We start from the raw sequence: 81,542 nt of genomic DNA, 5'->3' as shown, positions 1-81,542 counted from the left end.
CAGCGCCGGCGCGTCGGAGCCACTCACGACACCGGGATGGCGACGGCTTCCGCGGGAGCGCGCGTCGCCTCCCGCGCGAGGAACCAGCCCTCCGCCGCGAACCCGGCGATCATGAGTCCGTTCGACAGGATGCTGCCGACGAGGTCGCCCATCTCGCCGAAGAACCCTCCGGCGAGATCCACCAGCCCGCACAGCGCGATGGCCGCGCCCGCCCAACGCGGGCCGAGGCCCGCGCGCCAGAAGCCGACGCCGAGCGCCACGAAGGCGACCACCAGGACGTCGTGGCCGGACAGCGCCACCGGCGCGAGCGGACTGCCGCCGATGACCCGCATCAGTGCGGACATCTGTCCCCGGTCGAGCGACGGATCGGCCATCGCGATGAAGGCGACGTTCAGACCCAGCAGAAGGGTGTTCGACAGCAGGGACCAGAGGACGAGCCCGATCCCGGTGGGCACGAGGACGCGTCCGCGCGTGAAGCGCCGGCCGGCCAGGAGGCAGATCCCGGCGATGAAGAAGAATGCCGACAGCAGAGTCGCGACGATCGCGGTGGCGGCGCCCACGGAGTGCTCGCCGATCGCGGCGAGCATCGCCGCCGGATCCCCCGGCGATGCCCCGGGAGCCGAGTACTCGGCCACAGCGAAGGCGACAGGGCCGAGCACGAGGCAGACGGCGCCGAGCGTGCGCAGCGCCGGACCGGCGACAGCCGGTGCGGGGTGAATGACGGACATGATGACTCCGATTCCTGAGGGGATGCGCCGCGGTTCGGCGCCGTGATCCGACGGTACGGACGCGTCGGCACCCGCCGGCACGGTGCCCGCCTCCCGGTTCGCGAGGGATCCGGTGGCGGGCAGCCGCCATCCNCGGCGCACCCCCTGTCGCGGCGATGCGGGCGCGTCGATAATGACGACGTGGGCATGCGGCGCTGGGATGTCGTGACGTTCGCCGTCGGCGCGGCCGGAGTGGCGACGATGCCGATCGCGGGCCTCGCCGCCGGTCGGCTCGGCCAGTCGCTGCTTCCGCTGCCCAACGCGCTGGCCTATCTGCTGGTGGGCGGCTACGCGGTGCTGCGCAGGCCGGATCATGGGGCCGCCCGCCGCATGCTCTGGTGGGGCGCGCTCCTTGCGATGGCGTACGGGTGGGGCGCTGCCTACTCGGCCCTGGCGGATGCCGGCGCCCAGAGCTGGGCCGGAATCCTGCTGCTGCACGTCATCATCTGGCTCGCGAGTGCGGCGTCCCTCGGTTTCCTCGTCGTCTTCCCGGACGGGCGCTACCGCACCCGTGCCGACCGCATGATCGTGCGCGCCGCGGTGGCGCTGCTGCCCGTCGCCGCTCTCGCCGAGGTGTTCGGGGTGCCGGTGCTCACCTCGGCCGATTACGTGTGGAACGACCTGACGGCCGCGCCCGCCCCGTGGGCGGTGCCTGCGCTGGCCGCTGTCGGTGACGCGGCCGCGTGGGCGATGCGCCTTGCCACGCCCGTCACCCTCGCGCTCGGTGCGTGCCTGCTGCTGGTGCGGTGGATCCGGTCTGGTCCGACGGATCGACGACGGATCCTGTGGCCGCTCACGGCGGCGGCGGGAGCGGTGGTGCTGACCGTCCTGATGCGCGTGCTGAGCCTCATCGATCCGGGAATGCCGGCGGCACTGCAGTACCTGCTGTACCTGCCGCTCGCGTTCATCGTCCCCGCCGGCCTGCTGATCGGCATGCTCTGGTACGACCTGCTCGATCTCGGAGTCGTGGTGCGCCGGTCGCTGCTGTACGCGGCGCTGTGGGTGGCGATCGGCGCCGGCTACCTCTTGCTGGCAGAGCTCGTCGGAGTCGTGGCGGGGCAACGGCTGCCGCTCGCGCTCGCCGTGGCGACGACGGTCGTGGTGATCGCCGCTGCGGCGGTCGGACGCACACGGCTCACCGCGCTCGCCGACCGGCTCGTGTTCGGCAAGCGGCTGGAGGGCGCGGCGCTCATGGTCGACGTCGGGCGCCGGCTGGACGCCGGTTCCACGCCCGGTGAACTCGCCGCCGCCGTGGCCGAGGCCGTGCGTCAGGGCGTGCGCGCCGAGTGGGTGCGCGTCGAGCTCGGCGGCGAGATCGCAGTCGCCGGCCGGCTCCCCGCGGACGGCGCCGCCGAGGAACCGGTGCTCGTCGCTCCGCTCGCGGCCGAGACCATCCCGCTCGGGCAGGTCGCGTGCGGTCCGCGGGAGATTGGCCGGTACGCCGACCGGGACCGGGCGCTCCTGGAGGCGCTCGCCCGGCAGGCCGCGCTGACGGCGGCGAACAGCGCACTGTCGGCGCAGCTCGCCGCGAAGATCGTCGACTTGCAGGCGTCCCGCACCCGGATCCTGCAGGCCGAAGAGGCAGGACGGCGCCGTCTGGAGCGCGACCTGCACGACGGCGTGCAGCAGCAGCTCGTGGCCTTGCTCACGCGGCTGGGGCTCGCCGTCAATCAGCTCAAACGGGACTCATCGCTCGCCGCCACGACGCTGGCGCAGGCGCGGACGGATGCCCGCACCGCCCTGGAGGATCTGCAGGAGCTGGTGCGCGGCATCCATCCCACCCTGCTGACCGATCGCGGGCTCGTCGCGGCGGTCGAAGAGCGGGCCGCACGCATGCCCATCCCTGTGCGCGTGGTGAGCGAGGGGGCCTCCGGACGCCTGTCCGCAGACGCGGAGGGTGCGGCGTACTTCGCGATCTCCGAGTGCCTCACCAATGCCGTCAAGCACTCGGCGGCCGATCAGGCGACCGTGCGGATCACGCGATCCGACGGCGTCCTCCACGTCGAGGTCTCCGACGACGGCAACGGGTTCGACCCCGCCGCGGGAACGGGAACGGGGCTCGCGGGGCTGCGGGACCGGCTGGAGGCGATCGGCGGCACGTTCGACGTACGATCGGCCCGGGGGGCGGGCACGGACGTCACGATGCGACTGCCCGTGGCGGAGCAGAACGGAGCGGCGCATGTCCGACCGACCGGCTGAGAGACTGCGCGTCGTGATCGCCGACGACAGCTACCTCGTGCGCGAGGGCACCCGCCGCCTGCTCGAGGACTCCGGCGAAGTCGATGTCATCGCCGTCGTCGAGGATGCGGAGACGCTGCAGGCGGTCGTACGCGAGCATCGTCCGGACGTGGTGCTCACGGACATCCGGATGCCGCCCACGCACACCGTGGAAGGCATCGCCGCCGCGCACGCCATCCGTGCCGAGCATCCGCGGATCGGGGTCGTGGTGCTGTCGCAGTACTCCGATGCGGACTACGCCGTTCAGCTTCTCGCCGCCGGCACGGACTGCCTCGGCTACCTGCTGAAGTCGAGCGTGGGCGACCTCGACGACGTCCTGCACGCCCTGCGCGAAGTCGCGGCCGGGCGTTCGGTGGTCGATCCGGGGGTGGTGCAGCGCCTCGTGGAGCGCCGTGTGGCCGAGGCCGCATCACCGCTGACCGCGCTCGCCCCGAGAGAGCTCGACGTGCTGCGGGAGATGGCCGAGGGCAAGACCAACGGCGCGATCGCGCAGACGCTGCACTTGTCGGAGTCGACCATCGAGAAGCACGTGAACGCGATCTTCACGAAACTGGCGCTCTCGGAGGAGCCGACCGTGAGCCGGCGGGTCGCGGCCGTCCTGTCGTATCTGCGGGTCAGTGCTCGCTCAGGACCGGGCGGAGCGACGGCCTCCGGCGGTGCCTAGACGCGCAGCGATCCGACCGCGAGCGAGAGCACGCGGCGACGCTGCTCGTCGTCGTCGTAGGCGACCGCGCTCACGCCGGCGACGAGCTTGACGATGTCGCCGATCTCGAGATCGGCCTTCACCGCGCCGGCCGCCTGGGCGCGCTTCAGCAGCGGCTCCCCCGCGCCGAGCATGACGCCGCGGCATTCTGCGAACACGGACGACTCCCGGTTGAGCCCGTCGAGCAGGACGTGCTTGGTGCCGACGTACTCCACGAACCGGTCCAGCCAGGCTTCCAGAGCCGGCCACGGCTCGAGCCCTGACACGTCGTCGGCGGAGTCGGCGAGAGCGGCGACCTCGCGCAGGTAGAGCGTCTCGATCAGATCGTCGCGCGTCGGGAAATTGCGGTACAGCGTGCCGATGCCGACACCCGCGCGGCGGGCGATGTCCTCCAGCGAGGCGCTGGATCCGTCCTCCGCGAACGCGGCCCGTCCTGCGGCGACGAGGGCGTCGAAGTTCCGCGCCGCGTCGGCACGGCGCGGACGCCGCTCCTCCAGCGTCGCCGTCGCCCGGTTCTCGCCGCCCATCGTGCCGTCCTTCCAGAAAAGTTCGTCGGAGACCTTGCGAACCGGAGGACCCCTCCGGTAATGTCAATCCGGAGGAACCCTCCGTTCGGAGGCCTTCTTCCACTTTACCCCGTTTCTCCAGGCTCCGGAAGGGGAACTCATGTCCCGCTCATCCACTTCGATCCTGGTCGCCATCGCCGTGGCGGTCTCGTCCATCGCGCTTCTGCAGAATCTCGTCATCCCCCTCGTCCCGCTCGTGCAGGCGGAGTTCGGCGTCACCGCCGACGCCGCCAGCTGGACGATGACCGCCTGGCTCATCGCCGCAGCGGTCGCCACCCCCACGCTCGGCCGCGTCGGCGACCTGCGCGGGCGCCGCACCACGTTCCTCCTCACCCTCGCGACCGTCGCCCTCGGCGACGTGCTCGCCGCCGTCGCCCCGAGCCTGACCGTCCTCATCGTCGCCCGCGTGCTGCAGGGCATCGGCGGGGCGCTGTTCCCGCTCGCCTACGGCCTGCTCCGGGACGCGCTGCCCCGGGAGCGGGTGACCGGGGCGATCGGCGTCGTCAGCGCCGTCATCGGCATCGGCGGCGCGGCGGGCACCGTGCTCGCCGGCCCGATCGCCGATCTGGTCGGCTGGCGCGGCACCTTCGCGATCCCGTTCCTCGTCGCCGTGATCGGCGCGTTCCTCACCGTCGTGGCCGTCCGCGACAGCGGCACCAGGGCGCACGGCCGCGTGAACACCCGCTCCTCCCTCCTGCTGTCGGCGTGGCTGGTCGCGCTGCTCGTGCCGCTCAGCGCCGGTGCGCGCTGGGGCTGGAGCTCGCCCGCGACGCTCGCGTTCTTCGGGGTCGCCGTGCTCGCCTTCGCGGCCTGGATCCTCTCCGAACTGCGCTCCGCCGAGCCGCTGGTCGACCTGCGGCTGATGACCTCGGCCGCGATCTGGCCCGCCAACGCCGCCTCGCTGCTGATCGGAGCCGGGGTGTTCGCGTTCTGGGGCTACCTGCCGCAGTTCCTCGAGCTCTCCTCGTCCGCGGGCGGCGGCGGCCTCTCCGTCCGCGACGCGGGGCTGGTGCTCGTCCCGATGCTCGTCGGCATGAGCGGGATCGGCTTCGCGGCCGGCGCGCTCAGCCGGATCGTGTCGCTGCGGACGATGCTCGCGGCCGGTGCGCTGCTGATGGGCGCCTCGGCCGCCTCCGCCGCGTTCGCGCACACCGCCCCGTGGCAGCTCGCCATCGCCGGCGCCGGGTTCGGCATCGGCTGCGGCCTGGCCTACGCCGCCTCCGCGAGCATCGTCGTGCAGGGCGTCCCCGCCGATGTCACGGGCGTCGCGACCGGAGTGAACGCGAACCTCCGCACGATCGGCTCCGCGATCGGGTCTGCCGGGACGGGCGCCATCGTGTTCGGATCCGCTCCGCACGGATCCGCCCCCGGCTTCGCGATGGCCTGGGGACTGGTCGCGGCATGCACGCTCGCGGCCGGCGCGATCGTCTGGGCGGTGCGCACCCGCCCGTCGATCGGAACCGCGAGCGCGCCGGTCCCGGAGCTCGTCGACGCGGTCTGACCGCCGCGCCGAGAACGACACGGGGTGCGGGTTCCGGCAGGTGGAACCCGCACCCCGTCGTCGTCCCGTAGACTGGTGGCGATGTCGGATCATCCGGCATCTCGTCGCCATCCTGGATCCCTGGGCGCGGAGCATGCTCCCGAAGCTGTTCCCCCAAATGCGATCCGGTTCTGCGAGCGGCGACCTGATGCGTCGTTGCGAACCGTTCACCGCGACGCCCTGACCCCGAGGCCGGACACCCGGCCAGGAGATATCCATGACTTCCTTCCTCGAACTCGGCGTGCCCGCGAAGCTGGCCGCCGTGCTCACCGCGAGCGGCAAGACCGAGCCGTTCCCGATCCAGCGCGACACCCTGCCGGACTCGCTCGCCGGCCGCGACCTGCTCGGCCGCGGCCGCACCGGCAGCGGCAAGACGCTCGCCTTCGCGATCCCCCTGGTCGCCCGTCTCAGCGGCACCAAGGCACGCCCGCAGCACCCGCACGGGCTGGTGCTCGCCCCGACCCGCGAGCTCGCCTCGCAGATCGCCGCGGTGATCGCGCCGCTCGCCCAGGCCGCGAACCTGCGCGTGGCCACCGTCTTCGGCGGTGTCAGCCAGCGCCCCCAGGAGGAGGCGCTGCGCCGCGGCGTCGACATCCTCGTGGCGTGCCCCGGTCGCCTCGAGGACCTCATGAAGCAGGGCGTCGTGCGGCTCGACGGGGTGCGAGTCACCGTGCTCGACGAGGCCGACCACATGGCCGACCTGGGCTTCCTGCCCGGCGTCACCCGCATCCTCGCGGCGACCCCCTCGGATGGTCAGCGTCTGCTGTTCAGCGCGACGCTCGACAACGGCATCGACGTGCTCGCACGCCGGTTCCTGTCCCGTCCGGTCAGCCACGAGGTCGACGAGTCCAGCGTTCCCGTGGGCGAGATGACCCACCGCGTGCTCGAGATCGCCGACGCCGATGCGAAGAAGACGCTCGTGCAGACCCTCGCCTCCGGCGCCGGCCGCCGCATCCTGTTCACCCGCACCAAGCACCAGGCCAAGAAGCTCGCCAAGGCGCTCACCGCCGCGGGGATCCCCTCCGTCGACCTGCACGGGAACCTGGCGCAGGGCGCCCGCGAGCGCAACCTCGCCGCCTTCTCGGCCGACCCGGCCGACGGCGGCGTGCGCGTGCTCGTCGCCACCGACGTGGCCGCGCGCGGCGTGCACGTGGACGACGTCGACCTCGTCGTGCACGTGGACCCGCCCGCAGAGCACAAGGCCTACCTGCACCGCTCCGGACGCACCGCGCGCGCCGGCGCCGCGGGCACCGTCGTCACGGTGCTGCTCCCGGAGCAGCGCCGCGATGCGAAGGACCTGCTGCGCAAGGCCAAGATCGCCGTCGACATCGAGCAGGTCTCGGCGTCCTCCCCGGTCGTCGCGGCGCTGGTCGGCGAGACCGCCGCCTACGTGAAGCCCGCGCCGGTGCAGCAGCCGCAGCGTCAGGCGCCGAAGAAGCCCGCCGGACAGGGTCAGTCCCGCCACGGTCAGCCGCGGCAGGGCCAGCCCCGCCAGGGCCAGCCCCGCCAGGGTGAGCCCCGCCAGGCCGCCGCGCACCAGGGCCACCTCCGCGCCGCGCAGCACCCCGCCGCGCAGCACCCGGCCACGCAGGGCGAGGCGCCGGCACGCCGCCGGCGCCGCCGGTCCTCGCGACCGCAGGGCACGCCGACCGCGCGCTGACACGCGCTCGTCGCCGTACGACAAGAGGGGGATCCGATCGGATCCCCCTCTTTCGTCGTCCTGCGTCGCGCGGCGGTCAGGACCGGCGGAACTCGCGCTCGGCAGCACCCGTGTACAGCTGCTGCGGGCGGCCGATCTTGGTCTGCGGATCGAGGTTCAGCTCGCGCCACTGCGCGAGCCAGCCCGGCAGGCGCCCGATCGCGAAGAGCACCGTGAACATCCGGGTCGGGAAACCCATGGCCTTGTAGATCACGCCGGTGTAGAAGTCGACGTTCGGGTACAGGCGACGCTCCTGGAAGTAGTCGTCCGCGAGGGCCACCTCCTCGAGCTCACGCGCGAGGTCGAGGAGCGGATCCGTCACGCCGAGCTCGGCGAGCACCTCGTCCGCTGCCGCCTTGACCAGCTTCGCGCGCGGGTCGTAATTCTTGTAGACGCGGTGCCCGAAGCCCATGAGCTTCACGCCGTCTTCCTTGTTCTTGACCCGCTCCACGAAGCGCTGCACGCTCTGACCGGATTCGCGGATCTGGCCGAGCATCGTCAGCACGGCCTCGTTCGCCCCGCCGTGCAGCGGGCCCGAGAGCGCCTGGATGCCGGCCGAGATCGACGCGAACTGGTTCGCGCCGGTGGATCCCACCAGGCGCACGGTGGACGTCGACGCGTTCTGCTCGTGGTCCTCGTGCAGGATCAGCAGCAGCTCGAGCGCGCGCGACATCACCGGGTTGATCTCGTAGGGCTCGCTGTGCACGCCGAAGTTGAGCTTGAGGAAGTTGTCCACGAAGCTCAGCGAGTTGTCCGGGTAGAGGAACGCCTGACCCACGCTCTTCTTGTGCGCGTAGGCGGCGATGACCGGCAGCTTCGCGAGCATGCGGACCATGTTCAGCTCGACGTGCTCGGGGTTGTGCACGTCGGTCTCGCCCTCGTAGTAGGTCGAGAGCGCGGCGACCGCACTGGAGAGCACCGACATCGGATGCGCCGTGTGCGGCAGCGCGGAGAAGAAGTGCTTCAGATCCTCGTGCAGCAGCGTGTGCCGGCGGATCTTCTCGTCGAACTCGGCGAGCTCCGTGGCGCTGGGCAGTTCGCCGTAGATGAGCAGCCAGGCGACCTCGAGGTACGAGCAGGTGTTCGCGATCTGCTCGATCGGGTATCCGCGATAGCGCAGGATGCCCTTGTCGCCGTCGATGAACGTGATCTCGCTCTTGGTGGAGGCCGTGTTCACGAAGCCGTAGTCCAGGCCGGTGTGCCCGGTCTGCCTGGTCAGGGTGGAGAAGTCGATGCTGGCGTGTCCATCGGTCCCATGCAGGATCGGGAACTCCGCGGTCGTCTCGCCTACTGTCAGCGTCGCCTTCGTAGGCCGCTCGCCCGCTGCGCTCACGCAGACCTCCTCATGCTGTCTCGTGTGGGGGATGCGCGATCAGGCCGGTGGGCACGCGATCGCGTCGCTCATACAGCCTAGCCCGCGTGGGAACCTACTGTGACAACCGCCAAGAGTCGGGCGGTCTTCCTGCGGGAACCTACGAATCCCGGCCGCGCAGCCGCGCGGCGGCCGCCTCGACGCGCTCAAGAGGGGCGGTCAGCGAGAGCCGCACGTGCTCGGCGGAGAAGTCGCCGTAGAACGGGCCGGGGCCGGCCAGGATGCCGAGATCCGCGAGCGCACCCATCGACTCCCAGGCGTCGCGGCCCTGCGTGGCCCACAGGTACAGCCCCGCCTCGGAGCCGTCGATGCGGAAGCCCGCCTCGACGAGCGCGGGGCGCAGCAGGTCCCTGCGCCGCCGGTAGCGCTCCTTCTGCACGGCCACGTGCTCATCGTCGCGGAGCGCGACAGCCATGGCGTGCTGCACGGGCGCCGGCGGCATGAGCCCGAGGTGCTTGCGCGCGGTGAGGATGTCGCCGACGACGCGTGCGCATCCGGCCACGAACGCGGCGCGATACCCGGCGAGGTTGGACTGCTTGCTGAGCGAGTACACGGAGAGCAGCCCGGCCCTGGTGCCGCCGGTGACGCGCGGATCGAGCACCGAGGGCACGGGCTCCGTGGCCCAGCGGCCGTCCCAGCCCAGCTCGGCGTAGCACTCGTCGCTGGCCAGGACAGCGCCCAGCTCGCGCGCGCGGCGCACCGCGGCGGCGAGCTCGTCGACGGTCCAGGTGCGGCCGTCCGGATTGCCGGGCGTGTTGATCCAGATCAGCTTGGCGCCCTCGGGCCAGCGAGCGGGGTCGTCCTCGGACACCACGGCCGCGCCGGCGACGGTCGCACCCACCGCGTAGGTCGGGTACGCGACCCGCGGCTGCACCACGATGTCGCCCGCGCCGATCCCGAGCAGCGTCGGCAGCAGCGCGACGAGCTCCTTCGAGCCGATGGTCGGCAGCACGTTGTCGATGCGCAGATCTGGGACTCCGCGCCGGCGCGCGTACCACTCCACGATGGCCTCGCGCAGCGGCGGCGTGCCGACCGTCTGCGGGTAGGAGTGCGCGTCGGTCGCCTCGGCGAGGGCCTGCCGGATGATGTCCGGGGTCGGGTCGACCGGCGAGCCGATCGCGAGATCGACGATCCCGCCCGGATGGGCGGCGGCGCGCTCGCGATACGCGACGACGGCGTCCCAGGGATAGTCGGCGAGGTCGCGGACGCCCACTACTCCCCCTGCGGCGGGAGGGCGGCGATGAGGGGGTGGTCGAACGAGTAGACGCCGACCTTGGCGGCACCGCCGGGGGATCCGATCTCGTCGAAGAACTCCACGTTCGCCTTGTAGTAGTCCGCCCACTCCTCGGGCAGGTCGTCCTCGTAGTAGATCGCCTCGACCGGGCACACCGGCTCGCACGCCCCGCAGTCCACGCACTCGTCCGGGTGGATGTACAGCGAACGCTCACCCTCGTAGATGCAGTCCACCGGGCACTCGTCGATGCAGGCACGATCCTTCACATCGACACAGGGAAGAGCGATCACATACGTCACCGCTCCAGTCTACGACCCGTCCGGGATCCTCTCGCCCGGCCCCTGTGCCGGTCCCAGCGCGGCGGCGGCCTGCTGCTCCTGCAGGCGGCGGACCTCCTGCAGCCGGCGGATCCGGGAGAAGTCCGGCCAGGCGGCCACGAGCAGCACCATGCCGGCGACGGTCCAGGTCCAGATGACGCCGAAGACGTCGTTCGGCACGATCACCGATCCCCCGGGCCCGGTGCCGGAGATGACCACCATGCCGGCGAGCATGCCGAGGCCGGTGACGAGCGCCGCCCAGCGGTCCCGCAGCAACAGGCGCACCGCGAGCAGCATGCCGCCGCAGGCCAGCGCGCCGAGCACGATGCCGAGAGCGCCGGATCCCAGCGTCGCCGCGAGCACCGGCGTCTTCGCGACCCAGGGCAGCGAGGACAGTGAGGAGGCGTGCGTCACGGTCGCGGCGAGACCGAACACCGCGCCGACGACGAACAGGGCGATCCACGACAGCACCCGGGCGATCACGCTCATCTCTTCCCCGTTCCACGCACCCGACGAGCCTAGCGACGACGGCTGTGCACGCGCTGTCCCGCCCCGGACGGTCCCCGGCTCAGGCGGCCCAGCCGAGCAGCCGCAGCAGCGCGGCCACCGCGGCCGCGGCGATCACCACGACGAGGAACGACTGCCGCAGCCACAGCAGCCCCGCCGCGACGAGCACGGCGGGCACCCGGGCGTCCACGACGACGTGCTGCCCCGACGCCAGCGCCTGCACGGCAACGAGCGCGGCGAGCAGCGCCACGGTGAGCAGGTCCGTGATGCGCGCGGGTCGCGGCGCCTCCAGCGCGGAGGCGGGCACGAGGTAGCCGATGCCCTTGAGCGCCAGGCAGCCGATCGCCGCGAGCAGCACCGCGTTCCACATCGTCATGCCGTCTTCTCCGTCTCCTCGGACACGTTCCGCGGCCCGAGCCAGTCGAACCAGCCCACCGCGATCGCGACGAGCGCGGCGACGAGCACCGGCAGACCGGGGATGAGCACGGGCGTGAGCACGGTCGCCACGGCCGCGGCGGCGATCCCGACCGCGATCGCCTGGCGCCGCCGCAGCCGGGGCCAGAGCAGCGCGAGGAACGCGGCAGCCGCCGCCGCGTCGAGCCCGTACGTCTTCGGATCCCCCAGCACATCGCCCAGCAGCGCCCCGAGCAGGGTGCTCAGGTTCCACCCGAGATAGATGCCGAGGCCGGTGATCCAGAAGCCCGCCGTCCTGGCGCGCGGAGATCGCTGCGCGAGCGACACCGCAGTGGACTCGTCGATCGTGAACTGCGCCGCGGCCGCCCGGCGGAACACGCCGCGGCCGATCACGGGCGACATCCGGATCCCGTACGCGACGTTGCGCACGCCCAGCAGCAGTGCGGAGGCGATCGCGGCGGGCGCCGCCGCGATCCCTCCGGCGCCGATCACGCCGACGAACGCGAACTGCGATCCCCCGGTGAACATCACCAGGCTCAGCACACAGGTCTGCCACACGTCGAACCCGCTCGCGACCGCGAGCGCGCCGAAGGAGATGCCGTAGGCGCTGGTCGCGAGCGCGACCCCGATGCCCTCCCGGCGCGCGACGCGGACCTCGGCGGCGATCCCCGCGCCATCCCGCCCGGTCGTTCGTTCTGCTGAACGCATGACCATCATTCTGAACAACGCCCCGGTGTCTGTCAAGATGAACGATCGTTTGGGATACTGGCCGCATGGACGATCTCCGCGAGCGCATCTCCCGGTCCCTCCGTCGCGAGCGCGAGGCGGCCGGCATCTCGGTCTCGGAGCTCGCCCGCCGCGCCGGCGTGTCCAAGGCGACGGTGTCGCAGCTGGAGAGCGGATCCACCGGGCCGAGCGTCGAGACGCTGTGGGCGATCGCGGATGCTCTTGGCCTGCCGTTCGCTGCGTTCGTGGAGGAGCGGGTGAGCGCACCCACCCTCATCCGCGCCGGCGCGTACGCGGGTGTGCCCTCGGCGGCCGCGCCCTACGTCGCTACGCTCGTCGCCGCCTGTCCGCCCGGTGCACGCCGGGACCTCTACATCATCCAGGCGGAGCCCGGAGAGCCTCGTCGCTCGCTGCCGCACCACGCGGGCACGACCGAGCACGTCGTGCTGATCAGCGGGCGCGCCCTCGTCGGGCCGTCCGACGCGGCGGAGGAGCTGCGTCCGGGCGACTACCTGTCCTACCCGGGCGACGCCGGCCACGTCTTCGAGGCGCTCGTCCCCGGCACCTCGGCCGTGCTCATCTCCGAGCTGCGCTGACCGCCCCCGGCCGGGCCGGCCACGCGGGCGGAACGCAGACGGCCCCGCCTGCCGGAGCAGGACGGGGCCCGTCGCAGAGGCGCTCGATCAGGCGTTCGCGTCCTGGCGCTTCAGCCGCGCGGTCTCGCGGGCGCGGATCGTCTGGTCGAGGGTGACCTTGCGGATCCGGACCATCTCCGGCGTGACCTCGACGCATTCGTCGTCGCGCGCGAACTCGAGGCTCTCCTCGAGCGAGAGGGTGCGCGGCGGGGTCATCGACTCGAACGTGTCGGCCGTGGAGGAGCGCATGTTGGTGAGCTTCTTCTCCTTGGTGATGTTCACGTCCATGTCGTCGCTGCGCGAGTTCTCGCCGATGACCATGCCCTCGTAGACCTCCTGCGTGGGCTGCACGAAGAAGGACATCCGCTCCTGCAGGGCGATGATCGCGAACGGCGTGACGACGCCGGACCGGTCGGCCACGATCGAACCGTTCTGGCGGGTCACGATGTGCCCGGCCCACGGCTCGTAGCCGTGCGAGATCGCGTTCGCGATGCCGGTGCCGCGGGTCGTGGTGAGGAACTCGGTGCGGAAGCCGATGAGGCCGCGCGAGGGGACGATGAACTCCATGCGCACCCAGCCGGTGCCGTGGTTGATCATGTTGTCCATGCGGCCCTTGCGGGTCGCGAGCAGCTGGGTGATCGCGCCGAGGTACTCCTCGGGGGCGTCGATCGTGAGGTGCTCGAACGGCTCGTAGGTCTTGCCGTCGATCTTCTTCGTGACCACCTGCGGCTTGCCGACCGTGAGCTCGAAGCCCTCGCGGCGCATGTTCTCGACGAGGATCGCCAGGGCGAGCTCGCCGCGACCCTGCACCTCCCACGCGTCGGGACGGCCGATGTCGACGACCTTGAGCGAGACGTTGCCGATGAGCTCGCGGTCGAGGCGGTCCTTGACCATGCGGGCGGTCAGCTTGTGCCCCTTGACCTTGCCGACGAGCGGCGAGGTGTTGGTGCCGATCGTCATCGAGATCGCGGGGTCGTCGACCGTGATGGCCGGCAGCGGGCGGACGTCCTCGGGGTCGGCGATGGTCTCGCCGATCGTGATGTCCTCGAAGCCGGCGATCGCGACGATGTCGCCGGGGCCGGCCGACTCGGCCGGGTAGCGCTCCAGGGCGCGGGTCTTCAGCAACTCGGTGATGCGGGCGTTGCTGGTGGAGCCGTCGGAGCGGACCCAGGCCACGGTCTGGCCCTTCTTCAGCGTGCCGTTGAAGACGCGCAGCAGGGCGAGACGGCCGAGGAACGGGCTGGAGTCGAGGTTGGTGACCCAGGCCTGCAGCGGCGCCTCGTCGTCGTAGTGCGGGGCGGGGACGTGCTCGAGGATCGCCTCGAACAGCGGCTCGAGGTCGTCGTTGTCGGGCAGCTCGCCGTTGGCGGGACGGTTGCGCGACGCGGCGCCGGCACGGCCGGAGGCGTAGACCACCGGCACGTCGAGCAGCGCGTCGACGTCGAGGTCGGGCACGTCGTCGACGAGGTCGGACGCGAGGCCCAGCAGCAGGTCGTGGGCCTCCTCCTCGACCTCGGCGATGCGGGCGTCCGGGCGGTCGGTCTTGTTCACCAGCAGGATCACGGGCAGCTTGGCCTCGAGCGCCTTGCGCAGCACGAAGCGGGTCTGCGGCAGCGGACCCTCCGAGGCGTCCACGAGCAGCACGACGCCGTCGACCATGGACAGGCCGCGCTCGACCTCGCCGCCGAAGTCGGCGTGGCCCGGGGTGTCGATCACGTTGATCGTGACCGGGGTGTCGGTGTGCTTGCCGCTGTAGGTGATCGCCGTGTTCTTGGCGAGGATCGTGATGCCCTTCTCGCGCTCGAGGTCGTTCGAGTCCATGGCGCGCTCTTCGACGTGCGCGTGCTCGCCGAACGATCCCGTCTGGCGGAGCATGGCGTCGACCAGCGTGGTCTTGCCGTGGTCGACGTGCGCGACGATGGCCACGTTGCGGAGATCGGAACGGAGGGCGTGCGCCATGAATGAAGTCCTCAGCAGAAAAGGGGGTTGGTCCGGGATTCCGGACTCTTCAGGATACATCACCGCTCCTGGACGTCCTCTGCGGGGCGGATCCCTCACGCCGCGCCGTACGCTCGACGCATGAGGATCGCCTTGCCGCCCGCTCCCCCGGATGCGCCGTCCAGGACACGACTCGGCTGGGAGATCGCGATCGTGCTCGCCCTGGGCCTCGGGCAGTCCGCGGTCTACGCCGTGGTGCAGCTGCTCGACCGGCTCACGCTGAGCACGCCGCTGGCCGATCAGACCGCGACGCTGAACCCCGCGCAGTCCAGCCGTGAGCTGTTCGACCTCGTCTACCAGCTGCTGGGCATCGCCTTCTCGCTGGCGCCGGTGCTGCTGGTGTGCTTCCTGCTCTGGCGCGCGTCCCGCCCGCACCTGGGCGCGCTGGGGCTGGACGGCGCCCGGGTCGGGCGGGACACCGCGTGGGGGCTCGGCCTCGTGGTCGCGATCGGGGTCCCGGGACTCGCGCTGTACCTCGCCGGGCGCCTGCTCGGAATGTTCGTGGCGGTGGATCCCGGCGCGCAGAGCGCCTACTGGTGGACCGTTCCGGTCCTGCTGCTGTCGGCGGCGCGCGCCGCGGTGCAGGAGGAGGTCGTGGTGCTGGGCTACCTGTTCGCGCGGCTCCGCCAGCTCGGCTGGGGCCCGTGGACGATCGTGCTGAGCACCTCGGTGCTGCGGGCGAGCTACCACCTGTACCAGGGCCCAGGAGCCTTCATCGGCAACCTCGCGATGGGGCTGCTGTTCGGCTTCCTGTTCCTGCGCACCGGCCGGCTGCTGCCGTTCCTCGTCGCTCACTTCCTCATCGACGCCGCGGCCTTCGTCGGCTACCCGTGGGCGGCCTCGACCTGGCCCGCGCTGTTCGGGCTGCCCGGGCACTGACCGCAGCCCCCACCGCGGCCGCCGTGGTCGGCCCGTCGTCGGCCCCGTCGTCAGCCGCGTCGTCGGCTTCGTCCTCGGCTCCGTCGCCGGCCGCGAGACCGAAGCTGCGTCCCGAAACCGACGATCAGACGCTCGGTCTGGGGACGGAGGTTCGGTTTCGGGGTCAACAGCTACTGTCCTCCACATGCCGGGCGTCCGAGAGGTTGTGCACGGCTTCCTCTTCACGCGTGCAGGTGGCGGCGCGTGAGGGACAGGATCGGTCGATGAGCACCATCGACCTCGCACCCTCCGGACCGGTCGCGCAAGATGCCATCGTGCCGGTCCCTGTCGAACTGCTCCGACCGAGCGACTCCGTGAACGCGAGCCTGCTGAACCGTGCCTGGCATCGTGGCGAGGTCGTGAGGATCCTGCCCGGCGTCTACGCCGATTCCGCGGACTGGCGGCGCTTGCCGCGCTGGAGCCGATACCTCGCACAGGTGCACGCCGTCGCGTTGAAGGATCCGGACAGCGTGTTCTGCGGGGTCTCAGCCGCGGCTCTTCGCGGGGTCTACCTCGGCCGTGTCGACGAGCCGGTTCATGTGCTCGTGCCGCTCGGATCCAGTCGAACCGCGGGGCGGATCCGTGTCCACACCGGCAATCGGGAGCGCGAGATCGAGGAACTCGATGGTGTCCTGCTCACAGGGGTCCCGGACACGATCGTCGATGTCGCCCGCTCCGTGCCGCCGATCGAGGGCCTCGCCTACGCCGACGCACTGCTTCGTCGTGTCCGGAGGCCGAATCCTGAGCAGCTGCGAGCGATCAACGAGAGCCGGACGACCTCTCGAGGGCGCCGCAGAGCACGGTGGGCTCTCGAACGCGCCTCGGGTGTGCCGGCAAGCCCTCTCGAGTCACTGAGCATCGGGGTTATGGAAGCGGCGGGGTTCGAGCTGCCCGAGCTGCAGGTCGAGTTCCGCCTGGACGGGTATCTCGACCGCGCGGACTTCTACTGGCGGAGCCGCAGGCTCATCGGCGAGTCCGACGGGCAGCTCAAGTACGACGGAACGCTCGACGACCCGACCGTCGCGATCCGACGTGAGAAGGAGCGCGAGTCTCGCCTGCGCCGCCAAGCCTCGGGCCTCCTGCGCTGGGGCTGGAGCGAGATCCGCGCCACTGACCTGCTGATCGGGATCCTCGCGCACGGCGGCGTCCCGCGTCCTCGTCGCAGTGATGCCGCCTTGCTTGCGACCCTGCGCGACCTGGCGTGACCCCCGCGGACGTCGCAGCCTCACGTGAGCACGCGCTGGCCGCGAAACCGACCTGGCGTCCCGAGACCGACGATAACAACGTCGGTCTCGGGACGGAAGTTCGGTCTCGCGGCAAGCAGGTCAGCGGGTGACCACGATCGCGATCACGGCCCCGGCCGCGATCACGACGAGAGCGCCGATCGCAGGCCAGTCCCAGCTCCGCCGGATCGGCGCGTCCGCGCCCTTCTCCTGTTCGAGCGCGTGCTCCCAGCGCGCACGGACCTCGCCGAGGGTGCGCAGGGACGCCGGGATCCTGATCTCGTCCCCGGTGCGGCTCATCCGCGGCGACTGGATCCGGCCCGGCCCGCCCCAGCAGGACAGCTTCCGGCCGTCCTCGAGATGGAAGTCGAGCTGCCAGCGCAGATCCAGGTCGGTGACCCGGCGCCAGCCGAACGAGGTGCGGCGCAGGAAGTTCTGCACCACCACCCCCTCTTCGTCGACGCGGACTCTCGACACCACGCTGAGCTCGTAGATCAGCCAGAGCACGAGCAGCACCCACGGCGCGTACAGGAGCATCAGCGCCCAGCTGCCGCGGATCACCGCGTCGCCGAGCAGGAAGACCGACAGCGCGGCGCACACCACCAGCACGGCGATGCCCGTGGACGCGCGGTAGGTCCGCGCGCCCACGGGCAGGTGCTCGATCGAACTCACGCGGGGAGGCCGCTCGCGCCTCCGCTGCCCAGGGGGATCGACACCCCGGGGATCGCCTGGAGCAGCCGGTCGGTGTACTCCTGCTGCGGATTGGCGAAGATCTCGTCGACCGTGCCCTGCTCGACGAGCTTGCCCTTCTCCATCACGCAGACCAGGTCGGCCGCGACGCGCACGACCGCGAGGTCGTGCGTGATGAACAGATAGGTGAGCTCGAGCTCGCTCTGCAGCTCTGCGAGGAGCTTCAGGATCTGGTCCTGCACGAGCACGTCGAGGGCCGAGACCGCCTCGTCGAGGACGACGATGTCGGGCTTGAGCGCCAGCGCACGGGCGATCGCCACACGCTGCCGCTGACCGCCGGAGAGCTCGTTCGGGTACCGCGTCGCCAGCTCCCGCGGCAGCGAGACCTGATCCAGCAGCTCCAGGACGCGCGCCCGGCGCGAGGCCTGATCGCCGACGCCGTGGATGTCCAGCGGCTCCGAGATCGTGTTGCCGATGTTGCGCAGCGGATCCATGGACCCGTACGGGTCCTGGAACACGGGCTGCATGCGCCGGCGGAGCGCGAGCGTCTCCCGACCGGACAGGTCCGACACGTCGGATCCGTCGATCTCGATGGTCCCCGAGGTGGGTTGCTCGAGCTTGAGCACCATCTTGGCGACGGTCGACTTGCCCGAGCCGGACTCGCCCACCAGCGCGAGCGTCTTGCCCTTCGGGATGTCGAAGGACACGGCGTCGACGGCGCGGAACGGGACGCTGCGGAACTGGCCCTGACGGATCTTGTAATCCTTGGTCAGGTCGCGCACGCTGATCGCGGGCGGGATGCCCGCGATGTCGTCGCTGGTCTCGATGCCCCGCCGCTCCGCGACCGCCTGGATGCGCTGCGACGCGATGCTGGGCGCCGCCGCGACGAGCTTCTTCGTGTACGGGTGCAGCGGATTCTCCAGGATCTCCCGGCTCGGCCCCGACTCGACGATCTCGCCGTTCTGCATGACGATGATCTTCTCGGCGCGCTCCGCGGCCAGACCCAGGTCGTGCGTGATCAGCAGCACCGAGGTGCCCTTCTCGCGCGTGAGCGTGGCCAGGTGGTCGAGGATCACGCGCTGCACGGTCACGTCGAGCGCCGAGGTGGGCTCGTCCGCGATGAGCAGCTTGGGGTCGGCCGCGAGTCCGATGCCGATCAGCGCGCGCTGCCGCATGCCGCCGGAGAACTGGTGCGGATACTGGTGCAGCCGCTTCGCGGCGTCCGCGAGGCCCGCCTGCTGCAGCACCTCGATGGCGCGCGCCTCGATGTCCTTGCGTCCGGTGGCGAGCCCGTTCGCACGGACGGCCTCCTTCACCTGGAAGCCGATGGACCACACCGGGTTGAGGTTGGACATCGGATCCTGCGGCACGTAGCCGATCTCGCGACCGCGCAGCCGCTCCATCTGGCGCGACGTGAGCTCGGTCAGCTCCTGGCCGTCGAGCATGATGCTGCCGGCGGTCACGTGCCCGGTGCCGGGCAGGAGGTTGATGATCGCCGAGGCCGTGGTGGACTTGCCCGAACCGGACTCGCCCACGATCGCCAGGGTCTCCCCCGCGAACAGCTCGAGGTTCACCCCGTGCAGCACCTCGCGGGATCCGGACTGGGTGTCGAACGCGACCTTGAGATCGCGGATCCGCAGCAGCGGAGTGTCGGTCGCAGCGCTCATCGGCGCGCCCTCGCTCTCGGGTCGAGGGCGTCTCGCACGAGCTCGCCCAGCATGATGAACGCGAGGACGGTGACGGTCAGCGCGATCGACGGGTAGATGAGGGCCATCGGAGCCACGCGCAGCGACTGCTGCGCCTGGCTGATGTCGTTGCCCCAGGACATCGTGCCGCTGCCGAGCCCGACGCCGAGGAAGGACAGCGTCGCCTCCGCGACGATCGCCGCGGCGAGGCTCAGCGTGGTGACCACGAGCAGCGGGGCGATCGCGTTCGGGACGACATGCGTCATGAGCGTGCCGAACTTGGACTTGCCCAGCGCCTGCGAGGCCATCACGAAGTCGGCCTGCCGCACCCGCAGCACTTCGGCGCGGACCACGCGCGCGGTCGACGCCCAGGCGAACCCGCCGATCGCGAGCGCGAGCGTGAAGACGTTGCGGAACTGCGAGAAGACGCTCATCACGACGACGGCCGCGAGGATGTACGGGATCGAGAAGAAGACGTCTCCGACGCGCGAGAGCACGCCGTCCAGCCAGCCTCCGTAGAAGCCGGCCAGCGCACCCATGACGAGACCGATGACCGAGCCGATGATCGTGGCGATCAGGCCGACGGAGATCGACGTGCGCGCCCCCCACACCGTGCGGGCGTAGATGTCGCAGCCCTGGAACGTGAAGCCGAGCGGGTGCCCGGCGGTCGGCCCGCTGTTGGAGTCCGACAGCTGGCAGTTGCTGTTCGGCGGGGTCTGCGTGAACAGCGTCGGCCAGACGGCCATGAGCAGCACGACCAGGACGATGACGATCGAGACCCAGAACATCGGGCGGCGGCGGATGTCCGCCCACGCGTCGCGCCACAGGTTCGACGGCTTCTCGCCGACCTTGACCGTGTCGACCGCGATGGTGGTCTCTCTGATGGGGGCGACGTAATGCGTCGCGCTGGTGTCACTTGACATAGCGGATCCTCGGGTCGAGCAGGCCATAGAGCATGTCGACGACCAGATTGACGAGCACGTAGATGATCACGAACACGGTCACGAAGGAGACGATGGTCGGCCCTTCGTGCTGCAGCGTGGCGTGGAAGAGGGTGTTGCCGACGCCGGGGACGTTGAAGATCGCCTCGGTGACCGTCGCACCCACCAGCAGCACGCCGAAGTTGGTCGCGGAGTTCGTGATGACGGGGATGAGCGAGTTGCGCAGCACGTGCACGGGGACGACCCTGCGCTTCGGCAGTCCCTTGCTGTACGCGGTGCGCACCCAGTCCTGGTTGAGCGTGTCGATGACGGAGCCGCGCATCAGGCGCATGCTCGTCGCGTACAGGCTCACACCGAGCACGAGCGCGGGCAGCCACATGCCGCCCCAGTCGTTGTCGGCGCCCACCGTCGGGCTGAACCACTGCAGCTTCACCGCCAGGAAGTACTGCGCCAGGAAGGCCAGCACGAAGATCGGCAGCGAGATGAAGATCAGCGAGAGCACCAGCATGGCGTTGTCGAAGATCCCGCCCTTGCGCAGCGCCGAGAACGTCCCGATGATGATCGCGAGCAGGAACTCGATCCCGATCGCCATCACCGCGAGGCGTCCCGTGACCGGCAGCGTCGCCGCCAGGACGTCGTTCACGGACTGGCCGGAGAACGTGGTGCCCATGTCTCCGCGGAATATCCCCGCCAGGTAGTAGCCGTACTGCACGATGAACGGCTGATCGAGGTGGTATTGCGCGGTCAGCGCGGCGTGCAGCTGCGGGCTCGGCGTCTTGTCTCCGAAGAGCGCAGCGATGGGGTCGCCGGGCATGGCGAACACCAGAAAGTAGATGAGCAGAGTGGCCCCGAGGAACACGGGGATCACCTGCAAGAGGCGTTTGAGGATGTAACCGATCATTCGCCCTCCCTCCAGATGAGGAGGCGCCTCGGGTGCCGGCACGGTCTGCGCGGGCCTGACGCCTCACTGAGAATCGTGTCACGTGTTCGACGCGCACGACACTGTTTTCGACAGCGCGCGAGGCGGTGACGTGATCGTCACCGCCTCGCGGATGTGATCCCTCGGGCTGGTCAGCCCTTGGTGATCTCGTAGTACAGCGGAACCGAGTTCCAGCCGAAGTGGACGTTGCTGACGCCCTTGGCGAAGCCGCCGTTCACGTTCGAGTACCACAGCGGGATGGCCGGGAGGTCCTTGAGGAGGATCTCCTGCGCCTGCTGGTAGTCCTTCGTGGACGCGGACGGGTCGGTCTCGGACGCGCCCTTCGCGACGAGCTTGTCGAAGTCCGGGTTCGAGTAGTCCGTGTCGTTCGACGACGCCTTGGTCGAGTACAGCGGCTGCAGGAAGTTGTACTGCGCCGGGTAGTCGGCCTGCCAGCCGGTGCGGAACGCGGTCTTGATCGTGCGTGCGTTCACGTCCTTGCGGAGCGAGGCGAAGTCGACGTACGGGTTGCCCGAGGCGTCGATGCCGAGGTTGTTCTTCAGCTGGTTGGCGACCGCGTCGACCCAGGCCTGGTGACCGCCGTCGGAGTTGTAGGCGATCTGGAAGGTGCCGCTCCACGGCGAGATCTTGTCGGCCTGAGCCCACAGGTCCTTCGCCTTCTTGGCGTCGAACTTCAGCACGTCGGCGCCCTTGAGGTTGTCCGACCAGCCCGCGATGACCGGCGAGGTGAAGTCGCTGGCCGGGGTGCGGGTGTTGTTGAAGATCGTCTTGGTGATGGCGGCGCGGTCGATCGCCATGGAGATCGCCTCGCGGCGCAGCTTGCCCTCGTCACCGGTGAAGTGCGCGAGGTTGCCCGGGAGCGAGAACGACTGGAAGATCGCGGCCGGCTGGTTGACCGCACGGTCGCCCAGGTCGGACTCGAACGTCTGCTGCGCGGAGGACGGGATCTGGTCGATCACGTCGACCTTGTTCGCCTGCAGGTCGGCGTACGCGGCGTCGGGGGTCGAGTAGAAGACGAACGTCAGTCCGCCGTTCTTCGCCTGACGGCCGCCCTTGTAGGAGTCGTTCTTGACGAGGTCGAGCTGCACCTTGTGCTGCCACGCGCCCGTCTTGGCGAACTTGTACGGGCCGTTGCCGATCGGGTTCTCGCCGAAGGCGGCGGGGTCCTTGATCGCGTCGGACGGCAGCGGGTAGTAGGCCGAGTAGCCGAGGCGCTGCGAGAAGTCGGAGGCGACCGGGTTCGACAGCTTGATGCTGAACGTGTAGTCGTCGGTCTTCTTGAGGCCGGTCAGCGGGGAGTCCGCCGAGTCGCTGAAGCCCTCGATGTCGCTGAACCAGGACTGGTTGAGCTGCTTGTGCGAGAACAGGGCGCCGTACTGCCAGGCGTTGATGAAGCTGTCGGCCGTGACCTTCTCGCCGTTGGAGAAGGTGTTGCCCTGCTTCAGCTTGATCGTCAGGTCGCTGGCGTCGTCGACCTTGATCGAGTCGGCCATGTCGTTGACGAGCTTGCCCTTGGCGTCGTAGTAGGCAAGGCCCGCGAAGATCGAGTCGAGGATCTTGCCGCCGCCCACCTCGTTGGTGTTGGTCGGGATCAGCGGGTTCTCGGGCTCGCTGCCCATGACCTTGATGATGGCCTTCGAATCGCCACCCGTGGTGGGGGTGGCTTCTCCGCCGCTCTTGCTCGAGCAGCCGGCGAGGGCGAGTGCGCCCATCGCGAGCAGCCCGATGCCCGCGAGGGCGATCTTGTTGCGCTTCACGTGTGTCCTCCTGTGGACAATTAACAACAATCTGCACGCTCATCGTCGAACGTGTAGGGATACTCGAGGGTAACCGCCGTACGCCCGATCCTGCGAACCGGTTGCGTTAACCGTTACTCACTGGTGACCTGAGCCGGGGGCCGAACCGCGGTGTCATCCTCGGCGAGACCCCATCTCACGCGCGGTCTCGCGCACCGGCGCCCGGAGAGCAGGCTCCCCGGGCGCCGGCGGGACGCTGTCCTGGCGACTCTAGAGCGCGAACGCCTCGATCGGCGGGCACGCGCAGACCAGGTTCCGGTCGCCGTACGCGTTGTCGATGCGGCGCACCGGCGGCCAGTACTTGCCCGCGATCAGGGCGTGCACCGGATACGCGGCCTTCTCCCGCGTGTAGGCGTGCTGCCACTCCCCCGCGATCAGCGACGCCGCGGTGTGCGGCGCGTTCACGAGCGGGTTGTCGTCGGCAGGCCAGATGCCCGCCGCGACCTCGTCGGCCTCGGCGCGGATCTGGATCATGGCCTCCACGAAGCGCTCCAGCTCGCCGAGATCCTCCGACTCGGTGGGCTCGACCATGAGCGTGCCCGCGACGGGGAACGACATGGTCGGGGCGTGGAAGCCGTAGTCGATGAGGCGCTTGGCCACGTCGTCCACGGTGATCCCGGTCGCCTCCTTGAGCGGGCGCAGGTCGAGGATGCACTCGTGCGCCACGCGGCCCTGCTCTCCCGAGTACAGCACCGGGTAGTGCTCGCCCAGGCGCGCGGCGACGTAGTTCGCCGCGAGCACGGCGGCGGCGGTCGCGTCGCGGAGGCCGTCCGCGCCCATCATCCGCACGTACGCCCACGAGATCGGCAGCACGCCGGCGGATCCGTACGGCGCCGCCGAGACCGGTCCGCCCTCGAAGACGTGACCGCCCGCGTGTTCGGCGCGCTGCGCCTGCGGGTGCCCCGGCAGGTACGGCGCGAGGTGCGCCTTGGCCGCGACGGGTCCGACGCCGGGCCCGCCGCCGCCGTGCGGGATCGCGAACGTCTTGTGCAGGTTGAGGTGCGAGACGTCTCCGCCCAGGTCGCCGAAGCGGGAGTAGCCGAGCAGGGCGTTCAGGTTCGCCCCGTCGATGTACACCTGGCCGCCGGCCTCGTGCACCGCGGCCGTGATGTCGAGCACGTCGTGCTCGTACACGCCGTGCGTGGACGGGTAGGTGATCATGAGCGCGGCGATCTCGTCGGCGTGCGCGGAGATCTTCGCGCGCAGGTCGCCGAGGTCGACGTTGCCGAGCTCGTCGCAGGCCACGACCACGACCTTCATGCCGGCCAGCACCGCGCTGGCGGCGTTCGTGCCGTGCGCGGAGGACGGGATCAGGCACACGATGCGCTGGGCGTCGCCGTTCGCGAGGTGGTAGCCGCGGATCGCGAGCAGGCCCGCGAGCTCGCCCTGCGATCCGGCGTTCGGCTGCAGGGACACCGCGTCGTAGCCGGTGACGTCGGCCATCCACGCCTCGAGCTGATCGATCAGCTCGAGCGTGCCGCGCACGTCCGCCTCGGGGGCGAAGGGGTGCAGCTGCGCGAACTCCGGCCAGGTGATCGACGCCATCTCGGTCGCCGCGTTGAGCTTCATCGTGCAGGATCCGAGCGGGATCATGCCGCGGTCGAGCGCGTAGTCGCGGTCGGCGAGGCTCTTCAGGTACCGCATCATGGCGGTCTCGGAGCGGTGCGCGTGGAACACCGGATGCGTGAGGTACTCGTCCTGGCGCGCGAGCGTGGCCGGCACGCTCGTCACCGGGATGTATGCGAAGGATCCCTCGCCCGCACCGAAGACCGTCGCGACGGCGAGGATGTCCTCGTAGGTCGTGGTCTCGTCGGCGGAGATGCTCACGGTGTCGGCGTCCACGGGGTGCAGCAGGATCCCGGCGTCGTGGGCCTTCTCGACGATCGCGTCGCCCTGCCCGGGCACTCGCACCGTGATCGTGTCGAAGTAGTCGGCGTGCACGATCTCCGCGCCGGCCTTCTCCAGCTGGGTGGCGAGGAAGCGGGCCTTGGCGGCGACGCCGGTGGCGATCTCCTTCAGCCCGTCGGGGCCGTGGTAGACGGCGTACATCGAGGCCATCACGGCCAGCAGCACCTGGGCGGTGCAGATGTTCGACGTCGCCTTCTCACGGCGGATGTGCTGCTCGCGGGTCTGCAGGGCGAGGCGGTAGGCCGGGTGGCCGTCCGCGTCCTGCGAGACGCCGACGAGCCGGCCGGGCAGCTGGCGTTCCAGGCCCGCGCGCACCGCCATGTAGCCGGCGTGCGGGCCGCCGAAGCCCATCGGCACGCCGAAGCGCTGCGTGGTCCCCACCGCGACGTCCGCCCCGAGCGAGCCGGGCGAGGAGATCAGGGTGAGCGCGAGCAGATCGGCCGCGACGACGGCGAGGCCGCCGGCGACATGCGCGGCGTCGATGACCCCGGACGGATCCCAGATCCGCCCCGAAGCGCCCGGATACTGCACGAAGACGCCGAACAGCTCCTCGGGAAGGGTCTCGCCCGCGGCCAGGTCCCGCTCGACGAGCTCGATGCCGACCGCGTCGGCGCGCGTCGCCAGCAGCGCCTTGGTCTGCGGCAGCGCATCGGCGTCGACGACGAACACGTCGGTCTTCGCCTTCGAGGCACGCCGCGCGAGCAGCATGCCCTCGGCGACCGCGGACGACTCGTCCAGCATCGACGCGTTGGCGGTGTCCAGGCCCGTGAGGTCGGAGACCATGGTCTGGAAGTTGATCAGCGCCTCCAGCCGGCCCTGCGAGATCTCCGGCTGGTACGGCGTGTACGCGGTGTACCAGGACGGGTTCTCCAGCACATTGCGCTGGATCACGCTGGGCGTGATGGTGCCGTAATAGCCGAGGCCGATCATGGGGCGGTTCACCGTGTTGCGGTTCGCGAGGGAGCGCAGTTCGGCGAGGGCCTCAGCCTCGCTCGCGGCGGCGGGCAGCACGCTGACGCGATCGGCGGCTTCGGTCCCTGAGCCTGTCGAAGGGCGGATCGAGGCAGGGACGGCCTCGCGCATGAGCGCATCGACGGGACGCTCGCCGGCGCCGGAGGAGATGCCGATCGCTTCGAGCATCGCCCGCTGGGCGTCGGCGGTGGTGCCGATGTGGCGGTCGACGAACGCGGCCCCTCGGTGCTGGTCGGGACGGTTCACCGTCAGCCCTCCGTGTGCGCGACGTACGCGTCGCGGTCGAGGAGACCGTCGACGGCGCCCGCGGCGATGGAGACCTTGATCAGCCAGCCGCCGTCGAACGGGGCGGAGTTGACCAGCGACGGGTCGTCGACCACGGCATCGTTGATCTCGACGACGGTGCCGTCGACCGGCGCGTACAGCTCGGAGACGGACTTGGTCGACTCGGCCTCGCCGAAGACGTCGCCGCGGCTGAAGGACGTGCCGACGGCCGGCAGCTCGACGAAGACGATGTCGCCGAGGGCATCCGCGGCGAAGTCCGTGATGCCGATGGTCGCGGAAGCGCCGTCGACGGCGACCCACTCGTGCTCTTCGCTGTAGCGCAGGGTGTTCAGATCGGTCATTTCTTCCTCCGGTAGAAAGGCAGGGCGGTGACGGTCGCGGGGATCTTCGTGCCGCGCACGTCGAGGAACAGGGACGTCTCACCGTCGGCGACGGCCGGATCGACGAAGGCCATCGCGATCGGGTGGCCGAGGGTCGGGCTGAGCGCACCGCTCGTGATCTCGCCGACGGCGGTGCCGTCCTCGGTGACCACCGCATACCCGGCCCGGCCGGCACGACGGCCCTCGGCGGCGAGGCCGATGAGCACGCGGGCGCTCTCGTCCGGCGTGACCCCGTCCTTGCCGACGAAGCTCTCCTTGTCGGTCACGACGACGCGGCCGAGCCCGGCCTGGGCCGGCTTGGTCTCGCGGGTCAGCTCGTGCCCGTAGAGCGGCATGCCCGCCTCGAGACGGAGCGTGTCTCGCGCGGCGAGGCCGGCCGGCACCAGTCCGCGTCCGGCGCCGGCGGCGAGCGCGGCATCCCAGAGGGCGGTGGCGTCATCCGCGGCGACGAGGAGCTCGAAACCGTCCTCACCGGTGTAGCCGGTGCGGGCCAGCAGCAGCGGCTTGCCGCGGTAGGTCGCCGCGGCCCAGGCGTAGTACTTCTGCTCGGACCAGGGGATCGAGACGTCCTCGATGCCCTCGGTCGCTGCGAGGATCGCCTCGGCGTTCGGGCCCTGCACGGCGATGAGGGCGAAGGAGTCCGAGACGTCCTCGACGGTGACGTCGATCCCCGGCGTGCGATCCTGCAGCGCCTCGCGCACGGCGTCACGGTTGCCGGCGTTCGAGATGATCAGGAAGCGGTCGTCGGCGAGGCGGTAGACGATGACGTCGTCGATGATGCCGCCGTCCTCGGCGAGCAGCAGCGAGTACTTCGCCTTGCCCACGGCGAGCGCGGAGAGCCGGCCGGCGAGAGCGTAGTCGAGGAACTGCGCGGCGTCGGCGCCGATGATCGTGAACTCGGCCATGTGCGAGATGTCGAAGATGCCCGCGCTCTCGCGCACCGCGTGGTGCTCGGCGAGATCGGACGTGTAGCGGACCGGCATCTGCCAGCCGCCGAAATCGGTGAACGAGGCTCCGAGCGCCTCGTGGCGCTCCCGGAGCGGGGTGACTCTGCGGGCGTGCGGCGCGCTCTCGCGCGGCGCGGTGTCGTCTGTCATGGAGCTCTCCCGTGCGGATCGGTGAGGATCCGCACGGCGCACGGATCCGAGAACTCCCCCTCTGTCATGGGCCTGAGAGCTTCGCCCCTGCGCCACGAGGGCGGGACAGGGGCTTTCACCGTCGGCGGACGGCGAGCGTCGCTCGCCGTCGCTTTTCAGAGCGGCCGGATCTGCGCGGTGCGGTTACCTGAGAGATTGGCGGGGAGGCTTGCTCCTTCGGTGTCCGGCTGCGTTCACCAGACTCTCCCGCGCGGACCGTGCGGCCACGTGTTCAGTTTCTGCCGCTCATCCTATCGTGCGCGGCGCCCGCCGTGCGGCCGGAATCCGCGGCGGCCGGGGCGGGTGTCGAGGGTCACCGTCCTCGGCAGTCTGGGAGATCGCCGCAACAAAGTCGCCTTCTGGTCAGGATGACTATAAGATCGCTTCCGGAGGTTAAAGTCATCATGACCAGAAGCGAGGAGTCCGAGGACGGCATCCGCGTCGCCGTCTCGACGGTGATCCTGACGCTGCGCCGCGACGGCGCCCTCCAGGGATCCGAAGGATCCTCGCCGCGGATCGCGCTCCCGCTGGTCCGCCGCACCCGCGACCCGTACCAGGGCGCGTGGGCGCTTCCGGGCGGCTGGCTCGACGCGCGGGAGGGGCTGACCGCCGCCGCCGCCCGCACCCTCGCCGAGACCACGGGCCTGGCGCCGAGCTATCTGGAGCAGCTGTACGCGTTCGGCGCCGTCGACCGCTCGCCGACCCGCGTGGTCTCGGTCGTGTACTGGGCGCTGCTGCGTGAGGAGGAGGCCGCGGAGGCGGTCGGCTCGGATCCGGAGAACGTCGCCTGGTTCGATGCCACAGACCTCCCCGCGGTCGCCTTCGACCATGTGCAGATCATCGAGTACGCGCTGTGGCGGCTGCGCAACAAAGTCGGCTACAGCCGGGTCGCACAGGGATTCCTTCCGCCCGAGTTCACCCTCGCCGACCTCCGCGAGGCGTACGAGACGATCCTCGGCCGCAAGCTCGATCCGGCGAACTTCCGCCGCCAGGTCGACGCGACCAGGACTCTCGTGCCCACCAACGCCTTCCGCACCGGAAGCCACCGTCCCGCCCGGCTGTACCGGGATGCGGGCGATGTCGAGCTGGCCGATCGCGGCCCGCTCTCCCCCGCAGAGACCGCAACGTAGAGACCGCAACGCAGAGACGAGACTCTCATGAGCACCACCACGCACCTGAACCCGCGCGATCCGTCCGTCGACCACGCCCTCCGCCTGATCGTCACCGGCGCCTCCACCGAGGAGACCTGCGCGACCGACCTCGCCGCCGGCCCGTGGAACTTCGACGCCGTCCCCGGCTACGGCCCCGGATCCTCGATGGGCGACGTGATCCCGACCGGATCCCCGCGCCAGGGCGAGCTGCCGGCCGCGTACCGCGAGGCGTCCGAGACCGAGCTGCACGAGCGCATCGGCGCCGCCAAGCGGACCCTCGGCGAGCGCGTCGTGATCCTCGGGCACTTCTATCAGCGCGAGGAGGTCGTGCAGTACGCCGACTACGTGGGCGACTCGTTCCAGCTCGCGACCGCCGCAAAGGAGCACCCGGACGCCGAGGCGATCGTGTTCTGCGGCGTGCACTTCATGGCGGAGACCGCTGACCTGCTCTCCGGACCGGATCAGGCCGTGATCCTGCCGAACCTGGCCGCCGGCTGCTCGATGGCCGACATGGCCGACATCGACCAGGTCGAGGAGTGCTGGGAGCAGCTCGCCGACGTGTACGGCCCGCTGGACCAGCCCGACGCGGAGGGCCGCGTCCCGGTGATCCCGGTGACGTACATGAACTCCTCCGCCGCGATCAAGGGCTTCGTCGGCCGCCACGGCGGGATCGTGTGCACCTCGTCGAACGCGCGCACGGTGCTGGAGTGGGCGTTCGCGCGCGGGCGGCGCGTGCTGTTCTTCCCGGACCAGCATCTGGGCCGCAACACGGCGAAGGCGATGGGCGTGCCGCTCGAGCGGATGCCGATGTGGAACCCGCGCCGGGCCCTCGGCGGCAACGACGCCGAGCAGCTGCAGGACGCCGAGGTGATCCTGTGGCACGGGTTCTGCTCGGTGCACCGCCGCTTCACGGTCGCGCAGATCGACCGGGCCCGCGCCGAGCATCCCGGCGTGCGCGTGATCGTGCACCCGGAATGCCCGATGGAGGTCGTGGACGCCGCAGACGAGGCGGGATCCACCGACTACATCCGCAAGGCCATCGCCGCCGCCACCGAGCCGACCACCTTCGCGATCGGCACCGAGATCAACCTGGTGCGGCGGCTGGCGGCGCAGTACCCGCAGCACGAGATCTTCTGCCTCGACCCGGTGGTCTGCCCGTGCTCGACGATGTACCGGATCCACCCCGGATATCTCGCCTGGGTGCTCGAGGAGCTCGTGGCCGGCCGCACCCCCAACCGCATCACCGTGACGGCGGACGTCGCGGACCCGGCCAGGGTCGCCCTCGAGCGCATGCTCGCCGCGAAGCCGGCTCCCCTTCCGGCCGCGGGAGCAGGGGCGGTGGCCTGATGAGCGCCCTCGGCGGTCGCCGCGTGATCGTGATCGGCGGCGGGATCGCGGGACTGACCGCGGCGCTGCACGCGCACGAGGCAGGGCATCGCGTCGAGGTGGTCGTGAAGGACGCGCTCGGCGACGGCGCCACGGCGCTCGCCCAGGGCGGGATCGCCGGCGTCTACGGGCCCGGCGACTCCGCCGCCGCGCACGCGGAGGACACCCTCGCCGCCGGATCGGGGCTGTCGGATCCGGCGGTCGTGCAGGTGCTGGTCGACGACGCGCCGGAGCGGATCGCGGAGCTCATCGCCCGCGGGGTGCCCTTCGACCGCGACGACGCCGGCCGGCTGCTGCGCGGGCTCGAGGCGGCGCACGCGGCCGCCCGGATCGCGCACGCGGGCGGCGACGCGACCGGCGCGGCGATCTCCGCCGCGCTGTCCGCGCGGGTGCGCGAGGCCGAGATCCCGGTCCGCGAGCACACCGCGCTGATCGACCTGCTCGTCGACGGGCGAGGTGCCGCACGCGGCGCGCGGCTGCTGGCTCGCGGGCGGATCGAGGACGTCCCGGCCGATGCGGTCATCCTCGCCACGGGCGGTGCCGGACGGCTGTTCCGGCACACCACCGCGCCCGCGGTCTGCACCGGGGACGGGATCGCCGCGGCGCTGCGCGCGGGAGCCGCGGTCGCCGATCTCGAGTTCGTGCAATTCCACCCCACGATCCTGGCCGCGCCGGGATCCGCGTTCCTCATCTCCGAGGCGGTGCGCGGGGAGGGGGCGATCCTCATCGACGACGACGGCCGCCGATTCGCTTTCGACGCGCACCCGGACGGCGAGCTCGCCCCGCGTGACGTCGTCGCCCGGGCGATCGTCCGCCGCGCGCAGGAGCAGGGCGGTCCGGTGCGGCTCGACGCCACGGCCATCGGCCGGGACCGGCTCGCCCGGCGGTTCCCGACCATCGACCGGGTGACCCGCGAACGCGGGTTCGACTGGGCGCGGGAGCCGATCCCGGTGACGCCCGCCGCGCACTACCTGATGGGCGGGATCGTGACCGACGCGGACGGCCGCACCACCCTGCCCGGCCTGTTCGCGGTCGGTGAGGCCGCCCGCACCGGAGTGCACGGCGCCAACCGGCTCGCGTCGAACTCGCTGCTAGAGGGCGCCGTGTTCGGAGCCAGGGCCGCGGCCGCGCTCTCCTCTTCTGAGTCGTCCTGGTGGCCGTCGAGCGCCCTTCGGCACGCTCACAGAGCGGCCGCAGGCGACGGGACGCACCTTCACGGGGACGACGTCTCATCCCGCTTCGCTCGCTCGACCGTCGACGAGGACGTGCCGTTCTCCCGTGCCGCCCTGCGCGACCTGATGTGGGGTCTGGTCGGCCCGCTGCGCACCCGCGAGGGCCTGACCGAGGCGCTCGCGACCGTCCGCGCGTGGCGTGCGGATCCTCCGGCCGGGCACTCCCTCGCGGCGATCGAGGACCGCAACCTGCTCGAGGTCGCCGAGCCGATGATCCTCGCCGCCCTCGCCCGGCCCTTCTCGGTCGGCGCGCATCACCTCGAACCCTCCCCCGCGCTGATCGGAGCCCGATGATCACCCCCGCCGTCCTCACCCGTGTCGTCGGCGCCGCGCTGGAGGAGGACGCTCCGTGGGGCGACCTGACCAGCACCACGCTGCTGCCCGCCGACGCCACGGCGACCGCCGACCTGGTCGCCCGGGAGGCGGGCGTGCTCGCCGGCGGCGACGTGTTCACGGCCGCGTTCGAGCTCACGGATCCGTCCGTGATCGTCGACCTGCACGTCGCGGACGGCGACGCGTTCGCGGCCGGGGACGTCCTCGCCAGCGTCACGGGATCCGCCAGGAGCCTGCTCACCGCGGAGCGCGTGGCCCTCAACTTCACCCAGCGTCTCAGCGGCATCGCGACCCTGACCGCCGCGTACGTCGCGGCCGTCGCCGGCACCGGCGTGCGCATCGCCGACACCCGCAAGACCACGCCCGGCCTGCGCGCCTTCGAGCGGCACGCGGTCACCGCCGGCGGCGGGCGCAACCACCGCTTCTCGCTGTCCGACGCCGTCATGGCCAAGGACAACCATCTCGCCGTGCTGAGCCGTGGCGGCCGGGATCTCGCGACCGCGCTGCGCGAGGCCATCGCGACACTGCCGCACACCGCGCACGTCGTGGTCGAGGTGGACCGCCTCGACCAGATCCCCGCGGTGCTGGCCGGCGGAGCGCACACCGTGCTGCTGGACAACTTCTCCCTCGAGGATCTGCGGGCCGGCGTCGCGCTCATCGACGGCGCCGCGACGGTCGAGGCGTCCGGTGGCGTGAGCCTCGACACCGTGCGCGGCATCGCCGAGACCGGCGTCGACGTCATCTCGGTCGGGGCGCTCACGCACTCCGCGCGGGCGCTGGATCTCGGCTTGGACGTCCGGATCGACTGACATGCCCTCCCCCGCCGCGCCGGACCCCACCGCCTCAGACCCCGCCGCCTCGCACCACGGCCGCGCGTATGCGCCGCTGTACCTCGACCACGCCGCGACCTCGCCGGTCCGGCCCGAGGTGATCGAGGCGATGGCACCGTACCTGACTCCCTCGGCGCAGGCGCAGACGTTCGGGAACCCGTCCAGCCACCACACGGTCGGCGAGGCGGCCGCGGGCGCTCTCGAGGACGCCAGGGCGCGGGTGGCGCGCGTGCTGGGCGTCCGCGCCGGCGATGTCGTGTTCACCGCCGGCGGCACGGAGGCGAACAACCTCGCGGTGAAGGGCATCGTGCTCGCGGCACGGATCCCGAGCCCGCCGCGGGGCGGAGAGGGCGACGGGGAGCCGGACGACGAGACGGCGCGCGGCCGGACGCATGTGATCTCGACGCCGATCGAGCACGAGTCGATCCTGGAGTCGATCGGCTACCTGCACCGCTTCCACGACGTCGACGCGACGCTCGTCCCGGTCGACCGGGACGGACGCGTCGATCCCGCGGACGTGGCCGCCGCGATCCGCCCTGGCACGGCGCTCATCGCGGTGGGGCATGCGAACAACGAGATCGGCACGATCCAGGACATCGCGGGCATCGCGGCGGTCGCCGCCGCCGGATCGCGGCGCATCCCGCTGCACGTGGACGCCGTGCAGTCCGCCGGCTGGCTGCCGCTGGACGGTCTCGGCGCCGACGCCATCGCGATCGCCGGGCACAAACTCGGCGCCCCGAAGGGCGTGGGCGCACTCGCCGTGCGCGGCCGCGTGCCGCTGGAGCCCCTGGTGCACGGCGGCGGCCAGGAGCGCGGGCGACGCTCCGGCACCGAGAACGTGGCCGGGGCCGTCGCTCTGGCGACCGCCCTCGACCTCGCCGAGGTGGAGCGGGACGAGGCCGCGACCCGGGTCGGCGCGCAGGCCGCGCGGCTCATCGCCGCCGTCCTCGCCGCCGTGCCCTCCGCACGGCTCACCGGGGATCCCCGGCACCGGCTCCCCGGGACGGCGAGCTTCACGTTCGCGGGCGTCTCCGGCGAGGCGGTGCTGCTCGAGCTCGAACGGCGCGGCGTGGTGACGTCGAGCGGTTCGGCGTGTGCGGCCGGCAGCGACGAGCCCTCGCATGTGCTGCTCGCGTGCGGCGTCGACCCCGCCGTGGCGCAGACGTCGGTGCGCTTCACGCTCGGCCGGGAGGGCCTGGGCGGCGACGGGCCGGAGCGTCTGGCCGCGCTCGTGGCCGCCTCGGTGGCCGCCGTCGCGCGCTGACCGCGTCTCGCGCGCGCTCCCGGGACTTCGGGCGCTTCTAGACTGGCCCGGTGAGCGTCCCGATCACCCCCGCCCCGATCCCGGCCGCCCCGATCGTCACGATGATCGTCCCCGGACGCGACATCGCCGCCTTCGTCCCTGCGGCGCTCGACTCCCTGCGCGCGCAGACCCTGCCGTCCTGGCGTGCGATCCTCGTCGACGACGGATCCGGCGACGGCACGGGCGGGATCTTCGACCACGCGGCGCGCACCGACCCCCGTTTCATGGTCGTGCATCACGCCGAGCCGCGCGGGCTCGGGGCCGCGCGCAACGCCGCCCTGGAGCTCGTGGACACGCCGTACCTCGGCTTCCTCGACGGCGACGACGAACTGACGCCGAACGCACTGGCACGACTCACCGGCACCCTCCAGCTCACGGGCAGCGACTTCGTGGCCGCCGCGTACCTGCGCTCGCGCTGGGACGGCACGCGCTACGTCCCGGGCAGGGTGCAGCCCTGGGTGGCGGCGGCCACGGATCCGCAGCGCCTGGGGACGACGATCTTCGCGCACCCTGCGGCGTCCGCGAACATCGTCGCGTGGTCGAAGCTCAGCCGGACCGGGTTCTGGAGCGGGCTGCGCTTCGCGGAGGGCGTCGCCTACGAGGACCAGATCGTCGCGCAGACGATGTACACCTCGGCGCGGGCGTTCGACGTGATCCCCGACGCCGTGGTCCGCTGGCGGCTGCGGGCCGACGGATCCTCGATCACGCAGGGCAAGGACCGGCTGCCCGTGCTGCGGGACTACCTCGCGGCCCTGCGCGGCGGCATCGGCGTGCTGCACGCGGCCGGCGCCGCGGACGCGGTCGTGGCCCGGCTGGACCTCATCCTCGCGATGGACGTGCCGCCGCTCGAGCGCATCGCGGCCGAGCATCCCGACCCCGCCTACCGCGCCACGCTGGACGCTTTCCTCGACGAGCTGCGCGCCCTGCCGGAGTTCGCGCGCGCCTCACCGGATCCGGCGCTCGCCGCTGCTCTGGCATGGTGAGGGGATGACCGATCACCTCGCCGACCTGTTCTCCCTGCGCGGGCTGACCGCGATCGTCACCGGCGGTTCCAGCGGGATCGGCCGCGGCATCGCCACCGCCCTCGCCCGCGCAGGCGCGTCCGTCGTGATCGTCGCACGCGGCCGGGAGCGGATCGACGAGACCCTCACGGCGCTCGAGGGCTGCACGGTCGCGGGCGTGGTCGGCGACCTCGGCAGCCGGGACGGGATCCACGCCGCCGCGGAGGCCGCGGCCGCGCCGTTCGGCGAGCCGGACATCCTCGTGAACTCGGCGGGGATCAACATCCGTCCGCCGTTCGACGAGATCACGATCGACGACTGGGACGCCACGATGACGGTGAACCTGGAGGCGCCGTTCCTGCTCGGCCAGCAGTTCGGGCCCGGCATGGCCGCGCGCGGCTACGGCCGGATGATCCACGTCAGCTCGCAGCAGGCGCACCGCGCGTTCGTGACGAGCGGCGTGTACGGGGTGTCGAAGGGAGGCCTGGAGGCGCTGATGCGCTCGCAGGCCGAGGCCTGGTCGTCCCGCGGCGTGACCAGCAACACGCTCGTGCCCGGCTTCGTGCTGACTCCGCTGAACGCCCGGCTGCAGCAGGATCCCGCCCGGGTCGCCGAGCTCGCCGCCCGCACCATGGTGGGCCGCAACGGCGTGCCGGACGACTTCGCCGGGATCGCCGTGCTGCTCGGCGGCCGGTCGTCCGGCTACATCACCGGTCAGTCGATCTTCGTCGACGGCGGGCTGTCCGTGCACTGAGGCGGCGCCCGCCGCCGACGTCACGGTGCTCTGCCCGACGGAGTGCCGCAGCGACAGCCGGTTCGAAGCCGGATCGCCTCAGGCCGGTTCGGGCCGCGCCAGGTCGTCGTCGATCCGCGCCGCGGCCACCTGCTGCGCCGCGAGATCGGCGTAGAGGCCGCCGTGCGCGAGCAGCTCGGCGTGCGTGCCGGACTCCACGATCCGCCCCTCCTCCACGACGTGGATGACGTCGGCGCCGATCACGGTCGAGAGCCGGTGCGCGATCGTGAGCGTGGTGCGTCCCTTCGCCGCCTGGTCCAGCGCCTCCTGCACCACCCGCTCCGAGACCGTGTCGAGCGCCGAGGTGGCCTCGTCCAGCAGCAGCACGGGGGGATCCTTCAGCAGCACCCGTGCGATCGCGATCCGCTGCTTCTCGCCGCCGGACAGCCGGTAGCCGCGCTCGCCGACCACGGTGTCGTAGCCGTCCTCGAAGCCGGCGATCACGTGATGGATGTTCGCCGCCGTGCACGCCGCGACGAGCTCGTCGTCCGTCGCGTCCGGCTTGGCGTAGAGCAGGTTCTCCCGGATCGTGGCGTGGAACAGGTACGTCTCCTGCGACACGATGCCGATCTCGTCGATGATCGACTCCTGGGTGAGCGCGCGCACGTCGGCGCCGTCGAAGAGCACCGTTCCCCCTGTCGCCTCGTACAGCCGCGGTGCGAGGTACAGGATCGTGGTCTTGCCGGCGCCGGACGGCCCGACGAAGGCGACGTGCCGCCCCGGCTCGGCGATGAACGACAGCCCCTGCAGGGTGTCCCTGCCGACACCGGACGCGTCCGGATAGCGGAACCGCACGTCGCGGAACTCGACCCGTCCGCGCGGACCGGGCGCGGCCGTGGCCGGCACGGCGTCGGGCGCGTCCTGGATCTGCGGCACCATGTCCAGGTACTCGAAGATCCGCGCGAACAGCGCCTGCGAGGTCTGCACGTCCAGCGCCACCCGCATGAGCCCGATCAGCGGCATCAGCAGCCGCGCCTGCACGGTCGTGAACGCGACGATGGAGCCTGCGGTGATGGACCCCGTGCCGCCGGCCACCAGGAACCCGGCGAACAGGTAGATGATCGCGGGCACGCTCGACATCAGCACCATCACGACCGCGAAGAAGCCCTGGCCGCTCATCGCCGTGCGCACCTGCAGCCGGATCTGGGTGCGGTTCTGCGCCTGATAGCGGGCCGACTCGGAGCGCTGCCGGTTGAACGACTTGGACAGCAGGATCCCGGAGACGCTCAGCGTCTCCTGCGTGATCGAGGTGAGCTCGGAGAGCGACTCCTGCGTCTGGGCGGCGATCCGCGCACGCACCTGGCCGACCCTGCGCTGCACCAGGACCAGGATCGGCATGACGCAGATCGCGATCAGGGTCAGCCGCCAGTCCAGCAGCAGCATCGCGACCAGCGACGCGATCACCGTCACGGTGTTGCCGAGGATGCTGGTGACGGTGGTGGTCAGCACCCCGGCCACCCCGCCCACGTCGTTCTGCAGCCGGGACTGGATCACCCCGGTCTTGGTGCGCGTGAAGAAGCCGAGCTCCATCGCCTGCAGATGCTCGAACAGCCGCACCCGCAGATCGCCCGTCACGCTGTTGCCGACGGTCGAGGTGAGCCACGTCTGCACCACGCCCAGGCCCGCCGAGAGCAGGTAGAGGCCGATCATCCCGACGACGAGCTCGACCAGCAGGCCGAGCCGCGGCCCTCCCCCGCTGTGCGGGAACAGCGCGTCGTCGAAGACCAGCTTGACCAGCAGCGGCGGGATCACGCCGAGCGCGGCGGAGAGGATCACCAGTACGCCGGTCACCAGGATCCGACCGCGGTACGGACGGAACAGCGCCACGACCCTCCGGCCGAGGTCCGGGATCTTCGGCGCCTCGGCGTTCTGCCGCCGCAACGACTCCTCGTCCACGGGGCGCATCCCGCCCCGCGGGCCGCCGCCCCTCGCCATCATGCTCATCCGCTGCCCCTGACTGCGCCGGCGTGACATACGGCCGGCCCCTGGCAAGCGTAAGTCCGCGCACCGACGTCCCGGTCCCGCCGTCGCCCGCGTCCGCTCAAGGCGGAACGCGAGAATCCCAGCCGGGACGGGAATGGAATGTCGGACCCTATGGTTACCCTGAGAGGTCCGCGCCGCACTCGCGCCGCTTCCCCCTGATCCCCCCTCCTGGAGGAACGCATGTCCGCCATCGAGACCGGATCCGTGCCCATCAGCACACGGACTTCGCTCATCCCCCGCCGCGACATGGCGGTCATCTGGGTGCTCCTCGCCGCCGCCTTCGTCGCGATCCTGAACGAGACGACGATGAGCATGGCGATCCCGCACCTCATCGACGACCTGAGGATCACGCCGCTCGTCGCCCAGTGGGTCACCAGCGCGTTCATGCTGACCATGGCCGTCGTGATCCCGACCACCGGGTTCCTGCTGCAGCGGTTCACGACGCGGCAGATGTTCCTGGGCGCGCTCGCGCTGTTCTCGGCCGGCACCCTGCTCGCCGCGCTCGCGATCGGCTTCCCGATGCTGCTCGTGGCGCGGGTCGTGCAGGCCTCCGGCACGGCGATTCTGATGCCGCTGCTGATGACGACCCTGATGAACCTGGTGCCTCCGGAGAGCCGCGGCCGGATGATGGGCCGGGTCAGCATCGTGATCTCGCTGGCCCCCGCGATCGGTCCGACGCTGTCCGGGTTCCTGCTGGACCACTTCACCTGGCGCGCCATCTTCGTGGTCGTGCTCCCGATCGCCCTGCTCGCGATGGCCATCGGCTGGCGCTGGCTGACCAACGTCGGCGAGCGCACGGACGCCCCGCTCGACGTGTTCTCGATCATCCTGTCGGCCTTCGGGTTCGGCGGACTCGTGTTCAGCCTCAGCCAGATCGGCGCGCTCGCCGGCGGCAAGGCGTCCCCCGCGCCGCTGTCGATCGCCCTCGCGGTCGGCGTGGTCGGTCTCGCCGCCTTCCTGTGGCGTCAGGTCGTGCTGCAGCGCAAGGACGACGCGCTGCTCGACCTGCGCGTCTTCGCCTCACGCGATTTCACCCTGGCGATGGTGCAGATGTTCCTGCTCTCTCTCGCATTCTTCGGCACGCTGACGATCATCCCGCTGTTCCTGCAGAAGGCGCTCGGCCTGTCCACGACCGAGGCCGGGCTCGTGGTGCTTCCCGGAGCGCTCGCGATGGGGCTGCTGGGACCGGTCATCGGGCGCATCTACGACGCGCGCGGCACCAAGATCCTGCTGATCCCTGGTTCCCTGCTCACGGCGGCCACGCTGTGGTTCTACACGACCCTGAGCACCAGCACGTCGGTCTGGATCGTGCTGGTCGCGCAGACCCTGCTCTCGATCGGGCTGGCACTGTCGTTCACGCCGCTGTTCACGGCCTCGCTCGCGTCGCTCACGCCGAAGTTCTACTCGTACGGCAGCGCCGTCATCGGCACCGTGCAGCAGGTCGCGGGAGCGGCGGGCATCGCCGTGATGATGGCCGTGTTCACCCTGATCGTGAATGCGAACGGCGGCACCGAGGTTCCGACGGCGGTGGCGTCGGGGTCGCGGACCACGTTCGTGATCGGCGCGGTCATCGCGACGCTGACGGTGCTCGGAGCCTTCGTGATCCGCAAGCCGGAGGACCAGCCGGCCGAGGACGGCGTCGCGCCCGCGATGCACTGAGCCGCGCAGGCCCGGACTCAGTCGCCGGCGCCGGGCAGTCGGCAGAACCCACCCGAGCACAGTCCCGCATCGGCGCTGTCGGCGCCCGGCAGCAGGGTGAGTCCCGGCAGGGGCGCGGGCTCCGCGGTGGGACGCTCGGCGTCCGCGGAGAGCTGCTGCCCGGACTCGGCTGCGGTGGTCATCCCTCGATCGTACGCCCGCGCCGCGGCGACGGCGCCGTCCCGCGTCCTCGGTGCGAGCATGCGCGCGGATCTGAGGCATCCGCCTCATCCGCGCGCGGCGTCAGGGCAGGATGATCGACGATGAGGGCGGAGGCCGGCCGGCCTGGGGAAGCGCGACGGGAGGGCGGTCTCCGCTCATCATGCGAACGCGAAGGAGCAGCTCATGATCATCGACACGCCTCCCCTCGAGGGTGCGCACGGACACGTCGCGGAGATGTACGACGACGACCTCGGATCCGACGGATTCGTGTTCGCGCACACCCGGGCGATGGCGGTGAACCCGGAGGCGCACGCCGCGTTCATGGCGCTCGTCGCGGCGATCGTGCCGTCGATCGGCGTCGGCGTCTACGAGGCCGCGACGCTCGGGGCGGCACGGGCGATCGGATCCCCGCACTGCCTCCTCGCCCACGGCCGCAAGGCGCTGCGCGCGGAGGTCGTGGACGACGCCGGGCTGGCCGCGTTCGCTCGCGGCGACGACAGCGGCTTCACCGACGCGGAACAGGCCGTGATCCGGTACGCGGAGAGGCTGTCCGCGGACGCGCCGGCGATGACGGACGCCGACACGCAGGCGCTGCGGGACGCCGGCTACGACGACCGCCAGATCGTGGACATCGCCCTGGCTGCGGCCGCGCGGAACTTCTTCAGCAGAGCGCTGCTCGCGCTCGCCGTGCCGGTCGACGGGCCGCGCGGGCTGGCGCCGGAGACGGCCGCCGCCCTCCTCCGCGCAGTCGGCTGACCCGCGAGCCGTTCGCACGCCGCCCAGGTGGGAAGACCCTCCGAATCCCCGCGCTGCGGTTGAGACCTCCGCCCGGAACGGGAATCGTAGCCCGGACATGTCGCGTCCGCGGCATGTCCGCAACCGGAAGGAGTGCCTCGTGCTCACCTTGACCGACAACGCCACCGCGCTGGTCACCACGCTCGTCCGTCGTCGCACCGACTCGGAGGGTGCGGGTCTGCGCATCCACAAGGCCGACGCGCCGGGTCAGGCGGGCGAACCGCGCCTGGCCGCCGACGTGGTCGTCACGCCGGAACCCGACGATCAGATCCTGGATCTGCCCGGGGCCCCGGTCTTCCTCGAGGGGGAGGCCGCGATCGTCCTGGACGACAAGGTCCTCGACGCGAATGTGGACGAGGAGGGCGCCGTGTCGTTCTCCCTGCTCCCGCAGGCCGTCTGAGCCTGCTTCACCGCCTCGGAGAGGGCGTCCGCCACCTCGGCGGGCGCCCTCTTCCGCGTCCCGTTCGTCTCCGCCGGCGAGCGCGCCGAGCCGTCAGCTCATCCCGGTGACGAGGTTGATGATCGTACCCAGGATCAGCGCGCCGAACACGTACGCGATCGTCGTCTGCGCGATGACCAGGCGGCGGATCGCGTTGCGGGTCACGTTGGTGTCGGCGACCTGGTAGGTCATGCCCAGGCCCACGGAGAAGTACGCGAAGTCGGTGTACTCGGGATCCGCGTGCTGGTTGAACATGATGCCCCCCGACCCGTCGTAGTAGAGCCGGGCGTAACGCAGCATGTAATCGGTCTGGATCAGGCCCCACGACGCGGCCACGCTGAGCACGGCGATCCCGGCGAGGGCGAACTGCGTCCACCCTCCGGCGTGGCGGGCCTCGAGCACCACGACCAGGACCGCGGCGATGCTCGCGAAGCTCCCGGTCACGGCGATCACGCGGGCGACGCTGCGGCCTGGGTCCTCCAACGTCGCGTGCGTGCGCGTCTGCACGGCGTCCATCGGCCACACCACGAGCAGGATCCACACCACGCTCACAAGCGCCAGGGCGCCCCACCCGGCCAGGATGCCGGCGGCAGGACCGAGCAGCGGCGAGACGACGAATCCGACTCCCGCGCCGACCACGACCGACACCAGCGCGCGCACCCGCCAGCCGTGGTGCAGAGGGAGCGAGCTCATCCCGGCATGCTAACCCGGCGTGCTCTCATTCCGCGGACGGTTGACAGACCGGGCAGAGCTGCGCCGAGGCACCCGAGAACACATGGTCGACGATCGTGGAGCCGCACACCGGACACGGCTCTCCGGCTCTCCCGTGCACGGCCATCGCGGCCACCTTGGCCGGTTTCAGCTGATCCGGCGGCAGGCCCCGACGCGCCGCCACGGCGCCGCGCATCACGTCGACCAGAGCCTGGAACAGCCGCTGCCGCTGCTCGTCGTCGAGCGCGACGGCGTGCACCGTGGGCGAGATCCGCGCGCGATGCAGGATCTCGTCGGAGTAGGCGTTGCCGATTCCGGCGAGCGACGTCTGCTCCTGCAGCAGCGCCTTGATCTGCTTGCGGCGCCGGCCCAGGGCGTGCTCGAGGTCGGCGGCCGTGAAGTCCGGGGAGATCGGATCCGGTCCGAGTGCTGCGACGCCCGCGACCTCCTCCGGCGCGTCGACGACCCAGGCGGCGACCGCGAGGAAGTCGCCGGTCTCGACGATCTGCAGCGCGGCACCGTCATCGAGGACGATCCTCGCGACCTGCGGCGCCGCGACCTCGTCGAGGGCCTCGCCGGCCGGGTGCCAGCGGATCCAGCCGTTGCGTCCGAAGCTGACGACGAGCCAGCCCGCCGAGGTGTCGAAGCCGACGTACTTGCCGAAGCGCCGCACCTCGTCGATGCGCGCGCCCCGCACAGCGCGGGGCGGGCGTTCGCGGGTCTTCACGATCCGGAACTCGTCGACGTCGAGCTCCGCGATGACACGGCCGCGGACCCGCTCGTCGAGGAACTCGACGAGCGCCTGCACCTCCGGTGACTCGGGCATGAGGCCATCCTCGCACCGGCCCCGGACATCCGGCAGCGCTCAGCGGGACGAGGTCAGTCCCAGGCCAGGTAGTCCTCGATCGCGAAGGCGGTGTCGACCGGATCGGTGACCGGGAACAGGTGCTCGCCGCCGTCGATCGTCACGATGCTCGCGCGCTCCGGCATCGTGGCGCGCAGCTTCTCCCCGTTGGCGGGCGGCATGACCTCGTCCGCGGATCCCTGGATGATCAGCACCGGGACGGAGGGCGCGAGCGGCACGTCCACGTCCTCCACGCCCAGCAGCAGCACGCCGAGCGCGCGGTCGGTGCGCTCGGCGGAGAGCGCGCGGGCGACCGTGCCGCCGACGCCGTGACCGCCGATCCAGGAGGCCCCCATGCCGACGTGATCCATCACGTCGCTGGCGTCCTGCACGCGCTGCGCGAGCGTCACGCTCGCCTCGTCGCCGGCGCGGGATCCGATACGCAGCACGCGGATCCCCTCACCCGCGAGGATGTGCGCGACGGAACCGAGGGCGCCGCCCTCGAGACCGCGGCCGGGAATCATCACCAGGGCCGGTCCGTCGCCCTCCGACATCTCGTCGACGTACGGGATCGCGCGGCCATCGGGCTCGAAGATGGTGTTCTGAGTCACCCCGATAGCGTACCGAGTGTCGCTGACGGCCCCGGCGTCGCAGGCCGCCGCCCGGCGTCGCCGGAGGAGCCGGCCCGCCGCAGGAGAAGCGCCCCGTCAGCCGACGTGGTCGTCCAGGTCGGGCTCGGCGCGGAGCAGATCCGCGATCTCCTCCTCCGGCCGGGGCGCGATGTTCTCGTCCGCCTCGAGCTCCGGGACGGACTGCTCGCCCGGCGCAGGGACATGTGCAGGCGTGGGCCGCTGATCACCATCCGACACGGTTCCTGCTCCTCTCGACGACTCGTCCAGCGTACGCCGCGCCGCGCCTGCCGGCAGGAGCGCAGCCGAGTCCGACGGCGATCGCGACGACTCCGCGGAGCCGGACACCTGGCAGCAGATCCTGGCCCAGGACGTCGCCCGAGCCCGCCGGTAGGCTGGGGCGGCCGCGATCCTGCGGGAGAGGACGGGCTTGCATGAACATCACCCAGCTGAGGCGCTTCGTCGCCGTCGCGGAGGAACTGCACTTCCCTCGCGCCGCAGGCAGGCTCGGCATCTCGCTCCCCGCGCTGTACTCGTCGATCGAGAAGCTCGAGGAAGAGGTCGGGCATCCTCTCGTCGTCCGCGGCGGCGACACCCGCCTGACGAAGGCCGGGATCCTCCTGCTCCCCGAGGCGCGGGAGCGGATCGCCGCGGCGCCACCCGCAGCACCGAAGCCGATGACACCGCCCGGCGGCAAAGCCAAGGCGTCGAAGGGCAAGGGGCGGGCTCCTGCCGTGAAGGGCCAGCCGAAGCCGTACAAGAAGCGTCAGGGGCGCTGACGGATCCGGGCGCGGCNGTCCGCGCCCCAGCGCCGGCGTGCGCTCATGCGGTTTCGGCGCCTGGATCCCCGAGGGCGAGTGATCGCGTGGCAGGATCCGGACAACGATGGCGGACCAGGACGTGTGGAGGGGTCCGGCGATCTGCGCCCGGACGCATCCTCTCTAGCTCTCGAGGCGGATGTGGGCATCCGCCATACGCACCGCCCGCGCGGGCGGAGAGCGCTGGAACGCGTCAGCGGGGCTTGCGCCAGATCAGCGCATACCGCCACAGAAGCAACTGCTTCCATTTCACCCCCGGGAGCACCCGCTCAGCCACACGTCGGACGGTCACGTAATCGTGCGGGGGTGGCCAGACCGTGGGTGCCGTGTGCTCCCAGAATCCGTGCCTGCGAGCCAGCCACTGGTGCTGAACAGTTCCCGCCAGACCCAGCACGGCGTCTTTCGGCCGCGTCGCCCGTGCAACCCCGACGACCGCCAGCACGCCGCCGGGCGCGGTCAGGTCGGCCAGCTTCGACAACGCCAGGCTCAAGTCCGGCATGTGATGCAGTGTCGCCACCGAGGCGACCAGGTCGAATGTCCGGCCGAAATCATGAGTCATCGCGTCGGCATGGCGCCACGCGATCTCGTCGCTCTCCCGACGCGCCTCCTCGATCATTCCGTCGTCCAGGTCGACGCCCGTCACGTCGGGGACGATCTGGCGCAACTCCCTGGCGAGCAGTCCGTCGCCGCACCCGACATCGAGCGCGGAGCGGGCTCCGGCGGGCGCGGATTCCAGGATCAGCCGGTGGTAGTGGATGTTGTGGTTCCAGCGCGTCGGCGAGGGCTCCATCACTCAACGCTACAGCTCGGCCAGGCAGGCGGCCCGGCCCGGCTAGGCCCGGCTCGGAGGCTCGATGACTGCGAGCTCAGACGTTGAAGCGGAACTCCACCACGTTGCGGCACGGAGAGCTATCCGGCGCCGAGTCCGCGTGGGCACCGTGCTCGCATACGCCCGCCCGGGGAATCAAGCCTCCAGCGGACGTGCGACGTCGAGCTGGTCGTTCTCGATGAGCCAGCGGACGGATTCGAGGATCGCCTGCTCCGGTTCGTAGGCCGGGGCGTAGCCGAGCAGGCGCTTTGCCTTCTCGATGCTGAAGACGTGGCTACGGTGCAGGTGGCCCCAGCTCTGCGGCGCGTAGTCCTCCTCGGTCACCGTCGCCCGGTAGTCATCCCATGAGATGCTCTCCATGCTCACTGACTGCCCGAACCAGCCCGACGCGATCTCCAGGTATCCGCGAACGGTCAGCGCCGTCGGCGCGACAATGTTGAAGTCTTCCCCGGCCGCTGTCTCCCGGTTATCCACAGCGAGCTGGAATGCCTGGGCGACGTCGTCGGCGTGCACGTGGTGCATGCTCTCCGTGCCGCTGCCCGGTACCTGCACGGTGTCGCCGGCGGAGACCGCCTGCCACACGGCGGGATTGATGTTGCCCAGCGGTCCGGTGGGGTGCCAGCCCGGTCCGACGATGTGCCCGGGATGGATGGACGTGGTGACCAAGCCGCCGGAGGCGGTCTCGTCCTTCAGCATCTGTGCGATCGCGGCCTTCTGCACGCCGTACTCGTCGAACGGGTCACCCGCGGACGCCGACCCTTCCGCGATGGGGAGCTTCCGGCTCGGCCCGTACCGCCAGATCGACCCGCAGTGGATCAGGTGGTCGACCTTGCCGCGCAGCGCCTCCACCAGCGCCATCGCGGACTTCAGGCTGAAGCAGACGAGGTCGATGACGACGTCCGGCTCCTGCGCCAGGACGGTCTGCCCGAAGGTGCCGTCGGCATCCTGCTGCTCACGGTCGACGGCGACGTGCGTCACCTGCTCCCACTCGGGGGAAGACGCGTAACGGGTGCGCCCCGAACGGGTCAGGCTCACCACCTGGTGCCCGGCGCGCACGAGGCGCGGGACGAGGTAGGTGCCGATGTGGCCGGATCCGCCGATGACGACGATCTTCATGGTTCTCTCCTTGGTCAGTGGTGCGGCGGCTCTGCCGCCACGGGCGTAGTGGCTCAGGCATCGCGGTGTTCGGCGGCGAGGCTGCCGAGGATCGCGAGCTTCTCGTCCGCCTCGGTGCCGGGTTCGGCACTGTAGGTGATGAGCCGGTGCATGGAATCACCAGGGGTCCCCAGCACTTCGAAGGCCAAGTCGAGCCGCCCCACCTCGGGGTGGACGAATTGCTTCACCCCGGTGCGGTGCTCGTGCACGTCGCGGCGGGCCCAGTCCTCGCGGAACAGCGGGCTCAGCGTCGACAGCTCGCCGATCAGCTCGGTCAGCCCCTCGTCCAGAGGATCGCGCCCTGCTTCGCGGCGCAGGATCGCGGCCCCGGTGCGCCGGGCAAGCGGCCAGTCGACGTAGAACTCCCGGGAGCGCGGGTCGAGGTAGTTGAACCGTGCGAAGTTCGCCCCGCGGGCGTCCTCGAAGACCGGCGCGAAGAGCATACGACCCAGGCGGTTTGCCGCGACCAGGTCAAGGCGCGGGGTCTGCACGATGGCCGGCATCCCGATGCTATCGACGAGGCGGCGCACGGACGCGCGTACCTCGGTGGGCTCGTGCGTCGTCGAACGAGCGGGAGCGATGGCGCTGCGGCGGGCCAGGTCGAACAGATGCTCGCGCTCGACGTCCGTGAGTCTCAGTGCTCGGGCGATCGCGCCCAGGACGCTCTCGGAAGCTCCGCCGATCTCCCCGCGCTCCAGCCGGGTGTAGTAGCCGACGCTGACCCCGGCGAGGTCGGCGACCTCCTCGCGTCGCAGCCCCGGCACCCGCCGCTCCTCGCCGTACTCAGGCAGGCCGACCTGGGCCGGCGTGATCTGCGCGCGGCGAGAGACCAGGAAGTCCCGCGCTTCGTCCTTCGAGCTCATGCGTCAACGGTAAGCGGGCTGGCACGCCCGGCGGGAGTCCCTGTCAGGTGCACCCAGGGCGCTGGTCGTCGAACTCTCCCCGAGAGTCACGATCGGCTGGCCGGAGGATCGAGGCAGTCTCGAAGGCTGTGACTCAACCGAGACCCAGTGGCATTCAGCGGACCTCCGCCTCCGAGGGTGCAGCGTCGCCCAGCTTCCGCAATGCCGCCGAGTGAGTCCGAGGATCGATCGACGGTACGCGGTCAGGACGCCACAGACGCTCGGCGTCCTTGTCCGCCGAACGACCTGATCAACCGGCTCAGATGACGTGGAGCGTCGATAATGCTAGACGTTGAACCGGAACTCCACGACGTCGCCGTCCTGCATGACGTAGTCCTTGCCCTCCAGGCGGGCCTTGCCCTTCGCGCGGGCCTCGACGACGGATCCGGTCGCGACCAGGTCGTCGAAGGAGATGACCTCGGCCTTGATGAAGCCCTTCTCGAAGTCGGTGTGGATCACGCCGGCCGCCTGCGGGGCCTTGTCGCCCTGGTGGATCGTCCACGCGCGGGCCTCCTTGGGCCCGGCCGTGAGGTACGTCTGCAGGCCGAGGGTGTCGAAGCCGATGCGCGCGAGCTGGTCGAGGCCCGACTCGTCCTGCCCGGTCGAGGCCAGCAGCTCGGCCGCATCCTCGGGATCGAGGTCCTTGAGCTCGGACTCGATCTTGGCGTCCAGGAAGATCGCCTGCGCCGGCGCGACCAGCGCGGCCAGCTCGGCCTTGCGAGCCGGATCCGTCAGCACCGACTCGTCGACGTTGAACACGAAGATGACCGGCTTCGCGGTGAGCAGACCCAGCTCCTTGATCGGGGCGAGATCGAGACCGCTGGTGGCGAGCAGCTGCCCGCGCTCCAGCGCATCCTTGGCGGCCTTCGCGGACTCGAGCACCGACGGGTCGGTCTTGCGCCCGCGCACCTCCTTCTCGAGCCGCACGATCGCCTTCTCGAGCGTCTGCAGGTCGGCGAGCATGAGCTCGGCGTTGATCGTCTCCAGGTCGTTCTTCGGATCGATCGCACCCTCCACGTGCACCACGTCGTCATCGGCGAAGCCGCGCACGACCTGGGCGATGGCGTCGGCCTCGCGGATGTTGGCGAGGAACTGGTTGCCCAGACCCTCCCCCTCGCTCGCGCCGCGGACGATGCCGGCGATGTCGACGAACGACACCGTGGCGGGCAGGATCCGCTCGCTGCCGAAGATCCCGGCGAGCACGTTCAGCCGGGAGTCGGGCAGGTTCACCACGCCGACGTTCGGCTCGATCGTCGCGAACGGGTAGTTCGCCGCGAGCACGTCGTTCTTGGTGAGGGCGTTGAAGAGGGTGGACTTGCCGACGTTGGGCAGTCCTACGATTCCGATGGTGAGAGCCACGGGGTACGAGTCTACCGGGCCGATCAGCGCCGGAATCCCGACGGGCGTCAGGCCTCGCGGACCGTGCGGAACGCCGCGGTCACATACGGCATCGCCAGGGTCGCTCCCCCGACGAGGCCGAGCTCGTCGAACAGCTCGTCCATGTCCCGCTCGATCCCGGCCCTCTCCTCGTCCGGTGCCGTGATGATGTAGCTGCGCGAGCGGGCCATGGCGTGCAGCTCGGCGCGCGTCATCTCCCTCGTCCACTCCCAGCGCCGCTCGTCGAGCGCGCCGAACGGCTCCGTCACCACGACATCGTCGTCCGCGATCATCTGCTCGGCGGGGCTGCCTTTCATGATGCCGCTGAGCCGGCGCACCCAGTCCACGCGCTCGTCGCGCACGTTCCAGATCAGTCCGAGGGCCCCGCCGGGGCGCACGACCCGGCCGATCTCGCGGGACGCGGCGACCGGCTCGACCCAGTGCCACGCCTGCCCGAGCACAGCCCCGTCGGCCGTCGCATCGGCGAGCGGCAGTGCTTCCGCGGTGCCGACGACGGTCTGCACGCCCGGCGTCCTCTCCCGCAGCGCCTCGAGCATCTTCTCGTCGGGATCCACCGCGGTCACGCTCGTGACGCCGAGGCCGAGCACGGCGCGGGTGAGCTTGCCGGTGCCCGCGCCGATGTCGACGATCGTCCGCGGCCCGGCCGGCAGCTGCTCGAGGAGCCAGGCGACGGCCTCGGCCGGGTACTCCGGCCGGCCCTTCTCATAGCTGCCCGTCTCCACCCCGAAACTCGTCGCACGCTCCGTCATGGCTCCGAGCCTACGCTCGGGTTCGGCGTCTCGCGGCGCGCCTGATCCCGGCCGCACCGTCTCGGACGCAGGCTGGATCCGTGCCCCTGGACTTCACCGCGATCGACTTCGAGACGGCGAACTCCTCCCCCGCATCCGCCTGCTCCGTGGGCCTGGTCCGGGTGCGGGACGGGATCGTGGTCGCCCAGACGGGCTGGCTGATCCGTCCGCCGGCCGGTCACGACGAGTTCCAGGAGTGGAACGTGCGGATCCACGGCATCCAGCCGCACGAGGTCGCCGATGCCGCCGGCTGGAGCGACCAGCTCGACCGCCTGTGCGCGTTCGCGGGCGCCGACGTGCTGGTGGCGCACAACGCCGGCTTCGACCTGAACGTGATCCGCCGCGCGTGCGAGGCCACCGGCGACGACTGCCCGCCGTACCGCTCGCTGTGCAGCCTGAGCGTCGCGCGCAAGGTGTACGACCTCGACTCCTACAAGCTCCCCGTCGCCGCCGCAGCGGCCGGGTTCGGTGTGTTCCCGCATCACGAGGCACTGGCCGACGCGAGGGCGTGCGCCCAGATCGTGATCGACGCGGCACGGCGGACCGGCTCCGCCACGATCCTCGAGCTCGCGGAGGCGATCGGCGTCCGGGTCGCGGATCCCCTCGCCGCCGCGCCCGCGAAGGTCCGCGTCGCCGCCTGACCCGCGTAGGGGGTCCGGGCGGCCGGACGCGCGCCCTCCCGTCGATGTCGGTGGCCCCCGTCACGATGGGCTCATGGAACCGATCGCACTGCTCGTCGCCGTCATCGCCGCCGCGGCCGGCATCGCCCTGGGCTGGTACCTCGGTCGCACGCGCGGCGCCGCAGACCTGGCCCGCGCCGAGGCCGAGCTCGCCGCGGTGCGCGATGATCGCGACCGCCAGAACGACCTCTACCGCGACGCGGTCGAGCACTCGCGCCGCGCCCAGCAGGACGCCGCCGAACGGGCCCGGCAGGAGAGCGCCGTGCTCACGGCCCTGGCACCGGTACGGGAGAGCCTGCACCGCATGCAGCAGACCGTGACGGTCCTGGAGCGCGAGCGGCAGGCCCAGTTCGGTCAGCTCAGCGAGCAGCTGCGTCGCACCGAGGAGAGCGGCGAGGCGCTGCGCTCGACGACCGAGTCGCTCGCGGGCGCTCTGCGCTCGACATCGGCACGGGGCGTCTGGGGCGAGACGCAGCTGCGCCGCGTGGTCGAGGCCGCCGGCCTCACCCGGCACGTCGACTTCGACCTGCAGACCACGATCCACTCCGACGCCGGGCATGGCCGCCCCGACATGGTGATCCGCCTCGCCGGCGGCGCGTCCATCGCGGTCGACGCGAAGGCGCCCCTCGACGCGTTCCTCACGGCGGCGGCCCTCCCCACCGAGGATCCGAAGCGCCGCACGCTCATGCAGCAGCACGTCAAGGCGGTGCGCGCGCACGTGGACGCCCTCGCGAAGAAGGCGTACTGGTCGGGGCTCGATGCGAGCCCCGAGTTCGTCATCTGCTTCCTGCCGAGCGAGTCGCTGCTCGCGGCCGCGCTCGACGAGGATCCGGCCCTGCTCGACTACGCGTTCGGCCGGCGGGTGGCGCTCGCCACCCCGGTCAACCTGTGGGCGGTGCTGAAGACGGTCGCGTACACCTGGAAGCAACAGGAATTGTCGGCCGAGGCCGCCGTGCTGCTCGAGCTCGGCACCCAGCTGTACGACCGGCTCGGGGTGCTCGCGGGGCACGCCGACGACCTGCGCAGGGCGCTCGAGCGCACGGTCGACAGCTACAACCGGTTCGCGGGCTCCCTGGAGAGCCGGGTCCTCGTCACGGCCCGGCGCTTCCCCGGGGTCGATGCCGACGCGCTGTCCGCCCCGGCCGCGATCACGGCGGCCGCCCGGCGGTTCACGGCGGACGAGCTGGTCCCGGCCGACGGCACGGCGCTCCTGGCCGATCTCGGCGAACTCCGGTCCCGGCTCGACGCCGACGGCGCGACAGGGGCTCCGGCTCGGTCGGCAGATGCGGAACGGATGCCGGCTGGGGACCAAACGGGTCCGGATCAGGCGGATCCGGACCGCGAGAGCGGGATCACGCGCTCCCGGGAACCCCGCTGAGCAGGAAGACGACCACGCCGGAGAACAGCACGAAGGCGCCGATCATCCACCAGGGGCTGATCTCGTGCCCCTCGTCCCGACGCACGCGGAACAGCACGTCGGGACGACGAGCGGCATCGATCTCGACCACCTTGACGGTCCCCGTGTCGGTGACCGTCTCCTGGCGGTAGATGTTCTCGGAAGCCATCCTGAAGGCCCTTCTGCGTCACGCACGCCGATGTTCGGCGCCACTCCATTGTGCCAGGTGGTATGGGAATGGGCGGGAATGCGATCAGGTCGTTATGACCGGGAGGCCGGATCCGAGGTCACAGCCACTTCGAGACGAGATGCTCCGACGCGACCCGGCGCAGGGTGCCGGACGCACTGCGCAGCACCACGCTCTCGGTGTACAGGTAGTCGCCCTCGCGACGCACCCCGGCCACGAGCTGGCCGTCGGTGACACCGGTCGCGACGAAGATCGTGTTGTTGCCGCTGACCAGGTCGTCGGCCTCGTACACCTTGTCCATGTCCAGGCCCGCGTCGATGCCGCGCTGACGCTCGTCGTCGTCGCGCGGCCACAGCCGGCCCTGGATGTGCCCGCCGAGCGCCTTGATCGCGCACGCGGTGACGATGCCCTCCGGGCTGCCGCCGATGCCGACGCACATGTCCGTGCGCGCACCGTGGCGGGCCGCGTTGATGCCGCCGGCGACGTCGCCGTCGCTCATCAGACGGGTGCCGGCTCCGGCGTCCCGGATGTCCTGGATGAGCTGCTCGTGCCGCGGCCGGTTCAGCACGGAGACCACGATCTCCTCGACGGGCTTGCCGAGCGCGGCAGCGAGCCGGCGGATGTTCTCGCCGATGGGGAGGCGGATGTCGACGACGCCGACCCCCGCAGGGCCCGTGACGAGCTTGTCCATGTAGAAGATGCTCGAGGCGTCGAGCATGGTGCCGCGATCGGACACCGCGATGACCGAGAGCGCGTTCTGCCGCCCCGCGGCGGTGAGGGAGGTGCCGTCGATCGGATCGACCGCGATGTCGCACTGCGGACCGGTGCCTGCGCCGTTGCCGACGTGCTCGCCGTTGAAGAGCATCGGGGCGTTGTCCTTCTCGCCCTCGCCGATCACCACCCGTCCGTCGAAGTCGACGGTGCCGAGGAACGCGCGCATCGCGTCGACGGCTGCTCCGTCCGCCGCCTCCTTGGCGCCGCGACCGATGAACGGGACGGCCCGGATCGCCGCCGCCTCGGTGGCGCGGACGAGCTCGAGAGCGAGGTTGCGGTCAGGACGAAGGGGGCTGAGATCAGCAGTGAGACTCACCATGAGGCGATGCTAGCCGGGCTCTGGTTACGGATCCGCAGAATTCTGGACTCTGCGCACGAAAGAATCGGACTTCTTTGCACCGGGGAAGATCAGAGCCTCCGCAGACGACGACACGCACTCGGAACCGCGGATCCTGCGGCACTAAAGTGGCCAGTGACCCCCGTCATCCAGCACAGGAGAAGCCATGCCCGTTGCCACCCCGGATCAGTACGCCGAGATGCTCGACCGCGCCAAGGCAGGCGGCTTCGCCTACCCGGCGTTCAACGTGTCCAGCTCGCAGACCATCCACGCCGTGCTGCAGGGCCTGACCGAGGCCGGCTCGGACGGCATCATCCAGGTCACCACCGGCGGCGCCGACTACTTCGCCGGCCAGACCGTCAAGGCCCGCGCCACCGGCGCCCTCGCCTTCGCCAAGTTCGCCACCGAGGTCGCCAAGTCCTACCCGATCACGGTCGCCCTGCACACCGACCACTGCCCGAAGGACGCCCTCGCCGGCTTCGTCGAGCCGCTCATCGCCGCCAGCGAGGAGGAGGTCCGCGCCGGACGCAACCCGATCTTCCAGTCGCACATGTGGGACGGCTCGGCCGTGCCGCTCGCGGAGAACATCGAGATCGCCAAGGACCTGCTCCCCCGCATGAAGAACATCAACGCCATCCTCGAGGTCGAGATCGGCGTCGTCGGCGGCGAGGAGGACGGCGTCGCGCACGAGGGGTCGAACGACGCGCTCTACACCACCTTCGCCGACGTCGACCAGGCCGTGCAGGCGCTCGGCCTCGGCGAGCAGGGCCGCTACATCGCCGCCCTCACCTTCGGCAACGTGCACGGCGTGTACAAGCCCGGCGGCGTGAAGCTGCGCCCGGAGCTGCTCGGCGACATCCAGGAGCAGGTCGCCGCCAAGTACGGCACCGGCCCGAAGCCGCTCGACCTCGTCTTCCACGGCGGATCCGGCTCCTCCGACGCCGAGATCGCCCTCGCGGTCGCGAACGGCGTCATCAAGATGAACATCGACACGGACACCCAGTACGCGTTCACCCGCTCGATCGCCGGCTACATGTTCTCCAACTACGACGGCGTCCTGAAGGTCGACGGCGAGGTCGGCAACAAGAAGGTCTACGACCCGCGCGCGTGGGGCAAGGTCGCCGAGACGGCGATGGCGCAGCGCGTGATCGAGTCCACCCGCCAGCTGGGCTCGTACGGCCAGTCGAAGAGCTGACAACCAGCACAGTCGCGGAGCTGATAACCAGCACAGTCGCGGAGCTGACTCCGGTCATCCGGACCCGGTGCCCCNCACCGCTGCGTCCGGGCGAGGGCCACGCGCTCACCCGAGCCCGGACGGACCGCGCAGCCGCACCCCGGGTCGGCCGCTCAGGGGAAGTCGCGGCGCAGCAGCACGTCCCCCGCGGTGTCGCGGACTTCGACGGTGCGGATGTCCGTCAGGCGCACGGCCGTCCCCGCGCTCAGCTTCGCGGTGACGCCGGGCTCGACGTTCCAGGTGGACAGGGAGGTCGTGGCCCCGCTCTTGTCGATCACCGCGAGCACGTAGGTGTGCGACGTCCAGGATCCCTCGGGCGAGCCCGATGCGGATTCCGCCGCCGGGTAGGTGCAGGTCATGTCCAGCCGCGTCCCCCACGCGACCGGCGTGAGGGCGACCGACGCCGTCGCGGCCACGCGCGGTGCGGGCTCGAGCGCGACGGCGGGAGCGGGCCGGGGCGAGAGCGTCGCGACGGCCACGGGCACCGCGATCAGCAGCGCCGCCGCGACTCCCGCCGCCCACCACAGCGCGCGACGACGGAGCCGCCGGCGGGCCCTCGCCGCCTCGAGCAGCCGCACCGGTGCGTCTTCCCCGTCCGCCGGATCCGGCTCGCCGATGCGCTCGACGTCCTCGAGGCTGAGGCGCGAGAGCAGTGCGGTGGTCGAGGCGAGTCCGGCGACGGCACGGCGGCAGCGGGCGCAGCGGGCGAGATGCGCCTCGAACTCCACCCGCTCCGACGCGGCGAGCGCGCCGAGGGCGTACGCGGCGTCCCACGTCGCGTACTGCTCGTGCTCGACATCCACGGCGTCGTTCACCGCGTCACTCCCCTCTCCTGCAGCGCGAGCCGCAGCGCTCGCAGCCCGTAGTGCATCCGCGACTTCACGGTGCCCTCGGGGATCCCCAGCTCGGCGGCGACCTGCGCCACGCTCCGCCCCCGGTAGTAAGCCGCGACGATCACGGCGCGGTGCCCCGCGTCGAGCACCGCGAGTGCGTCCTCGATCAGCAGGGCGTCGAAGAGCCGGTCCATCTCGTCGTCGGCGGCGTGCTCCGGCAGCTCGGCGACGGTCTGCTCGTGCCGGCGCCGCGCGCTGCGCACCTCGTCGATCACGATGTGCCGCGCGACCGTGAACATCCAGGCGCGCGTGGTCGACGGATCCTGCGCGAGGATGCGCGGTGTCCGCCATGCCCGCAGCAGCGTCTCCTGCACCACGTCGTCGGCCCCCGCCCGGTCTCCGGTGAGGCGCACCACATACCGCCGGATCGGCGCCGCGTGCACGTCGTACAGCGCGGTCAGCCGTTCGTCATCGGTCACGATCGCCTCCTCACCAGGAGAACGAGGCCCAGCCTCCGAAGGTTCAGCCGCAGTGAAACTCGGGCGCGGGGCATCGTCCTTCCAGTATGGGCGCTTCTGCTCCGCCGATCGGGCGCCCGACGATAGCCGATCGGCTGATGCCGGCAGCACCTGTCGATTCCTACCGTGGAAGACATGAACCTCGCATCCCTGATCTCCCGTCGCACGCTCATCGCCGCCTCCGCCATCGCCGCCGCGGCGCTGACCGTGATCCCGACCACCGCCGCCGCAGCCGCGCCGTCCGCCGTGACGCCCGCCGTCGTCCACCGGACGATGACGCCCTCGGAGACGCTGGCCTCCACGCCGTGGAAGACCACCAGCGCGCTCGATGCCGAGGGCAGCCGCGTCGCCCTGGACGCCCCGGCCGTGGCGAACTTCGTCGGCTGGGCCTACTTCGATGCGGACGGCACGTTCACGATGTACAACCTCGACGACAGCCCGAAGATGCACGGCGACTGGTCGGTCCCGGCCGACGGGTCCTCGCGGTGGATCGCCGCGAAGGACGCGAACGGCACGGTGCTGTTCACCCGCGTCGTGCCGATCGTCCAGCTCGACAAGAACGTCTTCACCTACCGGGTGTTCCCGAACGCCGCCGACACGAGCGTCTACTACGACATCGTGCACACCAGGACCAACCACGTCGAGCCCGGCACCGACGGCCGCGGCCCCGGCGCCCACGGCGGCGGCTCGCAGGGCGGCGGCTACCACTTCAACAACGGCAACTCGCACTGATCCGACGGCAACCAGCGCTGACCCGACGGCAACCAGCGCTGATCCGATCGCCGGAACCTCAGCGGCACGACGTGAAGAGCCCGGCTCCCCACCGGGGAGGGAGCCGGGCTCTTCGTCGTTCGCGACGGCTACTTCTTCATGAGCCCGTCGAGATACGAGACGACGGCGGGGTCCCCGTAGAACGGCACCAGCATGCAGAACGTGGAGAGCGTGACGAACACCGCACCGCCGACCAGCGGCACCCACCAGGTGCGCCTGCCCCGCCGCAGGCGTTGCAGGGTCCACGCCGCCGTGACCGCCCAGCCCACGATCAGCACGATCGCGGCGACCACGCCCCACGTCCTGGCCTGCTCGTAGTGGGAGAAGCTGCCGGTGATCCCGAGCATCTGCATCATCGTGGTCATCAGCGCCGCCGGATCCAGGAAGGCGATCACCGAGGTGATCACGTTCCACAACCCGTAGGCGAGCAGCGCCAGGGCGACCACCCGATCCACCGGATGCGCGGGGCGGGCCGCCTCGGCCGGGGTCGGCGCGAGCGCGGGCGCTGTCGGCGGCGCGGGAGCGGACATCACCGGCGGCGGGACGTCCCGGCCGGCGCGACGCCTCTGCTCCTCCGGGCTGGCGTACTCGCCGTATTGCGGACGGGGACGCGGCGACTCGGCAGCGGGAGTGCGCGGACGCGGTGCTCCTGCGGCGGGACGCACCGGATGCTCGGGCACGCCGGAGGCGCCGGCCCCGGCAGAATCCGTCATCGCGCGTTCCGCCCGCCCAGAGCCCGGTCGTCGCGCTGGCCGGAGACGTCCTGGCGCAGCTCCTTCGGCAGCGAGAACATCAGATCCTCCTCCGCGGTGCGCACCTCCTCGACGTCTCCGTAGCCCGCCTCGGCGAGCGCCTCGAGCACCTCCTGCACGAGCACCTCCGGCACCGAGGCGCCGCTGGTCACGCCGACGGTCGCGACGCCCTCGAGCCACTCCTGCCTGACCTCGTCGGCGTAGTCCACCCGGTAGGCGGCCTTCGCGCCGTACTCCCGCGCCACCTCGACGAGGCGCACGCTGTTGGACGAGTTCGCGGATCCCACCACGATCACGAGGTCCGCATCGCGGGCCACCTTCTTGATCGCGACCTGGCGGTTCTGCGTGGCGTAGCAGATGTCGTCGGAGGGCGGATCCTGCAGCTCCGGGAACCGGGTGCGCAGCCGGTTCACGGTCTCCATCGTCTCGTCGACGGAGAGCGTCGTCTGCGACAGCCAGACCACCTTCGACGGATCCCGCACGACGACGGTGTCGGCCTCGGCCGGGGAGTTGACGACCGTGACGTGCTCCGGAGCCTCACCCGCGGTGCCCTCGACCTCCTCGTGCCCGTCGTGGCCGATGAGCAGGATCTCGAAGTCGTCGCGCGCGAACCGCACGGCCTCGCGGTGCACCTTGGTCACCAGCGGGCAGGTCGCGTCGATCGCGTGCAGATGACGGTCCTCGGCGGCCGACACCACCATCGGCGAGACGCCGTGCGCGCTGAACACGACGTGCGAGCCCTCGGGGATCTCGTCGACCTCGTCGACGAAGATCGCGCCCTGCTCCTCGAGCTCCGTGACGACGTGGATGTTGTGCACGATCTGCTTGCGCACGTAGACGGGGGCGCCGTAGCGCTGCAGCGCCTTCTCCACGGCCACGACCGCGCGGTCCACGCCCGCGCAATAGCCGCGGGGCGCCGCGAGCAGCACCCGCTTGTGTCCGTCCACCGGGATATCCTGAAGGCGCACCCGGGTCTCTGCCCGCCGCGCTCGCGGGATCTGCGGCACGGGCAACGGAACGGCTGTCGAAGTCACACACCGATTCTACCGGCGCGCACCTTCGCGGGACCGGTGAGCGGGTGCGGAGCAGAGCGGGAGACAACAGCGCATGACCTCCTTCCAGGCCGTCCCCGTCGTCGGCGAGGCGCCTCCGGCCGACTCCGTCGCGCCCCGCGACTCGACCCCGCAGGCGCCGACCTCGATCGCGCGGCTGAACGCCACGATCCGCGATTTCGTCGCGCAGTGGGGCACGGTCTGGGTCGAGGGCGAGGTCACGTCGTGGAACCTGCGCGCCGGCAACGTGTTCGCCCGCCTGAAGGACACCCGCTCGGATGCGCAGATCTCGGTCAGAGTGTGGTCGAGCGTGCGCGCCAGGATCCCCGCCGACCTCGCCGTCGGCGACCACGTCGTCGCCGCCGTCAAGGCCGACTACTTCGTCAAGGCCGGCGACTTCAGCTTCACCGTGTCCGCCATGAAGCACGTCGGCCTCGGCGATCAGCTCGAGCGACTGGAGCGTCTGCGCGTGCAGCTGCGCCAGGAGGGACTTTTCGACCCGTCCCGGAAGAGGCCGCTGCCGTTCCTGCCGCACGTGATCGGCCTGATCACCGGCGAGAACTCCGACGCCGAGAAGGATGTGCACCGCAACGCCGAGCTGCGCTGGCCGCAGGTGCGCTTCCGCACCGTGCACGCCGCCGTGCAGGGCGACCGGTGCGTGCCGGAGACGCTCGCGGCGCTGAAGCGGCTGGACGCGGATCCCGACGTCGACGTGATCGTGATCGCGCGCGGCGGCGGGGATCCGCAGACCCTCCTCGGCTTCAGCGACGAGCGCCTGGTGCGTGCGGTCGCCGCCGCCACGACACCGGTCGTGAGCGCGATCGGGCACGAGAACGACCATCCGCTGCTGGACGACGTCGCCGACCTCCGCGCCTCCACGCCGACCGACGCCGCCAAGCGGGTGGTGCCGGACGTCGGCGAGCAGCGCGCGCTCATCGGGCAGCTGCGGGCCCGCGCCACGACCCGCGTGTCGCAGCGGATCGCGCACGACATCGCGCAGCTGGAGCAGCTGCGCTCGCGTCCGGTGCTGCGGGATCCGGATCCGCTCATCGAGCGCCGTGCGCAGGAAGTGTGGCTCCTCGCCGCGCGGTCCCGCGACGCCCTCGGCCGGACGGTCGACGCGGCCGGCCGGCGCACCGCCGAGCTGCGCGCCTCCCTGCGCGCGCTGTCGCCGGCGGCCACCCTCGCCCGCGGCTACGCGATCGCGCACCGCGACGACGGAGTGATCGTGCGCGACGCCGCGGACGCCCCCGCCGGGACGGCGCTCACCCTCACGGTGGACCGCGGATCGCTGCGTGCGACGTCCGAGGGCGAGGTGCCGGAGGCGGCGGATCCGGCGGCGTCCGGCCCGGCGGGACGCCCCGATCAGCACGGTTAGGATGGTGGGGTGACCGTGTCGAACGAGCCGTCCGCGTCTGCGGGGATCCCCGCGGCCGTCGCCGATCCCGCGGATCTCAGCTTCGAGCAGGCCAGGGACGAGCTCGTGCGCGTGGTCGCCGAACTCGAGCAGGGCGCCCCCACCCTGGAGCAGTCGCTGACGCTCTGGGAGCGCGGCGAGGCCCTTGCCGCGCGCTGCGAGGAGTGGCTGCTCGGCGCCAAGCGCCGGCTCGACGCCGCCCGGTCCTCCGTCGAGGGAGACGCGCGATGAGCCGCGATCCGAAGCAGCCTCCCATCGTCGCGGAGCTCGGCCGTCCGGAGACCGCTCAGGAGGCCGCCGACCGCAAGGCCGCCTCCTCCGCCGCCTACCGTTCCAGCCAGACCTTCCGCGCGCTCATCGCCGCGCTGATCGCCACGGTCGGCGTCGTGCTGATCATCGTCCTCCTCGTGCCGCGCGGGGATGTCACCAGCGTTCCCGGCGTCGATCTGCACGGCGCCGCGAAGAATGCGCAGAGCACCATGGACCGACCGGTGCTCGTGCCTGTGCTCCCCTCCAACTGGCGGGTGAACAAGGCCGTGCTGGTCGACGGCAAGCCCGCGGTGTGGGACATCACGGCCGCGCCCGAGGCCGCGGACGCGCGGGGCTACGCGCACATCGCGCAGGCTTTCGACGCCGACGCGAGCTGGGCGCTGACGCCGCTGCACGGCACGGCGCCGAAGGGCACGATCTCCATCGGCGGCCGCAGCTGGGATCAGTACGAGCTGCCCAGCCCGGACCAGTCCGGCAACATCACCGACGCCCTCGGCGCGCAGGTCGGCAAGGACTACATCCTGGTCTACGGCGCGCTGGGCAAGGCCGCCACGGCCGAACTGGTCGCCAAGATCAGCCCCCAGATCGATCATCTCGAAAGCGGACGATGACACCTCCCCACGCGCGCGCCCTGACCCCCGACGAGGCCTGGAACCTGATGCTGGAGGGAAACCGGCGGTTCGTCGCCGGTGAGCCCGAGCATCCGAACCAGGACGTGGGCAAGCGCCACCAGCTCGTCGACGGGCAGGCCCCGCTGGCGACGCTGTTCGGGTGCTCCGACTCGCGGCTCGCGGCCGAGATCATCTTCGACAAGGGCCTCGGCGACCTGTTCGTCGTCCGCAACGCCGGCCAGGTGCTCGGCGAGTCGATCGTGGCGAGCCTCGAGTACGCGGTCGCCATCCTCGGCGTGCCCCTGATCGTGGTCCTCGCGCACGACAGCTGCGGCGCCGTCCGGGCCGCGATCGACGGCACCGCGATCGACGCGACCCCGCTCCCCCCGCACATCTGGCGCCTCATCGCGCCGATCGTGCCGGCCGCCCGCAAGGTGCTCGCCGAGCACGGCGGATCCACGACCGACGACATCGACGCCGAGCTCGTCGGCCGGGAGCACCTGCGCAACACCGTGGACGACCTCCTGCAGTCGTCCGAGCTGATCGCCGCCGCGGTCGCCGAGGGCCGCCTCGGCGTCGTGGGCGCGAACTACCGGCTGGGCGACGGCACCGCGATGCCGGTCGTGACCGTGGGCCTCTCCGGCGCCCGCCCCTGAACATCCCCCGTCATCCCGTCACATCTGGAGGAACAGCAGTGGCTGATACCGAGTACCGCATCGAACACGACACCATGGGCGAGGTGCGCGTGCCCGTGAACGCCCTGTACGGGGCGCAGACGCAGCGCGCGGTGGAGAACTTCCCCATCTCGGGCAAGGGCCTGGAATCGACGCAGATCGCCGCGCTCGCCCGGATCAAGAAGGCCGCCGCGCTCGCCAACAAGGAGCTCGGCACGCTCGACGGCGCCATCGCCGATGCGATCGCGCAGGCCGCCGACGAGGTCGCCGCGGGCAAGCACGACGGCGAGTTCCCGGTCGACACGTACCAGACCGGATCCGGCACCAGTTCGAACATGAACATGAACGAGGTGCTCGCGACCCTCGCCACCCGGATCCTGGGCTCGGCCGTGCACCCGAACGACCACGTGAACGCCTCGCAGTCGTCCAACGACGTCTTCCCCACCTCGGTGCACATCGCCGTCACCCAAGCGCTCATCGACACCCTCATCCCCGCGCTCGACCACCTCGCCGTCGCCCTCGAGGCGAAGGCCGAGCTGTGGAAGGACGCGGTCAAGTCCGGCCGCACCCACCTCATGGACGCCACCCCGGTCACGCTCGGCCAGGAGTTCGGCGGCTACGCACGGCAGATCCGGCTCGGCATCGAGCGCGTGCAGTCGGCGCTCCCCCGCGTCGCCGAGGTGCCGCTCGGCGGCACCGCGGTCGGCACCGGCATCAACACCCCGCTGGGCTTCCCGCAGAAGGTCATCGCACTGCTCGCCGCCGAGACCGAGCTGCCGATCACCGAGGCCAAGGACCACTTCGAGGCGCAGGCCAACCGCGACGGCCTCGTCGAGGCATCCGGCGCGCTGCGCACGATCGCGGTGTCGCTGACCAAGATCAACAACGACCTGCGCTGGATGGGCTCCGGCCCGAACACCGGCCTCGGCGAGCTGCACATCCCCGACCTGCAGCCGGGCTCCTCGATCATGCCGGGCAAGGTCAACCCGGTCATCCCCGAGGCGACGCTCATGGTGTGCGCGCGCGTGATCGGCAACGACGCGACGGTGGCCTGGGCCGGCGCCTCCGGATCCTTCGAGCTCAACGTCGCGATCCCGGTCATGGGCACGGCGCTGCTGGAGTCGATCCGCCTGCTGTCCAACGCGGTGCGCGTGCTGGCCGACAAGACCGTCGACGGCCTGCAGGCCAACACCGAGCGCGCGGCCGCGTTCGCCGGCATGAGCCCGTCGATCGTCACCCCGCTGAACAAGGTCATCGGCTACGAGGCCGCGGCGAAGATCGCCAAGCACGCGGTCGCGAAGGGCATCACCGTCCGCGACGCCGTGATCGACCTCGGCTACGTGGAGCGCGGCGAGATCACCCTGGACGACCTCGACGCCCGGCTCGACCTGCTCTCGATGACGCACGCCGGCTGATCCCGGATCCGGTCCGTCGGTCCTGCCGGCTCCCGGATGCCGCGGCCCCTTCGGGGGTCGCGGCATCCGTCGTCTCCGGGTGTCGGATCCGCCCCGCGTGCGTCTACGTCGCGCCGGGCGCGCGCGCCCGGCAGACTCTGTCCCGATCCGCCGAGACTTGACGCGCATTCCTCGGCGATCCGTGACATCCTCGGCTCGGCGGGCGGGTCGGCAGGAGCGCGCGGATCCGTTCGTCCTCCACACCCACGCGGAAGGCCGAGTTCCGCCCCGATCCCGTACCGCGATGCCCAGACGACGGCGCGGATCGCCATGTTGTTTGCATGCTCTCCGCACCAGACACTCTGGCTCGTATCGGCGGCATCGCCACCGGCGCCCGCCTGCAGGAACTCGGCTTCAGCCGCCGTTCTCTTGCCCGCCTCGTGCAGAAGGGCGTCCTGGAACGGATCCGTCCGGGTGTCTTCGCCCTCCCGAGGATCGAAGCCGACGTGCGCACAGCCGCCGCCCATGGCGGTGCGCTGAGCTGCGTGAGCGTGCTGCGCCGGCTCAAGGTCTGGGTGCTCTCGGACTCCGACGCGCTGCACGTGTGGCTGGGGCCGAACCACCATGCGCAACAGCACGATGGCTGCACGTGCGTGTCGCACTTCTACCGCGGCACTCCTGCTCCCGGCCACACCGATCTGGAGACGGCCCTGGTCCACCTCTACCGGTGCCAGGGGGACGAGGCGTTCTTCGCCTCGTTCGAGTCCGCCTGGCGCAAAGGGTTGTTGTTCCGCAGTGCGCGAGCCAGGATCCGAGCCGCGCTTCCGCAGACAGCCCGATGGCTGATCGATCTCGCTCGACCCGACGCCGACAGCGGGCTCGAGTCGCTGCTGCGGCTGCGACTGCACCTCCTCGGGATCCAGCTCGACTGCCAGGTCCGGATCCATGGTGTCGGTGTGGTCGATTTCGTGGTGGCGGGACGTCTGATCCTCGAGGCAGACGGCAAGGAGAACCACGACGGATCTTCGCAGCGCCACAGGGATCGTCAGCGAGACGCGATCGCCTCCCGCCTGGGGTACGAGACTCTGCGCTTCGACTACGCGCAGATCATCCACGATTGGCCGACCGTTCAAGCCGCCATCCTCGCGGCGCTCGCCCGTCACGCCGCCTGAACCGGCCTCTCGGCGTGACCCTCCTGCGTAAGGGCGAGCGGTGTCCCGCCCGGCCGACGATGTCACGATCCGCCGAGGAATCCTTCGGATCGGTCGGCGATCCGGGACAGGCTCGGCCCGGCGGGCTCAGCCCGGCGGGCGCGGCCCGGCGGGCTCGGGCGTCCGCCAACCGCCGGATCGCGGCCTCAGCTGAGCTCTCCGCCCTCCAGCAGCTCGGTGACCAGCGCGGCGATCGCGGAGCGCTCGGAGCGCTGCAGCGTCACGTGGCCGAACAGGTCGTGGCCCTTGAGCGTCTCGATGACGCTCGCGACGCCGTCGTGCCGGCCGACGCGCAGGTTGTCGCGCTGGCCCACGTCGTGCGTCAGGACGACCCGGGAGTTCTGGCCCATCCGGCTCAGCACCGTCAGCAGCACGTTGCGCTCGAGGGACTGCGCCTCGTCGACGATCACGAACGCGTCGTGCAGCGAGCGTCCGCGGATGTGCGTGAGCGGGAGCACCTCGAGCATGCCGCGCGCGACGACCTCCTCCAGCACATTGCCGGAGACCACGGACCCGAGCGTGTCGAACACCGCCTGTCCCCACGGGCCCATCTTCTCGCCCTGGTCGCCGGGCAGGTAGCCGAGCTCCTGGCCGCCGACGGCGAACAAGGGCCGGAACACGATGATCTTCTTCTGCTGCTGCCGCTCCAGCACGGCCTCCAGGCCCGCGCACAGGGCCAGCGCCGACTTGCCGGTTCCGGCGCGCCCGCCGAGGGAGACGATGCCGACCTCCGGATCCAGCAGCAGGTCGATCGCGATGCGCTGCTCGGCGGAACGGCCGTGCAGGCCGAAGACCTCGCGGTCGCCGCGCACCAGGGAGTACTCGCCGTCACCGGTGATGCGCCCGAGGGCGGATCCGCGCTCCGAGTGGATGATCAGGCCCGTGTTCACGGGAAGGCCGAGCGCCTCCTCGCTCGTGCCGACCTCGCTCTCGTACAGATCGCTCATCTCGTCGCCGGAGAGCGCGATCGAGCTGATCCCCGTCCAGCCCGAGTCGACGGCCTGCTCGGCGAGGTACTCCTCGGCGTTGATGCCGAGGGAGGCCGCCTTGACCCGCATCGGCAGGTCCTTCGAGACCACCGTGACCTCCTGGCCGTCCTGGGCGAGGTGCATCGCGATGGCGAGGATCTTCGAGTCGTTGTCGTTCAGGCGGATCCCGCTCGGCAGCACGCTCTGATCCGTGTTGTTCAGCTCGACGCGGAGCGTGCCGCCCTCGCCGATCGGGACCGGGAAGTCGAGCCGGCCGTGCTCGACGCGCAGCTCGTCGAGGTGGCGCAGCGCCTGCCGCGCGAAGTAGCCGATCTCCGGGTCGTTCCGCTTGCCCTCGAGTTCGCCGATCACGACGACGGGGAGCACGATGGAGTGCTCGGCGAAGCGGAAGAACGCCCGCGGGTCGGACAGGAGCACGGACGTGTCGAGCACGTACGTCTTGAGGTCCTGATCGGGCGAGGATCCCCGGTCCTTCTCCTGAGCGCTGGTGCGGGTGCTGCTGTTCAGTGCTGTACGTGCGGCCACGACCCTCTCCCGACCCGGGATGCTTCCCGGTGATAGGCGAGTCGACCAGGGGGCCACGAGTCGCGATCCTGAAGGCCGACTCGATCGGGCGCCGTGCCCGATGCCATGAACGTACGGCTCCGCGAGCCCTTGGCGCGTCTCCGACACGCGAGGTTGAAGGTTAAGGCGCGATGAACTCTGCGGCACCGGCGAGGGCGCCCTCCAGCATGCCGAGGGTCTCGGCCGTCGTGCCCGCGTGCGGAGCCACGCGCACGTGCCCGGCCCGCACGGTCGCGCGCACTCCCGCCTCGGCCAGCGCCGCCCCGAGCCCCGCCGGATCCGCCGGCGCGAGCACGACGATCCCGGCGCGCTCGGCGGGATCCCGCGGCGAGACCACGGGCACGCCGTGCCGATCGGCGGTCTCGAGCACCGCGTCGACGTTGCGGGCGAGAGCCGCGGCGATCTCGGGCACGCCCGTCCTCCGGACCTCGGCCACCGCGGCCGCCGAGCGGCCGGCGGCGAGCTGATCGGGCGCGCTCACCGCGTACGCCTGGCCGGACGCCGCCGGACCCGCCAGCGCGTCGACCGGCAGCCCGGCGGCCGAGGTCGCGATCCTCCCGCTGAGCACCGGACGGATCCGCTCCCGCGCCTGTGCGGTGAACCGGGCGAACCCGGTGCCGCGTCCCGCGCGCAGCCACTTGTAGCCGTGACCGACCACGACGTCGGCGACGGACCAGTCCTCGTCCACCACGCCGAACGACTGCACCGCGTCGACGATCAGCAGCCGATCCGGTCCGAGCAGCTCGCGCAGCGCCGGCAGATCCGCGCGATACCCCGAGCGGAAGTCGACGTGGCTGACGACGAGCGCCACCACGGCGGGATCCAGCGCGTCCGCTGCGGCGTCCGCGGTGACGCGGCTGTCGGCGGGCGCGATCCAGCGCGGCACGAGCCGCCCGGCCGCCGCCTCGGCCGCGCGCGCGAGGGTGATGGTGACGCTCGGGAACTCCGCCGACGAGGCGACCACGGCGCCGTCCAGCCCCGCGAACGCCTGCTGCAGCGCGTGCGTGGACGACGGGTGCAGCGTGACCTCGTCCGCGTCGGCGTCGAGCAGCACGGCGAGCTCCTGCCGCGCGGCGGTCCCCTGCCGGCCCGCGGCGGCGATGTCCTCGGGCCGGCCCGATGCGAGCAGGGCGGCGTCGGCGTCCAGGGCTGCGCGGGCGGCCGGCGACACCGGGCCGAACGCGGCCCAGTCCAGATAGCCGGGATCCTCGACGAAGGTCTCCGTGTACGCGTCGATGGCACTCCGCACGGGTGTTCCGGTCATCGGATCAGTCTCGCACGCGAGAGACCTGCCGCTCTCAGCGCCCGAAGCGGCGGTCGCGGTCGGCGTAGTCGCGGATCGCGCGCAGGAAGTCGACCTGGCGCAGATCCGGCCCCAGCGCCTCCACGAAGTAGAACTCGCTGTGCGCGCTCTGCCAGAGCAGGAAGTCGCTGAGGCGCTGCTCGCCGCTGGTGCGGATGACGAGGTCAGGATCCGGCTGCCCGCCGGTGTACAGGTGCTCGCCGATCATCTCCGGCGTGAGGTGCGCCGCGAGGTCCTCCAGCGTGCCCCCGGACGCCTCGTGCTGGGCGATGATGCTGCGCACGGCGTCGACGATCTCGTTGCGCCCGCCGTAGCCCACGGCGAGGTTCACGTGCAGGCCGGTGTGCGCGCCGGTGCGCTCCTCGGCGTCGGCCAGCACCCGCGCGAGCTCGGGCGGCAGGATGTCGGATCGGCCGACGTGCTTGACCCGCCAGTTGCCCTCGCGGGAGAGCGCGTCGGCGAGCTCGCCGATGATCTCGATGAGATCCGCGAGCTCGGCCGAATCGCGCTTGCGCAGGTTGTCCGCCGAGAGCAGGTACAGCGAGACCACCCCGATGCCGAGCTCGTCGCACCAGCCCAGGAACTCGCGCATCTTCGCCGCGCCGGCGCGGTGACCGTGCGCAGCGGTGGCGTAGCCGAGCTGGCGCGCCCAGCGCCGGTTCCCGTCGATCATCATCGCGACGTGGTGCGGCACCGTGGACGGATCCAGGCGCCGCCGGAGCCGCCGGGTGTACAGCCGATAGAGGGGTCCGCTACCAGGCTGATCCGACCGTGCGCTCACTCCCCTACGCTACCGCGCACGCCCGCCCGGCGAGGGAGCGCGCGCTGTCACGATCCGCACAGGATATGTGCCGCTCAGGGCATGCCGGGCGGCTTAGAGTGTGGCCATGCGCCGAGCGATCCCGAACGCCGCCCCCGACGTGCCCCAGCTTCCGCTGCTCGAGACCGGCTCCACCGGCGTGCAGGCCGAGATCAAGCCGACCTGGCGCGGGTGGATTCACGCGGGCACCTTCCCCGTCGCCGTCGCGGCGGGCATCGTGCTCATCGTGTTCGCGCACGGAGCTCCCGCGAAGTGGGCGGCGGCGGTCTTCATGATGACCTCGATGCTGCTGTTCGGCAATTCCGCGCTGTATCACCGGTTCGACTGGAAGCCGCGGACCAAGGCGATCCTGAAGCGGATCGACCACGCGAACATCCTGCTCCTGATCGCCGGGACCTACACCCCGCTCGCGACGCTCGCGCTTCCCCCGGGCGAGGGCGTGCTGCTGCTGTCCCTGGTGTGGTCGGGCGCGCTGCTGGGGATCCTGTTCCGCGTGTTCTGGATCAACGCTCCGCGCTGGCTCTACGTCGCCCTGTACCTGCTGCTCGGCTGGGCCGCCGTCATGTACCTCGTCGACCTGCTGCACGCGAACGTCGCGATGATGGTGCTGGTCTGCGTGGGCGGGCTGCTCTACACGGCCGGCGCGATCGTCTACGCGCTGAAGCGTCCGAACCCGTGGCCCGGCAGGTTCGGGTTCCACGAGATCTTCCACGTCTGCACCGTGCTGGCGTTCCTCTGCCACTGGGCCGCGTGCCTGCTGATCTCGCTGGCTCCCCTGCACCCCTCGCTCGGGATGCCGGCCTGACTCAGGCCGTGGGGCCGCCCGTCCCGCCCTGGCCCGCGTCGTCTCCGCTGTCTTCGCCGTGCGTGGCCGCCTCCTCCGCGTCCAGCTCTGCACGCACCTCTTCGCGGTAGCGCACCCGGCGGATCCGGCGCTGCATGTCCCAGATCAGTGCCGCCGCGAGCACGACGATGACCGCGACGATCGCGAAGCCGACCGGCCCAGGGCTCACCAGGTTCGGGTCCACGGTCGGAGTCGGCGTGGGCGTCGCCGCCGCGGCCGCGAGGAGCGCCTCGATCATCACAGTGCCTTTCTGGTGAGACCCTTTCGGGCCGCGGGCGTTCCCGGTGGGGCCCTTTCGGGCCGCGGGACTTCACGGGATACCCTGGAACCACCAGCCTAACGATCGGATGCACCCCGCCGTGACGACGCAAGCCCAGCTCGATGAGCGCTACGGCCGCGGGCCCCGCAGACGCCTGCCGATGATCCTCGGCGGAGCGGTCGCGGTGGCGGTCGTCGCGGTGCTCGGCTGGTGGACCTACCAGGGCTCCGCGGACGCCGTGGACGTCACGGATCGCGGCTTCGCGCTCACGGATCCGCACACCGTGACGGTGTCGTTCCAGATCTCCGCGCCGACCGACCGACCGGTGCACTGCATCCTCGAGGCGCAGGACGAGGAGTTCGGGATCGTGGGCTGGAAGGTCATCGCGTACCCTGCCTCGAGCCAGCGCGCGAGGGCGTTCACCGAGCGCATTCCGGTGGTCGGCGAGGCGACGACCGGTTTGGTGAACTCCTGCTGGGTGTCCTAGGCTCGTCGTGTTGAGCGACGCCCCGGCACGTGCCGGGGCGTCTTGGCATATCCGGGGCAGTCCGCCCGGATCCGATTCGCAAGGAGTTTCGCCGTGTCGAACGACGCTCAGGTCCCCTTCCTCACGCAGGAGGCGTACGACCGTCTTGTCGCGGAGCTGGAGCAGCTCTCCACGGTCGGTCGCGATGAGATCGCCAAGCGCATCGAGGCCGCACGTGAAGAGGGCGACCTCAAGGAGAACGGCGGCTATCACGCCGCCAAAGACGAGCAGGGCAAGATGGAGGCGCGCATCCGCACGCTGGAGTCGCTGCTGAAGACCGCCAAGGTGGGCGAGGCCCCGGCCAGCCGCGGCATCGTCGAGCCGGGCACCGTGGTGACCGCGACCGTCGCGGGCGGCGAGGAGGTCTTCCTCCTCGGCAGCCGCGAGATCGCCGGCGGCACCGACCTCGACGTGTACAGCGAGGCGAGCCCGCTCGGATCCGCGATCCAGGGACTCAAGGTCGGCGACAAGACCTCGTACGAGGCTCCGAACGGCCGCTCGATCGAGGTCGAGATCCTCAAGGTCGAGACCTTCTCGGGCTGACCCCGCGACAGACGACGAACCCGCCGTGCCATCGAGGGCACGGCGGGTTCGTCGTCTACGCGGGTTCTAGTCCTGCACCACCACGGGCTCGAAGCCGGCGGCGCGCAGGGTGTCCAGGGTCAGCTCGGAGTGCTCCGGGCCGCGGGTCTCCACGCTCAGCTCCAGGATCACGTCGTTGATCTGCAGGCCGTGGCCGTGCCGCGTGTGCATGGCCTCGATCACGTTGGCGCCGGCGTGCGCGATGAGCTCGGAGACCTGGGCGAGCTGGCCAGGGCGGTCCGGGAGCGGGATGCGCAGCGTCAGGTAGCGGCCGGACGCGGCGAGGCCGTGCGAGACCACGCGCTGCAGCAGCAGCGGGTCGATGTTGCCGCCGGACAGGACGGCGAGCGTGGTACCGCTGTTGTGCACCTTGCCGGAGAGGATCGCGGCGACGCCGACCGCGCCGGCCGGCTCCACGACGACCTTGGACTGCTCGAGCAGCAGCAGCAGGGCGCGGGCGATGTCGTCGTCGCTGACGGTGACGACCTCGTCGACGAGCTCCTGGATCATGCCGAACGGCACGTTTCCGGGGCGGGCCACGAGGATGCCGTCGGCGATCGTGGGCTGGGTCGTGATCTCCACCGGGTGGCCCGCCGCGAGCGAGGGGCCCATCGCGGCCGCGTTCTCCGCCTGCACGCCGATCACCCGCACCGTGCGGCCCTGCTCGGCGGCGCGGGCCTTGACGGCTGCCGCGACGCCGGCGATGAGGCCTCCGCCGCCGATCCCGAGCACCACCGTGTCGACGTCGGGCACGTCGTCGATCAGCTCCAGTCCGAGCGTCGCCTGGCCGGTCACGACATCGCGGTGGTCGAACGGCGGGATGAGCACGGCGCCCGTGCGCTCGGCGAACTCGGCGGCCAGCCGGAGCGAGGTCGCCACGGTCTCCCCCTCGAGGACGACATCGGCGCCGTACCCGCGGGTCGCCAGCAGCTTCGGCACCGGGACGCCCATGGGCATGAAGATCGTCGCCTTGATCCCGAGCGCCTGCGCGGCCAGCGCGACGCCCTGCGCGTGGTTGCCCGCCGAGGCGGCGACCACGCCACGGCCGCGCTCGTCCGGGGTGAGCTTGGACAGCCGGTGCACCGCGCCGCGGATCTTGAACGAGCCGGTGCGCTGCAGGTTCTCCATCTTCAGCAGCACGGGCGACCCCAGCACCTTGCCGAGCGCGATCGACGGCAGCGTGGGCGTTCGCACGATCACGCCGTCCAGGCCGTCCGCGGCCTGCTGGATCTCGGCGAGGGTCGGGATCGTCTCGTTCGTCATCGCGTGCTCCTTCTCCGCACCCGCGGCACGGTCTGCCAGATGTAATCGCCGTCAGGGTCGGCGCCGGTGCGCCAGGCACCGGAGTTCACGGTCACGGCCGCGACGTTCACGAAGGCCGCGAACGGCACGGCGAACAGGGCCCCGGGGATCCCCGCGATCAGCGCGCCCCCGGCCACGACGAGGACCACGGCGAGCGGATGCACCTTGACCGCGGATCCCATCAGGATCGGCTGCAGGATGTGCCCCTCGATCTGCTGCACCGCGAGCACCACGACGAGCATCCACAGGGCGATCCACGGCCCGTTGTAGACGAGGGCGAGGAAGACCGCGAGGGTGCCGGTGACGACCGCGCCGACGATCGGGATGAAGGATCCGAGGAACACCAGCACCGCGACGGGCACGGCGAGCGGGACGCCCAGCATGAACGCGCCGAGGCCGATGCCGACGGCGTCGATGAACGCGACCAGCATCTGCGTGCGCGCATAGTTGATCACGGTCGCCCAGCCGTTGCGGGCGGCCGCGTCGACGGCGAGACGCGAGGACCGCGGGAACAGCTTGAGCGTCCAGCGCCAGATCCCGCCGCCGTCGGCGAGCAGGCAGAGCAGGATGAACACGGTGAGCAGCGCTCCGGTGGCCACGTGCCCGAAGGTCGAGCCGACCGCGATCGCCCCGGACTTCAGCAGCTCGCCCTGCTCGGAGAGGAAGGTCATCCCCTGCTGCAGGAAGTCGCTGAGCTGCTTCTCGGTGAGGTGCAGCGGGCCCTCGATGAGGAAGCGCTGAAGCTGCCCCGTGGCGGCCACGGTCCTGCTCTGCACATCGTGCCACTGCTGCGTGATCTGCCAGATCGCGAGCCACAGCAGCCCGCCCACGATCGCGATGGTGCCGACGAGGGAGATCACGATCGCGAGCCAGCGCGGGAAGCGCGCCCGCAGCATCGCGCTGAAGGCCGGCCACAGCAGCGCCGTGACCAGGATCGCGATCAGCAGCGGCACGACCAGGATCTTGAACAGGATCACCAGCCAGACCAGCACGCCGACGGCGGCCGCGATCACCAGCAGCCGCCACGAGTACGCGGTCGCGATGCGGAGTCCGGTCGGCAGGGATCGCTCGACCTCGTCCGTGACATCCACGCGCCCCGTCACCGAGCGCCGCCTGATGAGATCGCGGAGGCGAAGACTCTCATCACTCATCGGCCCAGTCTACGGGCGCGGAGCGGGGCGCCCGTCTCGACGTCGGTGGCCGCGGCTACGCTGGCCGACGTGATCGAGACCCGCACCGCCACCGAGACGATGAGCGCCGCCGAGGCCCGCCGGATGGCCCTCGCCGCGCAGGGGTTCTCCCGGCGGCGACCCGGCGCCCCGGCGGCACGGCACCTGCACACCGCGATGGCGCGCATGGGCGTGCTGCAGATCGACTCGGTGAACGTGTTCGCGCGCTCGCACTACCTGCCGCTGTTCTCCCGGCTCGGCGCCTACGATCCGGGCCTACTGGATCGCGCGGTGCTCTCCCGTCCGTCACCGTCGCGACCGGGGCGCTACACCGAGTACATCGCGCACGAGGCCACCTTCCTGCCGGTCGAGGACTGGCCGCTGTGGGGCTTCCGCCGGGACGCGTTCCTCCGCAAGCGCGGCGAGTTCTGGGGGCAGAGCTCCTCGGCCCGCACGCTCGACTGGATCCGCGCCGAGCTGCGGGATCGCGGACCGTCGCGTCCCGCCGAGATCCGCGGGGACGCGCCGGGCGGCCGCGGCGGCTGGTGGGAGTGGGACGAGGTGAAGCACGCCCTGGAGTACCTGTGGCGGATCGGCGAGGTCGCGATCGCCGGGCGGGACGGCTTCGAGCGCCGGTACGCGCTCGCCGCGGACGTCGTGCCCGCCGGCCTCCTCGGCCGGGATCGTCCCCGTACCGAGGCGATCCGCGAGCTGGTCCGCCGCGCCGCGCGCTCGCACGGCGTCGCGACCGCCGCCGACCTCGCCGACTATTACCGGATCAAGGATCGCGGTGCGGTCCTGGCCGCGATCGACGACCTGGTCGAGGCCGGCGAGCTCGCCCCGGTGCGGGTGCGCGGCTGGGAGCGCGGCGGGCGGCCGATCCCCGCGTGGCGGCACGTCGACGCGGTTCTCCCCCGCCGGATCGACACGGCCGCGATCCTCACCCCGTTCGACCCGGTGGTCTGGTTCCGGGATCGGGCGCTGCGCGCCTTCGCGCTCGACTACCGCATCGAGATCTACACGCCGTCACCGCGGCGCCGCTACGGCTACTACTCGCTGCTGGTCCTCGTCGGCGACCGGATCTCGGCGCGGATCGACCTCAAGGCGGATCGCGCAGCCCGCACGCTGCTCGTGCAGTCGGCGTGGTGGGAGCCGCAGGCCCGGCCCGCGGACGACGTCGAGCGGATCGCCGCGGAGCTGCGCACCGCGGCGGCGTGGCAGGGGCTGGAGCAGGTGTCCGTCTCGGCGTGGGGCGACGCCGCCGGCGATCTCGCGGACGTGCTCATGTCGCATCCGGAGCGGGTGCTGCGCCACGACGTGGGACGGACGGAGCTGGTGCCGCTCCCGGCCTGAGCCGGGAAAGCGAAACGGCCGCCACCCGACGGCTCGGGACGGCGGCCGCTTCGATCGGCTCGGACAGGGTCAGAACTGGACGCGCGGAGGCTCGGCGATCGCGGCGCCGTCGACGACCTCGAAGAACTCCCGCTCGGTGAAGCCGAGGTTGCGGGCGAACAGGTTGTTCGGGAACACCTTGATCTTGGTGTTCAGCTCGCGCACTCCCCCGTTGTAGAAGCGGCGTGAGGCCTGCACCTTGTCCTCGGTGTCGACCAGGGCGGACTGCAGCTGCAGGAAGTTCTGGCTGGCCTGCAGCTGCGGGTAGGCCTCCGCGACCGCGAACAGGCTCTTCAGCGCCTGCTGCAGGTGGCCCTCCGCGGCTCCGGCCTCGCCGGGGCTGGACGCAGCGAGCGTCTCGGCGCGCGCGCGGGTGACGTTCTCGAAGACCGCCTTCTCGTGCGCCGCATAGCCCTTCACGGTGTCGATCAGGTTCGGGATGAGATCCGCCCGGCGCTTGAGCTGAACGGTGATGTCGCTCCAGGCCTCATCGACGCGGACCCCCAGCTGCACGAGCGAGTTGTAGGTGGCCCAGAGATAGATGCCGACGGCGGCGATCAGAACGACGATCACCCCGACGACGACGAGCACAGGAACGAGAACATCCACGGACGAAGACCCCCTTGCAGACGCGGTTTGGGGCCATCCTATCCCCGCATCCTCCGCGAACGCCGGGCTGCCAGGGAACGGTCAGCCGCCGAGGACCCGCTCCAGGTGGCGGTTGCTGAACCGGCGCTCGGGATCCATCCGATCCCGCAGCGTCACGAAGTCGTCGAACCGCGGATAGCGCTTGCGCAGCTGTGCGGCGTCGAGGGTGTGCAGCTTTCCCCAGTGCGGGCGCCCGCCGTGCGCGAGCATGATCGTCTCCACGGCCTCGAAGTACTCGCGGGGGTCGCGTCGCCAGTAGCGGTGCACGGCGATGTAGGCGGAGTCCCGCTCGTGCGCGGTCGACAGCCACCGGTCGTCGGCGGCGGCGAAGCGCACCTCGATCGGGAACTCGATCCGCCAGCCGCGCTGGGAGATCAGCGCCATCACCTCGCGGAACGCGGGGACCACCTGATCCTGCGGCAGCGCGTACCCCATCTCGCGGAACCGCACGGTGCGGCTCTGCGTGAGCACGCGATGCGAGAGGTCGGTGTACTCCCGGTCGCCGGTGAGCTTCACGGCAAGCCTGCTGAACGGCGGCGTGATCGCCGGGGCGAGCCCGCCCGCCGCGCACACCACCCGGTACACGCCGTTGGAGAGCAGGGTCTCGTCGATCCACCGGCCGACCCGGGGCAGCGGGTGGCGCACCGCCGACTCCGGCAGCCGCTCGGTGGTCTTGGTGAGGGCGACGTCGGTGTGCGGGAACCAGTAGAACTCGAAGTGGTCGGCCGCGGCGACGCGCTCGTGCACGGTCTCGAGGACCTCGTCCAGTGGCGCCGGTGCGTCGACCGCGTGCACGACGAACGCCGGGACGCATTGCAGAGTCACCTCGACGAGGATCCCGAGGGCGCCGAGGCCGAGCGCGACGGCGGGCAGCAGCTCGGCGTTCTGCGCCTCGTCCACGCGAAGGAACTCCCCCTCGGCAGTGATCAGGGTGACGCCGACCACCTGGGCGGCAAGGCCGCGGAAGGCTGCGCCGGTGCCGTGGGTCCCCGTCGAGACCGCTCCGGAGATCGACTGCCGGTCGATGTCGCCGAGGTTCTCCATGGCGAGCCCGTGCGGGGCGAGCAGCGCGGGCAGCCGGTGCAGTCGTGTGCCGGCCAGCAGGGTGACGCGCGCCCGCGGCTCGTCGACCGAGACGAGTCCCTGCAGGTCGTCGAGCTCGAGCAGCACGTCCGGGGCCGCGGCCACGCCGGTGAAGCTGTGCCCCGCGCCGACCGCCTTGATCCGCAGCTTCTGCGCGCGGGCTGCGAGCACCGCCCGCTGCACGCCCTCGGGGCTGCGGGGGCGCTCGACCCTGAGCGGACGGATCGAGGCCGACCGGCCCCAGTTCTGCCAGGTTCCCCCGAGTTGCGTCACAGCAGACCCCTTCGTGTCACAGGAACGCCTTTCCCTCACCGCGATACGTGGGCAGCTCGCCGGCGACGCGGTCGCCGTCGACGAGGTGGTAACTCGAGGTCCGCTCCGCCGGTTCGCCGCTCTTCGCGTGGCGCAGCCACACCCGATCGCCGATCCGCAGCGTGCGGGCCCCCTCCCCGCGCAGCGGCGTCTGCACCTCGCCCGCCGCTTCCCGCGGCGCGGTCCGCAGACCCTGCGGCCACACCGGCTTCGGCTGACGGGAGGCGACGGGCGGACCGGACGCGATCCACCCGCCACCGAGGATCGTGGCGATGTCGGGCGCCGGGCGGCGCACGACGTCGAACGCGAAGGCGCTGGCGGGCGCGGGATCGAACGCGCGGTAGCCGTCGAACAGGTGCCCGGCGAGCAGTCCGCTGCCCGCCGTGATCTCGGTGAGCACGGGATCGGATCCGGTGTACTCGAGGGATCCGGTGCCGCCGCCGGTGACGAACTCGAGCGGCACGAGAGCCCGCACGGCCTCGACGATGCGGGCTCGCCGGTCGCGCAGTTCCTGGCGCGAGCGCGCCTGCACGGCCCTGATCAGCGTGTCGCCGCTGCCGGTGTCGTCGCCCTGCCCCGCGATCTGCGCCTCGTACATCTGCAGCCCGACCAGGCGGAACCCGTCGCGCTCGGCCGCGCGACGGGCGAACCGGGCGACCTCGTCCGGCGTGTGCAGCGGCGAGCGGAAGACGCCGATGTGGCCGAGCGCGGGGGCGCGCCAGGACGCGTCGGCGTCGATCGCGATGCGCACGCGCGGCCGCCGCGCCGGTCCGGCGACGTTGTCGATGAGGTCGAGCTGGGAGTCGTCGTCGACCATGAGGGTGATCCGCGCGGCAGCCTGCTCATCGGCGAGCAGCCGCTCGAGGCTCGACCGGTCGGCGGTCGGGTAGGCCAGCACGATGTCGTCGTGGTCCTCGGCGAGCCAGAGCGCCTCCGCGAGGGTGAACGCGAGCAGCCCGCGATAGCCGGGCACCCGCAGGGCGGCGTCGATGACCTCGCGCACGCGCACCGACTTCGTGGCGATGCGGATCGGCAGCCCGCCGGCGCGCACCACCATGTCCATCGTGTTGTAGCGCAGCGCTGCGAGATCGATGACCGCGACGGGCGCCGGCAGGTGCGCCGTGGCCCCGGTCAACCGCGGCCACCACCGGGCCGGGTCCTCCCAGGCGTGCGCAGCGGATCGGACGGACGCGTTCGCGTGGCCCTGATCGGCGATGAGCTCGAGCACTCCCCCACCCTATTGGCTCCGAGTCAACGTCGCTCGCGGGCCCGCGCTCGCTAGGCTCGAGGAACGGCCCCCGTAGCCCAACGGCAGAGGCAGGCGACTTAAAATCGCTTCAGTCCGGGTTCAAATCCCGGCGGGGGCACTCCAAGTAATCCCCCCTGATCGGCTCTTTTCCCGCACCTGACCAGGCGGGCACATTCGACTTTCTTGGCGAATCCATCGCTTACTCATCGCTTTGGATCCACGCGCCGAGCGCCGAGGTCGCGTCCGGGCCGACGTGCAGCGGCTGGATGTAGTGCTTCCGCGTCACGGCTGGCGACGCGTGGCCGAGCTGCCCCTGCGCCGCTTCGACCCCCATGACGTCGCGAAGCAACGTTGCAACCGCCTTCCGTAGCGATCGCGGCGATAGGCCCGCGTAAGGGGTGCCCGCGAGCGCTTCCCGCCAGTTCCTTCCGAGGTTGTGCGGCCAACGAAGGGTCCCCGTGGCAGACGGAAAGACCCACTCGCAGTAGGAGTCGATTCGTCGGCGCGTGAGCACATCGGTGGCGAACCCGGGGAGCAGTAGTGTGCGGCGCGAGGAGTCCGACTTCGGGTGGGGCTGAACCATCACCTTCCCGTCATCGCCGATGACGACCGTCCCTCGGATGCTGACGGTCGCCGGCGTGCTCTCGAGGTCAACGTCAGCCCACCTCAGAGCGAGCACCTCGGCGGTTCGCGCACCGGTACCGATGAAGACGTCGAAGAGGTCGCCGAGCTCGGCGCTCCGAGTTGCACCTCGCTTGTCGGGCGTGACGTCGTACGCCCACATGATCCACCGCATCGCCCGCACGTCAGCGACGGAGGGAGCAGTGACGGCCTTTCTCGCCTGCATGATCCGGCCAGCGTCACGCACTGGGTTCGCGCGCATGGCACCGTGTCGCACCGCCAGAGCGAAGACGTGCTGCAGGAGTGTGCGCGTCGTCTTTGCCGAGCCGGCGCCGTTCTCCTGCGTGACACGCTTGAGGAATCGATCCACGCGGGGAACGGTGACCTCAGCCAATCGGACGTCACCGAAGCCCTTGCCGATGATGGTTTCCAGGATCTGCCGGTAGCGGTTGCGGGTGGCGATCGCAAGATCGTCTCGCTCCGGCTCGGTGAACCACTTCGCGGCTGCTGCGCGCACGGTGCTGTTCGATGTTAGATCTTCGCCGGACGGCGCGAGCCGCTTCTTCAGCGCCTTGACGAGGTTCCGCTCGGCCTCGGCCGGCGTCCGGCCGCGTCGCTGCATTATGCGAGTCACACCGTCGCTGTCTCGATAGCGGCACACGGCGACGTCCTGTCCGTCGATCGTGGTGCGTCGGATCTTGCCCCACGTCTCGAGCTCGAGCGGCGGCCTAGCCATGATCGGTCACGGTGTGACGTACGGCGGGAGTCACAACAAGGTCACGCGAGGGGTCCTCAGTCAGTCCCGATTTCGTCGTAACGGCGCGGGGCCTGTGGATAACTCCGCTTTCCCTGAGCGCGAACCAGATCCGCGAGGTTCCGGGGATTTCGAGGGTGCCGCGGCGTGCGTCACGCCGTGACTCCCCGTGTGAGTCATGGCGGCGGTTCGGCTTCCCCGACCCGACCCGACCCGTTAACCCCTTCTCTATCGAGAAGGGGGCGCGCGTGCGCGACGCCCACCCCCCTGTGGACAACTTCACTGTGCTGAACGCGACGGCTGCTACCACGTCACACCCCCGTTTCTGACTTCGGGCCTACTTACTCGTGAGCGTGCCGAACGTGGCCGTGACGCCCTCGGCCTGACATGCGCGCTGAACTGCAGTGATCTTGCCGTTGATGTCGTCGTATTGTCCGGTCATGATCGGCAGCAGATCAGGCCAGTGATCGACCATGGCGAGCATCCGGTCTTTCACGGTTCCTTGTGCCGTGAGAGCGACCTCATCGAATGAGACTCGGACGGCTTCCCACATATCCTTCGCGGGACCAGTGCTGTTGTTCACCTTCGAGGGGATAGACATGGTGAGCGCGGCGAAGTTCACACAGGCGGCCGAGTTCGGATCCGGAGTCCAGGATGGTGTCGGACTGGATTTCGGCTCGGCCGTCGGAGACGCGCAACCAGACAGCGCGAGAACCGCAAGCAGAGCTGGAACGACGAGTTTCTTCATGGATTCCCCAAGGTGATCGGTTGCTGATTCAGGCGACGTGGGTTCGACGAGCCCACTGGCGAGTGCCGAGTCGTGGATCGAGGTACACGTGCTGATCTGTGCGCAAGAGCAACCCCTGGAAGGCTGCGAGCGTTGATCGCATGACGCCGAGCTCGAGCGCCATCGCGCCGGCGTGGCCGTCGTGGATCTCCTCGACATGGCGGTAGTCGTCCAGGGAGATGAGGCGCAGTGCGCCCCATTCCTCGGCGGCGCGCTCCTGCTTCGCGTGCACGGGCCCGAACCGGGTCGAGTGGTGCCCGAAGGCGTGATGGCCGAGTTCGTGCGCGAGAACGCACCGGTGGAGTCGGGCGTTCATGCCTGGACGCAGGCGGGTGAGCTTCCGGTCGACGTATGACTCTCCGTCGCGACCGTCGCGTAGGCGCTTGTACTCGATGGTGACTCCGGCCTGGTCGACCAGGTCAGCGAGGTAGCTGTCGATGGGTGTCATTGCTCGTCCGTCGGTTCGGGGTCCGTCACGCGTGCGACGGCGTCGTCCACGTCATCCTGCTGGTCGGCGCCGACATTGCGACCAAACCGGCCGTGGATCACGTTCTGCGCGGCTGCTGCACGCGCCTCTGCCCGGCTGAGCAGTTCCCGGGCGAGTGCTACATCACTCAGGTCCTGAACGTTGATCTTGACCTCTCGAATACGCGCCTCCGCGTCGGTGATGTACTCAGCTTCTGCGAGCGCCTCGACCACCGGTCGGTCGTAGCTGCGGGCGAACTTGAGCACGAATTCGACGGCGGGGCGGTTCCCTTGCTTCCAGCGGGTGACGTTCGACTTGTCGATCCCGACCTTGTTGGCCACCTCGATCGCCTGGACCTTGCCCGCGACGGTCTGGACGTATATCCACCAGCGTGTCTCTCCCATGCGAGAGAGCGTAGTTGTGCAACAGCAACTGCGCAAGTGGTTGCGGCAATCACACTCGTAGTTGCACAACGGTCCTCAATGGTGTTACCGTCAGTTGCAGGTCAGCAATCGCTGGTTGCACAACTGCACGAAAGGGTGTCATATGGCCACTCTCTGCATCGACGTCGAGGCATTCAGCGCAGCCCGCCACGCCCAGGGGCTCGACACAGTGAAGTCGCTGGCTGATGCGCTCAGCCTCGACAAGGGAACCGTCTCGCGCGTTCTCAACGGTGAGTCTGCGCCAGGCCCGAAGTTCATCTCGTCCGTCCTCCTGACGTTCCCCGTGAAGTTCGAGGACGTGTTCAGCGTCGTAGATCACGACCTAGTGTCGGCGACCGTTCCGCACAAGGCGGCGGCGTGATGGTCGCCGACGTGACTGACGCCGAGGTCGCGACTTCGAGGCCCCTCGTGGGCCCGTTCCTCACTACGAAGCAGGCGGCGGACTACTGCGGGATGCCGACGCAGTCGCTCTACAACCGCCTGTCGAAGGGCACTGGGCCGAAGGTCCACAAGCAGGGAGCCCGTAACAAGTTCCTGCTCGACGAGCTTGACGAGTGGATGACCTCCGAACTCGCCGCAGCCTGAGCCACCACAACGAGGAACCGCCCCTGCTGGAACAGGAGCGGTTCGAGAAAGGGAGCAGATCAGATGCTCAAGGAGATCATACCGGATCCGCAGGATGCGGACCTGTCGGATCAGAAGTCCCCGTTCCAGCCGTACGCGCCCGTGGACGCCGTGCAGCATGTCGCGGACACCGCGCCGCTGCCCGCGATCGTCCCGGAGCGCCGCCCGCACCAACTCCCGCGGCTGCCGTTCGCGCCGTGGCGGTTCATGGCGATCGCCGCGATTCTCATCACCGCGATCCCGTGCGGCATCGCCGCCGCCGATCCCACGCTCAACACCGCAGACGCGGTCGTTGGCGGGCTGCTGGTCGCGTTCGTGCTCGTGTTCGTCATCCCGGGCAAGGACATCTGATGGCCGACGCGATGACCCCCGAATCGGCGCAGGCCGTCACCACGATCTATTCGCCGCTGAGCGAGGCCGACAAGGCGCGCGCCCGCCGCATGATCGCGAAGCGGATCCCGGATCCCGCTGAGCGCGCACAGGTCGAAGCGATGCTCGGGATGGCCGCCTGATGGCCGGCATGCCTGGGAACACTGCCTGGCCCGAGGCCCTCCCGGCTGTGTATGACCTCGATCACGCCGCGGCATGTGATCAGTGCCAGGGCACGGACATGACAACGGATCTCGACTGCGGCGATTGCGGACGGTTCGGTGTCGCACTGGTCGTCCGCGTGACCCACTCGATCGCGTTCGTCCACTGTCCGCTCTGCGGCAGCGAGCACGACCTCCCCAACGACCACGACGACGAGCGCGACTGACGCTCACCCAGACCTCAACGGAGAAACCATGAACAGCATCGACAACACCCCCAAGCTCGTCGTCGGCACCCAGTGGAAGCAGGAGCGGTTCGGCGCGGACGGGCAGCCCGAGGTCCGCATCATCGAGATCATCGGCCGTCCGACCCTGTCCAGCCCCGTCGCCTACAAGGTCATCCGCAACGACGCGCACCCTCACCGCAAGGGCAAGACCGCGTCCATCCGCGTCGCGGATCTGCTGCGCAAGTACGAGGCGGTCGAGGCGTGAACGATCGGTGGAAGATCACTCTCGGCACCGACATCGGGTGGCGGGTCTGGGACGGGGACCGCGTGGTCGCTGTCTTCACGAACGGCGCGGATGCCCTCGCGTACCTCACATTGAAGTCCGGCAACCAGCAGAGGGCATCGTGATCGCCGCGGAACGATTCATCGCCCGTGACACCGAACGCGACAAGTGGTTAGCAGCGCGAAAGAACGGTGTCACCGCGACCGAGGTTCGTGACGCCGCAACAGACGCCGGCTTCCGCAACCTCGTCGCGTCCTGGTCAGACCCGCAGTTCGAAGGAAACGAGTACACCGCGTTCGGCAACTGGGCCGAACCCGACATGCTCAACCACGCCCACCAGACGAACGGGATCCTCCCGTCCGGGTGGCTGATCGCATCCGAAGGTGACCCCCGGTGGTTGGCGACACCGGACGGCCTCTCCCTCGACCACTCGACAATCGCCGAGGCGAAGACGACCAGTAAGGACTGGGGCCGCCCGCCACTCAAGTACATGCGCCAGATCCAGTGGCAGTTGTTCGTCACCGGCGCCGAGAAGTGCCTGTTGCTGTGGCACCTCCGCGCGACCGCCGATGACGGCAGCTTCTACCTGCCGTGGATCGAACCGAAGACGCTCTGGATCGAGCGTGACGAAACCATGATCGCGACCCTGATCGGCGTTGCGGAAAACGTATGGGAGGCCAAGCGTGGCTAACAACTTCAAGGGGCCGCTCGACTACATCGACGTGGCGACCCGGATCGTGGAGTTCCGCGAGAAGTACCCGGACGGAAGACTGCGGCAGAAGGACATCCAGTTCATCGACTTCGCTAACAAGTCGTGGGTTGTGTACACCGCGGAAGCATGGCGGTCTGCTGATGATCCTGCGCCCGCACACGGTACCGCCTGG

The 81,542-nt window shown here is 70.9% G+C and carries 88 protein-coding genes, 1 tRNA gene and 2 riboswitches (1 of these 91 cut by a window edge); of the genes, 42 read left to right on the top strand and 47 right to left on the bottom strand.

Annotated elements, in window-relative coordinates:
• Positions 1 to 23 precede the first annotated feature (23 nt).
• The gene (locus tag ACTJJZ_RS01195; protein ID WP_440719338.1) at positions 24 to 728 is read right to left on the bottom strand and encodes a hypothetical protein; all 705 of its coding nucleotides are present in this window, start codon (positions 726 to 728) and stop codon (positions 24 to 26) included.
• A 186-nt stretch (positions 729 to 914) separates the two neighbouring features.
• Between ACTJJZ_RS01195 and ACTJJZ_RS01190 the strand changes: the two genes are divergently transcribed.
• Both ACTJJZ_RS01190 and ACTJJZ_RS01185 read left to right on the top strand, forming a co-directional pair.
• A complete protein-coding gene (locus ACTJJZ_RS01190; RefSeq protein WP_440719439.1) occupies positions 915 to 2,966 on the top strand; it encodes an ATP-binding protein in 2,052 nt (683 codons plus the stop codon).
• Positions 2,947 to 3,669, top strand: a complete 723-nt coding sequence (locus tag ACTJJZ_RS01185) for a response regulator transcription factor (protein ID WP_440719337.1) — start codon at positions 2,947 to 2,949, stop codon at positions 3,667 to 3,669. Before ACTJJZ_RS01190 ends, ACTJJZ_RS01185 begins: the two co-directional genes overlap by 20 nt.
• Here the strand turns inward: ACTJJZ_RS01185 and ACTJJZ_RS01180 are convergent.
• Positions 3,666 to 4,235: a TetR/AcrR family transcriptional regulator gene (locus tag ACTJJZ_RS01180; RefSeq protein WP_440719336.1), complete on the bottom strand. Its 570-nt coding sequence runs from the start codon at positions 4,233 to 4,235 to the stop codon at positions 3,666 to 3,668. The genes ACTJJZ_RS01185 and ACTJJZ_RS01180 overlap by 4 nt on opposite strands.
• 139 nt (positions 4,236 to 4,374) lie before the next feature.
• Between ACTJJZ_RS01180 and ACTJJZ_RS01175 the strand changes: the two genes are divergently transcribed.
• Positions 4,375 to 5,775 (top strand): MFS transporter, encoded by a 1,401-nt coding sequence (locus tag ACTJJZ_RS01175; RefSeq protein WP_440719335.1) that lies wholly within the window; start codon positions 4,375 to 4,377, stop codon positions 5,773 to 5,775.
• Between the two features lie 256 nt (positions 5,776 to 6,031).
• Entirely contained in the window at positions 6,032 to 7,474 is a 1,443-nt protein-coding gene (locus ACTJJZ_RS01170; RefSeq protein ID WP_440719334.1) for a DEAD/DEAH box helicase, read from the top strand.
• Positions 7,475 to 7,550: 76 nt separating this feature from the next.
• Here ACTJJZ_RS01170 and ACTJJZ_RS01165 read toward each other — a convergent pair whose 3' ends face one another.
• The 6 genes from ACTJJZ_RS01165 to ACTJJZ_RS01140 all read right to left on the bottom strand — a co-directional run bounded on the left by ACTJJZ_RS01165 (position 7,551) and on the right by ACTJJZ_RS01140 (position 12,065).
• Complete coding sequence (locus ACTJJZ_RS01165; RefSeq protein ID WP_440719333.1) at positions 7,551 to 8,846, bottom strand: citrate synthase; 1,296 nt, start codon at positions 8,844 to 8,846, stop codon at positions 7,551 to 7,553.
• 139 nt (positions 8,847 to 8,985) lie between these two features.
• Positions 8,986 to 10,098, bottom strand: coding sequence for a succinyldiaminopimelate transaminase (gene dapC, locus ACTJJZ_RS01160; protein ID WP_440719332.1), 1,113 nt, complete (start codon positions 10,096 to 10,098; stop codon positions 8,986 to 8,988).
• A complete protein-coding gene (gene fdxA, locus ACTJJZ_RS01155) occupies positions 10,098 to 10,418 on the bottom strand; it encodes a ferredoxin (RefSeq protein WP_440719331.1) in 321 nt (106 codons plus the stop codon). The genes dapC and fdxA overlap by 1 nt, the downstream gene beginning before the upstream one ends.
• 9 nt (positions 10,419 to 10,427) lie before the next feature.
• Complete coding sequence (locus ACTJJZ_RS01150) at positions 10,428 to 10,925, bottom strand: histidinol dehydrogenase (RefSeq protein WP_440719330.1); 498 nt, start codon at positions 10,923 to 10,925, stop codon at positions 10,428 to 10,430.
• Between the two features lie 79 nt (positions 10,926 to 11,004).
• Complete coding sequence (locus ACTJJZ_RS01145; protein ID WP_440719329.1) at positions 11,005 to 11,319, bottom strand: AzlD domain-containing protein; 315 nt, start codon at positions 11,317 to 11,319, stop codon at positions 11,005 to 11,007.
• Complete coding sequence (locus ACTJJZ_RS01140; protein ID WP_440719328.1) at positions 11,316 to 12,065, bottom strand: AzlC family ABC transporter permease; 750 nt, start codon at positions 12,063 to 12,065, stop codon at positions 11,316 to 11,318. The genes ACTJJZ_RS01145 and ACTJJZ_RS01140 overlap by 4 nt, the downstream gene beginning before the upstream one ends.
• 65 nt (positions 12,066 to 12,130) lie before the next feature.
• Between ACTJJZ_RS01140 and ACTJJZ_RS01135 the strand changes: the two genes are divergently transcribed.
• Positions 12,131 to 12,679 (top strand): helix-turn-helix domain-containing protein, encoded by a 549-nt coding sequence (locus ACTJJZ_RS01135; protein ID WP_440719327.1) that lies wholly within the window; start codon positions 12,131 to 12,133, stop codon positions 12,677 to 12,679.
• An 87-nt stretch (positions 12,680 to 12,766) separates the two neighbouring features.
• Here ACTJJZ_RS01135 and typA read toward each other — a convergent pair whose 3' ends face one another.
• Positions 12,767 to 14,677, bottom strand: coding sequence for a translational GTPase TypA (gene typA, locus ACTJJZ_RS01130; protein ID WP_440719326.1), 1,911 nt, complete (start codon positions 14,675 to 14,677; stop codon positions 12,767 to 12,769).
• Positions 14,678 to 14,797: 120 nt separating this feature from the next.
• On the opposite strand from typA, the gene ACTJJZ_RS01125 reads away from it, so the two are divergent.
• The gene (locus ACTJJZ_RS01125) at positions 14,798 to 15,595 is read left to right on the top strand and encodes a CPBP family intramembrane glutamic endopeptidase (RefSeq protein WP_440719325.1); all 798 of its coding nucleotides are present in this window, start codon (positions 14,798 to 14,800) and stop codon (positions 15,593 to 15,595) included.
• Between the two features lie 263 nt (positions 15,596 to 15,858).
• Positions 15,859 to 16,839 (top strand): hypothetical protein, encoded by a 981-nt coding sequence (locus ACTJJZ_RS01120; RefSeq protein ID WP_440719324.1) that lies wholly within the window; start codon positions 15,859 to 15,861, stop codon positions 16,837 to 16,839.
• Between the two features lie 120 nt (positions 16,840 to 16,959).
• Here the strand turns inward: ACTJJZ_RS01120 and ACTJJZ_RS01115 are convergent, their stop codons facing one another.
• The 8 genes from ACTJJZ_RS01115 to gcvT form a co-directional block, all read right to left on the bottom strand.
• The gene (locus ACTJJZ_RS01115) at positions 16,960 to 17,529 is read right to left on the bottom strand and encodes a PH domain-containing protein (RefSeq protein WP_440719323.1); all 570 of its coding nucleotides are present in this window, start codon (positions 17,527 to 17,529) and stop codon (positions 16,960 to 16,962) included.
• Positions 17,526 to 19,214, bottom strand: coding sequence for a dipeptide ABC transporter ATP-binding protein (locus tag ACTJJZ_RS01110; protein ID WP_440719322.1), 1,689 nt, complete (start codon positions 19,212 to 19,214; stop codon positions 17,526 to 17,528). Before ACTJJZ_RS01110 ends, ACTJJZ_RS01115 begins: the two co-directional genes overlap by 4 nt.
• Positions 19,211 to 20,155: an ABC transporter permease gene (locus tag ACTJJZ_RS01105; RefSeq protein WP_440719321.1), complete on the bottom strand. Its 945-nt coding sequence runs from the start codon at positions 20,153 to 20,155 to the stop codon at positions 19,211 to 19,213. The genes ACTJJZ_RS01110 and ACTJJZ_RS01105 overlap by 4 nt, the downstream gene beginning before the upstream one ends.
• On the bottom strand, positions 20,145 to 21,074 hold the full coding sequence (locus ACTJJZ_RS01100; protein WP_440719320.1) for an ABC transporter permease: 930 nt from the start codon (positions 21,072 to 21,074) through the stop codon (positions 20,145 to 20,147). The genes ACTJJZ_RS01105 and ACTJJZ_RS01100 overlap by 11 nt, the downstream gene beginning before the upstream one ends.
• Before the next feature lie 170 nt (positions 21,075 to 21,244).
• Positions 21,245 to 22,870, bottom strand: coding sequence for a peptide ABC transporter substrate-binding protein (locus tag ACTJJZ_RS01095; protein ID WP_440719319.1), 1,626 nt, complete (start codon positions 22,868 to 22,870; stop codon positions 21,245 to 21,247).
• A 249-nt stretch (positions 22,871 to 23,119) separates the two neighbouring features.
• Entirely contained in the window at positions 23,120 to 25,957 is a 2,838-nt protein-coding gene (gcvP, locus tag ACTJJZ_RS01090; protein ID WP_440719438.1) for an aminomethyl-transferring glycine dehydrogenase, read from the bottom strand.
• An 80-nt stretch (positions 25,958 to 26,037) separates the two neighbouring features.
• Complete coding sequence (gene gcvH, locus ACTJJZ_RS01085; protein WP_440719318.1) at positions 26,038 to 26,415, bottom strand: glycine cleavage system protein GcvH; 378 nt, start codon at positions 26,413 to 26,415, stop codon at positions 26,038 to 26,040.
• A complete protein-coding gene (gcvT, locus tag ACTJJZ_RS01080; RefSeq protein ID WP_440719317.1) occupies positions 26,412 to 27,551 on the bottom strand; it encodes a glycine cleavage system aminomethyltransferase GcvT in 1,140 nt (379 codons plus the stop codon). The genes gcvH and gcvT overlap by 4 nt, the downstream gene beginning before the upstream one ends.
• Before the next feature lie 54 nt (positions 27,552 to 27,605).
• Positions 27,606 to 27,715, bottom strand: a riboswitch (glycine riboswitch).
• Between the two features lies 1 nt (position 27,716).
• A riboswitch (glycine riboswitch) is annotated at positions 27,717 to 27,810 on the bottom strand.
• A gap of 184 nt (positions 27,811 to 27,994) precedes the next feature.
• Here gcvT and ACTJJZ_RS01075 point away from each other — a divergent pair.
• From ACTJJZ_RS01075 to ACTJJZ_RS01045, 7 genes are read left to right on the top strand one after another with little or no spacing between them, the layout of a single operon-like run.
• On the top strand, positions 27,995 to 28,720 hold the full coding sequence (locus ACTJJZ_RS01075) for an NUDIX hydrolase (protein ID WP_440719316.1): 726 nt from the start codon (positions 27,995 to 27,997) through the stop codon (positions 28,718 to 28,720).
• Positions 28,721 to 28,747: 27 nt separating this feature from the next.
• A complete protein-coding gene (gene nadA / locus ACTJJZ_RS01070) occupies positions 28,748 to 30,088 on the top strand; it encodes a quinolinate synthase NadA (RefSeq protein ID WP_440719315.1) in 1,341 nt (446 codons plus the stop codon).
• Positions 30,088 to 31,653 carry an L-aspartate oxidase gene (nadB, locus tag ACTJJZ_RS01065; protein ID WP_440719314.1) on the top strand — a complete coding sequence of 522 codons (1,566 nt, stop codon included), beginning with the start codon at positions 30,088 to 30,090 and terminating at the stop codon, positions 31,651 to 31,653. The genes nadA and nadB overlap by 1 nt, the downstream gene beginning before the upstream one ends.
• A complete protein-coding gene (nadC, locus tag ACTJJZ_RS01060) occupies positions 31,650 to 32,501 on the top strand; it encodes a carboxylating nicotinate-nucleotide diphosphorylase (RefSeq protein WP_440719313.1) in 852 nt (283 codons plus the stop codon). Before nadB ends, nadC begins: the two co-directional genes overlap by 4 nt.
• 1 nt (position 32,502) lies before the next feature.
• Positions 32,503 to 33,786, top strand: coding sequence for a cysteine desulfurase family protein (locus ACTJJZ_RS01055; RefSeq protein ID WP_440719312.1), 1,284 nt, complete (start codon positions 32,503 to 32,505; stop codon positions 33,784 to 33,786).
• A gap of 50 nt (positions 33,787 to 33,836) precedes the next feature.
• Positions 33,837 to 34,808 carry a glycosyltransferase family 2 protein gene (locus ACTJJZ_RS01050; RefSeq protein ID WP_440719311.1) on the top strand — a complete coding sequence of 324 codons (972 nt, stop codon included), beginning with the start codon at positions 33,837 to 33,839 and terminating at the stop codon, positions 34,806 to 34,808.
• Between the two features lie 4 nt (positions 34,809 to 34,812).
• On the top strand, positions 34,813 to 35,580 hold the full coding sequence (locus ACTJJZ_RS01045) for an SDR family NAD(P)-dependent oxidoreductase (protein ID WP_440719310.1): 768 nt from the start codon (positions 34,813 to 34,815) through the stop codon (positions 35,578 to 35,580).
• 78 nt (positions 35,581 to 35,658) lie between these two features.
• On the opposite strand, the gene ACTJJZ_RS01040 is transcribed toward ACTJJZ_RS01045, so the two are convergent.
• The gene (locus ACTJJZ_RS01040) at positions 35,659 to 37,563 is read right to left on the bottom strand and encodes an ABC transporter ATP-binding protein (protein ID WP_440719309.1); all 1,905 of its coding nucleotides are present in this window, start codon (positions 37,561 to 37,563) and stop codon (positions 35,659 to 35,661) included.
• Between the two features lie 219 nt (positions 37,564 to 37,782).
• On the opposite strand from ACTJJZ_RS01040, the gene ACTJJZ_RS01035 reads away from it, so the two are divergent.
• The gene (locus ACTJJZ_RS01035) at positions 37,783 to 39,261 is read left to right on the top strand and encodes an MDR family MFS transporter (RefSeq protein WP_440719308.1); all 1,479 of its coding nucleotides are present in this window, start codon (positions 37,783 to 37,785) and stop codon (positions 39,259 to 39,261) included.
• Positions 39,262 to 39,278: 17 nt separating this feature from the next.
• Here ACTJJZ_RS01035 and ACTJJZ_RS01030 read toward each other — a convergent pair whose 3' ends face one another.
• Positions 39,279 to 39,443, bottom strand: a complete 165-nt coding sequence (locus ACTJJZ_RS01030; protein WP_440719307.1) for a hypothetical protein — start codon at positions 39,441 to 39,443, stop codon at positions 39,279 to 39,281.
• Between the two features lie 202 nt (positions 39,444 to 39,645).
• On the opposite strand from ACTJJZ_RS01030, the gene ACTJJZ_RS01025 reads away from it, so the two are divergent.
• Positions 39,646 to 40,218, top strand: coding sequence for a carboxymuconolactone decarboxylase family protein (locus ACTJJZ_RS01025; RefSeq protein ID WP_440719306.1), 573 nt, complete (start codon positions 39,646 to 39,648; stop codon positions 40,216 to 40,218).
• A 139-nt stretch (positions 40,219 to 40,357) separates the two neighbouring features.
• Entirely contained in the window at positions 40,358 to 40,657 is a 300-nt protein-coding gene (locus ACTJJZ_RS01020) for a Fe-S cluster assembly protein HesB (RefSeq protein WP_440719305.1), read from the top strand.
• A gap of 93 nt (positions 40,658 to 40,750) precedes the next feature.
• Here the strand turns inward: ACTJJZ_RS01020 and ACTJJZ_RS01015 are convergent, their stop codons facing one another.
• The 4 genes from ACTJJZ_RS01015 to ACTJJZ_RS01000 form a co-directional block, all read right to left on the bottom strand.
• The gene (locus ACTJJZ_RS01015) at positions 40,751 to 41,389 is read right to left on the bottom strand and encodes a DUF1345 domain-containing protein (RefSeq protein ID WP_440719304.1); all 639 of its coding nucleotides are present in this window, start codon (positions 41,387 to 41,389) and stop codon (positions 40,751 to 40,753) included.
• A 25-nt stretch (positions 41,390 to 41,414) separates the two neighbouring features.
• Positions 41,415 to 42,233 carry an Fpg/Nei family DNA glycosylase gene (locus tag ACTJJZ_RS01010; RefSeq protein ID WP_440719303.1) on the bottom strand — a complete coding sequence of 273 codons (819 nt, stop codon included), beginning with the start codon at positions 42,231 to 42,233 and terminating at the stop codon, positions 41,415 to 41,417.
• 53 nt (positions 42,234 to 42,286) lie between these two features.
• A complete protein-coding gene (locus ACTJJZ_RS01005; protein ID WP_440719302.1) occupies positions 42,287 to 42,862 on the bottom strand; it encodes an alpha/beta fold hydrolase in 576 nt (191 codons plus the stop codon).
• A 96-nt stretch (positions 42,863 to 42,958) separates the two neighbouring features.
• Positions 42,959 to 43,120 (bottom strand): hypothetical protein, encoded by a 162-nt coding sequence (locus ACTJJZ_RS01000; RefSeq protein ID WP_440719301.1) that lies wholly within the window; start codon positions 43,118 to 43,120, stop codon positions 42,959 to 42,961.
• Between the two features lie 194 nt (positions 43,121 to 43,314).
• On the opposite strand from ACTJJZ_RS01000, the gene ACTJJZ_RS00995 reads away from it, so the two are divergent.
• On the top strand, positions 43,315 to 43,659 hold the full coding sequence (locus ACTJJZ_RS00995) for a LysR family transcriptional regulator (RefSeq protein WP_440719300.1): 345 nt from the start codon (positions 43,315 to 43,317) through the stop codon (positions 43,657 to 43,659).
• A 232-nt stretch (positions 43,660 to 43,891) separates the two neighbouring features.
• Here ACTJJZ_RS00995 and ACTJJZ_RS00990 read toward each other — a convergent pair whose 3' ends face one another.
• From ACTJJZ_RS00990 to ACTJJZ_RS00970, 5 genes are all read right to left on the bottom strand, one after another.
• Complete coding sequence (locus ACTJJZ_RS00990; protein ID WP_440719299.1) at positions 43,892 to 44,488, bottom strand: class I SAM-dependent methyltransferase; 597 nt, start codon at positions 44,486 to 44,488, stop codon at positions 43,892 to 43,894.
• Between the two features lie 174 nt (positions 44,489 to 44,662).
• A complete protein-coding gene (locus ACTJJZ_RS00985; RefSeq protein WP_440719298.1) occupies positions 44,663 to 45,643 on the bottom strand; it encodes an NAD-dependent epimerase/dehydratase family protein in 981 nt (326 codons plus the stop codon).
• Positions 45,644 to 45,696: 53 nt separating this feature from the next.
• Positions 45,697 to 46,545 (bottom strand): helix-turn-helix transcriptional regulator, encoded by an 849-nt coding sequence (locus ACTJJZ_RS00980; protein ID WP_440719297.1) that lies wholly within the window; start codon positions 46,543 to 46,545, stop codon positions 45,697 to 45,699.
• A 324-nt stretch (positions 46,546 to 46,869) separates the two neighbouring features.
• Complete coding sequence (ychF, locus tag ACTJJZ_RS00975) at positions 46,870 to 47,943, bottom strand: redox-regulated ATPase YchF (RefSeq protein WP_440719296.1); 1,074 nt, start codon at positions 47,941 to 47,943, stop codon at positions 46,870 to 46,872.
• 47 nt (positions 47,944 to 47,990) lie between these two features.
• Entirely contained in the window at positions 47,991 to 48,731 is a 741-nt protein-coding gene (locus tag ACTJJZ_RS00970; RefSeq protein ID WP_440719295.1) for a class I SAM-dependent methyltransferase, read from the bottom strand.
• An 80-nt stretch (positions 48,732 to 48,811) separates the two neighbouring features.
• On the opposite strand from ACTJJZ_RS00970, the gene ACTJJZ_RS00965 reads away from it, so the two are divergent.
• Together ACTJJZ_RS00965 and ACTJJZ_RS00960 are read left to right on the top strand one after the other, a co-directional pair.
• On the top strand, positions 48,812 to 49,411 hold the full coding sequence (locus ACTJJZ_RS00965; RefSeq protein ID WP_440719294.1) for a 3'-5' exonuclease: 600 nt from the start codon (positions 48,812 to 48,814) through the stop codon (positions 49,409 to 49,411).
• A gap of 73 nt (positions 49,412 to 49,484) precedes the next feature.
• A complete protein-coding gene (locus tag ACTJJZ_RS00960) occupies positions 49,485 to 50,828 on the top strand; it encodes a DNA recombination protein RmuC (protein WP_440719293.1) in 1,344 nt (447 codons plus the stop codon).
• Here the strand turns inward: ACTJJZ_RS00960 and ACTJJZ_RS00955 are convergent.
• A complete protein-coding gene (locus ACTJJZ_RS00955) occupies positions 50,803 to 51,015 on the bottom strand; it encodes a UDP-N-acetylmuramyl pentapeptide phosphotransferase (RefSeq protein ID WP_440719292.1) in 213 nt (70 codons plus the stop codon). The genes ACTJJZ_RS00960 and ACTJJZ_RS00955 overlap by 26 nt on opposite strands.
• Positions 51,016 to 51,133: 118 nt before the next feature.
• Entirely contained in the window at positions 51,134 to 52,126 is a 993-nt protein-coding gene (glpX, locus tag ACTJJZ_RS00950) for a class II fructose-bisphosphatase (protein WP_440719291.1), read from the bottom strand.
• 184 nt (positions 52,127 to 52,310) lie between these two features.
• Here glpX and fbaA point away from each other — a divergent pair, with 184 nt between their 5' ends.
• Positions 52,311 to 53,339 carry a class II fructose-bisphosphate aldolase gene (gene fbaA / locus ACTJJZ_RS00945; RefSeq protein WP_440719290.1) on the top strand — a complete coding sequence of 343 codons (1,029 nt, stop codon included), beginning with the start codon at positions 52,311 to 52,313 and terminating at the stop codon, positions 53,337 to 53,339.
• A gap of 152 nt (positions 53,340 to 53,491) precedes the next feature.
• On the opposite strand, the gene ACTJJZ_RS00940 is transcribed toward fbaA, so the two are convergent.
• The gene (locus tag ACTJJZ_RS00940; protein ID WP_440719289.1) at positions 53,492 to 54,193 is read right to left on the bottom strand and encodes a zf-HC2 domain-containing protein; all 702 of its coding nucleotides are present in this window, start codon (positions 54,191 to 54,193) and stop codon (positions 53,492 to 53,494) included.
• The gene (locus ACTJJZ_RS00935; RefSeq protein ID WP_440719437.1) at positions 54,190 to 54,693 is read right to left on the bottom strand and encodes a sigma-70 family RNA polymerase sigma factor; all 504 of its coding nucleotides are present in this window, start codon (positions 54,691 to 54,693) and stop codon (positions 54,190 to 54,192) included. Before ACTJJZ_RS00935 ends, ACTJJZ_RS00940 begins: the two co-directional genes overlap by 4 nt.
• 171 nt (positions 54,694 to 54,864) lie before the next feature.
• On the opposite strand from ACTJJZ_RS00935, the gene ACTJJZ_RS00930 reads away from it, so the two are divergent.
• The gene (locus ACTJJZ_RS00930; RefSeq protein WP_440719288.1) at positions 54,865 to 55,461 is read left to right on the top strand and encodes a DUF4822 domain-containing protein; all 597 of its coding nucleotides are present in this window, start codon (positions 54,865 to 54,867) and stop codon (positions 55,459 to 55,461) included.
• Between the two features lie 128 nt (positions 55,462 to 55,589).
• Here ACTJJZ_RS00930 and ACTJJZ_RS00925 read toward each other — a convergent pair whose 3' ends face one another.
• Both ACTJJZ_RS00925 and ACTJJZ_RS00920 read right to left on the bottom strand, forming a co-directional pair.
• A complete protein-coding gene (locus ACTJJZ_RS00925; protein ID WP_440719287.1) occupies positions 55,590 to 56,213 on the bottom strand; it encodes a DUF6264 family protein in 624 nt (207 codons plus the stop codon).
• A complete protein-coding gene (locus ACTJJZ_RS00920; RefSeq protein ID WP_440719436.1) occupies positions 56,210 to 57,259 on the bottom strand; it encodes a 4-hydroxy-3-methylbut-2-enyl diphosphate reductase in 1,050 nt (349 codons plus the stop codon). The genes ACTJJZ_RS00925 and ACTJJZ_RS00920 overlap by 4 nt, the downstream gene beginning before the upstream one ends.
• A gap of 100 nt (positions 57,260 to 57,359) precedes the next feature.
• On the opposite strand from ACTJJZ_RS00920, the gene xseA reads away from it, so the two are divergent.
• The 6 genes from xseA to ACTJJZ_RS00890 all read left to right on the top strand — a co-directional run bounded on the left by xseA (position 57,360) and on the right by ACTJJZ_RS00890 (position 62,842).
• Complete coding sequence (xseA, locus tag ACTJJZ_RS00915) at positions 57,360 to 58,682, top strand: exodeoxyribonuclease VII large subunit (RefSeq protein ID WP_440719286.1); 1,323 nt, start codon at positions 57,360 to 57,362, stop codon at positions 58,680 to 58,682.
• A gap of 9 nt (positions 58,683 to 58,691) precedes the next feature.
• Positions 58,692 to 58,952, top strand: coding sequence for an exodeoxyribonuclease VII small subunit (locus ACTJJZ_RS00910; protein WP_440719285.1), 261 nt, complete (start codon positions 58,692 to 58,694; stop codon positions 58,950 to 58,952).
• Positions 58,949 to 59,602: a DUF4245 family protein gene (locus tag ACTJJZ_RS00905; protein WP_440719284.1), complete on the top strand. Its 654-nt coding sequence runs from the start codon at positions 58,949 to 58,951 to the stop codon at positions 59,600 to 59,602. The genes ACTJJZ_RS00910 and ACTJJZ_RS00905 overlap by 4 nt, the downstream gene beginning before the upstream one ends.
• The gene (locus ACTJJZ_RS00900; RefSeq protein WP_440719283.1) at positions 59,599 to 60,258 is read left to right on the top strand and encodes a carbonic anhydrase; all 660 of its coding nucleotides are present in this window, start codon (positions 59,599 to 59,601) and stop codon (positions 60,256 to 60,258) included. Before ACTJJZ_RS00905 ends, ACTJJZ_RS00900 begins: the two co-directional genes overlap by 4 nt.
• A 38-nt stretch (positions 60,259 to 60,296) precedes the next feature.
• Entirely contained in the window at positions 60,297 to 61,691 is a 1,395-nt protein-coding gene (locus ACTJJZ_RS00895; RefSeq protein ID WP_440719282.1) for a class II fumarate hydratase, read from the top strand.
• Positions 61,692 to 62,011: 320 nt separating this feature from the next.
• Positions 62,012 to 62,842, top strand: a complete 831-nt coding sequence (locus ACTJJZ_RS00890; RefSeq protein ID WP_440719281.1) for a DUF559 domain-containing protein — start codon at positions 62,012 to 62,014, stop codon at positions 62,840 to 62,842.
• Positions 62,843 to 63,027: 185 nt separating this feature from the next.
• Here the strand turns inward: ACTJJZ_RS00890 and ACTJJZ_RS00885 are convergent, their stop codons facing one another.
• The 3 genes from ACTJJZ_RS00885 to ACTJJZ_RS00875 all read right to left on the bottom strand — a co-directional run bounded on the left by ACTJJZ_RS00885 (position 63,028) and on the right by ACTJJZ_RS00875 (position 66,518).
• The gene (locus tag ACTJJZ_RS00885; RefSeq protein ID WP_440719435.1) at positions 63,028 to 64,302 is read right to left on the bottom strand and encodes a PhoH family protein; all 1,275 of its coding nucleotides are present in this window, start codon (positions 64,300 to 64,302) and stop codon (positions 63,028 to 63,030) included.
• Between the two features lie 253 nt (positions 64,303 to 64,555).
• Positions 64,556 to 65,698, bottom strand: coding sequence for an aminotransferase class V-fold PLP-dependent enzyme (locus ACTJJZ_RS00880; protein WP_440719280.1), 1,143 nt, complete (start codon positions 65,696 to 65,698; stop codon positions 64,556 to 64,558).
• 34 nt (positions 65,699 to 65,732) lie between these two features.
• The gene (locus ACTJJZ_RS00875; protein WP_440719279.1) at positions 65,733 to 66,518 is read right to left on the bottom strand and encodes an isoprenyl transferase; all 786 of its coding nucleotides are present in this window, start codon (positions 66,516 to 66,518) and stop codon (positions 65,733 to 65,735) included.
• A 106-nt stretch (positions 66,519 to 66,624) separates the two neighbouring features.
• On the opposite strand from ACTJJZ_RS00875, the gene trhA reads away from it, so the two are divergent.
• The gene (gene trhA / locus ACTJJZ_RS00870; protein WP_440719278.1) at positions 66,625 to 67,362 is read left to right on the top strand and encodes a PAQR family membrane homeostasis protein TrhA; all 738 of its coding nucleotides are present in this window, start codon (positions 66,625 to 66,627) and stop codon (positions 67,360 to 67,362) included.
• A gap of 1 nt (position 67,363) precedes the next feature.
• Here the strand turns inward: trhA and ACTJJZ_RS00865 are convergent, their stop codons facing one another.
• Positions 67,364 to 67,639 carry a hypothetical protein gene (locus tag ACTJJZ_RS00865; protein WP_440719277.1) on the bottom strand — a complete coding sequence of 92 codons (276 nt, stop codon included), beginning with the start codon at positions 67,637 to 67,639 and terminating at the stop codon, positions 67,364 to 67,366.
• A 121-nt stretch (positions 67,640 to 67,760) separates the two neighbouring features.
• Here ACTJJZ_RS00865 and ACTJJZ_RS00860 point away from each other — a divergent pair, with 121 nt between their 5' ends.
• Together ACTJJZ_RS00860 and greA are read left to right on the top strand one after the other, a co-directional pair.
• Complete coding sequence (locus ACTJJZ_RS00860) at positions 67,761 to 68,147, top strand: DUF4307 domain-containing protein (RefSeq protein ID WP_440719276.1); 387 nt, start codon at positions 67,761 to 67,763, stop codon at positions 68,145 to 68,147.
• A 93-nt stretch (positions 68,148 to 68,240) separates the two neighbouring features.
• Positions 68,241 to 68,729, top strand: a complete 489-nt coding sequence (gene greA / locus ACTJJZ_RS00855; protein WP_440719275.1) for a transcription elongation factor GreA — start codon at positions 68,241 to 68,243, stop codon at positions 68,727 to 68,729.
• Positions 68,730 to 68,795: 66 nt separating this feature from the next.
• Here the strand turns inward: greA and ilvA are convergent, their stop codons facing one another.
• Positions 68,796 to 70,031 carry a threonine ammonia-lyase gene (gene ilvA, locus ACTJJZ_RS00850; RefSeq protein ID WP_440719274.1) on the bottom strand — a complete coding sequence of 412 codons (1,236 nt, stop codon included), beginning with the start codon at positions 70,029 to 70,031 and terminating at the stop codon, positions 68,796 to 68,798.
• On the bottom strand, positions 70,028 to 71,221 hold the full coding sequence (locus ACTJJZ_RS00845; RefSeq protein WP_440719273.1) for an AI-2E family transporter: 1,194 nt from the start codon (positions 71,219 to 71,221) through the stop codon (positions 70,028 to 70,030). Before ACTJJZ_RS00845 ends, ilvA begins: the two co-directional genes overlap by 4 nt.
• 69 nt (positions 71,222 to 71,290) lie before the next feature.
• On the opposite strand from ACTJJZ_RS00845, the gene ACTJJZ_RS00840 reads away from it, so the two are divergent.
• Positions 71,291 to 72,592, top strand: a complete 1,302-nt coding sequence (locus tag ACTJJZ_RS00840; protein ID WP_440719272.1) for a winged helix-turn-helix domain-containing protein — start codon at positions 71,291 to 71,293, stop codon at positions 72,590 to 72,592.
• Between the two features lie 69 nt (positions 72,593 to 72,661).
• Here the strand turns inward: ACTJJZ_RS00840 and ACTJJZ_RS00835 are convergent, their stop codons facing one another.
• The 3 genes from ACTJJZ_RS00835 to ACTJJZ_RS00825 form a co-directional block, all read right to left on the bottom strand.
• A complete protein-coding gene (locus ACTJJZ_RS00835) occupies positions 72,662 to 73,240 on the bottom strand; it encodes a LemA family protein (RefSeq protein WP_440719271.1) in 579 nt (192 codons plus the stop codon).
• An 81-nt stretch (positions 73,241 to 73,321) separates the two neighbouring features.
• Positions 73,322 to 74,635, bottom strand: a complete 1,314-nt coding sequence (locus ACTJJZ_RS00830) for a D-arabinono-1,4-lactone oxidase (protein WP_440719270.1) — start codon at positions 74,633 to 74,635, stop codon at positions 73,322 to 73,324.
• 16 nt (positions 74,636 to 74,651) lie between these two features.
• Positions 74,652 to 75,902, bottom strand: a complete 1,251-nt coding sequence (locus ACTJJZ_RS00825) for an alanine racemase (RefSeq protein WP_440719269.1) — start codon at positions 75,900 to 75,902, stop codon at positions 74,652 to 74,654.
• A 66-nt stretch (positions 75,903 to 75,968) separates the two neighbouring features.
• Here ACTJJZ_RS00825 and ACTJJZ_RS00820 point away from each other — a divergent pair.
• A tRNA-Leu gene (locus ACTJJZ_RS00820) sits at positions 75,969 to 76,041 on the top strand.
• 81 nt (positions 76,042 to 76,122) lie between these two features.
• Here the strand turns inward: ACTJJZ_RS00820 and ACTJJZ_RS00815 are convergent.
• The 4 genes from ACTJJZ_RS00815 to ACTJJZ_RS00800 form a co-directional block, all read right to left on the bottom strand.
• Complete coding sequence (locus ACTJJZ_RS00815) at positions 76,123 to 77,280, bottom strand: site-specific integrase (RefSeq protein ID WP_440719268.1); 1,158 nt, start codon at positions 77,278 to 77,280, stop codon at positions 76,123 to 76,125.
• A gap of 355 nt (positions 77,281 to 77,635) precedes the next feature.
• Complete coding sequence (locus tag ACTJJZ_RS00810) at positions 77,636 to 78,046, bottom strand: hypothetical protein (RefSeq protein ID WP_440719267.1); 411 nt, start codon at positions 78,044 to 78,046, stop codon at positions 77,636 to 77,638.
• A gap of 28 nt (positions 78,047 to 78,074) precedes the next feature.
• Positions 78,075 to 78,533 (bottom strand): ImmA/IrrE family metallo-endopeptidase, encoded by a 459-nt coding sequence (locus ACTJJZ_RS00805; RefSeq protein WP_440719266.1) that lies wholly within the window; start codon positions 78,531 to 78,533, stop codon positions 78,075 to 78,077.
• Positions 78,530 to 78,955: a hypothetical protein gene (locus tag ACTJJZ_RS00800; protein ID WP_440719265.1), complete on the bottom strand. Its 426-nt coding sequence runs from the start codon at positions 78,953 to 78,955 to the stop codon at positions 78,530 to 78,532. The genes ACTJJZ_RS00805 and ACTJJZ_RS00800 overlap by 4 nt, the downstream gene beginning before the upstream one ends.
• A 142-nt stretch (positions 78,956 to 79,097) precedes the next feature.
• On the opposite strand from ACTJJZ_RS00800, the gene ACTJJZ_RS00795 reads away from it, so the two are divergent.
• The 9 genes from ACTJJZ_RS00795 to ACTJJZ_RS00755 all read left to right on the top strand — a co-directional run.
• Positions 79,098 to 79,355, top strand: coding sequence for a hypothetical protein (locus ACTJJZ_RS00795; RefSeq protein WP_440719264.1), 258 nt, complete (start codon positions 79,098 to 79,100; stop codon positions 79,353 to 79,355).
• Between the two features lie 11 nt (positions 79,356 to 79,366).
• On the top strand, positions 79,367 to 79,579 hold the full coding sequence (locus ACTJJZ_RS00790) for a helix-turn-helix transcriptional regulator (RefSeq protein WP_440719263.1): 213 nt from the start codon (positions 79,367 to 79,369) through the stop codon (positions 79,577 to 79,579).
• A gap of 63 nt (positions 79,580 to 79,642) precedes the next feature.
• Positions 79,643 to 79,969, top strand: coding sequence for a hypothetical protein (locus ACTJJZ_RS00785; protein WP_440719262.1), 327 nt, complete (start codon positions 79,643 to 79,645; stop codon positions 79,967 to 79,969).
• A complete protein-coding gene (locus tag ACTJJZ_RS00780) occupies positions 79,969 to 80,130 on the top strand; it encodes a hypothetical protein (protein ID WP_440719261.1) in 162 nt (53 codons plus the stop codon). Before ACTJJZ_RS00785 ends, ACTJJZ_RS00780 begins: the two co-directional genes overlap by 1 nt.
• A gap of 98 nt (positions 80,131 to 80,228) precedes the next feature.
• Positions 80,229 to 80,375 carry a hypothetical protein gene (locus tag ACTJJZ_RS00775; protein WP_440719260.1) on the top strand — a complete coding sequence of 49 codons (147 nt, stop codon included), beginning with the start codon at positions 80,229 to 80,231 and terminating at the stop codon, positions 80,373 to 80,375.
• 28 nt (positions 80,376 to 80,403) lie between these two features.
• Positions 80,404 to 80,640, top strand: coding sequence for a hypothetical protein (locus ACTJJZ_RS00770; RefSeq protein WP_440719259.1), 237 nt, complete (start codon positions 80,404 to 80,406; stop codon positions 80,638 to 80,640).
• Positions 80,637 to 80,783, top strand: coding sequence for a hypothetical protein (locus ACTJJZ_RS00765; protein ID WP_440719258.1), 147 nt, complete (start codon positions 80,637 to 80,639; stop codon positions 80,781 to 80,783). The genes ACTJJZ_RS00770 and ACTJJZ_RS00765 overlap by 4 nt, the downstream gene beginning before the upstream one ends.
• Positions 80,780 to 81,349: a YqaJ viral recombinase family protein gene (locus ACTJJZ_RS00760; protein WP_440719257.1), complete on the top strand. Its 570-nt coding sequence runs from the start codon at positions 80,780 to 80,782 to the stop codon at positions 81,347 to 81,349. The genes ACTJJZ_RS00765 and ACTJJZ_RS00760 overlap by 4 nt, the downstream gene beginning before the upstream one ends.
• Positions 81,342 to 81,542, top strand: partial view of a hypothetical protein gene (locus tag ACTJJZ_RS00755; RefSeq protein WP_440719256.1) — the start only. It continues 327 nt past the right edge of the window; the window shows 201 of its 528 coding nt (coding positions 1-201); its start codon is at positions 81,342 to 81,344; the stop codon falls past the right edge of the window. Before ACTJJZ_RS00760 ends, ACTJJZ_RS00755 begins: the two co-directional genes overlap by 8 nt.

It is taken from the genome of Microbacterium sp. 22242, assembly GCF_052045495.1.
Classification (GTDB): Bacteria; Actinomycetota; Actinomycetes; order Actinomycetales; family Microbacteriaceae; genus Microbacterium.
Note: the sequence above shows the minus strand (reverse complement) of the source record. Positions and strands in the feature narration are given on the sequence as shown.

Coding starts and splice junctions, on each gene's coding strand:
- ACTJJZ_RS01195 (WP_440719338.1), bottom strand. CDS start 728: ATGTCCGTCATTCACCCCGCACCGGCTGTCGCCGGTCCGGCGCTGCGC.
- ACTJJZ_RS01190 (WP_440719439.1), top strand. CDS start 915: ATGCGGCGCTGGGATGTCGTGACGTTCGCCGTCGGCGCGGCCGGAGTG.
- ACTJJZ_RS01185 (WP_440719337.1), top strand. CDS start 2,947: ATGTCCGACCGACCGGCTGAGAGACTGCGCGTCGTGATCGCCGACGAC.
- ACTJJZ_RS01180 (WP_440719336.1), bottom strand. CDS start 4,235: ATGGGCGGCGAGAACCGGGCGACGGCGACGCTGGAGGAGCGGCGTCCG.
- ACTJJZ_RS01175 (WP_440719335.1), top strand. CDS start 4,375: ATGTCCCGCTCATCCACTTCGATCCTGGTCGCCATCGCCGTGGCGGTC.
- ACTJJZ_RS01170 (WP_440719334.1), top strand. CDS start 6,032: ATGACTTCCTTCCTCGAACTCGGCGTGCCCGCGAAGCTGGCCGCCGTG.
- ACTJJZ_RS01150 (WP_440719330.1), bottom strand. CDS start 10,925: ATGAGCGTGATCGCCCGGGTGCTGTCGTGGATCGCCCTGTTCGTCGTC.
- ACTJJZ_RS01145 (WP_440719329.1), bottom strand. CDS start 11,319: ATGACGATGTGGAACGCGGTGCTGCTCGCGGCGATCGGCTGCCTGGCG.
- ACTJJZ_RS01140 (WP_440719328.1), bottom strand. CDS start 12,065: ATGCGTTCAGCAGAACGAACGACCGGGCGGGATGGCGCGGGGATCGCC.
- ACTJJZ_RS01135 (WP_440719327.1), top strand. CDS start 12,131: ATGGACGATCTCCGCGAGCGCATCTCCCGGTCCCTCCGTCGCGAGCGC.
- typA (WP_440719326.1), bottom strand. CDS start 14,677: ATGGCGCACGCCCTCCGTTCCGATCTCCGCAACGTGGCCATCGTCGCG.
- ACTJJZ_RS01125 (WP_440719325.1), top strand. CDS start 14,798: ATGAGGATCGCCTTGCCGCCCGCTCCCCCGGATGCGCCGTCCAGGACA.
- ACTJJZ_RS01120 (WP_440719324.1), top strand. CDS start 15,859: ATGAGCACCATCGACCTCGCACCCTCCGGACCGGTCGCGCAAGATGCC.
- ACTJJZ_RS01110 (WP_440719322.1), bottom strand. CDS start 19,214: ATGAGCGCTGCGACCGACACTCCGCTGCTGCGGATCCGCGATCTCAAG.
- ACTJJZ_RS01105 (WP_440719321.1), bottom strand. CDS start 20,155: ATGTCAAGTGACACCAGCGCGACGCATTACGTCGCCCCCATCAGAGAG.
- ACTJJZ_RS01100 (WP_440719320.1), bottom strand. CDS start 21,074: ATGATCGGTTACATCCTCAAACGCCTCTTGCAGGTGATCCCCGTGTTC.
- gcvP (WP_440719438.1), bottom strand. CDS start 25,957: ATGCTCGAAGCGATCGGCATCTCCTCCGGCGCCGGCGAGCGTCCCGTC.
- gcvH (WP_440719318.1), bottom strand. CDS start 26,415: ATGACCGATCTGAACACCCTGCGCTACAGCGAAGAGCACGAGTGGGTC.
- gcvT (WP_440719317.1), bottom strand. CDS start 27,551: ATGACAGACGACACCGCGCCGCGCGAGAGCGCGCCGCACGCCCGCAGA.
- ACTJJZ_RS01075 (WP_440719316.1), top strand. CDS start 27,995: ATGACCAGAAGCGAGGAGTCCGAGGACGGCATCCGCGTCGCCGTCTCG.
- nadA (WP_440719315.1), top strand. CDS start 28,748: ATGAGCACCACCACGCACCTGAACCCGCGCGATCCGTCCGTCGACCAC.
- nadB (WP_440719314.1), top strand. CDS start 30,088: ATGAGCGCCCTCGGCGGTCGCCGCGTGATCGTGATCGGCGGCGGGATC.
- nadC (WP_440719313.1), top strand. CDS start 31,650: ATGATCACCCCCGCCGTCCTCACCCGTGTCGTCGGCGCCGCGCTGGAG.
- ACTJJZ_RS01055 (WP_440719312.1), top strand. CDS start 32,503: ATGCCCTCCCCCGCCGCGCCGGACCCCACCGCCTCAGACCCCGCCGCC.
- ACTJJZ_RS01045 (WP_440719310.1), top strand. CDS start 34,813: ATGACCGATCACCTCGCCGACCTGTTCTCCCTGCGCGGGCTGACCGCG.
- ACTJJZ_RS01040 (WP_440719309.1), bottom strand. CDS start 37,563: ATGAGCATGATGGCGAGGGGCGGCGGCCCGCGGGGCGGGATGCGCCCC.
- ACTJJZ_RS01035 (WP_440719308.1), top strand. CDS start 37,783: ATGTCCGCCATCGAGACCGGATCCGTGCCCATCAGCACACGGACTTCG.
- ACTJJZ_RS01030 (WP_440719307.1), bottom strand. CDS start 39,443: ATGACCACCGCAGCCGAGTCCGGGCAGCAGCTCTCCGCGGACGCCGAG.
- ACTJJZ_RS01025 (WP_440719306.1), top strand. CDS start 39,646: ATGATCATCGACACGCCTCCCCTCGAGGGTGCGCACGGACACGTCGCG.
- ACTJJZ_RS01015 (WP_440719304.1), bottom strand. CDS start 41,389: ATGAGCTCGCTCCCTCTGCACCACGGCTGGCGGGTGCGCGCGCTGGTG.
- ACTJJZ_RS01010 (WP_440719303.1), bottom strand. CDS start 42,233: ATGCCCGAGTCACCGGAGGTGCAGGCGCTCGTCGAGTTCCTCGACGAG.
- ACTJJZ_RS00995 (WP_440719300.1), top strand. CDS start 43,315: ATGAACATCACCCAGCTGAGGCGCTTCGTCGCCGTCGCGGAGGAACTG.
- ACTJJZ_RS00990 (WP_440719299.1), bottom strand. CDS start 44,488: ATGGAGCCCTCGCCGACGCGCTGGAACCACAACATCCACTACCACCGG.
- ACTJJZ_RS00985 (WP_440719298.1), bottom strand. CDS start 45,643: ATGAAGATCGTCGTCATCGGCGGATCCGGCCACATCGGCACCTACCTC.
- ACTJJZ_RS00980 (WP_440719297.1), bottom strand. CDS start 46,545: ATGAGCTCGAAGGACGAAGCGCGGGACTTCCTGGTCTCTCGCCGCGCG.
- ACTJJZ_RS00970 (WP_440719295.1), bottom strand. CDS start 48,731: ATGACGGAGCGTGCGACGAGTTTCGGGGTGGAGACGGGCAGCTATGAG.
- ACTJJZ_RS00960 (WP_440719293.1), top strand. CDS start 49,485: ATGGAACCGATCGCACTGCTCGTCGCCGTCATCGCCGCCGCGGCCGGC.
- ACTJJZ_RS00955 (WP_440719292.1), bottom strand. CDS start 51,015: ATGGCTTCCGAGAACATCTACCGCCAGGAGACGGTCACCGACACGGGG.
- glpX (WP_440719291.1), bottom strand. CDS start 52,126: ATGGTGAGTCTCACTGCTGATCTCAGCCCCCTTCGTCCTGACCGCAAC.
- fbaA (WP_440719290.1), top strand. CDS start 52,311: ATGCCCGTTGCCACCCCGGATCAGTACGCCGAGATGCTCGACCGCGCC.
- ACTJJZ_RS00930 (WP_440719288.1), top strand. CDS start 54,865: ATGAACCTCGCATCCCTGATCTCCCGTCGCACGCTCATCGCCGCCTCC.
- ACTJJZ_RS00925 (WP_440719287.1), bottom strand. CDS start 56,213: ATGACGGATTCTGCCGGGGCCGGCGCCTCCGGCGTGCCCGAGCATCCG.
- xseA (WP_440719286.1), top strand. CDS start 57,360: ATGACCTCCTTCCAGGCCGTCCCCGTCGTCGGCGAGGCGCCTCCGGCC.
- ACTJJZ_RS00905 (WP_440719284.1), top strand. CDS start 58,949: ATGAGCCGCGATCCGAAGCAGCCTCCCATCGTCGCGGAGCTCGGCCGT.
- ACTJJZ_RS00900 (WP_440719283.1), top strand. CDS start 59,599: ATGACACCTCCCCACGCGCGCGCCCTGACCCCCGACGAGGCCTGGAAC.
- ACTJJZ_RS00890 (WP_440719281.1), top strand. CDS start 62,012: ATGCTCTCCGCACCAGACACTCTGGCTCGTATCGGCGGCATCGCCACC.
- ACTJJZ_RS00880 (WP_440719280.1), bottom strand. CDS start 65,698: ATGACCGGAACACCCGTGCGGAGTGCCATCGACGCGTACACGGAGACC.
- trhA (WP_440719278.1), top strand. CDS start 66,625: ATGCGCCGAGCGATCCCGAACGCCGCCCCCGACGTGCCCCAGCTTCCG.
- ACTJJZ_RS00865 (WP_440719277.1), bottom strand. CDS start 67,639: ATGATCGAGGCGCTCCTCGCGGCCGCGGCGGCGACGCCCACGCCGACT.
- ilvA (WP_440719274.1), bottom strand. CDS start 70,031: ATGACGAACGAGACGATCCCGACCCTCGCCGAGATCCAGCAGGCCGCG.
- ACTJJZ_RS00845 (WP_440719273.1), bottom strand. CDS start 71,221: ATGAGTGATGAGAGTCTTCGCCTCCGCGATCTCATCAGGCGGCGCTCG.
- ACTJJZ_RS00815 (WP_440719268.1), bottom strand. CDS start 77,280: ATGGCTAGGCCGCCGCTCGAGCTCGAGACGTGGGGCAAGATCCGACGC.
- ACTJJZ_RS00810 (WP_440719267.1), bottom strand. CDS start 78,046: ATGAAGAAACTCGTCGTTCCAGCTCTGCTTGCGGTTCTCGCGCTGTCT.
- ACTJJZ_RS00805 (WP_440719266.1), bottom strand. CDS start 78,533: ATGACACCCATCGACAGCTACCTCGCTGACCTGGTCGACCAGGCCGGA.
- ACTJJZ_RS00800 (WP_440719265.1), bottom strand. CDS start 78,955: ATGGGAGAGACACGCTGGTGGATATACGTCCAGACCGTCGCGGGCAAG.
- ACTJJZ_RS00795 (WP_440719264.1), top strand. CDS start 79,098: ATGGCCACTCTCTGCATCGACGTCGAGGCATTCAGCGCAGCCCGCCAC.
- ACTJJZ_RS00785 (WP_440719262.1), top strand. CDS start 79,643: ATGCTCAAGGAGATCATACCGGATCCGCAGGATGCGGACCTGTCGGAT.
- ACTJJZ_RS00780 (WP_440719261.1), top strand. CDS start 79,969: ATGGCCGACGCGATGACCCCCGAATCGGCGCAGGCCGTCACCACGATC.
- ACTJJZ_RS00775 (WP_440719260.1), top strand. CDS start 80,229: ATGACAACGGATCTCGACTGCGGCGATTGCGGACGGTTCGGTGTCGCA.
- ACTJJZ_RS00770 (WP_440719259.1), top strand. CDS start 80,404: ATGAACAGCATCGACAACACCCCCAAGCTCGTCGTCGGCACCCAGTGG.